Below are 115343 nucleotides of genomic sequence, written 5' to 3'. Positions count from 1 at the left end.
CTCTGACATCCATGCAATCATCAGACTATTCCTTCTTTGCGCCGAAAGTGATCGATGAGCATCCGTAATTTGCAAGCCCTGTTCAACCCGACGTGCGTGGCGCTGATCGGTGCCACCAACCGTCCCGGCAGTATCGGCGCAGCGGTCTTGCACAATCTGGTGACCGGCGGTTTCGCCGGCCGGATTCTGCCAGTCAATCCCAAGCATCCTATCCTCAACGGCATGGTGGTCTGGCACGATGTCGCCAGCCTGCCCGTGGTGCCCGACCTGGCCATCATCTGCACACCGCCAGACACACTGCCCGGACTCATCGCCGCACTCGGCGAGCGCGGCTGCAAGGCCGTGATCGTGATGTCGGCCGTCACCCGCGCGCAGCGCGAGGCGATGCTGCTGGCCGCCAGACCGCACCTGCTGCGCATACTGGGCGGTATCAGCGCCGGCTTGCTGGTACCGGCCATTGGCCTCAACGCCAGTTTTTCGTACGGCCCGGCTTTGCCCGGCAAACTGGCGTTCGTGTCGCAATCCGGCGGACTGATGAATGGCGTGCTGGATTGGGCCACCACGCGCGGCCTCGGTTTCTCGAAGTTCATTTCGCTCGGCGAAGGTGCCGACGTCGATTTTGGCGACCTGCTCGACTTCCTCGCCGGCGATCCGGCCACGCACGCTATCCTGCTGTTTCTGGAAGATGTCCGACTGGCGCGCAAATTCATGTCAGCCGCCCGCAGTGCCGCACGTGGCAAACCCATTCTCGTGATCAAAGCTGGCCGCTCCGGTGATGGCGTGCGTCACGCCGCGTCCCACACCGGCGTACTGATCAGTCCGGACAGTATTTATGACGCCGCCATCCGCCGCGCCGGGATGCTGCGGGTGGACTCGACCGAGGCCTTGTTCGGTGCGGTCGAGACCCTGGCACGTGCCAAGTCCCTGCATGGCGAGCGCCTGACGATTCTGACCAATGGCGGTGGTCCCGGCATCATGGCCAACGATGCGCTGGTGCGTCGACAGGGTACGCTGGCCGTGCTGACTGCGACCACCATCACGCGGCTCAAGCCGGTATTGCCGACGGCGTGGTCAGGCTCGAATCCGGTCGATCTCGGTGGCGACGCACCGGTCGAACGCTATCGCGCTGCGCTGGCCGGTTTGCTCGAAGACGCCAATTCCGATGCCATCCTGTTCATCCATGCACCCGGCGCACTGGTGGCCAGCGCCGATGTCGCCCGTGCGCTGGTGCCGCTGGTGAAGCAGTCGTCACGCAATGTGCTGACCTGCTGGCTGGGCGGCGCGGCCGTCCTCGAAGCCCGCCAGCTCTGTTCGGCAGCCGGCATCGCCACCTATGAAACACCCGAAGAAGCCGTACGCGGCTTCATGCAGATCATCGATTTCCGGCACAACCAGCAATTGCTGATGCAGGTGCCTCCGGCTCTGCCCGAAAGCGGTACCAGCGAGCGCGTGCACGCCCGGGCGCTGGTGCGTGCTGCGCTGGCCGAAGGTCGCACGCTATTGTCCGAACCGGAAACCAAAACCGTGCTGGCCGCCTATGGCATCCCGGTGGTCGAGACCAGCACTGCAGACAGCATCGATGAGGCGGTCCGGCAGGCTCAACGGATCGGTTTCCCGGTCGCCATCAAGATTCTCTCGCCGCAGATCTGGCACAAGTCCGATGTCGGCGGCGTCGCGCTCGACCTCGACAATGCCAGCGCGGTACGCCAGGCGGCCAATGCGATGCACAAGCGCCTGTGTGAACTGCAACCTGACGCCGAACTGCAAGGCTTTGCGGTGCAGGCGATGGCACGCCGACCACATGCGCATGAATTGATTGTTGGCGTCAGCACCGACCCGGTGTTCGGGCCGATCATCCTGTTCGGTCAGGGCGGCATCTCGGTCGAAGTCGTCGATGACCATGCGGTGGGTTTGCCGCCGCTGAACTCGGTCCTCGCGGGCGACATGATTGCGCGCACGCGCATCGCACGCCTGCTGGCCGGCTACCGCAACCGCCCGCCCGCTGACATTGACGCCATCAGCCGCACGCTGGTGCAGATTTCCAGTCTGGTCGAAGACCTGCCGGAACTGGTCGAACTCGACATCAATCCGCTGCTGGCCGACGGCCACGGTGTCATTGCGCTCGATGCGCGCATGCGCATCGCCATACCGCAACGCTCGTCACGGCTCGCAATCCGGCCTTACCCGCAATCGCTTGAGCAAGTCACCGACTGGCATGGCGAGGCGCTGACCATTCGCCCGATCAAGCCCGAGGATGGCGAAGCGCATGTGATTTTTTTCAATCAGCTTAATCCCGACGATGTGCGCTATCGCGCCTTCTCGAGCATTCGCCAGTTGCAGGAACCGCAGGTCGCGCGGCTGACGCAAATCGACTATGACCGCGAGATGGCCTTCATCGCCACGCGCATCGGTGCCGATGGCCAGCGCGAGACCCTTGGCGTCGCGCGCGCCGTGGCCGATGCCGATAACCACGAAGCCGAATTCGCCATCATCGTACGTTCCGACATGAAAGGCCGCGGCCTCGGCCGTCTGCTGATGCAGCGCCTGATCGACTACTGCCGCAGCCGCGGCACCCATTTCATCATTGGCGAAACGATGTCCGACAACAAGGGACTGCTGACACTGACGCAAAAACTCGGTTTCATTGCCAAGCCGGTCGCGGGCGAACACATCATGTCGCTGCGCCTCGACCTCGGTTGAGCGAGTGAGATTGTGCAAGCACCGGACTCGGGCTAGCTCTCAGCAAGGTAAAATGCGGGCTTCATTCTTACCCGATTCCACTTCGCCCAGATAGCAATGTCCGACACTCCTGAACAGCAAGACCAGCAAGACCTCCCCGACATCGATCCCGATGCCGACATCAATGAACCGCGCCTGTGGCGCAGCGTTGGCTGGACCGCCCGCGTCATGAAGAACGATGACGACGAAGGCTGGGCCGTCGCGATGATCAAGGACGGCGAAGTCGAGCCGGCGCTGATCGGTCCGTGGACCATGGGCCGCAACAAAAAAGACCCGAAGCCGCTCGATACGAATGCGTTCAATACGCTGGTCAAGACGGCCTCCGAAGTATTACGTCGCCACGAGCAGCAACTGCACGCGCAATTGCACAAGAGCGTGATGGTCAGCACCGACACCGCCGAATTCGAAGTCACGCTCGACATCGTGCCCGATGACGATGATCCGTACGCGATGCTCACCGCACGCGACGGTTACGGCGAACAGCTCGCCCAGGTGCGCGTTGCACCGCACTTCAAGCTGACGCGGGCTACTGCCAGCACCTGGATCGACAACGACTTTCGCAAACCCAACCAGTAACCGTGAGCACAGCGAGCACCACTGACACGTCGCGCTATGTGGTGGCGGTGCGCGCGCTATGCGAATTCACGGCCAAGCAGGGTGATCTCGACCTGCGCTTCACGCCCTCGCCCACCGCGCAGGAAGGCATCGCCGGCCATGCGCTGGTCGCCTCGCGTCGGGCCGAGAACTACGAATCCGAAGTCAGTCTGAGCGGCGATTTTGGACCGCTGCATGTGCGCGGCCGCGCCGATGGCTATGATCCGACGTTGCACCGGCTCGAAGAAATCAAGACTTTTCGCGGTGACCTGACCCGCATGCCGGACAATCACCGTGCGCTGCACTGGGCGCAGGTACGCGTCTATGGCTGGCTGTTGTGCCAGGAACGTGGCTGGTCGGAACTGACGCTGGCACTGGTGTATTTCGATATCGGCAACCAGCAGGAAACCGTGCTGACCGAGGTCATGACGGTGACGGAGCTCGAACAGTTTTTTGTGCAGCAATGCGAGCGCTTTCTGGCGTGGGCACAACAGGAACTGGCGCATCGGCTGGCGCGTGACACGGCATGGGGCGCACTGGCGTTTCCGCATCCGGCCTTTCGAGCTGGCCAGCGCGAACTGGCCCAGGCGGTTTATCAGGGCGCGACCAGCGCACGCTGCGTGCTGGCGCAAGCACCGACCGGGATTGGCAAAACCATCGGCACACTGTTCCCGTTGCTCAAGGCCGCACCGGCGCAGCAGCTCGACAAACTGTTTTTCCTGACGGCCAAGACATCCGGGCGCAGCCTCGCGCTGGGTGCCGTCGCCCTGCTCAAGCAGGTCACGCCGATGCTGCCGCTGCGGGTGCTCGAACTGGTCGCACGCGACAAGGCGTGCGAGCATCCGGACAAGGCCTGCCATGGCGATTCCTGTCCGCTGGCCAAGGGCTTCTACGACCGTCTGCCGCAAGCGCGTGCCGCTGCCGTGCAGTCCGGGTCCGGCGATCGTGCGGCGCTGCGCTCGGTGGCGCTGGAGCACGCGGTGTGTCCGTATTACCTGGCGCAAGACCTGGTGCGCTGGAGTGACCTGATCATCGGCGACTACAACTATTACTTCGACAGTAGCGCGATGCTTTACAGCATGACGCTGGCCAACCAGTGGCGTGTCGCGGTACTGGTCGACGAAGCCCACAACCTGATCGAACGTGGCCGCAAGATGTACAGCGCCGAACTTGATCACGGCAGCATCAAGCAACTGCGCTTGGTGGCACCGACCGGCGTGCGCAAAAGTCTGGACAAACTCAATCGTTGCTGGACTGCGCTGCGCAAGGATTTTGCCGAACCGTATCAGGTCTTGCCCGCGCTACCGGATAAATTCGTGACGGCGCTGCAGCAATGCAACACCGAGATCGGTGAATTTTTTAGCGAGCATCCGACGCGCATCGACGTGGACCTGCAGCGCTTTTATTTTGACGCGATCCACTTTGCACGCATGGCCGACGCCTATGGCGACCACTCCTTGTGCGATCTCAGCCAGAGCGCCGACAAGTCCGCTCTGCTCTGCCTGCGCAACGTCATCCCGGCACCCTTCCTCGCACCACGCTTTGCCGCAACGCGCTCGACCACGCTGTTCTCGGCGACCCTCAGTCCCTGGCATTTTTATAGCGATACGCTAGGGCTGCCGGCGACCACAGCGTGGATCGATGTCGCCTCGCCGTTCACGGCGGACCAGTTGACGGTGCGTCTGGTCAGCACGATCTCGACACGCTTCTTGCAGCGTGCCGCCTCCATCGATCCGATCATCGCGTTGATGGTGCAGCAGTACCGCGAACTGCCAGGTAATTACCTGACCTTCTTCAGTAGTTTTGATTACCTGCAGGCAGTTACCGCGCGGCTGATCGCCTTGCATCCCGAGCTTCCGATCTGGCAGCAAGCCCGACGCATGGATGACACCAGCCGTGAGGAGTTCATGGCGCGCTTCGCACCCGGTGGACGCGGTATCGGTTTTGCGGTGCTGGGTGGCTCGTTTGGCGAAGGCATCGACTTGCCGGGCGATCGGCTGATCGGTGCATTCATCGCGACGCTGGGCTTGCCGCAAATGAATCCGGTCAACGAGCAAATCATGCAGCGCATGCAGCAGCGCTTTGGCAGTGGCTACGACTACACCTACCTGTTTCCCGGTTTGCAAAAAGTCGTGCAAGCCGCCGGCCGGGTCATCCGCACGACCTCGGATCGCGGCATCGTGATGTTGATCGACGACCGCTATCCGCGTCCGGCGATACGTGCGTTGTTGCCGCGATGGTGGAAGCCGGAATGATTTTTTGCGCAGGGCGTGGCAGTGTTGACGACGGCTTGTGGGGCATTTGGTGCAATAACCGAAGGCGATTGCACCGACCGCCCACGGCGCAATCGCCGCGATGCGGACCACCCGGCAAATCAGAAGTGGCGTTTAACCACCTCACCAAACGCCTCGTCGGCTGCCATGCCATTGCGCATCAGTGTGGTAATTTCGTCCGAGTAGTCGCCGATGGCCGCAGGCAGTGACTGGCGATTGTCCTTGTAGTACGCATACTTGGCCGCATCAACCATGTCGGTGGCCTTGATGGTTGCCGCGGTGTTGCGCACGCTGCGTTTGACGTTGCTGGTCTTGCCGATGTTGGCTTTGGCGTCCTTGATTTTATCGAGCGAATAAATCACGGTCGCGTTGACGCCTTCAAATTCATCTTCTTTCGGATGCAGCAAATGATGGTTGCTGTCGAAGGCTATTTTCTTGTCAGAACTATTCCATACCTGATAGTTCGGTCGCTGGCCTGGCGTGGTCAGGGCAAATTGCACCCGGTCTCCGTAGGCAGCCATCTGGGCCATCACATCGTTGAGGAATTCGGTCGAGAGCGTGTCGAGTTTGCCGTTCCAGCGTTTGCTTCTTGTCGTAGTCAAAGTACGTAGTTCCAAAGAGGTAAGCAGCAGCGAGTAGCGGTAAACGCGTTCTCGCAACTACTGGTTTCATGATCGGCTGAGATAAATCTGTGTGCCGCTATTATCGCCCGCCGCGATTCCTGCCGTCATAAAAAAATTATTTTACTGTTTTCGGCTTGGCTTTGACGTTCAGATTTTCTGTCAAAAACATCATCGCCCGCTGCAGGCTGACGTCGGTTTCGTCGACCAGCCGTTCACGCGCTTCAGGCAAAAATTCGTCGTTCCACAAGGCCAGCAAATTGTCCTTGATCTCGAACGGCGCAGCGGCGTTGACGAAGTCCGCGACCGCTGCACTGTCGAATCCGGCCTTGCGCACTTGCCGGATCATTGTGCGTGCTTCGGCATCGGTGACCATGGTCTTGTGCTTGGCACCAGTGGCCAGGCACATGAACAAGGTCAGGCGCGAATAGGGATCGTCCTTGCCCTTCATCGCCTCCTGCCATTGCTCGGATACAAAACCGGCAAAACTGTCGATGTCGTCGAGATCGGCATCGCGAATGAAATAGCGCTCAACGATGATATTGAGCACCACATCGATCGCATGCCCCGTGTTGAGGATCAGCGGTCCGTCGATCTTTTCGATATCGCGCCGGATTGTCTCGGCGATTGCATGGTGCGGATCAGGTACATCATCGAGCAATGCCTTGGCGATTTTGAGCTTGCCGCCGACCGGTGGCTTGTTGCGGATTGCGCCGATCAGCCGGGCGAATTCGGCATGATTCGGTGCCTTGTCGAGACCTGCATGACGCACCAGGATCGCGGTACGGATGATCGATTCCACCGCCAGAAAATCGAGCGCCGTGTGCGGCACGCGCAGATCGTCACAAAACCAGCGTGCCGCGGCGATGATGTCGACCGCTTCCTGCCGGCGCTTCAGTTCCTTGCGGTACGCGGCCAGCGAGTAGGGTTTGAGCAAGGTGCGCTCGTTCTGAAAATCAATCAGCGACTGACTCTTGATGTCCCCGCTCATGGCCGTTTCAGGCATCGCGTACAAGCGCTTGAGCATGTCGTTGCCGCTACGCGAATGAAACAGAAAGCTGTTCTCGAGTAACGAGCGGGCAGCCGCGTCGAGGTCGCCACCACTGGCGTCTTCGAGGTACAGGCTGACGAGTACGACGATGCGCTTGCGTGCGTTGTCGAGCTCCGCCTGCAAATGCGGCGTACCGAAATGCGTCGCGACCTGCACCGTTCCCTTGGCACCATCGGCAATGATTTGATTACAGCGACTGACGTCGAGAATGCCCTTGGCCACGCCGTGGGTTAATGCCTTTTCAAAAAAAGGCCGTTTGTCGACCAGTGCGACCGCTTGCTTGGATGTCGTCATGGCCTTACAACGCTGATTCTTCGTCAGGTCCGGCCACTGGCTTGTTGCTGACGGCGGGAGCTTCGCGGCGCGCCGGGACGGCGGTCGGATCGAGTTCCATCCGCTCCAGTTCGGCTTCGGCTTGCAGACGTTTTTTCAGGCGCTTTTTGATTTGTGGCAGGATTTGCTCGAACATATCCGGATGATAATTGCGCAGCAGCCATGTGACTTCTTTCCAGTCATGGTCGCTGGCTTCGGACTTGTCGATGACATCGTCTTCTTCGGCATGCACATCCTGCGCAAGGCCTTCGGCTTCCTCGTCTTCTTCGACCGCCTTGCGGGTGTGCAGATGATTGAAGGTGCCGTAGTTGGCGAAGTGCACGATCATCTCGTCGTGATCCTGCAGGTAATCAATCAGCGCTTCACAACCGCCGTCGATGTCCCCGATCGCATCGAGAAATTCATCGGTGTCGCTACCCTCACGGAACAGCACTGCATTGATCATGCCGCGCAAATGGGTGTGGGTATGGTCGCCGTAAAGCCGCTCCATCACCAGCGCGCGCGCAAACTGTTCCGGCGTTACCACCAGGTTGACTACGGATTCGTGCGATGAATCGAATTCGCGAATCACGGCCAGCAAATCTTTCGGCGGCATTTCTTCGAGGACAGCGACCAGGGCACGGTCACCCTCTGCTTCGGCCAGCGACACCAGCGCAAACTCGGCGCCAGCGATATCGCCAGCCCGGATCAGGCTGGCGGCTTTGAGTACAAGTGCATTGGACATGGGTGTTCTAATCAATAAAGTAATCGTGCAGACCATCAGTCCGCGTTATCGCATTGCGTCGGGCCTGCCACGACCAGCGGCAGCGGCCACTAGTCGCGCCGGTCGAAACCTTGCTCGGACATCCATTCGGAACCGGCTTCATCGAGGTCGCGCTCGTCATCGTCGTCGTCGCGGCCGTTCTCACCTTCGTCATGCTCTTCGTCATCTGCGGCGGCGCGATGGCTATTGCCGGTCTTGCCGTGCAAGTACTCGAGACAGATGGTCGTGATCAGGAAGCGCTCGCCGCCGGTTTCCAGCAGCACCGCATCGGCCAGCGCTTGCGTATCGACCGAAAACTGCACCGCATCGACCAGCTCGCTCCAGGCCGGAAAATCTTCCGGATCGGCAGTCGATAGCAGGTACAGCGCTTGCAGGTTGATGAAGTTGATATCGCCATGGAAAGCGACGGCCACCATCTCCGGCGCGGTCTCTATCATCGGCATGAGCAGTTTGAACTGATTGCGCTTGTCCTTGAGGCGCTTGGCCAGGATATCGTTGCCTTCGGAATCGCTTTGCAGGTCTTCCAGTTCGGCCTTGTAAGCCTTCGACAGGTCTTCAAAATAATAGGACAGGCTCATTGCAGTACCTTGTTCATGTAGGTTCTCCAGATTTCTTCGGCGGTTTCCAGCGGTCGTTCGAGCAGGCTGCGACGGCGACTTTCATCGTAGGCATGGCGTTTTACCTCATCGGCCAGCAGGTCATACGCTTCCTGCACGGCACGAAATTGTTCAGCTGCATCAGCCGCCGTATTCTTGTCCGGATGGAATTCGGATGCTTTTTTTCGGTAAGCGCTTTTGATGGCACTGGCCGATGCATCGCTGTCCAGGCCGAGCACGGCGTAATAGTTTTTCATGAATGAGGATCTGGTGGTGCGTGAAAAAATTCAGGCGCGGCCGGTGGCGATCAGAGATGTCGTACCGACGTTACCAGCATGGATCGCCAAGGATACACCACCGGGCGGATGCAGAGTGGGTCCGGCAGCGCAGGGGGGATTGAACCTTTCGTTCAAATGACTTTCATACCGCGTATTGCCGAGCGTCGGACCACGCCATGTCGGCATTGGCGACGGTTAGCTTGGCAATTACCGACACGGCACCGAATGGACTAATTACGCTGACTGTCGTATTAATCGTAGGGTGCAATAACCGCAGGGCATTGCACCGAATGCACTGACTGCGGTAGTTGGTTCTGCATGCGCTCCGTCATGATCAAGCCGGGGGCGGCCCGGCAGCCGGACCGGCATGCGGTCCCTTCTTTTTGCTTCGCCAAAAAGAAGTAACCAAGAAAAAGGCGACCGCGAGACTGCTGCCCTTCGGGTTCCCAAAAACGGTAGCCAGCCAAGGGGAGGGTCGCAAACTCGCTTCGCTCAGACATGCGCCCCTCTTATCCCTTGTCTGACTACCGTTTTTGGCAGCTGCCTCAATGCGGAACAGGTCAACGTCAACTGCCAGGTCAACATCAACATCAACTTCAACATCAACATCAAAATCAACATCAACCCACACAACACCCCGTCAATCGTAGGGTGCAATAACCGCAGGGCATTGCACCGAACATCCGCTCACGCGCTAGCCTATTTTTTAAGCACCAGTCGCAGCACAGCATTCTCATTAATCACCGCCAGCGTCGACACGCCGGACATCGCGAGTGCGATCGGTTGCGCAAGACTGCCAGGCAAAACGCCGGTGCGAATACCCACCGATCCTGGCACCCCGGCGACGGTTGTTACTTGGCCTGATGGCGCTATCCTGCGCACCGTATTGTTATCGGTATCGGCGACATACACGTTGCCGAATCCGTCAGCAGTCAACCCTTGAGGAGTACGAAACCGCGCCGCAACACCCAGTCCGTCGACCGAGCCTTTTTCCAGTACCCGGCCAGCCCACGTCGTGACGACACCATCCGATGTGATCTTGCGGATCGTCCCGTAGACCGGCTGGCTGAGCATGACATTTCCGGACAGATCGACCGCGATACCGGCTGGATTGAGGAAGCGCGCTGCCGCGCCGACACCATCGTCGCTGCCATATCTTCCAGCGCTGCCCGCCAGCGTCGAGACCACACCGGCCGCCGACATTTTGCGTACCGTATGGTTGCCGGTATCGGCGACATACAGGTTCTGGGCCGCGTCGATGGCGATTCCTTCCGGTTCAAAAAAACGCGCGAGGCTGCCAGGTCCGTCCGCTCTGCCGGGCGACGCAGCGGCACCGGCGATTGTTGTCACCACACCGGCTGGTGTGATTTTGCGGATGGTCGAATTAAAGGTGTCGGCCACGAACAGATTTCCGAGCGTATCAGCAACAATCCCGCGCGGGTAACTGAAACTTGCACCGGCACCGGTGCCATCGACACTGCCCTGCTTGCCATTCCCGGCCAGTTCACTGACCACGCCGGCCGGTGTGATCTTGAGGATCACGTGGTTCAATGTATCGACCACATACCAGTTGCCGGACGGGTCGCTCGTGACACCACTGAGACTGTCAAAACGCGCCTTCGACCCACTGCCATTGACCCGCCCCAGTTCCAGCTCTTTTCCGGCCAGGGTGGTGAGGGTAGTCCCGCCGGTGATCACATGGACGCCGAATTGCCCTGTCACCGACAGTGTCCCGGACGGGTCGACAGCAATGCCGGTCGGCATTCTTACCTGCGGTTGGCCAGCCAGCGGCGCATTGACCGGCAAGGTCGTCACGACACCCCGTTGCGTGATCCGGCGAATCCGTTGTGCGTACTGATCGGCACCGTATAGCGTGCCCGTCGGATCAATGGCCAGATTCGATAGCCCCTCGAAACCGGCCGCCGCACCAGTGCCATCCCTGAGTCCGAAATTGGCCAGCGACCCGGCCAGCGTCGTCACGACACCGGCCGGTGTGACCTTGCGCAGCAGGCCGTTGCCGGCATCGGCCACAAAGATATTGCGGGACGCATCCGTGACCAGACCCTGCGGATTACTGAAACGTGCCGCACTACGCACACCATTGAGGTTTCCGGCCATGCCCGCGCTGCCAGCCAGCGTCGTCACCACGCCGCGTGGACTGATCGACCTGAGCGTGTGGTTATAGGTATCACCGACGATCAAGGTGCCAGTGGCATCGACCGCGATTCCTTGCGGAAAACAAAAAAGCGCTGCGCTACCTCGCCCGTCCGTGCTGCCAATCACGCCGACACGTCCGGCGATGGTCGTGACGACTCCTTGGGGCGTGACCTTGCGGATGGTCTGGTTGTTGGTATCGGCTACATACAAATTGCCGGCGTGATCGATCGCAATACTTTGCGGATAGTAAAAGCGCGCAGCCGCGCCGTTACCGTCGGCCGCGCCCGGGGTGGACATCGCCCCCGCCAGCGTGCTCACGCCCCCATCGGGGAGCACCTTGCGGATTACATGATTCTGCCAGTCCGCGACATAGCGGTTACCGGCAGCATCGACCGCAATCCCGACCGGATAGTTGAAGCGCGCCTGACTGCCGACACCGCTTAAATTACCAATGCCACCGATTGACCCTGCGACAAACGACAGTCCCGGCTGTGCTGACCGGGCAGGCAAGACGACCGCATCCGGAGATAGGGGCAATGCCTTTGCGACGTTCAGCGCGAAGGGATCAACACCGGCTCCACAGACCAGTAGCCCCAGAAAAAACAGGACTCGCGCCAGCTTGCGTGCCGCATTCGGGGCACGCTGAAAGAGAAAATGGAAGGACATCCGTTCGCCTGAGTGACGTTAACAGCACGCGGCTGCAGACGATAAAAATACACTGCGCCGTCGATAGCGATGACGCAATTTGATTGTGGTTTGATCTTGCTCATCAAGGCCGAAGCCGGATGACCGGGTGGACAAAAATCGATTGAGTAACGCGCTTGCTAACAATGGTTTTAAATCGATACTTACTTACATTCAATCAGAGATTGAAGATGATCAACTTTTAAGGAATTCATCCTCCAAGTTGTGATCGACACGCTCACCGCCGCCGAGGGCGGTCATGTCAGGCGCATAACCCACCGTTGACGCCTGCGGTCTTATCCCACTTTCCACTCAATGTTTCATCTCGCCACGACCGATCCAGTCGTGGATGCGCCAGACGTACCCAGCCCATTCGCCCGGCCTGCATCAACCATTACAACAACTCGCCCATTCTCGAGGAGACCTTCATGAACTTTACCGATCCTACCGTGATCATGTTCAGCATTTACCTGTTCGCCATGCTCTTCATCGGCGTCCTGGGTTACCGCAGAACGAACAATCTTGACGACTACATCCTGGGCGGACGCAGTCTGGGCAGCTTTGTCACCGCGCTGTCGGCGGGCGCGTCGGATATGAGCGGCTGGCTGCTCATGGGCTTGCCGGGTGCCATTTACCTAACGGGAGTGAGCGAGGCATGGATCGCCGTCGGTCTATCCATGGGTGCCTACCTGAATTGGCGCTTTGTCGCCGCCCGGCTGCGCTTGTACACCGAGCGCGCCAACAACGCACTCACGCTGCCGGACTATTTTTCAAATCGCTTTGAAGACAAGCAAAACCTGCTGCGCATTCTGACCACCGTGGTGATTCTGGTGTTCTTCACGATCTATTGCGCCTCTGGCGTGGTGGCAGGCGCACGCCTGTTCGAGAACATGTTCGGCCTGCCCTACCAGACGGCACTGTGGGTCGGTGCGGCGTGCACGATTGCCTATGTGTTCATCGGCGGTTTTCTGGCAGTCAGCTGGACCGACACGATTCAGGCTTCGCTCATTTTCACGGCACTCATCGTGGCACCCGCGGTAGCTTATTTCGCCGTCACCACGGGACTGCAACCGACGCAAACGATGGCTGCGCTGATGGAGCCAGCCCAATCAGACATCTTGCAGGGCGCGTCGTTTGTCGGCGTCGTCTCGCTGCTGGCGTGGGGCCTGGGCTATTTCGGCCAGCCGCATATTCTGGTGCGCTTCATGGCAGCGCAATCCGCCAGCACCATCCCTGCGGCGCGCCGGATCAGCATGACCTGGATGATTCTGTGCCTGGCCGGCGCGGTGGCGGTTGGCTATATCGGCATTCCGTATTTTCTGATGCATCCGGATGGTGCCCTGGCGGTCAACGCCAACTCGGAGACCGTGTTTATCGAACTGACCAAGCAATTGTTCAATCCCTGGATCGGTGGCGTGCTGCTGGCGGCCATTCTGGCGGCGGTCATGAGCACCTTGTCGTGCCAGTTGCTGGTCTGTTCCAGCGCGCTGACCGAAGACATCTATCACACCTTCCTGCGCAAGGACGCCGGTCACAGCGAGCTGGTCTGGGTTGGTCGCGGCATGGTCATGGCCATCGCGCTGGTCGCCATTGTCATCGCCGGCGATCCCGAGTCGAAAGTGCTCGGCATGGTCAGCTACGCCTGGGCCGGCTTCGGTGCGGCGTTCGGACCGGCGGTCATCCTGTCGCTGTTCTGGTCGCACATGACGCGTAACGGCGCACTGGCCGGGATTCTTGTCGGGGCCGTGACGGTGCTGGTCTGGAAGCAGTTTGGCTGGCTGGGGTTATACGAAATCGTTCCGGGCTTCCTGTTTGCCTGGATCGCTACGGTGGTAGTAAGCCGCATGAGTCAGCCATCGCAGACCATGCTATCGAAGCATGAGGCGGTGGAACTGGAGTTGAGCAAGCTCTGAGTTGGAAGAGGATGTTCATGGCGCAACATGAACAGTTTCAGGGAGACGGTGCAATGCCCTTCGGTTATTGCACCCTACGATTTAGGGGTAGTTGTAGGGGGTGATGTTGATGTTGATGTTGATGTTGATGTTGATGTTGATGTTGATGTTGATGTTGACTTTGACTTTGACTTTGACCTGCCCCGCATTGAAGCAGCTGCCAAAAGCCGGAGTCAGGCAGGGGATCAGAGGGACGCATGTCTGAGCGAAGCGAGTTTGCGACCTTCCCCCTGACTGGCTCCGGCTTTTGGGAACCCGAAGGGCAGCCGCTTCGCGGTCGCCTTTTTCTTGGTTACTTCTTTTTGGCGAAGCAAAAAGAAGGGACCGCATGCCGGTCCGGCTGCCGGGCCGCCCCCGGCTTGGTCATGACGAAGCGCATGCAGGATCAGTAACCGCAGTCGGTGCATTCGGTGCAATGCCCTTCGGTTATTGCACCCTACGATTTTTGGAGACCCGAAGGACAGCCGAAAAACCGGCATGTCCTGGTCATGGTCCCCGTTACCCCACCCACTTACGCGCATTGCGAAACATCCGCATCCACGGCGCATCCTCACCCCACTGTTCCGGATGCCACGAATGCAGCGTGCTGCGAAAGACCCGCTCGGCATGCGGCATCAGCACCGTGAAGCGGCCGTCCGGTGTCGTCACCGAACTGATGCCGTCCGGCGAGCCGTTCGGGTTGTACGGATAGTCTTCGGTGACTTTGCCTTTGTTGTCGACATAACGCAGCGCCACCAGTGCGGTCTTGATGTCGCCCGTCAGCATGAAATCGGCATAGCCTTCGCCATGCGCGACCGCAATCGGCGTGCGGGTGCCAGCCATGCCGTCGAAGAAAATTGACGGCGAGTCAGCGATCTCGACCATGCCGAAGCGTGCTTCAAATTGCTCCGACTTGTTGCGGGTGAATTTCGGCCAGGCTTGCGCGCCCGGGATGATGGACTTCAGATTGCTCATCATCTGGCAGCCGTTGCAGATACCCAGACCGAAGGTATCGGTGCGCTGGAAAAAGAGCGCGAACTGTTCGGCCAGCGCCGGGTTGAACAGAATCGTTTTGGCCCAGCCTTCACCGGCTCCCAGCACGTCACCGTACGAAAAGCCGCCGACCGCAATGACCCCCTTGAAATCAGCCAGATTCGCGCGTCCGGCAATCAAATCACTCATGTGCACATCGATGGCAGTGAAGCCGGCCTTGTGCATCACGTAGGCGGTTTCAATATGCGAATTGACACCCTGCTCGCGCAGGATCGCGACTTTCGGCCGCACGCCGGTAGCGATGAACGGTGCTGCGATGTCTTCTTGCGGATCGAAAGTCAGCACCGGCGAGATGCCCGGATCATGCTTGTCGACGATGCGGGCGTATTCGGCGTCGGCGCAAGCCGGATTGTCGCGCAAGCGCGCGATGCGCCAGCTGGTCTCGCTCCAGAAATGATGCAGGTCGATGCGCGGATGCTGATAGATCACCTTGGCATCGCGTGTGAATTCAATCGCGCCACGCTCGTTGAGCTTGCCGATGATGTGGCTGCAGGCACCGAGATTGAAGCTGCGCAGCACGTTCATCACATCCGATTTTTCGTCGGCGCGAACCTGGATCACGGCACCGAGTTCTTCATTGAACAAGGCACGCAAGCTCAGCTCGTTGCGCCGCTCGCTGACTTGCGAGGCCCAGTTTTTTGAATCGCCCCAATCAGCCGCGTGTTCGCTTTCCATCGCGATGATGTCGAGGTTGACCGTGATGCCGGCACGACCGGCAAAGGCCATTTCGCACAGCGTCGCAAACAGGCCACCATCGGAACGGTCGTGGTACGCCAGGAGCTGGCCGCCGGCATTGAGTTGCTGGATCGCGGCAAAGAATGCCTTGAGGTCATCGGCGCTGTCGAGGTCCGGCGTGATGTCACCAAGCTGCTGGTAAACCTGCGCCAGTGCCGAGGCACCAATCCGGTTTTTGCCGCGCCCGAGGTCGATGACGATCAGTGCCGTCTCGCCCAGATCGGTGCGCAGTTGCGGCGTCAGCGAGCGCCGGATATCGGTTACCGGCGCGAACGCCGAGACGATCAGCGAGACCGGCGACATGACCGATTTGTCGGCCGCGTCTTCTTTCCAGGTGGTGCGCATCGACAGCGAATCCTTGCCGACCGGGATGCTGATACCCAGTGCCGGGCACAGCTCCATGCCGATCGCCTTGACGGTATCGAACAGCGCCGCATCCTGCCCCGGCTGGCCGCATGCGGCCATCCAGTTAGCCGACAACTTGATATCGGAGAGCTCGGCAATGGCTGCTGCGGCGATGTTGGTGATGGCTTCACCGACGGCCATGCGGCCCGATGCAGCGGCGTTGATAACGGCCAGCGGCGTGCGCTCGCCCATCGACATCGCTTCGCCGAGGTAGCCTTCAAAACTCATCGCGGTCACCGCGCAATCGGCCACCGGCACTTGCCATGGTCCGACCATCTGGTCACGCACGCTGGTGGCACCGACGGTGCGATCACCAATCGTAATCAGGAACGATTTGTCCCCCACGGTGGGCAGTCGCAACACGCGCTGGGCGGCGTCGGCCAGGTCAATGCCGGTCAGGTCCATCGGTGGAAATGACTGGACGACGTGACTGGCTTCGCGATGCATTTTCGGTGGTTTGCCGAGCAGGACATTCATCGGCATGTCGACCGGCGTGTTGTCATGGGCCGGATCGATCACCTTCAGCTGGCGCTCTTCGGTGGCGGTACCGACGACGGCAAACAGACAGCGTTCACGCTCGCACAAATACGTGAACAGCGGCAGGCTCAGCGGATCAATCGCCAGCACGTAACGCTCCTGTGATTCGTTGCTCCAGATTTCCTTGGGAGCCATGCCGCTCTCTTCGAGCGGCACCTTGCGCAAGTCGAAAATCGCACCGCGTTTGGCATCGTTGGTAATTTCCGGGAAGGCATTCGACAGACCACCGGCACCGACATCATGGATCGACAGGACCGGATTCTCGGCACCCATTTGCCAGCAGCAGTTGATGACTTCCTGCGCGCGTCGCTCCATCTCGGGGTTGCCGCGCTGGACCGAATCAAAATCGAGGTCGGCAGTATTCGATCCCGTTGCCATCGACGAGGCGGCGCTGCCGCCCATGCCGATACGCATGCCGGGACCACCGAGTTGAATCAGCAAACTTCCTACCGGCAGGTCGTTCTTTTTGGTGTGCTGGTCGGCGATGCTACCGATACCACCAGCAATCATGATCGGCTTGTGATAACCAAACACGGTGCCGCTGACATGCTGTTCGTAAGTGCGGAAATAGCCGCTCAGGATAGGCCGGCCAAATTCATTGTTGAATGCGGCCGCGCCGATCGGCCCGTCGATCATGATTTGCAGTGCCGACGCGATGCGCTCGGGCTTGCCGTAGACGGGGCCGGACACTTTCGGGTCCGCAATCGGGGTCGTGACATCGCGGGCATTTTCCCAGGCATGCACGGCACCGGGCAGCATCAGGTTCGATACGGTGAAACCGCTCAGGCCAGCTTTCGGTTTGGCACCGCGACCGGTCGCGCCTTCATCGCGGATCTCGCCACCGGCACCGGTCGCAGCACCCTGGAACGGCGCGATCGCGGTCGGATGGTTGTGCGTCTCGACCTTCATCAGGATGTGGGTCAACTCCTGCGAGGCGGCGTACTCGTTAGCAGACAGCGTTCCGCTGGCTGCACCACGCGGATAAAAGCGCATCACGCTGGCACCTTCGATGATCGACGAGTTATCGCTGTAGGCGACGATGGTGCCTTGCGGGTGCAGTTCGTGGGTATTGCGGATCATGCCGAACAGCGTCATGTCCTGCGCGACACCGTCAATGGTCCAGTCGGCATTGAAAATCTTGTGGCGACAATGTTCGGAATTGGCTTGCGCGAACATCATCAGTTCGACATCGGTCGGATTGCGTCCGGCTTGCGTGAATGCCTCGGCCAGATAATCGATTTCATCGCCGGACAAGGCCAGTCCGAGTTCGGTATTGGCGGCCACCAGCGCGGCCTTGCCTCCACCGGTCAGATCGATCGTCGCAAGCGGTTTGGCATCGAGTTCGCGGAACAGGGCAGCGGCATCCTCGGCCTGACGCAAGACCATCTCAGTCATCCTGTCATGCAAGGCATCGGCCACGCCGCGCACGCTGGCGTCGGCCAGATGCTTGACGCCGCGCAGCAGACCGGCCTTGACCCGCACGTGATAAACGATGCCGCGTTCGATGCGACGGACCGCCGTCATACCGCAATTGCGGGCGATGTCGGTGGCCTTGCTGGCCCATGGCGAGATCGTGCCAAGGCGCGGGATGACGACAAATTCGTCACCATCGGCCGCACCCGAAAACGGCTCGCCGTACATCAGCAGACCAGCGAGCCGGTCCTGCTCGGACGGGGGCAGCGTCGTGCTGACATCAACAAAATGGAGGTAGCGACCCGTGACCGAAATGATCGCGTGATCGACCTTCTGCAATTGCGCTAACAGGCGTTGGGAACGAAAAGCGGAGAGCGCGTTGGAGCCCGGCAAAATCAACATGGCGAGAGGAAGGTTGGTGTGACGCCGAAGACGGTGCCACGGGTTGAATCGGAAAGGCGGGATTATACCGTGCCGTGCGTGGCTTCGCCGATCCAATCACAGTGCAAAGCAAGCAGGGACCGCTACGGCGGGCCGGACAGTTATGCCCGCATTTTGTGAATAACTTTGTGCATAACCGTACTCAACACCATCGCAGACCAGTCCCGGCTTGGGCTAGAGCTGGTGCCTTTTATTTAGGCAGCACATAAACGGCCGATGTAGTCGGTCGCCGCCATCGACAAACGCGCTCGGTTCGGGCCTGCTCAGTCGCCGTCCCGGTTGGCGTAGTAGATCACCATGACTTTGTCCCAGTCGTGGAAGAAGGCCTCCACGCAGGCTGGATCGAAGTGGCTGCCCGCACCTTCGTGGATTAATGCGACGGCGCGATCAATGTCCCATGCGGGCTTGTACGACCGCGCCGAAGTCAGCGCATCGAACACGTCAGCCACTGCAATAATCCGGCCATACAGCGGAATCTGTTCCCCTTTGAGTCCGTTCGGGTAACCGGTGCCATCGAATTTTTCATGGTGCGTCAAGGCGATCGATGCGGCAACCTGCAGCAGCGGCGACGTACTTCCATGCAGGATATCGGCACCGATCTGGGCATGGGTACGCATGATGTCCATTTCGGCGTCGTCGAGTCGACCCGGCTTGAGCAGAATATTGTCGGGAATCCCGACCTTGCCGATATCGTGCATCGGCGCGGCATCCCCGAGCAAATCCAGTTCGGCCGGCCCAAGCCCGAGGTTGCCGGCGATCAGCCGGGCATACTTGGTCAAGCGCAACAAATGGGCACCGGTTTCCGGGTCGCGGTATTCGGCCGCACGCGACAGGCGCAGAATGGCTTCACGCTCACGCTCAACAATTTCGCGCGTTGCCTTGGCCACCTCTTCGGACAACCACTCGGCGCGACTGGCCAGCTGTTTCTGGGCGACGCGCAAGGCCAGCAAATTGGTAACGCGGGCGCGCAATTCAGTCTTGTTGACTGGCTTGGTCAGGAAATCGTTGGCACCCAGTTGCAGCGCCGTGTGCCGCACTTCGGTCTGCACATCGGCAGTCACCATGATGATTGGCACGTCGTTCTTGCCGGGCAGACGGCGAAAGGCCTGCAGAAATTCAAGGCCGTCCATATCCGGCATCATGTAATCGACAATCAACAGGTCGACTTTACTTTTGCGGCACCAGGCCAATGCCTCGATCGGATCGGCCATCCTGACTGCCGTGACGTCCGGGATCACCTGCAGCATATGACCAAACAAGGCAAGGTTAGTGAGGTCATCATCGACGATCAGGACAATCATGGCGTTTCTTTCATTCGGTAAATCAGGTCAACCAGGCGAGCAAAAGTCGACTGCATGTCTTCATGCAATTGGGTAAGTCTGGGCAAGTCTCCTGCATGACTGGCGCGATCGGCACTGCGTGCCAGACCAGCCAGCTCATCCATGCCCAGCGTCGCGCTGGACCCCACCAACCGGTGGCACAGCGCTGCTGCCCGACCGAAGTTGACGCTGGCAATGGCGCTGCCGAGTTGCTCGAAAATCGGCGGAGTCGTCGAGGTAAACAGATCGAGCATGCCGTACTGTGCGGCGAGGTCATCCTCGAACATGTCATGCAGCCGATGCATGTCAAGCAACAACGGCGCACTGGTGACCTGCGCCTCTGCCTCCGACGACGTCGCAACGGATACGATACCCGGCAAGCGCTGCGCCAGCATCTGGGCGAGCAGTTCGCGCCGGATCGGCTTGGCCAGGTAATCATCCATGCCGGCTTCCAGACAGCGCTCGCGATCGCCCTGCATCGCATTGGCCGTCATCGCGACAATCTGGATATGGCCACCAGCGATTTGCTCGTTCTGGCGAATCCGGCGGGTCGCTTCAAACCCGTCCATCAGCGGCATCTGACAATCCATCAATACCAATCCGTACGATACCGTCGCGAGCGCATCGAGCGCCTCATGCCCGTCAGCGGCTACATCGACCGCATAGCCCATCTGATGAAGCTGATGCAACGCGAGCTTCTGGTTGATCACGTTGTCTTCGACCAGCAATACCAGACGGTGATCGCGCGGCGAGTGCTCGACAGCAACGGGCGCGATCACTGCGCGCCGGTCCCCGTCGACCGGCACCTCCGTGCGACGCCGTTCCAGCGCATCGCTGAGTGCATCGAACAGGGACGACTGGTGCAACGGTTGCTGCAGACTGGCATGAAAGCCGTGCGCGCTGGCTTCAGCATGCGCCGTATTGCTGTCTGCCAGCAAGATGAAGCGACTCTGCGGTGCGATATCGACCAGCGCCTGGCGCAGCATGTCAGCCGCCATGTCCGGCAACGTCGAATCGATCAGTACCACTTGTTTGCGACTGCCCGCAAAATGCCGCTGCTGTTGCTCCAGTGCGCGCGCAGCGGTATCGACCACCTGCACCGACATGCCCCAGGATTGGATATAGGCGCGCAGGATATGAGCCTGAATCCGGTGCGGCTGAACCACCAGCACGGCCGTACCGCCCTGCTCCGGCAAAGCCAACGGCGCAGCACTGCCCGCCAGCACATCCATCGGTAATTCAAACCAGAATGTCGAGCCGACCCCCGGCTTGCTGTCAACGCCGATGTGCCCGCCCATCAATTCCACCAGCCGCTTGCAGATCGACAATCCCAAACCGGTGCCACCATATTTGCGGGTCACCGAGCCATCGCCCTGGACAAACGGCATGAATAGCCCTGCCGTGACCGGCGCAGCGATACCGATGCCGGTATCGGTGATTTCAAACCGTACCGTACAGACATCCAGTTGCCGATTGACCTGCCGCACGCGGACCCGGACTTCGCCGGACGGCGTGAACTTGACCGCATTGCCGATCAGGTTAAGCAATACCTGACGCAAGCGTCCGGCATCGACCCATACCATGGCGGGCAAGCCGGGTTCGACGAAGCACAGCAGACGCAACCCTTTTTCGCGTGCCTTTAACGCCAGCACGTCGACGCTGCCTTCGACCAGCGGCAGCAAATAACAACGGACTGCCTCGATCGTCATCTTGCCGGCATCGATGCGCGAAAAATCGAGGATCTCATCAATGATCACCATCAGCGCATCGGCGGATGACTCAATTGTTGCGGCGAACTCTTCCTGTCGAGTATCCAGCGGAGTTTCGCGCAGCAGACTGGCCATCCCGATCACTGCATTCATTGGTGTACGGATTTCGTGGCTGACGGTGGACAAAAACGCGCCCCGTGCGGCATTGGCTTGCTCGGCCACGACTTTTGCTTTGTTGAGTTCGGCTTCCACCTGTTCGCGATGACGCATCACTTTCCACAGTACCGCTGTGTAGAGCAGCACCAGGCCAGCAATCAAGACACCCAGCAAATTGAGGTTGCCGGCACCAGTCGACCAGCGCTCCATCGCATGGGCCTCGGACATGCCGACCAAGGCCACTACCGGGAATTTGCGTGCCGTCTGAAAATTGAAGATGAAGGCATCCTCATCGGGCGCGTCCTTGCCCAGGAAGTAACGGAACTGGCCATGCTCGATATTGCGGGCCAAATCAGCGAACAGCGGCAGACTGGAATAGTTCTGATTGACGGCAAGACCCGCCGTAGCAGTCCCGGCCAGCACGTTGCCCTGGTAATCAAACAGTGTCGCATTGCTCACTTCGGAACCCAGCACCGCCCGGTAATGCGGAAACAGCGCGCCCGGATTGACCGCCACCAGCAACGCCACCGGCATGCCGTGCAGCGATGCACTGCGCAAGAACGGAATCACATAACCTTGATCCTGGCCGGCACCCGATGCAGGCAGGGTGACGGGAATCTCGTTGAAGTCACGCACGAATTGTGGTCGTCCGGGGACCATCGTGTCGCCTCCCTGCCCGTTAAAACCGAGCTGAGCGAGATCGAACTGACGCCCTGCCAGCAAGCTATTGGAACTGAGCAGCACCTTGCCGGCAGGGTCCAGTACCGAAATCGATCGCAGCCGGGTCGAACTATGCAATGCCGCGTCGACCAGTGCCGTGGTCTGGGCCACGCTGGCATTCGGGTCTTGCTGGTCGATGGATAGTGCCAGCGCCCAAAGCGCACTATCGATCGCCGTCAGCGTTTCGGAAACGTGATTTTCAAGCGCGCTGGCATACAGCCGGCCCTGCTCGGCTTCGGCTTCCAGCGCCTGCTCGCGCACATGACGTGCGAACACCGCCATACCCAGCAGTATGAGACAGGCAAACAGGACACCCGACCCCATGAAAAAATAACGCGCATTCCAGCCCGGCAGGATTTTTTTCAGTAATGCACTTTGATCAAACGTTGAATCCATCGCGGCTCAGTTCCCCGACAAGACCGGCTCACGCCGCTCGCCGTCGGCCAGCAGGATCGCGTCGAGCCGGTATTTCCGTGCGAACTGCAACAAGCGCTTGTCGGCACGAATGACTTGCATGAAGCGGTCGACCCGCGCCAGCAACGACAAGTCCCCCGGTGCCAGCGCATACGCGTAATCGGTCTGATGGAAAGGCTGGGGTGAGGCAATCACGCGCGCCCAGTTGGTCAGGTCGAGCATGCGCTGGCTGTACGGAAAGTCCGTCATGAAGGCATCGACACGACCGGATTCGACTTCCGTTTCACGCGACATCGGCGGCTTGACGACCATCAGCGTGGCCTGACGTAACGCGCGCTGCATGATTGGCTCCATCACCGTACCGGCCTGGACGGCGATCAAGTGACCGGGCTGGTCAAGATCCGCCCAACTGGCAATCGCTTTGTTGTTGACGGCAGTGACGGCATAGATATCGCTGCGCAAATACGGCTGCGTAAATGCCAGCTGGGCACGACGGGCCGGTGTAATTCCGACTGCGTGCATCGCAATATCGCATTGATCGGTTAGCAGCTTATCGACCAGCAATGCGAACGAACTGTCTACAAAGCGCACCCGAACGCCGAGTTCCTTGCCCAGCGCGGTGGCGATGTCGATATCGATCCCGCTAAGCTGGCCGGTCTTGGGATTGCGATAGGTAATGCCGTAATACTCGGGCCACACACAGACGCGTAATTCGCCGGCATCGAGAACGCGCTGCAAACGCTCCGCAGCAGCAGCGGGGACCTGCGCACCCACGGCGAAGAAGGTCGCGAAAGCGGCTAGCAACACCGTGCGGAATGCCATCCTGGACTCCTTGAAAAGCGAAGCGCGATCAATTATTTGAGCCAACTGAGCCAACGTAGGTGACACCATACCGAACCGTGACTCAAAAACCAAGGTCAGCCAGCAAATCATCGACACTGGACTGGTCCAGCGCGGTGCTGCCTGGCGCACCCGGGCCGGCGGTTTCTTCGACACGCTGTACCTGCACCACGGTGCCCGGTGGTGCCGCATCGATGAGCAACTTGAGCAAATCGTTTTCGGTACGTTCCATCAACGTAACGACTTTCTTGATCAACTGTCCGGTCAGATCCTGGAAATCCTGCGCCATCATGATGTCCGACAACGCCGCGCGGGTACCGCCACAACCGCTTTGTACCTGCGCCAGAAATTGCCGGGTGGTTGCGACCAGTTCGGCTTGCGTGACTGGATTAACATCATTGACCGCATCGTTGGCGGCCGCACCCCACGACTGCTCAAGCGTCGCCGCATCCCGCCGCAACTGCTCTTGCACCGGGATATTTTCTTCAACCTTGAGCAGTACGATATTGGCCGCATTTTCAGTCAGGTTAGCGATGTGCACCAGGCGTTCGCGGGCGGACGGGAATTCGCTCGCGGCGCTTTCCAGCACACCGTCGGCACCCAGTTCCGCCAAGGTGTCGTGCAATGCCCGCACGATCATGCCGAGACGCTCGAACACCGGAATCCCGCTTCCTGCCGCGGGCAACTGCAATGCCGCCGGAGGCGGGTCGATAAAAGTGGTCATGTCGACACCCCTTTCTTGATCATGATTTTGTCGAGTTTTTCTTTCAGCGTGGCCGCCGTGAACGGCTTGACGATGTAGCCGTCGGCGCCAGCCTGGGCCGCTGCAATGATGTTTTCCTTCTTTGCCTCGGCCGTCACCATTAGCACCGGCAAATTACCTCTTACCGGGTCAAGCCGGATTTGCTTGAGCAACTCCAATCCATCCATGACCGGCATGTTCCAGTCGGTGATGACAAAGTCAATCGGTACACCATTTGCATGACTCGATTGCAGCATGCGCAACCCGGCAGCACCGTCTTCTGCTTCGTGAATCTTTGTGAAGCCGATTTCCTTGAGCAAATTGGAAATGATGCGCCGCATCGTGGAAAAATCATCAACAACAAGAAAATTGAGTTCGCTAGCCATAGTCATTTCAAGGTGAGAAAAAGCGCGCTGCTGACATGAATACAAGGTCTGCAGTGCCCCGCGATGCATCACCGTGAGTGTCGGCACGACGCAGTACGTAGTTGCAAGCGGATAGATTTTCCGTTGAAAAATTCTTGCAAGCATCATTCTAGCAAATTTCTCGCACCATAATGAATTGTTTTATTCGTTATAAACATAATTATAGAAATAAATTTAATGGTCTTAGCGATCATAAAATTAGATCAACAAACCAATCTTTAAAAAAAATCGCAACCAGGTGTCAGTTGCGCCGAAAGATTTCCGTCAAGTACCATCTTTATCGCTTATGGAAAACTCAAATTTTCCAAATATAGGCGATAAAAATATTTATTTTCGATAATTTAACAGATGAGGGCTTTATTCAAATCATTACTGGTAAGATCACTCCCGTTCTCTACGACTGTAAGCGTGGAATTCATGGACGGAACACGCCCATGGCTTGTCCTTTATAAATTTATGCTCTTTCAGCTATCAAGGCTGTCGGGTCTGGTTGGTCAATCCACTTAAAAGGAGCGCACGATGGCGCTTGTCAAAAAGTTTTCCTCCGCAACGACTGCCACCGGAGCTGAAAGCAGCAAGGTCTCCGCCGCTTCCGGACGCGATGCCGAAGCCCAGCGCAAGAAAGCACGCACGCTGGCCAAGCAGCAGCAGGCCGCCGAACGGATTGCCGCCGCGACCGCCGAACTGTCATCGGGCATCAACGAAGCCTCTTCCGCAGCCGAATTATTAAAACGTGCGTCCGACCAGATCGCCACCGGTGCCGAAGAAGCCTCCGGCGCGGCGCAGGAATCGCTGGCTGCCTTGCAGCAAGTCGAAGGGGCGATTGCCCGCCAATTACAGAACGCGGATATCAGCCAGACCAAGGCCGAGAGCGTGCAAACGCTGGTGTCGCAGATTAATGGCGAAGTGACCATGCTCATTGCCAACATCAGCGTCGCCGCTGACCGTCAGGGCGCCTCCGTGACCATGGTGGTCGAGCTTGAAAAGCAGGCCGCCAATATTGGCGACATCGTCAAGGCCGTGGCCCGCATCGCTGACCAGACCAATTTGCTGGCCTTGAACGCAGCCATCGAAGCAGCCCGCGCCGGCCAGCACGGCAAGGGATTTGCGGTTGTGGCCGATGAAGTGCGCACACTGGCCGAAACCTCCGAAAAAAGTGCCAAGCAGATTCAGGATCTGGTCGGGCAAATCCAGCAGGAAGTCAAAGTCATCGCCGACGGCATGGGCTCTTCGGTCGAACGTGTACTGAGCGAAGTCGAGAACGGCAAGCGCATTACCGAACAACTCGAACAGATTCGCATCGACGCAATCGACATCGTTGGCGGCATCCGTGAAATTGCTACGGGTGCCTTGCAATCGACCAATGCGGCCAAGCAGTCGCTCAAAGGTTCCGAAGACATCGCCGCCGCCGCCGAAGAGCAATCCGCTGCCGCCGAAGAAGGTGCCAAGACCGTCGCGCAGCAGAGTCAGGCGCTGACCGAATGCGAGCAGACCTCGCAAAACCTGGCTGAAATGGCCGAAGACCTGAAGAATTCGACCGATGTCGCCAAGAGCGCCGAAGAAGTCGCCGCCGCTGCCGAGCAGCTGTCGTCGGCCGTGGCAGAAATCAGCCAGTCCGGTTCCCAGATCATGGCTGCACTCGACCAGATCCTGAAAGGCGCGCAAGTGCAATCGGCTGGTACCGAAGAAGTCGCAGCAGCGATTTCGCAAATCGAAAAAGGCGTCGAAGTCGCGCAAGTCCGTGGCAAGGCCAGCGGCGAAAAAGTCATTGCCATCAAGAGCCTGCTCGACGTCAACAAGACCAGCATCGATAGCCTGATCACCGGCATCTCGTCGTCCGTCGATGCATCGCGCGGCAGCCTCAAGCAGATCAAGGAACTCGAACTGGTCTCGCGCCGGATCGACAAGATCGTCGACGCCATCACCACTGTCTCGATCCAGACCAACATGCTGGCAGTGAATGGCTCGATTGAAGCAGCGCGTGCCGGCGAATTCGGCAAGGGCTTTGTCGTGGTCGCCACCGACATCCGTAACCTGGCGCATGACTCGGCCGAAAACGCCGACCGTATCAAGGACCTCGTGCGTGCGGTGCAAGACCAGATTGGCATCGTTGGTCGCGACCTCGACGAAATAATGGCAACCGCTTCCGGTGCCGCCGACAAGGCCAAGACGATTACATCAAGCCTGATCACGATCGAAACGGACATCCTCTCGGTCGACAAGGGCACCCGTGAAATTCTGGTTGCCGCCAACGAGATCGCCAATGCGATATCGCAGGTCAAGACCGGTGTCGACCAGATTTCTGCCGCTGCCCAGCAAGCTGACAAGGCCGCCAACGAAGCTGCCACCGTCGCGCAGCAGCAATCAAAAGCTGCCGAACAACTCTCCGCTGCGGTCGAGGAAATTGCCTCGCTGGCTGACGAACTTCAGAGCGCCTGACGGAGACCGTGATGACCGCTGAAAATAACGATTCCAACGCGGTCGCTTTGCAGGAAGCGACCAGAGCCGAAGTCGAAGCCACCACGGATATCCGTCAGTTCGTCACCTTCATCGTCGGCGACGAAGTGTTTGCCGTCGATATGGCTCCGGTTCAGGAAATCATCCGTGTGCCGGATGTCGTCAAGGTGCCACTGGCACCGCGCACGCTGGACGGCCTGGCCAACTTGCGTGGCAAGGTCCTGCCCATCATCAGCCTGCGTCGTATTTTCGGCTTTGACGAACGCGTCGCCGATGACGCCAGCCGCGCCATAGTGATCGACCAGGGGCGACAGCCACTGGGCTTCGTGGTGGACCGGGTGGTCAGCGTGGTCGGTGTCGACCCGCGCCATATCGAGGGTACAGCCGCCATCAGTTCGACGGTCAACACCGAACTGGTGTCCGGACTGCTCAAGGATGTCGGCGGCTATCCGATGATCATGGTGCTTGATTTTGGCAAGCTGATCGCCGCTGAATTTGCCGACATTGCCGTCAAGGCCAGCAACCACACCGAGATCGCCACGCAAGCGGTGCAACGCTCGGATGCGCTGCAAGACAAGATCAATGACGAACTGCATCTGGTCAACTTTGAAGTCGCAGATCAGGAATACGCGATCGTCATCGACGACGTGCAGGAAATTGTCCAGGTGCCGGAACTGATTGTCCATGTGCCGCATTCGGAATCCCATGTGCTGGGCGTGATGACCTTGCGCAACCGGCTGTTGCCACTGGTGTCGCTTCGTCGCATGTTCGGTTTGCCGACCCGCGACGCCGACGAAAACAGTCGCATCGTGGTCGTCTCGCTGGGTTCCGCCTCGGTCGGCGTGGTCATGGATAGCGTCAACGAAGTGCTGCGCGTGGCACGCACCGATGTCGATGCGATGCCGGCCATGCTGTCCAGGGAAGGCAACATGTCGGACATCTCGCAGATTTGCCGGCTCGACAGCGGCAAGCGTCTTGTCTCGATTCTCTCGGTGGGCAACATGTTTCGCCATGCCGCCATCAAGGAAGCATTAACTACGGTAGACAACATGGCAGACAAGAGCGAACTCGATGACAGCGGCAGTCGCGCCCTAAGCAGCGACGACGATCGCAGCGATGATGAAGAACAGGTCGTCGTCTTCGTCCTGGGCAAGGAAGAGTTTGGCGTGCCGATCGACAGCGTGCAGGAAATCGTCCGCGTCGCCGAAGCGATGACACGCGTACCGAAGGCACCCGCTGCGGTCGAAGGCGTCATCAATCTGCGCGGCGCGGTACTGCCGGTAATGGACTTGCGCCGTCGGCTCGGCCTGGAACAGATCGAACGCAGCGACCGCCAGCGCATCATGGTGTTTCTCATCGATGGCGTGCGTACCGGCTTTATTGTCGATTCGGTCGTCGAAGTCCTCAAGGTTCACAAGTCCACCATCGAGGCCGCACCGCATCTGTCCGGCGAGCAGTCAATGCTACTGGCGCGTATGGCCAACCTCGAAAAGCAGAAACGCATGGTGCAACTGCTCGACCCGACCTATCTGATTGAAAAGCAGGAACTGCAGGCACTGGCAGAACTGGTCGTCGCGTAAATCAACACGGAGCAGATGGATGATCAAATTGCTTATCGTTGATGACTCGGCTCTGATGCGACGACAGCTGTCGTCGCTGTTTGAAGCCGAAGGGGATTTCACGATACGACTGGCGCGCAATGGGAACGAAGCGGTCAACGAGAATATCGCCTTCGAGCCCGATGTCATCACCCTCGACATCAACATGCCGGAGATGGATGGCCTCACCGCGCTGTCCTTGATCATGGCTGGCCGGCCGGCACCGGTGGTGATGATCTCGTCACTGACGGAAAAAGGCGCACTGGCCACCTTCGAGGCGCTCAACCTTGGCGCGGTTGATTACATCGTCAAGCCGGGCGGCACGATTTCGCTCTCGCTCGATGTGGTCCGCGACGCCATCATCGCCAAGGTGCGCACGGCGGCCAGGGCGCGCATGCGGCTGCCGCGCAAAGCGGCCGAAAAACCGCTGCCACCTCTGAAAGCGACAGTCGCACCAGTGAGCACGGTCGGCGAGGGTCTGGTCATGATTGGCGTCTCGACCGGCGGACCAAGCACGCTGGAACTGGTGCTGCCACTTCTGTCGGCGCAGTTTCCGTATCCGGTGCTGGTGGCGCAGCACATGCCAGGCAGCTTCACGCTGTCCTTTGCCCAGCGCATGAATGAATTGTGTGCAATGCAAGTGGTCGAGGTCAGCAAGCCCATGTCACTCGTACCCGGCACGGTCTACATCGCCAAGGGCGGCGCTGACCTGCAAGTGGTGCGACGCGTCGGCAAGCTCACCGCGATTGCGAAACCCGAAAGCAGCGAACACTTGTGGCATCCATCGGTCGATCTGATGGCGCGCTCGGTGCTCGAGCAGCTCGATGCCAGGCAAGTCCTGGCGGTCATGCTGACCGGCATGGGTAACGACGGTGCGGCTGCTTTTACCGAAGTCAAACGGCGCGGCGGTCGCACCATTGCCGAATCCAAAGAGTCCGCCGTGGTGTTCGGCATGCCCGCCGAACTGATCAAGCTGGGGGGCGCATCGATCACCCTGCCTGCCGACAAAATTGCCCGCCAGCTCAATGCCTGGCTGGGCTGCTGACCAAGGAACGCATATGGCCTTTATCAAAAAATCTCCTGACGTGGCACTGACTGAAGCGTCGACCGCAGACTCGAGCGAGTCGCAGCGCGTATCGGAACGTGATTTTGCCGGGCTGATCGACCAGCTCGACGATGCCGATCCGTCCATCCGACGCTGGGCCGCGCGCGACCTGCTCGCTTATCCGGCATCGACGGGCGCACTGGTGGCACGACTGAAACGCGAAGACGACCGCTCGGTACGTGAATTTATCCTGACCAGCCTGACCCGGCTCGGTGACGATATCGCGGTCGCCGGCCTGGTCGAATGGCTACGCAGCGAAGACGCCGTCATGCGCAACGAAGCCATCGAAGCAATGAAAGCCTTGCCCGACGAAGTCGCACCCATCATGGGTGGCCTGCTGGCCGATGCCGATCCGGACGTACGCATCATGGCGGTCAATGTGCTCGAATCGCTGCGCCATCCGCATGTCGAGGCATGGCTCATCGACGTCATCGACAACGATAGCGTCATCAATGTGTGTGGCACCGCCGTCGACTTGCTCGGCGAAGTCGGCTCACCGTCAGCACGCGCCTCGCTGCTGCGACTGCGCGAACGTTTTCCGGGCGAACCGTACATCCGGTTTGCGACCGATCTGGCGTTAAAACGCATCGGGGAGGTCTGAGCACGCCATGCCAAAAATCACCATCAGCGACGACGATTTTCTGAAATTCCAGGAATTCTTTTATCGCAAAACTGGTATCCAGTTTGAAACCTCGAAGCGCTACTTCGTCGACAAGCGTCTGGTCGAACGCATCGAAGCCACCGCCAACGACAGCTTTCGCAGCTATTTCACGATGCTGCGTTTTCAGGCGTCGGGCAACGAATTGCAGGCGCTGGTCAATCTGATGACGATCAACGAAACCTATTTCTTTCGCGAGGAATACCAGTTTCATTGTCTGGTCAATTCGATCCTGCCCGATCTGGTGGCAAGCAAAAAAGACAAGACACCCATTCGCATCTGGGTGATCCCGTCGTCGTCGGGTGAAGAGGCGTATTCGATCGCGATGTGTCTGATCGAACGCTGGTCCGGCATCAACGACTGGGACGTCGAAATTATCTCGTCGGATATCGACACCAAGATCCTCAATCAGGCCCGCGCCGGCGTGTACTCGGAACGCTCGATCAAGCATGTGCCGCGCAATTATCTGCAAAAATATTTTCGCGAAACCACTGCCGGATTCCAGCTCGGCGATGACCTGCGCGGCACCGTCGAGTTCACCCGCGTGAATCTGATGGAAGCGGCCGACGTGCGCAGCTACCGCAATTTCGACGTGATTTTTTGCCGCAACCTGCTAATTTATTTTGATGACATTTCGCGCAAGCAGGCTGCCGAGACCTTCTACGACGCGCTGCATCCGGGTGGCTTTATTTGCCTTGGTCATTCGGAATCGATGAGCCGCATTTCATCCCTCTACAAGATCCGCAAGTTTCCAGAGGCAATCGTGTATCAAAAACCAGGGGATAGAAAATGAAACGCATCCTGATTGTCGATGATGCCGCGACCGTACGCATGTACCACCGCAGCATCCTGGAAGCCGCCGGCTATGAAGTGGATGAAGCCATCAATGGTATCGAGGCGCTCGAAAAAGCCTTGAACGCGACCTATGACCTGTATCTGGTCGACGTCAACATGCCCAAGCTCGATGGCTACTCGTTCGTGCGCGAACTGCGTGGTCACTCGACCATTCCGCAAGCGCCTGCGGTGATGATCTCGACCGAAGCCAAGACCAGCGACCAGACCAAAGCCTTTGAAGCCGGTGCCAATATGTACATCATCAAGCCAACCCGCCCTGACTTGCTGGTCACGCATGTACGCCTGCTGCTTGGTGACACCAGCACATGACGCCGTTACTGCAGCAGTTCCTGTCGGAGGCGCGCGAATTCTTGCAAGGCATTAGCGAGAAATTGATGCAGCTTGAAAACACGCCCGACGATGGCGCGCTGATGGGCGAGCTGTTCCGGCTGGTGCATACGCTCAAGGGCAATTGCGGCCTGTTTGATTACCCGGAAATGCTGCGCGTGCTGCATGCCGCCGAAGACTTGATGGTGGTGGTGCGCGAAGGCGACCTGCCCTACAGCCAGCAACTGGCCGACCGGCTGCTTGATGCGATGGATTTTGTCAGCCTGCTGCTCGACGAGATCGACGCCGGCAATGACAACGCGGCCGCCCACGCGCCGGCAGCCGTGGCGATGGCGGCGGCCTTGCGTCAACTGATTGCCGCACCGGATGCCAGCACCGACGGCAACGATGAGGTAGCAAGTGCGCCTGACTGCGCCGCCGGACTGCCGCTCAATCGGGTGCCGGAAACCTTGCGCATGGAATGGTACCGGGCTGGCACAACGCTGCTGTGGGTCAGTTACGTGCCCGAAGCGGAATGCTTTTTCAAGGGCGAAGATCCGTTCTTCCTGGCGCGTAATGTGCCTGGCATCGTCTGGCAGCGCGTCAGCGCCGGCAGCGCCTGGCCGGTACTGACCGAACTCGATGCCTATCACAGCAACCTGCACCTGGAACTGGTCAGCACTGCCAGCCGCGCCGAGCTGGACGAGCACTTCCGCTACGTACCAGAGCAGGTCACGATCACGCCACTGTCCGCCCTCGCGTTAGCGCTGCCTCAAGGTGATGAAAACGGTGGTCCGGTCTACGAAGATTTCGTGCTGGCTGCACTGGCCCATCTGGCACGCGGCGACCTTGCCACGCTGGAGCGGGCGGCCCGCTCGATGCTGGAATTATCGGCCGCCGGATTGTGGCTGGCCTCGGCCTTGCGCTGGCTGCTGGTCATCCTTGAAACCGAGCCGGCCAATCGCGCAGCGCTGCATGCAGTGATCGTCTCGTTGCGCACGTTTGCGCCGCCACGCCTGGCGGCAGAACCTGTCGCCGCCAAGACCGAAGCGAGCGCCATGCCAGCGCCTGCACCAGCGCCTGCGCCTGCGCCTGCAACTTCGCCGGCCCACGACATCGCCGCCACCGTCATCGCCAACCAGCTGATGATCCTGCGCATGCCGGATCAGGTGAACTGGTTGCCGGGACGACTGAAAGCGGTCGGCTCGACGCTGGCCGCCTGCTTTGCCAGCATCGGACGCGCCGACCTGCTGCCCGGACTCGATGCTGCGCTGGCTGCAGCGATGGCGCAATCGGCCTCGGCGGTTTTGCTTGACTGGCTGGTCGCTGCGACCGAAGAACCGGCTGCGGGTGCTGACACGGCGGCCATCGCCGCTGTCGATGTGGCAGTGGCTGTGAAGGAAATCGACCACCCCGAAACCGTCGTTGTGCCTGCCGTCGACGGGGATATCAAGTTCAACCGGCGCGCCGACGACAGCGCCGTTGCCACCGCCAAAACCCTGCGCGTCGACCAGGAAAAAATCGATCGCCTGATGAACCTGATCGGCGAAATGGTGGTCGCCAAAAATGGCTTGCCGTATCTGGCCGCTCGCGCCGAAAGTGTCTTTGGCGTGCGCGAACTGTCGCGTGAAATCAAGGCCCAGTACGCGGTGATCAACCGCATCGCCGAAGAAATGCAGGGCGCCATCATGCAGGTACGGATGATGCCGGTGTCATTTGTGTTCCAGCGCTTTCCGCGACTGGTGCGCGACATCTCGCGCAAGCTCGGCAAGGAAGTCAGTCTGGTACTGATCGGCGAAGACACCGAGGCCGACAAGAACATCATCGAAGCACTGGCCGATCCGCTGATCCATATCGTGCGCAACAGTCTCGATCACGGCCTCGAAGCGCCCGATGTGCGGCGCGCCGCCGGCAAGCCGGCCGAAGGCAAACTGGAAATCCGGGCGACGCAGGAAGCCGGTCGCGTGATCATCGACATCATCGATGATGGCAAGGGCATCGACCCGGCCATCATCAAGCGCAAGGCCTACGAAAAAGGCCTGATCGACGAAGCCACGCTGGAACGCATCAGCGATCAGGAAGCCATCAACCTGGTGTTTGCGGCCGGCTTCTCGACGGCCGAAGTGGTGTCCGATCTGTCCGGTCGCGGTGTCGGCATGGATGTCGTACGCGCCGCGGTGGAACAGGTCAACGGTATCGTCACGCTCGAAAGCAAGGTCGGCGAAGGGACGCGCTTGCGCCTGTCGCTGCCGTTGTCGATTGCGGTGACCAACGTGATGATCATCGAATCGAACCGGCAAATTTTTGGCGTGCCAATGGACATGGTGGTCGAAACCGTGCGGGTGCCGCGCAGCGAAATCCATGCGATCAAGAACCACCAGACCGCTGTGCTGCGCGGACGCGTGGTGCCGCTACGCTCGCTCAACACGCTGCTGGCGACCAATGCAGAACAATGCGCCAATGACGAAGATGAACTGGCCACGCTGGTGGTGCGGCTCAATGGCGAGCATGTCGGCATCGTCGTCGATGACTTCCGTGAAGTGGTCGACATCATCCTCAAGCCGATGGGCGGCATCCTCGGCGGACTGTCCGGTTACACCGGCTCGGCCTTGCTTGGTGATGGCTCGGTGCTGATGGTACTCAACCTCAAGGAGCTGGTCTGATGCCGATCCAATACAAAAAAAACCTGGCCGTTTTTGATGACGTTGTCAGCGTCGAAGACGCCGAAGACCTGCTGCAGTGGTGCCAGAAAAATCCCAAGGCAAAAGCGGACTTCTCGGGCTGCATTCACCTGCACGCAGCCAACCTGCAAGTCCTGATGGCCGCCGGCGTAACGGTCACGAACTGGCCGCATGATCCATCCCTGGCAACCTGGCTGCATGCAGCCATGGACGCCTGAACAATCAACAAGAAGCAAGGAAACACAATGGCAAAAACCATACTGGTCGTCGATGATTCGGCAACGATGCTGATGAGTCTGAAAAACAGCCTGGAGATCAGCGGCTTCACCGTGATCACTGCCGCCGATGGCGTCATCGCACTCGACAAATTGCAAAAAGGCGGCAAGCCTGACCTGATCATCACCGACATCAACATGCCCAACATGGGCGGCATCGAATTTATTGGCAAGGCGCGCGCCCTGCCCGGCTATCGCTTCATTCCGATTCTGGCGCTGACCACCGAAAGCCAGCAGGCCCGGCGCGATGAAGCCAAGAAGCTCGGCGCGACCGGCTGGCTGGTCAAGCCGGTCGGTGGTACCGATCTGATCAAGATCATCAAGCAGGTCTTGCCCGGAGCATGACCATGGCCTATCCCGCCAGCCGCCTGCAGGAATCGGCGCAGACCGCGTGGCATTGGTACTGCCGTCGTACCAGCGCGGTTGCGCCGGCGTGGCAAGTGATCGCGGCCGGACTGGCGGCGCTCCTGCTTGGCCGCGTGCTGCCGGCCGACACACTGCAAACCAGCGATGGCTGGCTAGGCCGTCCCGGCGACAGCTTGCTGTTGCTGGCTGTGCTGGTGATGACGGCGGGCGCTCTGCTGGCGTGGCGATCCTCTTCGCAACGACTGCCAGCAGAGACCAACCTCGATGCGCAGATCCATCCGGCACAAGCCGCCCTGACTGCGCATCTGCGACTTGATCAGACCATCAACGACAAGCTCGACGAGATCGTCAGCGACACCGAAAACTCGGCGCTCGCCATCATCGGGGATGTGCGACGCCTGTATGACTCGGCCAGTACGCTGGTGACGTATCTGGATGGGTCGAGCATCAAAGCCAGCGACATCGGCAACGAAATTACCGACAGCGTGGAATTCCTGGTCGGGATCGGCACCTTCATCGAACAATTGCCGGTCACGATGGCACGCGATCTGGCCAGCGTCGAAGAAGTGGCCAAAGAAATCCGTGCGATGGGCGGCCTGGTCGCGGCAGTGCATGCGATCAGCATGCAGTCGCATCTGCTGGCGATCAACGCCGCCATCGAAGCCACCCGCGCTGGCGCTTCCGGCGCGGCGTTCAAAATCATTGCCGAAGAAATGCGCACGCTGGCAGCTAATTCAGGCACGGTCGCCGACCAGATCGGCAAGGGTCTGAAACGCGCCCGCTTCGTCGTTGAAGACGGCATGGCTGCCAGCATCGCCGACTCATCGCAACGGCTCACTGAAGTCTCGCTGGCTGCGGCATCGATCCTGAAGCTGCAGGAAAACTTTGAAGACATGACGCAGTACTACAAGACCCGTTTTGTCGTGGTGACCAAATACAACGTCGACCTGGCGCGCGAAATTGCCGACGTGCTGGGCCAGATCCAGTATCAGGACGTGGTCCGGCAAACGATCGAACGCCTGCAATTCGCATCGGCCGAACGCAATGCCATTCTGGTGACGGCGGTCGAACAGATCGCACTGGATCCGGCTGGCCTGGCGCATTTGCCGGGTGAACTCGAAGCCGTTACCGATCGCTATGCCAGCGAAGAAGAAAAGCACAAGCACTCGGGACGACATCGCGTTGATGACACCAGTGATTTGAAGATTGAGTTGTTTTGAGGGGGTATGACGCCACCTCCCCGGTGCATTCGGTGCAATGCCCTGCGGTTATTGCACCCTACGGTTTTGCACCTACCGGTTTTGTACCCACCGGGTTTTTAGTAAATGGAATAGCAGCGAACAAGATGGACACCGTCCTTCCCGAAACAAACAGATCGCACTACAACCGAAAGAATGCACCATGAACCTTCATCACCTGGCCGCACTGGACCGACTGCTCTCCGAACAACGCACTGTCCTGCATGAAAAATGGGTCGCTGAAATTCTCACCAGCTGGTCTTCGCTGTTACCGAACACGTTCAACGTCGACGAGATGCGTCAGCACACGGCGCTCCTGCTGGAAGAAATTGCGAAGATTTTTTCCGCCTATCCGGAGTCCGGCCTGTGGGAATTCGGCGAGACTCATCCGCTGGTGCTGGCGATGAGCGAGTTCAGCGCCAGCCGCGCGGTGTCCGGCTTTACGCCGACCGAGACAGCGCAATACGTGATGTGTCTCAAAAGCGTGCTGACGCTGGCACTGATTCATGAACTGATGAGCTCACCCGTCGAAATGAAAGTCAATCTGGCCGCCGTCGAAGACGTCATTGGCCGCCTCACGCTGGTGACTTTTTCAGCGTTTGTCGAAACTCGCGAGCGCGTGATTTTGCAACAGAGCGCGTCGCTGGTCGAACTGTCGACGCCGGTGATCCGGCTCTGGGACCATGTGCTGCTGCTGCCACTGGTCGGTGTGATCGATACCGCGCGCGCACGCAAATTTACCGAGAACCTGCTCGAAGCGATTACCCGCTATGAAGCCAGCGTGACGGTCATTGACGTCACCGGCGTTCCGATTTTTGATATCTCGGTGGCGCGCCACCTGATGAAGACTGTTGACGCCGCGCAGCTGCTCGGTACCCGCGTCGTGATGACCGGACTTAATCCCGACGGTGCGCTGACACTGACCAAGCTGGGCATCAGTTTGCCTAACGTGATTACCCGCGCGACCTTGCGTTCGGGCGTGGCCGAAGCACTGTCACTGATCAATCGGCGCATCGTGCCAGTTGCCTCGAGCCGGTCATGAAGATCGCCATCCCGCGTCTAGGACGTATCCTGCTGGTGGCGATCCAGCAAGATCTCAGTGATGATGAGGCGCTTGCTTTTCAGTCCAATTTGCTGAGCACGATTGCCGAGATCGAAGCACTCGGCGTGGTGGTCGACATTTCGGCGCTTGATGTGGTGGACTCATTCATGGCGCGGGTCATCAACGATACGGCCAGCATGGCGCGTCTGCTTGGTGCCGAAGTCATTGTCTGCGGCATCCAGCCTTTCGTCGCCTTCACGCTGGTTGAAATGGGTCGTGGTCTGCTCAGTGCCGATTGCACCTTTAATCTGGAGCAGGGCCTGAAAACGCTGCAATCACGTATCGCCTCGCGCGGCGATTACAGCCTGCTGAGTGAAGACGATGACCTCGTCATCTGACGCCGACGCCATCATTGCGATCTGTACCACGGCCGATATTGTGGTGGCCCGCCGGCTCACGCGCCAGCTTGCGGCTTGCCTTGGTTTCGGTAGTGCCGATCAGACCCGCATGGCCACGGCCGTGTCCGAGCTGACACGTAACATCATCGAATATGCCAAAGACGGCGAGTGCCGGATTTCGGATGCCTCCGACGGTGCCTTCAACTGCATCAAGGTGGTGGTCGAAGATCACGGTCCGGGCATTACCAATGTGGCGCAAGCGATGCAGGACGGCTACAGCACCGGCGGCAGCCTCGGAGCCGGGTTGCCCGGCACGCGTCGGCTGGTCCATAGCTTCATGATCGAGTCACGTCCCGGCCTGACCCGCGTGACGATCAGCATGTCGATCCGCAAGGATAAGCCATGACCGGCACCGAGTCGATCCGCATTGCGGTCCATGCCGATGTCGCCACGGCCTGCCGCGCGGCTCGACAGGTGGCCGAGCAGACCGGCTTTGATCGCACCCGCAGCTATCAGATTGCGACTGCCGCATCGGAACTGGCGTGCAACGTGCTGGTTCATGGCGGCGGTGGCGTGGTCACGGTGCGTGCAGTGACCGAGCGCAGCGGTGTCGAATTGCTGGCCGTGGACCACGGTCCGGGCATCGCCGATCTGGCACTGGCCATGCAGGAAGGCTACAGCACCACCGGCACTCTCGGTTGCGGCTTGCCCGGGGTCGAACGCTTGATGGATGAAATCGTCATCGAAAGCAGCGCAGGGCTTGGCACCACGGTACGGGCGTCCAAATGGTTATGACTTTCGGCTACGCGCAACGGGCCTACAAGACTGAGCTGCTGTGCGGGGATGTCGGCCACTGGTGGATCGGGACGCATCGGCACGTGCTGGCGCTGGCCGACGGACTCGGCCACGGTGCAGCGGCCCATCGTGCGGCCAGCAAGGCCATGCAATGCATCGCCGCGCATCTTGATGACAGTTGCGAAGCCATGTTCGCCGCCTGCAACGAACGCTTGCTCGACACCCGTGGTGCGGTGCTGGCCATTGCCATCATTGATCTTGACAGCAACCTGCTCACACTCGGCGTGACCGGCAATATCCGGGTCAGATTGTTCGGTGTGAACAGTGCGGTCTGGCTGGGTGCAGGGCGTGGTTTTGTCGGCGCAGGCCATGCGCCGCCGATACCGGACCGGATCCGTCTGGAACAGGGTGACCGGCTTGTCCTGAGTACGGACGGCATTGACGAATCGTCGGGCAGCCGGACCTGCATGGAGCACAAAAACGCGACGCCGCAGCAGATTGCCGACGAAGTTATACGAGGCTGGGCGCGGAAAGATGACGATGCGGCGGTGCTGGTATACCGGCACGGCGACACAGGGAGTGCGCGATGAGCGATATGCATGACACCTATTACGCGCTATTTACCGAAGCGGTCTTTAACGCTGATCCGGAGGAGGCCCTGATCGCGGCAGCCGACTTTGGACGCGGTCTGATGACACACGGCATCGCCCCCGAAGGGTTGATCGAAATCCACCAGCAAGCCGTCTTGCGCATGGCTACCGAGCACCCTGCACTGCCGTTGCAGCAAGTGGCTGCGCCGATGATGGCGCCGTTGATGGAAGCGACGATGGCGTTCAGTTTTGCCTTTCGCAAACAGCGCGAGGCGAAAGATGCGATGAAGGACCAGCTCGAGCGCGCCGGACGGCTCGAAGCGATCGGCACGATGGCAGCCGGGATTGCGCATGATTTCAATACCATCATCGGCATCATTAACGGTTATGCCGAACTGCTGATCGAGGATTATCCGGACAGCAGCAACACGATGGAATACACGCAGCAAATTGCCTCCGCCAGTCTGCGCGCGCGCGATCTGGTGATGCGCATGCTGGCGTTTGCCCGCGAGAGCCCGATCATTCCTTCCACGTTCGATGCCGTGGCGCGGGTACGTGACGTCCTGAAGATGATCCGCATGACGCTGCCACCGGCGATCAAGGTGACGTTTCACCCCGAGCTGGAGGTGGCTTATACCCTTGCCGATCCGCTGCAGATCGAGCAGATCATCATGAACCTGTGCATCAATGCCGCCGATGCCATGGACGGTGCCGGCAAGCTCGATCTGAATGTCGCACCGGCACCGCCCTTGCTGCGCGCGGACGGCTCCAGCGCGCCGTGTTTCATGCTGACCATCGATGACGACGGTTGCGGCATGCCGGCGGAAGTACTCCAGCGCGCACTCGATCCGTTCTACACCACCAAGGAACCGGGCAAGGGCAGCGGGCTCGGGTTGTCGGTGGTGTACGGCATCATCACCGATCTTGGTGGCCAGCTCACTATCCACAGCGAGGTCGGCATGGGTAGCAGTTTTCGGGTCATCCTGCCATTGGTCTGTCAGACCCAGCTCTCGGCACCCCCGTTGGCCAGACCTCCACTCCACTAACAACCAACCACAGCAAAGGAAATCCGTCATGGCACATATTCTCGTCGTCGAGGACGATCTCCAGTTCCGGCAAATGCTGGTCCATATGCTGGTAAAAGATGGTCACGAGGTCACGATCGCGTCCAACGGCATGGAGGCGATGCGATGGCTCGATACAATACAGCCGGACCTGATCCTGACCGACATCCTGATGCCGCAGATGGATGGCGTCGAAATCATTCTGGCCTTATCCCAAAGCAGCAAAGACATTCCGATCATTGCGATGTCCGGCGGACGCCGTGCCATCAGTTCGCAATTCAATCTCGAATCGGCCTCGCTGCTGGGTGTCAAGGAAGTACTGACGAAGCCGTTTTCTCATGCCGACCTGCGCCGCGTGATCGGCGCGATGCTGCCATGAAGTCGCCGCGTGTCATTGCGGTGTGCAACCGCAAGGGCGGTGCCGGCAAGACTACGACCGCCGTCAATCTGGCGAGCGAACTGGCCGCGTTGGGCAAGCGCGTGCTGCTGGTCGATCTCGATTCGCAAGGACATTGCGCAGTCGGACTAGGGCTCAAGGTCGCACCCGGTGCCGCGACCGTGCATGCGCTGTTCGGCGAAGCGGATGGCGGCATCGGACTCATGGAAGTAGTGCAACCGAGCTGCATCGAGCGCCTCTGGCTGGCACCGGCCGACCAGCTGTTCGAACACGGTAGCGGCACGCGCGATCCGCTGCGGCTGGCGCAGGCACTCGCCGATGCAGCGCTGGCGAACCAGTTCGATCTGGTGATCCTTGATACGCCGCCCTCGCTCGACATCCTGCTGCTCAATGCCTTGTCAGCCGCGCACTGGGTGCTGGTGCCGTATGTCCCGCATCCACTCTCGTTTGAAGGTGTCAGGCAGTTGATGCGCGTGCTGTTCAAGGTCATGTCAGTACAAAATCCGGATCTGAAAATCCTCGGCTTTCTGCCGATGACGGCCGCCGACCACATCCGCCAGCATCGCAGCATCAGTGCCGATGTGTCGCGGCAGTTTGGCGCGCACCGGGTACTGGGTGGCATTCGCAACGACATCAAGCTGGCCGAAGCGTTTGCCGTGGGCAAGCCGGTGCGGCACTACGCGCCGGGTTGCCGTGGTGCCCAGGACTTTGCCGCACTGGCCGCCAGTTTGCTACCGGTAATCGACTGTACCGAGTCGCCTGGTAGTTCGCTGATTTGATATCCTGATTCTGTTATTTGTAACGTATTAAATTGCCATCAGAAAATTATTTCAAGACGATTCAGTGCCTATCAATCGGGAGAAAAACAACACCTCTCCATGAGAAATATCCACTCCACGTGAGATGGCAAGACAATTGATTAAAAATGTCCTTTGGTTAAACTGTTTAAATTGGTTAAACTCAATTTTTACTATAATTAAGGACAGCAACATGTCTGCGACTGAAATTTGTACGACCCAGAATGCCGCGCGTCTGCTGGGCATTTCCGTCACCTCGGTGCAGCAGTTAGTGGAAGCGGGCATCATCGAAGCATGGAAGACCAAGGGCGGTCATCGTCGCATCCCGCTACAAGCGATTCAAGCTTACAAGGCGTCGCAGACGACACTGTCGGACCATAACGGCTCGCGCGCCGTGCAGGGCAGGAAACCGTCAATTGTGATCATTGAGGACAATGTGATGCAACGAGAAATCTACCAGCAGCAAATTACCTCATGGAACCTGGATGCGACGCTCACCTTTTGCGAAAACGGCTACCAGGCGTTGATCGAAGTCTCCCGCAACAAACCCAACGTGCTGCTGGCCGACGTGATGATGGACGGTATCGATGGCTACGAAGTGGTCACCACTATCCTTGGCTATCCGGACTTGTCGGACATGCACATTGCGATTCTGTCGAGTCTGAGCGAAGCCGAACTCGGCGAACGTGGTGGCATTCCGACCGGCGTGGTGTACTTCAGCAAGCCAATTAACTACGATGAACTGCGTGGTTATCTGCGCGCCTGTTGCGCGCAGCAGCATCGCAACTTGCCGGTTGCCTACTGACCAGTCTGCGCTTCATCATGCTAAAGAAAATCGATGCACGTCTTTTGCTTGGTCTGTTCGCCGCCGCGCTGGTAGCAGGACTGTGGACCCTGACCGTGCTGCAATTGCGCGCAACCAGGCAAGTCATCATCGAGAACACCCAGCGCGACGTGCGCAGTCTGGCCCGCCTGTTCAACGAACATGCCAATCGCACCGTCGAGTCCGCCGATCAGGCCGTCACTTATCTGCGCTTTCGCTACAACACGCTGGGGTTGGACCTCGACATCGCTCAGGACCTCAAGGTGGGCCTGAACCCGGACAACATCTACAACCTGTTTACGATCGTGGATGAACACGGCGACGTCGTCTTGTCGAGCAAGCCTTTCCAACCGATGAACCTGTCCGATCGCGAGCACGTCAAAGTCCATGCCGGCACCGACAATGGCGAGCTATTCATCAGTCGCCCGGTACTTGGGCGCGTCTCCCAAAAATGGTCGATCCAGATGACGCGCCGCATCAGCTATCCGGATGGCCGCTTCAAAGGCGTGGTGGTGGTGTCGATAGATCCGCAGTATTTTACGCAGCTCTATAACGAGATCGATGTCGGCAAATTTGGCTTGATCACGCTCATCGGTGTCGACGGCGTGATCCGGGTGCGCCGGGTTGGCGACCAGACCACGATGGGCATGGATGTTTCAGACAGCAAGATTTTCAAGACGATGCAGGCCAGCGATCACGGTGTCATGACAGCAAACAGCGGGATCGACGACCACGAACGCATCCTGGCGTTTGAAAAGCTGCGCCACTATCCGCTGATGGTGGCGGTGGGTGTCGATATTGAAGAACGGCTGGCACCGTACTACGTCGACCGTGACCGGTCGCTGCTGATCGCCGGATTGGTCAGCGCGGTGATCCTGCTGTTCACAACCAGCATCATCATCCTGGTCGGCCGTCTGATGGTCAGCCGGGAACGGGCGATTGCGGCCAGCCTGGCCAAATCACGCTTCCTGTCAAACATGTCGCACGAATTGCGCACCCCGCTCAATGGCATTCTCGGCTTTTCGCAGTTGATGGTTGAAGAACTTGGCAGCGACTCGACCCATGGCGGCTTTGCGCAAACAATCCATGCTTGCGGAATCCGTCTGATGACCCTGGTCGAGGCGACGCTAGAACTGAGCGCGCTCGAATCCGGCACGATCACACTCGCAACACAACCAGAAAACCTGGCCCTGCTATTGCAAGACGCCATCGCGCGCCATCTGCCGAGCGCCGACGCCAAACAGGTCACGATCGACATCACCATCGATCCGGCAACGCCGGTAACACTAGTTTGTGACAGGTCCCGTCTGCTGCGTGTGCTCGACAATCTGCTCGACAATGCGGTGCGGCATACGAATACGGGTGCTATCCGTGTGAGCGCCCGCCCGACCCCGGCCGGACTGGAACTGGCGGTCAGCGACAGCGGAGATGGCGTACCGGTCCATTTGCGGGAACAGATTTTTGAACGGTTTTCGCAAGCAGACGATTCACCCAGCCGCCAGAATGATGGCGCAGGTCTGGGCCTGCCGATTGCGCGGCACCTGGTCGAATTGATGGGCGGCACCCTCAGACTCGAACCGAATTCAGGACCGGGCGCGACATTTTCAGTTACCATTAAGCAATAAAACAACCAGTTAATCACTTGCTACAAAAGGGTCATCGATGCAAATCCACCGCTACAGCGCCATTGATCCACACTTATTACTGGAAAGTGCAGGCGACAATCTGGAGCTGTTCCGGGAGTTGTCATCCATGTTCGTCGAGATCACCAGGCCAGTTCACGCGCGGCTTGAACTGGCCATCCAGCATGGCGACGACAGAGCAACCCATTTCGAAAGCCATTCGCTCAAAGGCAGTACGGGGCTAGTCGGCGCCAAAGAACTGAGCGTGTTGCTCGGCGAGATAGAACAGCATGCACGCTGCAAACGCAACGATCTGGTGTTGCCGCATCTGCCAGAACTGCGACGACTGTTTGATCTGGTCGTTGAGGAAGTCCGTTTCAGCATCGCGCATTTCGACGGGCAGCCAGAGTCCGCTACCGAGAGAGTCATCCCTTGATGTCCTCTACCGTGACAACACGCAAGCGTTCCGGTGCCAGGCATGCGACCACCCTCATCGGTACGCTGATGATTGTGTTGCTGATCGGAGCGACCGTCGCATCGAGCTGGATACTGCGTGACCGCGCGATCGAAGACTGGCGCCGAGACCTTGGTAACCTGTCGCTGGTGCTGGCCGAAAATACCGCACAGACCATGGCTTCGGCATATCTGGTGCTCGACAGCATCGGTGAAATGGTCGAGAACGCAAACGCGACCGACCAGGCAGGGCTGATCAAGACCTTCCGCACGATGGCAACACACCAGATCATGCGCGACCGGATCAGCGGTTTGCCGCAGGTCGACGTGGTCAGCATCATCGATGCGACTGGTGACGTCATCAACTTCACGCGGGCCTTTCCCGCACCGGCGATCAATCTCGCCGAGCGGGATTACTTTGTGCATCACCGTGACAACGTCGATCCGGCCGTTTTCCTGAGCAGGCCAGTCAGGAACAAGGGCAATGGCAAATGGACGTTTTACATCAGCCGACGTATCAACAGCACTGATGGCCACTTTCTGGGCATGGTGCTGGTCGGGATTTCCTCCGATTTCTTTGGTGATTTTTTCAAAAACGTGAGTCTGGGCGAGCAGGCCTCCGTCTCGGTGCTGCGACAAGACTACACGTTGCTGGCGCGCTGGCCGAATGCCGACAAGCTCATGGCAACCAAAAGCCAGCTCGGTGCGACCCATGCGGTACTGTCGACCGGAAAAACGCACGACGTCATCCTGACTACCCTGCCACGGCCGTTTGACAATCTGCGCGAGACGCCGCGCATGGCAGCGGTGCGCATGGTGCGCGGCTATCCGATGGCCATTACCATCACGATCACCGATGACTTGTACCTGAGCAGCTGGCGCAGCACGGTGCGATTGTTGGGCGGCATCGGGCTGGCCAGCCTGCTGGCGCTGGGTGTGGCGTTCGTGCTGATGGCACGCCTGCTGAAGCGACGCGAACAGGATGCCGAGCAGTCTCACGCACTGAGACAGGAGGCCGATGACGCCAATGCCGCCAAGTCCAGCTTTCTGGCAATGATGAGCCACGAGATCCGTACCCCGATGAACGGCATCCTCGGCATGTCGGAACTGTTGCTTGAAACCCGACTCGATACCAGCCAGCGCTTGTATGCCAACAACGTCCACAACGGCGCGCAGCATCTGATGAGAATCATCAACGAAATCCTCGATTTTTCGAAGGTCGAAGCGGGCCACATGGAAATTGACCTGATCACGTTTGATCCGGTCCGGATGATCAACGAGGTCATCGATCTGCACCGGGCCGGCGCAAGCGCAAAACACGTACAGATCAGGACGGAGATCGATGTAACGGGTGAGTTGCTCGCTGTTGCGGATGCCAGCAGGATACGCCAGGTGCTCAGTAACCTGATCAACAACGCGATCAAGTTCACGCCGGCCGGATCGGTCACGGTCAGCTTTCAGGCCGTACCCGATCCAGTCGATCCGATGCTGATCCGGCTCAATTACCGTGTCGCCGACAGCGGCATCGGTATCAGTGCACAGGCACAGCAGCGTCTCTTTGAACCATTCATCCAGGCCGACAATTCGATAGGCCGACAATATGGCGGCACCGGCCTGGGCCTGGCCATCTGCAAGCGTCTGATTGAACTGATGCATGGTGACATTCAATGCCACAGCGAGATTGGCGCTGGCACACGTTTTTCATTTCATGTACCGGCCCGCGTTGCCGAGCAGCCAGCGGTTGTTTCAACCGCGGTTGCAACCGCGGTTACAACGGCGGTTGCACCGGTGGCTACACCAATGATTGCCGACGCCATCAAGGTACCGACATTGGTGCCGCCGCAAGAATCCAGCGCGCGGGCGTTGCAGGTGCTGGTGGTCGAAGACACCGAAATGAACCGGCAACTGGTCCGTATCCTGCTCGGAAAGCGTGGCTACCTTGTCGAAGAAGCGGTCAATGGCGAGCGCGCGGTGGAGGCGATGGCATTGGAACAGTACGACCTGGTACTGATGGATTGCATGATGCCGGTGATGGATGGGTATGAAGCGACGCGCATCCTGCGTGCACGTGAAGCCGAAACCGGCGCACCACGCACGCCAATCATTGCCCTGACCGCCAGCGCCATCGATGGCGAGCGGGAGCGCTGCCTGCGAGCCGGCATGGACGACTACCTCGCCAAACCTTTTTCAGCGGCCCAGCTCATCGCCATCATCGAAAAATGGAGCCCGCTGCAATAAAGTCCATCGTCCCTGCATGCCGTGCGTCGGGTGCTCGTGCACGGCCGCTCTGACTCAGCTGTAACGGCGTGAAATCAGCTCGGCAACGCAGACCGGCTTGTCGCTGCCACTGCGTTCGACGCTGATCTGCCAGGTCACTTGCGCGCCATCCGGGATGTCGTCGACGGCCAGTACGCTGATGCGCCCGCGCAGCCAGCTGCCAACCGGAACCGGTGCCGGAAAGCGCACCTTGTTGAGACCGTAGTTCACGGCCATCTTGACATCGCCCATCGTGACGGCACTCTCCATCATTGTCGGCAACAGCGACAGCGTCAGAAAGCCGTGCGCGATGGTGCCACCGAACGGCGATTCGGCATGACAGCGCTCGACATCGGTGTGTATCCATTGGTGATCGCCGGTGACATCGGCAAACTGCTGCACCTTTTCCTGCGGGATGCCGATCCAGTCAGACACGGCAATTTCCTGGCCGATCAGGGTCTTCAATTCGGCAAGTGTGGCGATAGTGCGCATGGCATTTCTTTCAAAAAAATTCAGGGTAATCGACGCATGAACAAACCGCGTCCCTTGATGGTCGCGGCCAGCTCGCCATGCTGGTTGTGCGCTTCCCAGAGCGAGTTGACGACACCGCGATCGGGTTTGCTTTTCGATGGCACGACGTCGAGAACGGTGCTCGTGACGCGTAGTGTATCGCCTGGACGTACCGGCTTGAGCCAGCGCACTTCATCGATACCCGGTGAGCCCATGCTGGAGGAGTCGCGCAGATAGCCATCAACCACCAACCGCATCATCATGCCGCAGGTGTGCCAGCCGCTGGCGATGACGCCGCCGAAGATGGATTTTTCGGCAGCGTCGGGATCAATATGGAACGGTTGCGGATCATAGCGGGTCGCGAAGTCATGGACTTCGGCCGCGTCGACGGTGATGCTGCCGACTTCAAAACAATGGCCTGCGGTGAAGTCTTCGTAGCACCAGGTGGGTTGGGTCATGAGCGTGGTCCTTTGTTTGAAAAGGTGGCGGATCAGGTGAATCGGGTTTGGCGTATTGTGGGTGCTTGCGGTGCAATGCCCTTCGGTTATTGCACCGCGTACCTCACGACTATCTCACGCCGCCTGCCGAAACCCCGGCTGGGCGATAAACCTTGCCAGGTGATGATCGGTATCACCGAGCGTCAGCTCGATGATGCTCAGTCGCTTGAAGTGATGCGCAGCCGGCAGTTCGTTGGTGACGCCCATGCCACCGTGCAGCTGAACCGCTTGCTGACCCACATATTTCATGGCCTGGCAGATGCGCGCCTTGGCAGCAGAAACAGTCCGGCGACGCTCCACCGGGTCCGTTGATGTCACCTTGACGGCAGCTAGCGTCGCCATCGAACGCGCTTGTTCGAGGTGCATGAACATGTCGGCCATGCGATGCTGCAAGGCCTGGAATTTACCAATCGGTACGCCGAACTGCTGCCGAGTTTTCAAATATTCCAGAGTAGCCTGATTGAGCGACTCCATCACGCCGACAGCTTCGGCACACAGCAACGTGATGCCGTAATCGGTTGCCGCATCGAGGATGTCCCAACCCGCGTCCGACGCACCGAGCAACGCACTGGCCGGCAGCGCCACATCGGTGAACGTGATGTCGGCAGCGCGCTGGCAATCGATGGTGCGGTAGTCGCGCAGCACGACACCGGGCGTGGTGGCTGGCAGCACGAACAAGGCAATCCCTGCCGTATCGCGTCGTGACCCGCTGCTGCGTGCCGAGACAATCAGCATGCCCGCCTGCGCGCCGTGGATCACCACCGTCTTGGTGCCATTGAGAACAAAGCCATCGCCTTGCGCGGTGGCAGTCGTCGCGATGTCGAACAGGTCATAACGGGACTGCTTCTCGCCCAGCGCGCACGCCAGTTTCAGGGCACCAGCGGCGACCTGTTCCAGCAACTCGTCATGACCACCGGCCAGTGTCAGGAATTGCGCCCCCAGCATCGTCGACCAGTAGGGTTCTATCACCAGTCCACGACCGATTTCATGCATGACCACCTGCATGTCGATGGCCGAACCGTTGAAGCCGCCCTGCTCTTCGGCGATCGGCAACGCGGTCATGCCTAATTCGGTGAGCGTGGTCCAGGCAATGTCCGAGGTACCGCTGTCGGACAGTACGATTTTTTTGCGCTGATCAAACGTGTAGTCCTTGTCGACCCAGCGGCGCAGGGCATCGGAGAATTGCTGCTGTTCTTGCGTAAAGGTAAAGTCCATGTCGTCCTCACAGTCCCAGAATCATTTGGGTGATGATGTTTTTCTGAATTTCGTTCGAGCCACCGTAGATCGAGGTCTTGCGGTAATTGAAGTAATACGACGCCAGTGGTGCCGCGTCGTCATCCTCGGCCAGGCTGTGCTCACTGCTGCCTTCCAGAAAAGCGGGATCGAACGGCAAGCCGTACGGCCCGACCGCTTCGAGCATCAGTTCGGTCAGCGCTTGCTGGACTTCTGTTCCCTTGATCTTCAGCATCGACGCTTCCGGGCCGGGTCCGCGTTTGGCATTGTCGAGCGAGATGACGCGCAGTACGGTCACTTCCAGCGCCATCAATTCGATTTCCAGCGAGGCCACCTTGGCGGCAAACACGGCGTCGTCGAGTAGTGGCGCGCCATTTTTTTGTTGATCCAGCGCGATCCGCTTGAGGAAAACCATTTCACGCTTGGCACGTCCGACAGCGGCAATATTGGTCCGCTCGTGGCCCAGCAAATACTTGGCATAAGTCCAGCCCTTGTTCTCTTCGCCAATCAGGTTGTGTACCGGCACCGAGACGTTGTCGAAGAATACCTCGTTGACTTCGTGATCTTCATCAAGCGTGATGATCGGTCGCACGGTAATGCCGGGTGACTTCATGTCGATCAGCAGGAATGAAATCCCTTCCTGCTTGCGGCCGCTGCTGTCCGTACGCACCAGACAAAAAATCATGTCGGCGTGCTGGCCCAGCGTGGTCCAGGTTTTCTGGCCATTGACGATGTAGTTGTCGCCCTGCCGCTCGGCACGGGTTTTCAGCGACGCCAGGTCCGACCCGGAACCGGGCTCCGAATACCCCTGGCACCACCAGTCTTCGCAACTCAGAATACGCGGCAGGTAATGGGCTTTTTGCGCCGCGTTGCCAAAGGCCATGATGACTGGTGCCACCATGTTCACGCCAAACGGCAATATCGGCGGCGTGCCGGCATGGGCACATTCTTCTTCCCAGATGTGGCGCTGCACAGGACTCCAGCCGGTGCCGCCAAATTCGACCGGCCAACCAGTACCGACCCAGCCCTGCTGCGCGACGATCCTGTGCCAGCGCACCAGATCGTCTTTCGACAGGCGCTTGTGATTGAGCACCTTGTGCTGCAGGTCGGCTGGCAAATGCTGCTCCAGATAACTGCGGACCATCAGCCGAAAGGCTTCGTCGTCAGTGGTGTAAGTCAAGTCCATGCTGTCTCCTCCTGTTATTTCGGGCGTGCCTCATCATGCACGGGTTGAAGGAGAATAGCACGACCGTGCAATAAAATTGCATTCAAAGAATCACCTGTGCGATGCCTGGTCGGTTCTGCCGTTGTCTGCCAATGATTCTGGCGTCGACCCTGACAAGGATCGGACGTTTTGACAGTATTTAACAAACCCTTACCGAGAGTTGCTATAAGTTATCAAAATAGTAATTGAAACTCGGAGGGCAATTGACCTATCTTGTGATTTCTGCAAGTTCTCTTGCCCACTCCGAAGTTGCCTTGAAAGGCATGCCATAATCCCGTCCAGACGTCTTTACCTGACGATTGCTACTACTGCCGCAACGTTGCTGACAGGATGGCCTGCCGCGCACGCGGACGCGACCATCAACACGGCCAGCGGCAACGGCGCAGGCCTGATCCTTTCCGCGACCTTGCTTGGGACGACAGTGGCGTCGGCTTCGCTGCCGGGTAGCGTCACTATTCTGGGCAACACTGCATCCGTTACCGGCGGGACTGCGGCTGTTGGCAGCACGACCAGCGGCACGCCTTACAGCGTCAGCGGTAGCGTCGCGAACCTGACTCTGACCGGAACCACCGCGCTGGCAATACCGGCGCATCTGCTACCGATCACACCGCTCCCATTGGTATCGACGGCGATCAGCGCAACGACAACCTTATCGGCGAGCCTACTCGATGCCGCTGCCAGCTTCAGTAACGGCACCCTGGTAAACAGTTATGGCGGCGTCTCTGATCTCAAACTTGGCGTGGGGTTGTCATCGACGACGACAACCACGACACCGGGAACGCCGCCAATGACGCTCCCTGGCGGGCTATTTTTACCGCCCTCCACCGTGAAAACGCCGTTATTTTCCCTGGGCTTGACTGCTGATGCGCTGCAAAGCACCTCGCAAATCAGCTTGATCAACGGTTTGCTACAAGGTACGAACACGCTGAACAGCTTCGCCAATGTTTCCCTTGACCTGTCATCGCTAATATCGCTGACTTCACTGAGCCTGCCCGGTTCGTCACTGAACCGTTCGATCAATCTGTCCACCATTGCAGGCGCAACCCCGGTTGCAAACACCACGCTAGGTGGTAGCACCGGTTCCCTCCTGGCCAGCCTTGGCATCATGCTGACTCTCAATGAACAGTTCAATACCTGCACGTCGCTGCTGACTTCCTGCTCCGTCGAAACCAACGCGCTGCATCTGATCATCGATCCGGCCATTGCCGGACTGGCAGCAGTCGACCTCAAACTGGGACACTCGTATGCCGCAGCCACCGTCAGCGCCGTACCTGAACCTGCCACCTACGCAATGATGGGACTGGGCCTGGTCGGCGTCATGCTGGGCGCGCGCCGACAACGCCGCCACGCCTGCGTAGCAAGTAGCGTGCAATAACCGCAGGACATTGCACCGAAAGCCCTGAAGACCGTCGCCAATGCCGATGACTTGCGACCGGGATTCAAGGCAGGCAAAAATTAACCAGGGTGGGCACGACTCGCGCCAGAGCCACTACAATGGCGCGTCCTTTTTGCGAGAGTCCTGTCGATGTCATCCCTGAAATCTTCCCTGTTCGGCCTCTTCCTGTTACTTACGTGTATCGACGCCCGGGCCGCCGATCCTGTATTGCAGGTCGGCTCGAAGCGTTTCACCGAGTCGTATGTGCTGGGCGAAATCATCACCCGCATCGCCGCAGTCGTCGGTCCGGTGCGCCATCAGCAAGGGCTGGGCAATACCGCCATCGTGTTCAATGCGCTCAAAAACGGCAGCATCGACGTCTATGCCGAATACCTCGGCACCATCAATAGCGAAATCCTCAAGCACGACACCCCCTCCTCGCTGGAACAGATACGTGCCGAACTGGCACCGCTGGGCCTCGGCGTCGGCGTGCCGCTCGGCTTTAGCAATACCTATGCGCTGGCGATGCGCGGCACACCGTCCGGCGGTCCGACCACGCTGACCGACCTGGCGGCGTTGCCGCAATCGCGGCTGGGTCTGTCGCATGAATTCCTCGGTCGTGTCGATGGCTGGCCCGGACTGGCGCAGCATTACCGCATGCCGCAACAGCCGACCGGACTGGACCACGGCATCGCCTATGAAGCACTGATGGCGAAACAGGTTGATGTCATTGATATCTATTCGACCGATGCCAAGATCGGCAAACTGGGGTTGCGCGTGCTGGACGATGACCGCGATTTTTTCCCGAGCTATGACGCGGTGCTGCTGTACCGGCTTGACTTGCCGCAGCGCTTTCCGGCCGCCTGGACGGCCATCGGCAAACTTGAAGGGCGCATTGACAACCCGCGCATGATTGCGATGAACGCGGCAGTCGAACTCGATGGCCAATCGTTTGCCGCCGTGGCCACGCAGTTTGTCACGCCGTCGACGGCTGCGCCTGCTGCGCACAACGGCTTTCTCGACAAGCTGTTCGGAGAAAATTTCTGGCGCCTGACACGACAGCATGTGGTGCTGGTGGCGGTGGCTATCGGCTGTGCCAGCCTGCTTGGTATCCCGCTCGGCGTACTGGCGGCGTTCGTGCCGCGCTTGCGACAAGCAGTGATGGCGTTCGTCGGCGTGCTTCAAACGATCCCGGCGCTGGCCTTGCTGGCGATGCTCATTCCGCTGCTCGGTCGCATCGGCACGGTACCGGCACTGATTGCGCTGTTCCTGTATGCCCTGCTCCCCATCGTGCGCAATACCTGCACCGGCGTGCTGCAAGTGCCCGCCGGATTGCGCATGGCGGCGCTGGCGCTGGGCCTGTCGCGGCGCGACCGTTTGCTGCACATTGACTTGCCGTTAGCCTTGCCGGTAATCCTGGCGGGTCTGAAGACGGCTGCCGTAATGAGCGTTGGCACCGCCACCATCGCTGCCTTCATCGGTGCCGGCGGCTACGGCGAACGCATTGCCATCGGTCTGGCGCTCAACGACAACACCATGATGCTGGCCGGTGCGATCCCGGCGGCGGTGCTGGCGCTGCTGACGCAGGGTGTGTTTGATTTGATGGAGCGGGTGCTGGTGCGCGGTGCGGGGAAGACGGCAAAATAAGAAACAGGATGATCGGCCGAGGGCATGTTGCGGCAAAAACGATCGGACGCATCCCCTGCCGCAACGGAACTTGGTGTCAACGCATAGTAGGCGGCGACTCGATCGCCCTCGCATAAAACAAAAGTACGGGAGGCGCCGTTTAATTGGTTTTTCATTGCCTTTGTTTTCAGCCACACATCCAGACTTTCAACATCTGAACCAAAACCGTTCAGGTCGTGATGGACTGCCAGTGACTCCGGGGCGGACAACGTCACGAATGCTCCCATGGTGGCAATGTCTGCAAGGTTTTACGCAATCGTGCATTGGGATTTGGCGGACGGTCCAATATGGTCACGAACTCCGCATGCGCTGTCGGCCTAGCGAGAATCAATTCCTGACCAATCAATACTTCTTCACCAGCTAGTCGGGCCGCATCCAGAATAAAGTCCGTACGATTTTTCCCCCGCGCCGTCACTGCACGATCAATAAGGCTGCGCTCTTTTGGCTTGATACGAATATTCAACGATTCACGTTTGTTCGGTAGGTCATTTAATGTCGTCATAAATCCTCCTGAAATGAGCACCACAATACTGCGTAACGACAAAGACATTGCGTGGACATGACGGACTTATCAGGTCAACTGTCACGACTTTCTCACGATAGGTGTACGCTGAAATGAAACAACTCCTGCAACCAAGGCATCGTCAACGCCAGCGCCAGCAGTAACAGCGCCCCGATCACGACCCGCCACAACGCCGGATTGGGCAGGCGCACTGCCGCTGACAACGGCAGTGACGCCGAGCGGTTCAGAAAAATCAACCCGATGTCGCCGACAATCATCGAAGCAAAAGTCACTGCACGGATTTGCCCTTCAGTGAAACCAGCCGCACCGGCCAGCAGGTAGATCAGCATCAGCACCGTCAGCAAACCCAGCCCCTGAACCAACCCGCGCACCAACAGCTGCCGGTCGAAAATGCGTGCATCGGCGGGGCGCGGCGGGCGCTGCATCACGTTGGCTTCGTCGGGTTCGGCCTCGAAGACAATCGAGCAGGTCGGATCAATGAGCAATTCAAAAAACACGATGTGCACTGGCAGCAGCAACAGCGGCCTGCCCAGCATCACGGGCAATAACGACATGCCGGCGATCGGCACATGCGCCGCGATGATGAACACCACGGCCTTGCGGATGTTGTCGACGATGCGTCGTCCCAGTTGCACGGCACCGACGAGGGCACCGAAATCGTCATCGAGCAGCACCAGCGCCGCCGATTCGCGCGCGACATCGGTACCGCGTGCGCCCATCGCGATGCCGATATGTGCTGCTTTCAGGGCTGGCGCATCGTTGACGCCGTCGCCAGTCATTGCCACGATCTCGCCGTGTTGCCGCAATGCCTGCACCAGTCGCAGTTTCTGCTCTGGCCGGACCCGGCAAAATACGTTCACTTGCGCCAGCCGCGCCGATAACTGACGGTCATCAAGCCCATCGAGCTCCGCCCCGGTGAGCACACCCGCCGAGACGTCCAGCCCGCCTTGCGCAGCGATACTTAGCGCGGTGGCCGGATAATCGCCGGTGATCATCACGACCCGGATACCGGCTGCGTGACATTGCGCAATCGCCGGACGCACGGTTGGTCGCAACGGATCGGCCAGCGCCAGCAGGCCGAGAAATTCAAAATCGAAATCATGCTGTATCGGCGGCAAGTCATGCTCACTGAACGATGCCCTTGCCACGGCCAGCAGGCGCAAGCCGTTGTCAGCGGCGAGATTAACCTGGGCGGTGATGCGCCGTGCTGCCTCGGGGGACACATGACACAGGTCGATGATGGCTTCCGGCGCCCCCTTGGCGGCGATCACGTACTGGGTGCAGTCGGGCGATTGCCAGACCCGCGACATCGCCAGCAACGCCGGTGACAACGGATATTCGTCGATCAGTGTCCAGCTATCGTGGACATGTTCGGTCCCGTCGAGCACTGCCAGCCCGACCTCGCGGATGGCTTTTTCCATCGGATCGAACGGCTCGCGATGACTGGCCAGCAGCGCGTATTCAAGCGTGATGTGGAAGGCTTCCGGAAAACTCGCCGGCGTCGCCAATCCCGCCTCGCCGAATACATGGATGGCCTCGGCCACGATAACCTGCGCCACCGCCATCCGGTTTTGCGTCAGCGTGCCGGTCTTGTCGACGCACAGCACGGTTGCCGCACCCAGCATCTCGATCGCTGAGATCCGCCGTGTCAGCACGCGCTGGCGCGCGATGCGCCAGGCACCGAGTCCGAGGAAAATCGTCAGGATCAGGGGCAGCTCTGCCGGCAACAACGCCATCGCCAGCGTCAGTCCGGCCAGGATGCCATTGAGCCAGTCGCCGCGCGTGATGCCGTACCAACTGGTCAGCAGCAGTACCAGTCCCAGACTCAACAACGCCACCGTCCGCACGGCTTGCGCGGTTTCGCGCTGCAACTGGCTGCGCTCGTCGTCCAGTGATAACAGCGTCTGACCGATGCGCCCGAGCGCGGTAGCGCTGCCGGTTGCAAGCACGCAGGCCCGGCCGGTGCCCTGCACCACCAGCGTACCGCCATACAGGAAAGGCTGGTTATCGCCGCCGGGCTGGCCCATCTGCGTGGCCAGTTCGGCACACGGCACTTTGCGCACGGCGACGGATTCGCCGCTGAGCAGCGATTCGTCAATACCCAACCCTTGTCCGGCAAACAGTTGCGCATCGGCTGGTATGCGGTCGCCTTCGGCGAGCAAGAGGATGTCGCCACGCACCACGTCACGACCGGCGATACGCTGTTGCCGGCCCTCGCGCAGCACCAGCGCGCGCGGGCTCGACAAGTCGCGCAACGCCTCGATGGCCCGTTCGCTTTTGCGCTCCTGCATGAAGCTCATCGTCATGATGATCACGACCGCACCCAGCAGGATGGCCGCGTCTTCGCGCTCGCCCAGCAGCAAGTAAATACCGCCGCAGGCCACCAGCAACAAAAACATCGGCTCACGCAAAATGGTCCAGGCGATCGCCAGCAGCGAGCGCGGTCGCGCAGCGGGTAACTCGTTGTAGCCGCCATCGCGCAGGCGCTGCTGCACGACTTCGCGGGTCAGTCCGGTGCCGGTGTCGATCCCATCAGGCATGCCACTCCCCTTCCAGATAACGACGATGCCATATCGTCCTTATCGTGTGTAGCATCCGGCTGGCGGTGCCAGCATGAGGCAGATCAACGTCGGCGGGATCGACTAGCTGTCACTCCTCCTCAGGCAGGATCGGAATGGTCATCCGCAGCGTCGTGCCGCGTCCGCGCGTGCTGTCGATGGTCAGTTCACCGTTGAGGTAATGGATGCGCTCGGCAATACCGACCAGCCCGAACGAGTTAGCCTTGCGTCGGCAACCGGGACGCACGCCGATGCCATTGTCGGTAATCGATAACGACAGCTTATTGCCACTTCGCTTGAGTGCGATGCTGACCCGGCTGGCCTGCGAATGCCGATTGATATTGGTGAGCGATTCTTGCAGGATACGAAACAGCGCCGTAGCCCGATGGTCATCCAGTTCAAATTCCGTGTGATCGACATGCAGCTCGCACACCACCAGACTGCGGCGCTGAAACTCCCTGACTTGCCATTCGATCGCTGCCTGCAGACCGAAATCGAGCACTCCTGGCCGCAGGTTGTTGATGATGGCGCGTACCGAGCTCATGATCGCGTCGATCTGGCCCAGCGCGGCAACGGCTTTCTGACCCAGATGCGGATGACGGCTGGCGCAACGGGCCATCAGCATCGACACATCGAGCCGCAAGGCCAGCAGGTTCTGGCCCAGTTCGTCATGGATTTCACGGGCGATGCGCTTGCGCTCGTCCTCCTTGATCTGATCCTGGTGCGCGGCCAGTTCGCGCAACAAGCTTTGCAACTGCAACAGTTCATGCTCGATGCGCCGTCGCTCGGTCACTTCCGTTTGCAGCATCGTGACTGCCTGAACCAGCATACTGGTTGTACCGGCAACGGCGGCAGGGATTGCCGATCCGTCTTCGGCCGCATCGCGCAGAATCAGGCCGTAACCAAGCACTTCATGGCGGACGTTGACTAATCTGCGCAGCGTGATGCTGACCCGGACGGGTGCGCCGTTTTTACGCATGCGCCAGCCCTCGTGGCAGAATTTTTCTCGACAGCGAGCTTGCTTGAGATCGGATTCGGGAGCGCCGCCGGCGATATGGCGCGGCGGATAGAGGCAACTGACATGCCGCCCCAGAATTTCGTTGTTGCAGTAACCGGTCAGCAACTCGGCACCCCGGTTCCAGCTGACGATCAGTCCGCTGGCATCGAGGGTGATCAGCGCCTGTTCGTCCAGTCCGGCGACCAGCAACCGGACCAGATCCGCGGCCTCGGCGTTAAGAACTGAAGGCATTGATGAGTCAATATCTGGCATCGTGGGTCCCGGAAACTCGCAGCAGAACTTTTTTGAGCAAATAGTGTAGCTGAAGCCTGCACTGGTGATGTCATTAACCGGTCATCCTTGCGCCTTACACTCTCGCTAGCGTTTCCTAGGGTTTTGCCCGTACACCGATTGGTGTGCGGGCTTTTTTTTGGATGCCGCACACATTGCAGCCAAAACCGCAGCCAAAACCTGAGACACTGATTTCGGTTATTCTCTGCGACCACGGCGCGCCGGATCGGCAGCGCCTACGATTTTAAGGAAATCCCATTGAGCGATCTTTTTCACCAACGGCTGGCATTGCTGTCGACTGATGCACATCGCGCATTGCTGTCACAGGGCCGGCGCGGCATCGAACGGGAAACCTTGCGGGTAGACGCGACCGGAGCGCTGGCATTGACGCCGCACCCGATCGCCCTCGGCGCGGCGCTCACCCATCCGACGATTACCACTGATTATTCCGAATCGCTGCTTGAGTTCATCACGCCGGCCGAACATGACATTGCCGATGCACTCGCCGAGCTCGACACCGCGCATCGCTATTTTTATGCAGTCAATAACGACGAGCTGCTGTGGAGCGAGTCGATGCCATGCCATCTTCCCGATGAAGCAACGATACCGATCGCCTGGTATGGCACGTCGCACATCGGCATGCTCAAGCATGTGTACCGGCGCGGATTGGCGCTGCGCTATGGCAAACCGATGCAGTGCATCGCGGGCATTCACTACAATTTTTCGTTGTCGGAATCGATCTGGCCACTGCTGCAGGCAGCCGAACAGTCACCGGGTTCGGCCACCGAGTACCAGTCCGAAAGCTACATTGCCCTGATCCGCAATTTTCGACGCTACAGCTGGCTGCTGATGTATCTGTTCGGTGCCTCGCCCGCATTGGCCAGCGACTTCCTGCGCGGCAAACCGCACCAGCTCGACGTGCTGTCCGACGACACGCTCTACCTCCCGTATGCGACCAGCCTGCGCATGAGCGATCTCGGCTACCAGAACGACGCGCAGGCCGGGCTGATACCGCCTTATAACGACCTGGCCAGCTACATGCAGAATCTGGTGCAGGCAGTCAAACAACCGTTCTCGGAGTATGTCGCGCTGGGTACCCGGCGTGACAGCAATGGCGAATGGATTCAGATCAGTACCAATGTGCTGCAGATCGAAAACGAGTATTACTCGACGATCCGGCCAAAGCGCGTCATCAACAGTGGCGAACGTCCGGTCGAAGCGTTGTGTGCTCGCGGCGTGCAATACATCGAAGTGCGCTGCCTCGACGTCGATCCGTTTGAAGCGATGGGACTTAACCTCGATACGGGGCGCTTCATGGACGCCTTCCTGCTATTTTGCGCACTCGACGACAGTCCGATGACCAGCGAATCCGAAGGCCGCGAGAACACGGCCAATTTTGCCGATACCGTCAAGCGTGGTCGCTTGCCCGGACTGACCCTGCAGCGCGATGGTGCCGCAGTGACGCTGCAAGACTGGGGTGTCGAACTGCTGGACCGGATTGCCTCTGCCGCTTCGTTACTCGATGCCCAGCGTGACGACCGTGCGCACCATGCGTCGCTCGACATGCAGCGCGCCAAATTACGCGATCCGGACTGCACCCCGTCGGCCCGGGTGCTCGACGCATTGCGTGCACATGACAACTCGTTCATGAAGTTTTCGCTGGCGCAAAGCCATGCACATGCCGCGCAATTCCGGGCCAGACCGTTGACGCCAGCCCAGCTCGATACGTTCCACGAACTGGCTCGCCGATCAATCGACGAACAGACCCGTATGGAAAACGAGCAAACCGGCAGCTTCGACGATTTCATCGAAGCTTACCGGGCACGCTCTCTGATGCCCAAGGGTTGTGAAGCACACAGCTGACTGAACGTTAAAGCGGACAGGGAGTAAGCGGTCTGGCCGCGCCCTCCCTGTGCATCATTTTTTTTCACGCAGGCGCATCAATCCCTCCTGCGCCATCGTGACCACCAACTGTCCCTTTTGGTCATACACCGACGCAAGTGCCAACCCGCGTCCGCCCGACGCATTGGGACTATCCATGCAAATGAGCAGCCATTGATCCATCCGGAATGGCCGATGAAACCATATCGTGTGGTCAAGGCTGGCGATCTGCAAGCGCGGGTCACCCAGCGTCACGCCGTGCGGCTGCAAAGCGGTCACCAGAAAACTGTAATCGGACACATAGGCAAACAAGGACTCGTGCACAAGCGCCGCGTCGGGCAACATCATCGGTGCGCGCAGCCAGACCTGCTTGCCGGTTTCGCGCGAGGGATTTCCGTACAGATCGGCACCGCCAACCATCCGGAAATCGGCTGGAACCGGCACGAATTGCCGCCCGCTCGCCTTGGCGCGCTCCTTCCATCCCGCAATCGCCGACGGCAGTGTTTCGGGATCAGGTGCCTCCGGCATCGGTTTCTGGTGTGACAACCCAACCTCCTCATCCTGGAACGACGCCGACATGACGAAGATTCGTTTGCCGTCCTGGAACGCAACCACGCGACGGGTACTGAAACTGCCACCATCGCGAACGCGCTCGACCTCGAATTCAATCGGCAACCGGTGATTGCCAGGCAGGATAAACAATGAATGCAGAGAGTGCGGACGGCGCTGCGGCACGGTCTGCGCCGCAGCATGCAACGCCTGACCCAGTACCTGGCCGCCGAACACGTTCGGACTGCCCATAAAATGACTCTGCCCAAGATAACGATCGGTGCCGATGGGGACCAGGGCGAGTAGCGAGAGGATTTCCGGCGTGTTGTACAACGAGTAATCGAACATGGTGCCTGACAATCACATTTAAAAACGAGATTATCCTGCAGCAAGAAGTTTTTCCATAGGAGTGAATGGTGTCCTGTACTGGTGATGGCGAATGATGGCAAACAAATAAATGCATCAGAAGTAACCATCTGGCATTAAACTCTGTAACCAACATTTAAAACTCCGGAACGCGCTTATTGACTGACTTACGCACTGACAAAAAAGGCTTGCCGATCTTGAACGATCTTTCTTCCAGCCCACCTTTCTCACCTGCCAGCCTGCTCAAGTCCAGCCTGACTTTGCCGGTCGAGGCGCTGCGCACCGGGATGTACGTCGCTGACCTCGACTGCGGCTGGGCGGCCACAGCATTCCCGATGGAAGGGTTGTTACTCGACGATCCTGAAGACATCTGCACGATCGCCCTGCTGGCCCAGCAGGTCACGATTGATCCGGGTCGCAGCCTGTTCGCGGCACTGGCGGAACTGGACCAGGCATCACTCTACGACACCACCGCTGGCAGCACCGTGACAGAAGCACCTGACGATCAGCGCCTGCAGCACTACCGGGAACAGGTCCGGCAAAACGAGGGCGATCATGTCAGCCGGACCGGTCGCCTGACGCATGGATGGCACGAACTGCAACGATCCCTGTCGGACTGGATCACCCGCCTGTTCAGCCGATCGGGCGCACGCCGGTTACCAGCTGCGCAGCGTCCTGAGTACATACCGGACGATATCGTTCTGATGAAATATCCGCTGCCGGAAGCGACCAACACGGCAATGCCGCAAGCTCTCGCTGCGTGTGCACAAGGGGAAGCGGCACTGAACCGCATTGCCCAGGACTTGATTGCCCATCGGGAAACCGACATGGATGCGCTAAAAGCTGCTTCCGACATGCTGGCTGAAAACATGATCCGTCGACCCGGCACGATGATCTGGGCGGCCAAGATGCGCGACAAAAATAATGGCATCTACCACCACGGTTTGTCGGTGGCCATTTACCTGACCGCGCTGGGGCGACAACTCGGCTTCCAGCAAGAACACATGGCAGACCTTGCCACAGTCGGCTTGCTGCTCGACCTTGGCAAGATGGAACTCGATCACGCCCTGCTGAACAAACCCGGCAAACTCGACGATGCCGAAATCCTCGAAATGCAGACCCATGTCCATCGCGGTATCGAAATGTTGATGGCCACCGGCGTGACGTCGAGCCTGATCCTGAGCGCGATTGCCGAACACCACGAACGCATTGACGGCAACGGTTATCCGGCGCGCATTCCCGGGATGTCATTAACAATCTTCGGAAAAATGGCTGCGATTGCCGATGCCTACGCGGCGATGGTCAATCCGCGTCCGTATGCACCTGCCTATTCCCCCTACGAAGCGATGAAACAACTGTTTGCCGAAAGCGAATCACGCTGGTTTGCCCCGCTAGTCGAGCAATTTGTTCAGGCCATCGGTATTTTTCCGGTCGGATCGCTGGTGGAATTATCCAGCGGTGAAGTGGCCATCGTGATTCAGCACAATCCGTATCGCCGGCTCGAACCGCTGATCCTGATCCTGACCGACAGCACCAAGGCCAAGTTGGTGGCACCGCGCGAACTGGATATGCTGAAACATAATTTCAACGTCGCACCAGAGGTGTTACGCATCGCCAGCGGGCTGCCTGATGGTGCACACGGGGTATCGTCATGCAGGATTTTTACCTGAGGCAGGCCTGATGGCTGCCGGCAGCTTCGCCGCTCGCCTGTTCGGCAACCGGCATCTCTCGCCCACCCAGACACTGCTGCGCCGACTGGACCGCGATCTGCAAGATCCGCCCGGCACGACCACGCTGGCGGTCCTGATCCTGTCCCTGTCGCGCAGCGATGTCATCGGTGCGACGCTGGAATTGCCTGAGTCAACGCTGATCAATACCGTGCTGCTCGAGCGCATCGGCAACACCTTGCGCCCCAATGATTACCTGGCGCTGGCCAGCCCTGATGAAATATGGATCGTGCTGCCGGCACTGGCCTCGGCGACTGTCGCTCACCTGGCAGCGACGCATATCGGACGCGTGCTGCAAGCGCCAATGCAGGCCGGAGCGCTGACCGTCACCGCGACTCCCTGCATCGGTATTGCGGTCACTTCCTTGTCGCAAAATACGTCACTCGGCTTGCTGCAAGCCGCCAGCGAAGCACGCAAGCGGGCACGCAGCCTGAGTACTCTGTTTTTTGTCGCCACCGAATCCGAAGGCGTCGACCTGCACAGCAAGGACTTGATTGCCGCCGTCACCGGTGCACTCGCGCAAAACCGGCTGACCATCGCTTACCAGCCCAAGGTCGATGTGGCCACCCAGCGGGTGGTCAGTGTCGAAGCACTGATCCGCTGGCCAGCCGATCTGGCACCGGCACTGAGTCCGATGGTGATCGTCGAAATTGCCGAACAATTCGGCATGATCAAAGAACTGACGCGCCACGTGCTGCATACGGTGTTGCGGGAGTACACGACGCTGTTGGCGGCGACCGGCTTGCCACGTGTCTGGATCAATCTGTCAGCGGGCACGCTGGCCGACCCGGGTCTGCCCGAGTTTTTGCAGCAGGGACTCGACATCTGGTCAACCCGCGCCGACGTAATCGGTCTTGAAATCACCGAAAGCGCCGTCATCGCCGATATCGAGCAATCCATCGAGATGATGCATGCACTGACCGAGCGTGGCTTTGAACTCGCCATTGACGACTTCGGCACCGGCTATTCGTCACTGGCGTATTTGCGCCGGTTTCCGATCAGCGAACTGAAGATCGACAAACTCTTCGTCAGGCACATGCGCAGCTCCGTACCGGATACGCAGCTGGTGCGTACCATCATCGACCTGGCCCACAACTTCAACTTGAAAGTCATCGCCGAAGGGGTCGAAGATCGGCCTACGCTGGACTTGCTGGCAGAAATGGGCTGTGACCAGATCCAGGGTTATGTCTATGCCAAGCCGATGCCGGCCGCCGAACTGGTGCGCTGGATCGCCCGCTTTCATGGCGAACTGGCGGGCGAATAACCGGCCCGTCAGGCGGCGCGATGATCATCGAGGTGGTACACAGCACGGTGGCCATTAGCGCCGCATCGCACCGCATTGCCGACATCATCGGCACCATCGACGGCATCGCGTTTCAGACCAATATTCTGGCGCTCAATGCCGCCGTCGAAGCCGCTCTTGCCGGCGAGCAGGGACGTGGCTTTGCCGTCGTCGCCACCGAAGTCCGTAACCTGGCACAACGCTCGGCATCGGCAGCACGGGAAATCAAGGAGCTCATTGGTGACGCGGTAAATCAGGTCGAACGCGGCTCGCGACTGGTCAACCAGACCGGCGATACGATGCAGGAAATCGTCGAGAGTGTGCAACGAGTCACCGAAGTCATCGGCAACATCACCCAATCGAGCATTGAGCAGGCGACTGGCATCGAACATATTAATCTCGCCATCGCCGACATGGACCAGGGCACGCAGGAAAATTCCGCGCTGGTGGAAGAAGCCGCTGCCGCTGCCGCAGCCCTGCGTGAACAGGCGGGCAACCTGACCTTGGTGACCAATACATTCAGACTGGGCACAGCGAACTTGCTCAGCGCACCAGCCTGACCGCAGGTTTTACACGGGTAGCGCAGCGGTCAATCCTGCCGCCAGACTTATGCCCGTTTTATGTGAACAAGATTGTGCATAACCATGTGGAGTACCTCCGCACGCCACGATCTGTCGGCATTTGCAGGCCTGCCTGATTTTTAGGCAGCGATGCGGATTGCGCCAAACCGTCGCCGGTATCACCACATCAGATCGTCGGGTATCTGGAACGCTGCATACGGATCGTCGGCATCAATCTCGGTGCTGGCCTTGTTGACCCGCACGACCATCGAGGCATCCCGCTCCGCGATCTTGTCGGCAATAATTCGCGGCACCAATTCAACGACCGGTCCCTGACAAACAATCACCAGCCGGCCGGCCATCAAATGCGACTGGACCGTCGCCGACACGTAGAGCCGTTCGATCTTGTTGCCGTGGGTGAAATTGTAGGCAATGTCGCCAGCGCCTTTGCTCTGGCGATTTTTTTGCACCATCTGGGCAATCTGCGCGACGATCGCTTTTTGCGTCGCGGCAGCATCGCGCTGCGCATTGAGCTCACGCGCCCGTTCGGCGTTCTTGCGCTGTGTCTCAAGAGCGGCCACACGTGACTCATCGACACTCTGCGTACCGGTCCGGCGTTCAACCTTCTTCTGTTTGTTCTTGTCCTGATTCGCCAGTTTGGCTTTGTTCTTGTCGACCAGACCGGCTTTCAAAAACTGTTCTTGCAACGAGGCCATATCTGCTGATCCATAAAAAAGTGGTGGGCCGGCCCACGCGAATCCGCCGGCCAGCGACAGCATGAAGCATAGCAAACATGTCGCTTCCATCAGCATGAAATCGCGGCGACACCAGCACTCGGCGTATCCCGTAGGCGAATCAGCGCGGACTATCTTTAATTTGCACGACCATTTACCACGATACGAAAAGCCATTTTCATATTGCGCGATGCCCGCCAGAATAAATCACCGAACTCATTTCATTCATTGAAAATCAATCCCATATTACAAAATCTTGAACATAAGGTACTGAAAATAATAAGATTAATTTAAGTCATCTGTCTTATATAAGACCTAGTCGATTTGAAAAAAATTCGTTATGATTCTTGTCATGCAGTCGCGCTTCGCATTCATGGCAGCGCTCCCCGGAGCAGCAAAATTGAAAGCACGGACGTTCAGACCCTTTTTTTAGTCTTACTTTTTTCAATCTCACTTTTTACTATTTAGGATATGCCATGTCACAGTACCAAGACGACATCAAGATCATTGCCGGCCTGAAAGATAAAGAAGGTAGTGCCTGGAATGCGATCAACCCTGAGTCCGCTGCGCGCATGCGGACACAGAACCGTTTCAAGACCGGTCTGGACATTGCCAAGTACACCGCCAAGATCATGCGTGATGACATGGCCGCCTACGATGCCGATTCGTCCAAGTACACCCAGTCGCTGGGATGCTGGCACGGCTTTATCGGCCAACAAAAGATGATCTCCATCAAGAAGCACTTCAACAGCACCGAACGTCGCTATCTGTACCTGTCAGGCTGGATGATTGCCGCGCTGCGCTCCGAGTTCGGCCCGTTGCCAGACCAGTCGATGCATGAGAAAACCGCTGTTGCCGACCTGATCCGCGAGCTCTACACCTTCCTGCGCCAGGCTGATGCGCGTGAACTGGGCGGCCTGTTCCGCCAGCTCGACAATGCCGAAGGTGCCGCCAAACAAGCCATCCAGAGCCAGATCGACAACTTCATCACCCATGTCGTTCCTATCATTGCCGACATCGATGCCGGTTTCGGCAATGCGGAAGCGACCTACCTGATGGCCAAGCAGTTGATCGAGGCAGGTGCCTGCTGCATCCAGATCGAAAACCAGGTGTCCGACGAAAAACAGTGCGGCCATCAAGACGGCAAGGTCACCGTCCCCCACGAAGACTTCCTCGCAAAAATCCGCGCGGTTCGCTATGCCTTCCTTGAGCTGGGTATCGATGACGGCATCATCGTTGCCCGTACCGACTCGCTCGGCGCTGGCCTGACCAAGCAAATCGCGGTGACCCGCGAGCCGGGTGACCTCGGCGACCAGTACAACTCGTTCCTCGACGCCGACGAAGTCTCGGTTGACACAATGGGCAACGGTGACGTGGTCATCAAACGCGACGGCAAGCTGGTGCGTCCCAAGCGTTTGCCGAGCAACCTGTTCCAGTTCCGCGCCGGCACAGGCGAAGAGCGTTGCGTCCTCGATTGCGTGACTGCCCTGCAAAACGGTGCCGACTTGCTCTGGATCGAAACCGAAAAGCCGCACATCGCCCAGATCGGCGGCATGGTCAGCGCGATTCGCAAAGTCATTCCCAACGCCAAGCTGGTCTACAACAACAGCCCATCGTTCAACTGGACACTGAACTTCCGCCAGCAAATTTTCGACAGCATGAAAAGCGCTGGCAAAGATGTGTCCGCCTACGATCGCGCCCAACTGATGAGCGTCGACTACGACACCACCGAACTGGCGCTGGCTGCCGATGAAAAAATCCGTACTTTCCAGGCTGACTCAGCCCGCGAAGCCGGCATTTTCCATCACCTGATCACCCTGCCGACCTACCACACGGCCGCCTTGTCGACCGACAATCTGGCCAAAGACTACTTCGGCGAGCAAGGCATGCTGGGCTACGTGGCCGGCGTGCAGCGCAAGGAAATCCGCCAGGGTATCGCTTGCGTCAAGCATCAGAACATGTCGGGTTCGGACATCGGCGACGATCACAAGGAGTACTTCAGCGGCGAAGCAGCGCTGAAGGCATCGGGTAAAGACAACACGATGAACCAGTTCTGATTCATGACCGGTTCCTGCACGCCGATTAGCGTGTAAAACAGTTCAGCCAAGCGTCCAGTGCGAGACGCAACCGGACTTCACCACCTGATCTGCTAGCCCTGCCCTGACGACCCGATTGCGCCTGCAACCGGGTCGTTTTGCATTGGCCCCCGACGATGCCTGCGCGCGCCGCTAGCGCATGGTCTGTCCACCGTTGACATCGATGGTCGCACCGGTAATAAATCCAGCTTCCTCGGCAGCGAGAAAGACAACCGTGCGACCGACATCGGCGGCGGTACCCAATCGTCCGACCGGAATGGCGCCAATGATGGTTTGCAGTGTGTCTTTCGGGACTGCGGCGACCATCTCGGTATCGCAGTAGCCCGGGGCGATTGCATTGACCGTGATGTTCTTGCGTGCTCCTTCGAGCGCCAGCGCCTTCGTGAAACCCAGCACACCGGCCTTGGCTGCGGCGTAATTGCTCTGGCCAAATTGACCCTTCTAACCGTTGACCGAACTGATGTTGATGATGCGACCGAATTGGCGCTCGCGCATGCCCTCAACCACATGGCGACACATGTTGAACATCGAGCCAAGGTCGGTATGAATGACCCGCCACCACTGCTGCGGTGTCATGCGGTGCAACACCGCGTCGCTGGCGATGCCGGCGTTGTTGACGAGGATATCGATAGGACCCAGTTGCAGTTCAACCCGGGCGACACCCGCTCGGCACTGGTCAAAATCCGCCACATCCCACTGATAGACCGGGATCGATGTCTCGTTGGAAAACGCCTGTGCTGCACCGGCATTGCTGTGATAAACAGCAGCAACCTGATGTCCTGCCTCATGCAGTGCCATGGCAATGGCTTTCCCGATACCGCGTGTTCCCCCTGTGACGAGTGCGGTCCGACGCATGGCTTTCTCCTTGTGAGCGACGGCAAAACCGGATGGCTTTTGCACGCATCTGAAAGGCCAAGTGTGCATCCCTCCGCGCTGGTGATCTTGAGAGAAAACAAGGACCGCGCAGGTCGACACCGATCACCTGTTACGGCATCAGACTCCCTGCACAGCGATGTGATACACCGCCCACGGGCACAACGTAAACCGTTCGGCCAGCGGCCTTGCCGCCTTGTCCGGAAAACGGTCCGCGTCATACACGGCCCAGAGTGGTCCGAGTCCGCCCAGCGGTAACGCTTTTGCATCCAGGGTGGTGGCGACGATGAAGCGGTACTTCACCATGTCGGCAAAAGAGACTGCCACCACGTAACCATCAATTGCGCGCAGCAACACGCGGCCCTGGCCAGTGGTCGTCGCCCCCGCAGCATGGAGTACGTCGGCCAGCAACGGTCCACCCAGCACGTGGACTTTGCCGTCATATTCGAGCGTGGGCTTGATCGTGATGGACGGCAAAGCACGCAGCGCGGCGAAGTCAAACGTATGGGCACGGTCAAACGCAACGCCCTGCTTTTTCATCAACTGGTCAAGTGCCGGATCAAGCGGACCGCGATTACCTGCACCGATTGTTCCGGTCAATGTCAGCAAGGTCGGACCGGTCATCATCGCTGGTGTGTTCAACGGCGTGGCGACACCGCGCGCGGTGGCGAGACCGAGTCCGGCAGCGGCGAGGAAGTGGCGTTTATTCACGGGAAATCTCCGGCAGATGCATCGGTTTGATAGGGATGAGTGCGTAAGGATAGCCAGCGCAGGGCGCGATTGCCAGATGATTCACGTCCAGTCGATGGATTGCGAGACAGACGTTGATCGTGACGAGAGGCAAGTGGCCTGCATCATGGGACGCAAGGGTGATGGCGAAAGACGTTCGGAATGTTAACGGTTGGGCTGCAACGGATCACGGATTTTGCGGCTCGGATGCGGTCTTACAGGAATGGTGATGTTTGTATCCAATGAGGTGGGGGTGGGTGCTGTTGCCTTCGACGGGAGGGTACCGACGCCACGCAGCTCTTGGCCATTAGCCGGTTCTTGCCTTTTAAAAGCCCTTCGTTAAAAAGGAACGTTTTAGTTTGAACATGCCACTGAGATACAAGCAGATCATTCTGGCCTGCCCCGAAATCAATCTTGATTGTCAGTTATCAGACACCTCCACTACTTTAAGGATTAATCATGGCTATTTCTAAAGTTACCAACTACAAAGGCACACTCAACCAGACAGCTGAACAGATGACCGCCAACCTCAACGAAGAAATCAATGCAGGAAAAGGCACACACAACCATAAAACACTTAGTGAGACTGCTAAACAGATCACCTCCAACCTCAACGAAGAAATCAATGCAGGAAAACAGACTGAAATCAGCTGTCGACAGTTCGGCGGAGGGCCACTAAAGCTTGATGATACCTGGGGCAACAAGCCAATACCCTTCGGTGATGACTCTGAAATAGGGGCACATGAACCTGATACAAAGCCAGCCCGAATGATTCCTGTCATAAACGTACCAGGCCTTGCGGGAAAAGGCTTGGAAGACGCTAGCTCATTAATGAAAGCAAGGGACTCAGGAGATCAACATGATCAGCGTAAGGCAATCAAAAGTACGGTAAACGATTATCTTGCTACCGGAGCCTCGCAAGAGGACGCCGAAAAGTTACAGCGCGCCTTGCGACATCTTGTTCATGGACACACTCTAAACAGTGAAGAACACAAAATAATTAACGACGCTCTGAAAAAAATATCTAGCGTACAAATCCCTACTCCCTATGAAGTGAACGGAGACAATCGTGTATAAAATTCAACCCGGATATTGCATAAAAAGTAAATATTGGTGAATCCGCCCGGCAGCGAAAACTTTTTGTACCAGACAGGCCGAACAGACACACCCAACTTGAATGGCTAACGATCCGTGGACGAAAAAGAATTCGCCCTGCAGGGCAGCCGGATCGATGCATTCTGCTGGTAAGTGGCGATGTTCGAGGTACCAATGCGGATGGCTGTAAGAATCGACGCATTGTCTCGCTCACTGGTACCGAATTTTTAGGCAGAGAAGCTAACCTGTCGCCACATCATGCATCACGATGTGGCGGCTCAAGTGATGCCCGCACCGTTTGATTCCTCATAAACCATGAGTTCGGAAGAACCGAAAAATGATCACCGCCTGTTTAGTGACATGGTGGCTGCGGTGATGAATTCCGGAAACGACCATGCCACATCGGGCCTGAAGACATGCCACTACAGTCAGGTCTGCGAGCAACGCTGCGCTGCCCGTTACGTGGTGTGCGGCGCACCTGATAGGCGAGCTGTGGCACGCAGAGCATCGTCCTGTCAGCGTGCACCTATCGACGCAAAGCCAGCGGCCCGATCAATGCGCCGATACTCGCCGGAATCAACATGCCCAGCACGTACCAGAACGCGACAAACGGTGCTGCAATTTCCGGACAATGCAGGCAATAGACCACCGCTGCGCTCGCTCCGGCCGTGAAGCCGGCGGCGGCACCCGCCAGTCGCAACCGGGTCGGTGCCCGATCACGCATGACCTTGAGTATCGCCACAAAAATCGGCAAGGACAGCCCGGCGATCAGCAGTGAACAGGTGCGCCAGGTCTCTCCCCAGAACAGCCTGGCGCGCTGGTCCGGTGCGGCTTCCGTCAGTGTCAGCAGCGCCATCCCGGCCATGATGAGTACGGGTATCGCGATCAATACCGGCAACATCGCGAGACGCGCACCGGGTAAGGAGAGATGCTTGCAGGCGATTTTTCCGGACAGGACCAGCGCCGCGACAAAGACCACTTTCAATACGAAGACCGGCTGCGCGGCGACCGCCAGCAAATCCTGCCGGACTCCCAGCAAGACCAGCAGCAGCACGGTACTGACCAGCACGGCAGCGCCGATGAGCAGCGTGTTCTGCCACACCTGCTGCGGCGCATTCAAGTCCGGTCCTGCCGCCCGCCGGTTGTTCAGTTGATCCGTTTTTTTCATGGTTTCCTTAAGAGTTGTGATGCCAATGTTTTCAAGCCAGGATGCGCGACGAACTCGGTGCGCAAAAAAGATCCGGACCGTCGCCGATCTGATCCGTTTCAGGCAGGCGCAGGCTGTTTTTGCAGCGCATGAACGCGCACCGACCACAGCACACCGGCGATCAGCAGCACGATGGCAGCGCTCTCCAGTGGTCGCGGCAAGCGCTGTTGATAAATGAATCCGTACAGCAGCGCGAACAAGGTCTCGAACAGGATCAGTTGTCCGGACAGCGTCATCGGCACGCTGCGACTGGCGATATTCCACAACTGGTTTCCGATCACCGACGCGCCCAGCGCGAGCAGGCTGTTGGCGATCCAGAACCGGGTCCAGTCGCGCCCGCTGAGTCCGCCGGCAGCGCCGGTCACGTCCTCGTGCCAGATGGCGAACGCCGCGACGCCAATCAGCAAGGCCATCATCCCGCTGGAAATACCGTACAGCGCCGACCATTCCGCATTGCTGAAGTGAGGATTACGATTGAGGTAACGCGCATTGTCGATGGCATACCAGGTCCAGCATAGCAGCGCGCCGGTCGCCGCCAGCACACCGAGCAACGTGCGTGCAATATCAAGAACAGCAACGGCACCGTTGGCATCGGTGTGACTGAACAGGTCAATGTTGATGCAGGCAATACCGGCGACCACCACCAGCAACGGCAGCGTCAATCGGCGCAGCGGCACCGCCCCCTGGTCCTTGTGCCCGATCAGCGTGACCGAAATCGGCAGCAGGCCGATGATCAGCGACGTCGGTGCCACGCCGGCCAGCTTCACTCCCAGCGCGAGCAGCATGTAATAGAGGATATTGCCGGTCAGTGCCTGACGCAGCAGCGCAGAATAATCGCTGCGTTCAAGCCGATGCAGCATGCCGCGCAGACGCGGCAATAGCAGGACGACAGCGATGACGCCGTAAGCGGTATAGCGGCCGACCGCCAGTTCCAGCGGCGAAAACGCCGACAGGATTTCCGGCACGATGAACACCATGCCCCACATCGCTCCTGCCAGCAGGCCACACAAGACACCATTCCACATAATCAGTTTTCATTCCAGACGGGGAACGCAGTTTCGCACACGCCGCAACGGCCGTGTGTGGCAACAAGGTCGGTCAACTTCGGCTATGCGGCAATGCGTACCAGGCCGTGTCATCCGGCACACTGGAATCATGCTTGTAAAATACCGCAAAAGATCCAACAGGTCCGTCGGGTATGTCACCCGTCGAGGCTGGTTGCGCGCTGCCCTCTTCATTTGAAACGGAATCCCATGTCACTACAAAAACAACTCCGGCTAGGAGCCTGTCGGACTTAGGGAATCGAAGCGAAAAAATAGCTGGGCGAGGACAGATTTTGCCGATTTCGCAGTGCCAATAGCGAGCTATTGGCCAAGAAATCGGTGAAATATGGACCGTCCAGGTATTTTTGCAGCCGATTCTCCCTAAGTCCGACAGGCTCCTAGACTGGCTGTCCAATATTCGCGGCGACGTACTCGCCGGTGTGGTCGTTGCACTGGCGCTCATTCCCGAGGCCATTGCTTTTTCCATCATCGCCGGGGTTGATCCCAAGGTTGGCCTGTACGCTTCGTTCTGCATTGCGGTGGTGATTGCCTTCGTTGGTGGTCGTCCCGGCATGATCTCGGCAGCCACCGGCGCGATGGCGCTCGTCATGGTGAGTCTGGTCAAGGAGCACGGCCTGCAATATCTGCTGGCAGCTACGTTGCTGACCGGCGTGCTGCAAATCGTCGCCAGCGCACTGCGTCTCGGAACGCTGATGCGCTTTGTTTCGCGCTCGGTCGTGACCGGCTTTGTCAACGCGCTGGCGATACTGATTTTCATGGCACAACTACCCGAACTGATTCATGTCAGCTGGGTCGTCTACGCGATGGTGGCCGGCGGACTGGGCCTGATCTATCTGTTCCCGTACCTCACCAAAGCGATCCCGTCACCACTGGTCTGCATCGTCGTGCTGACCGCGCTATCGCTATGGCTCGGACTCGATATCCGCACCGTCAAGGACATGGGACAACTGCCTGACAGCTTGCCACTGTTCCTGTTCCCCGACGTCCCGCTGACGCTGGAAACCTTGACCATCATTTTTCCGTATGCACTGACACTGGCCATTGTCGGCCTGCTTGAATCGATGATGACGGCGACCATCATTGACGATCTGACCGATACGCCCAGTAACAAGAGCCGGGAATGTGCCGGACAAGGCGTCGCCAATATCGCCTCCGGCCTGCTCGGTGGCATGGCCGGTTGCGCGATGATCGGTCAATCGGTGATCAACTTCAAATCCGGCGGACGCAGCCGGCTCTCGACCCTCACTGCCGGCGTTGTCTTGCTGCTCATGGTGGTGTTCATGGGACCGTGGGTCGGCAGGATTCCGATGGCAGCGCTGGTCGCCGTGATGATCATGGTTTCGATAGGCACGTTTAGCTGGGACTCGCTGCGCAACCTGCCAAAAAATCCGCTCAGCTCCAGCATTGTCATGGTAGCCACCGTGGTGGTGGTCGTGGCGACTCATGACCTCGCCAAAGGCGTCTTTGTCGGTGTGCTGCTCAGTGCGCTGTTTTTTGCGACCAAAGTGGGACGCTTGTTAAGCGTGACCTCGCTGAGGTCCGACGATGGCCGCACCCGCGATTACATCGTCATCGGTCAGGTATTTTTTGCCTCGTCCGAGCAATTCAATACTGCCTTTGATTTCAAGGAAACCATCGAACATGTCCGTATCGATGTCAGTCAAGCGCACTTCTGGGATCTCACCGCAGTCGGTGCACTCGACAAGGTGGTGATCAAGTTTCGTCGACAGGGCACGGTGGTCGCACTCGTCGGCATGAACGCCGCCAGCGCAACGATCGTTGATCAATTTGGCGTGCACGACAAGTCCGACACGATCGATCAACCTCTCTCCCATTAAAGTCAAAGAGCCATGCCGTGAACAATCCTGTCGTGGCAGGTATCGACTAATCCAGCTTTAGTACGGGCAATGTCCTACCCCAACACAGGTGTCGGCGTGGAAACGGCAGCCCGCCAGTTCGACCTCGACTTCGTGCCATTGCTGACCGAGCGGTACTTCCTGGTCTGCGAACACACGCTGCTGGCCGACGCCCGCTTCGTGGCGATCCTCGACGCCCTCAACTCCAGCGAATTCAGGGCCACTGTCAATGATCTGCCGGGTTATGACGTGACGGATACGGGCCGTGTCCTGCGCGTGGAAGAGGCTTTCTTGTAAAGGGAATCACTCTTATTGGTATCAAAATCTTTTTAACCAAGTACTGTAGACTTCGACGATTGACGCAGAGAAATTTTTTACCGGAATAAAGTGATTTATGTTGACTGAAAAGAGAGAAGGAATGGTGATGAACAAGCCAGTGAATCGACGGCAATTTTTTAGAATATGCGCGGCCGGGGTTGGCACCTCGACGCTCGCCGCATTAGGTGTGATGCCTTCCATCGCCCATGCCGAAATGCGCATCTACAAGCTCGACCGTGCCACCGAAACGCGTAATACCTGCGCGTACTGTTCGGTCGGATGCGGCATCCTGATGTACAGCACCGGCGACAAGGCCAAGAACGTAAAGTCGGAAGTGTTTCATATCGAGGGTGATTCGGACCATCCGGTCAATCGCGGCACGCTGTGCCCGAAGGGTGCAGCCCTGCTGGACATGATCCACAGCCCGACCCGTTTGAAGCATCCGGAAGTGCGCCGTCCGGGTTCCGACAAGTGGGAGCCAATTGGTTGGGACCAGGCATTTGACGAAGTCGCCAAGCTGATGAAAGACGACCGCGATGCCAATTTCATTTCCAAGAATAAAGATGGCGCAACCGTCAACCGCTGGTTGTCGACCGGCATGCTGGCCGCCTCGGCATCCTCCAACGAAACCGGCTACCTGACGCAGAAATTCGTCCGTTCGCTGGGTATCATCGCAATCGATAATCAGGCCCGCGTTTGACACGCACCGACGGTGGCAGGTCTTGCCCCGACGTTTGGACGTGGCGCGATGACAAATCATTGGGTCGATATCAAGAATGCAGACATGGTACTGGTCATGGGTGGCAACCCGGCTGAGGCCCATCCATGCGGTTTCAAATGGGTGATCGAAGCCAAGGCACATAACAAAGCAAAGCTGATCGTGGTTGATCCGCGTTATACGCGTTCGGCCGCCGTTGCCGATACGTATGCCCCAATCCGCGCAGGAAGCGACATTGCTTTCCTCGGTGGTTTGATGAACTACCTGATTACCAACAAAAAATACCAGGCCGAATACGTCAGAAATTACACCGACGCCAGCTTCATCGTCAATGCCGGTTTCGGTCTCAAAGATGGCCTGTTTACCGGCTATGACCTGGACAAGCGCAAGTACGACAAAACCAGCTGGGGCTACGAAAAAGGCGAAGACGGATTCGTCAAGACTGATCCGACGCTGCAAGATCCACGCTGCGTCTTCAATCTGATGAAGGTCCACTACAGCCGCTACACGCCGGAAATGGTCGAGCGGATTTGCGGTACGCCGAAAGACGCGTTCCTCAACGTCTGCGAGCAGATCGCCACCACCTCGACTACCAGTCGCGTGATGACGATTCTGTACGCACTCGGCTGGACCCATCACAGCCAGGGTGCGCAGATGATCCGGGCCGGTGCGATGGTCCAGCTATTGCTGGGCAATATCGGCCTGGCGGGCGGTGGCATGAATGCGCTGCGTGGTCACTCGAACATCCAGGGTCTGACGGATCTGGGCTTGCTGTCGACACTGCTGCCGGGCTACATGAGTCTGCCGGGCGACAAGGAAACCGACTACCGCGCCTACATCGACAAGCGGGCCATCAAGCCGCTGCGTCCCGGTCAGATGAGCTACTGGCAGAACTACGAGAAATTCCACGTCAGCCTGATGAAAGCCTGGTACGGCAATGCCGCGACCAAGGAAAACAACTGGGCCTTCGATTACCTGCCCAAGGTCGACATGGACCACGACATCATGCGGGTGTTCGACAACATGTTCCAGGGCAAGATGAATGGCTACATTGTTCAGGGCTTTAATCCGCTGGCTTCGTTTCCGAACAAGGCCAAGATCAATACTGCGCTGGCCAAGTTGAAGTTCATGGTGGTGATTGATCCGCTGGCAACCGAAACCTCGGAGTTCTGGAAGAACTACGGTGAATTCAATCCGGTCGATTCCGCCGCCATCCAGACTGCCGTGTACCGGCTGCCGTGCAGCTTGTTCGCCGAAGAAGACGGTTCGCTGGTCAGTTCCAGCCGCGTCCTGCAATGGCACTGGAAAGGCTCGGAGTCACCGGGCGAAGCGATGGGCGACCTCGAAATCATCGCCACGCTGTTCCAGAAAATTCGCGCGCTGTACCAGAAGGACGGCGGCGCCTTTCCGGATCCAATCCGTGATCTGACCTGGAATCATCGTGATCCGATGGTGCCAACGTCCGAAGAGATGGCCAAGGAATTCAACGGCAAGGCGCTGTCGGATGTGTTCGATCCGAAAGATCCGACCAAGGTCATCGCCAAGGCCGGCGAGCAGCTGGCCGGGTTTGCGCAATTGCGTGACGACGGCACGACGGCGTGCGGCACCTGGATTTTTGCCGGTTGCTGGACGCAGGCGGGCAATCAGATGGCGCGTCGCGACAATACCGATACGGGGATGGGCAATACGCCGAACTGGGCCTGGGCATGGCCGGCCAATCGCCGGATTCTGTACAACCGGGCGTCAGCGAACCCCGAAGGCAAGGCCTGGGATAGCAAGCGCAAGCTGATCGAGTGGAAAGGCACCAAGTGGACCGGTCCCGATGTCCCCGACATGCGTGTCGATGCGGCACCGGAAGAGCACGTCGGTCCGTTCATCATGAATCCCGAAGGCGTGGCGCGTTTCTTTGCCGTCGACAAGATGGCAGAAGGGCCGTTCCCGGAACACTACGAGCCATTCGAGTCACCGATGGATAAAAACCTGTTCTGGCCGAACAGTCCGGTCGCATTGAACAACCCCGCAGCACGGTTGTTCAAGGGCGATCGCGAGCAGCTCGGCAGCAACAAGGAGTTCCCGTATGTGGCAACAACTTATCGTCTCACCGAGCACTTCGCCACCTGGACCAAGCATCAGCGCATCAATGCCGTGCTGCAGCCGGAACAGTTCGTCGAGATTGGCGACAAGCTCGCGGCACTCAAGGGCATTGTCAACGGCGACCGTATCAAGGTCCGTTCCAAACGCGGCGAACTCATCGCGAAGGCCGTCGTGACCAAGCGTCTGCGCGCACTGATGATCGACGGTAAAGAAACCCACACGGTCGGGATTCCGAACCACTGGGGTTTCAAGGGACAGACCAAGAACGGTTACATCATGAACGTGCTGACACCGGTCGTCGGTGATGCCAATACCCAGACGCCGGAATTCAAGGCGTTCCTGGTCGACGTCGAGAAAGCTTAGGAGCTCCCATGATGACTTCAGACATAGTAAGAAAATCGGCCACCACGACGACACCCGCTTCGACCCGCTCGGCCACCGTACCGCTGGCCAAGCTGATCGACGTCTCCAAGTGCATCGGCTGCAAGGCCTGCCAGTCGGCGTGCATGGAATGGAACGACCTGCGTGACGAGGTCGGTGACAACTCCGGCGTGTATGACAATCCGCGCGACCTGACCGGCAGTTCGTGGACCGTGATGCGGTTCTCGGAAGTCGAGGAAGCCGGCAAGCTCGAATGGCTCATCCGCAAGGATGGCTGCATGCATTGCGAAGACCCGGGCTGCCTGAAAGCCTGCCCGGCACCCGGCGCCATCGTGCAGTATGCCAACGGCATCGTCGACTTCAATCAGGACCTGTGCATCGGCTGCGGTTACTGCATCGCCGGTTGCCCGTTCGACGTACCACGTATTTCCAAGATCGACGACAAGGCTTACAAGTGTTCGTTGTGCTCGGATCGCGTGGCTGTCGGCCAGGAACCAGCCTGCGTCAAAGCCTGCCCGACCGGCTCGATCATGTTCGGCACCAAGGAAGCGATGATCACGCAAGCAGAAGAACGTGTCGTCGATCTGAAGGAGCGTGGCTATGACAACGCCGGCTTGTACAACCCGGCCGGTGTCGGTGGCACGCACGTGATGTATGTGCTGCATCACGCCGACAAGCCGGGGCTATATCACAACCTGCCGACCAATCCGACCATCAGTCCGCTGGTGTCGGTGTGGAAGGGTGTGACCAAGCCGTTCCTGTCGTTAGGTATTGGCCTGGCCATTCTTGGTGGCTTCTTCCATTACATCAGTCGCGGTCCGAAAGAAGTGCATGCGGAACCGGCCGAGGAAAAGGAAGAGAGCTAATCATGGTCAAGTATATCCATCGTTATGCCACGTCGGACCGGGTCAATCACTGGATCGTGGCGATGTGTTTCATCGTGCTGTCGCTGTCGGGACTGGCGTTTTTCCATCCGTCGTACTTCTTCCTCTCGAGTGTATTGGGCGGCCCGGTCTGGGCCCGCATCCTGCATCCGTTTATCGGCATCGTGCTGTCCCTGACCTTTGTCGGCCTGTCGTTACGGGTCTGGAAAGACAACCGGTTCAAGGCAGTCGATATCGAATGGTTGAAGCGTATTGACGAAGTCATCAACAACGGTGACGGCCCGGACAAGCTACCGATCGGCAAGTACAACGCCGGTCAGAAGCTGATGTTCTGGAGCATGGTGTGGAGCATCGGCTTCCTGCTGGTCTCCGGCATCGTGATCTGGCGCGCCTGGTTTGCCGGTTACTTTCCGATCGTCGTGGTGCGCTGGGGCGTGGTCATCCACATGCTGGCTGCCTTTGTCGGCATCGTCTCGCTGATCGTCCATGTGTATGCCGCAATCTGGGTCAAGGGCACCTTGCGTGCAATGACCCGCGGTAATGTCGATGCCGCCTGGGCCAAGCATCACCACCCGGAGTGGTATCGCGAAATGACGCAAGAAAAAGTCACGGACGCACCGCACTAAAACAGCTATACCCCGGCGTGTCTAAGCTGATGCGCCGGGCATTTTTAATGTTGTCCCGCAGTCCAACCGTTGTCCCTCAATACTGAAGTACCTATGGCTACCAAAATTCTCGAACCTGGCGAAATCGGCCAGGTTGATCCGTTTCCCCAAGTCGTGCTGCCGGTCGATACGTCGTTGTTTGATGCACGCGCACGCCGTTTTCATCAGCTCGCGCAGAACCACGCGATGGGCCAATTCCTCGCCGTGATGGGACAACTGGCGCAAGCGCAGCACGCGGCCTTGCCGCTGCAAAACGCGACACCGGTCGATGCCGTAACGCTGGCGCAATCGCGCTTGCACGGCATGCCGCCACTGTCGTGGCAGTCCGTCACCCGCAACAGCGAATGGCAAGCCGACCTCGACGCCATCATCAACCATCTGCTTGATCACGACGTCACCGCTTTCGCCGACGCCGCCACGACACTGGCCGCGATGGACAGCGATCACCGCGAAGCGCTGGCCGATGCCGTGCTCGATGGCGGTGTCGCCGGTGATGATCCGGTGCGCCACGCCTTGCTCGCGCCGCTGATCGGCGCAGCCTTGCAAGTGTGGTGGACGCGTCAGGCCGCAACGCTGACCGAAGACGAACTCGGTCATGTCGGCAGCTCATCGGTGTGCCCGGTCTGCGCGGCGCGACCGGTGGCCAGCGTGGTCGAAATCGGCGCGTCGCAAGCTAACCTGCGCTACCTGCATTGTTCGCTGTGCAGTACCCAGTGGCACATGGTGCGCGTGACGTGCTCTTCGTGCGAATCGACCAAAGGCATTGCCTATTACAGCCTGACCGGCGCCGAAGACAATGCCGCGCCATCCCGCAAGATTGCCTTCGCACGCGCCGAAGCCTGCGACACCTGCCACAGCTATCTGAAGATTTTCACGCGTGAAAAAGTCCCGATGATGGAAGCGACCGCCGATGACCTCGCGACGCTGGCGCTGGACATGCTGGTCGATGAAGCCGGCTATTTGCGCAGCGGTCCGAACCTGCTGTTTGCTCCGGGCGTGGCACCGGCCGATCAGGACGATACCGCCCTGCTCACACCCGCCACCGATCACTGACAAGGCATGCGATGAATACCCATTCGGTGCCGCCCACTGCGAGCGAACCGTTACCCGAGGCAGCGCTAACGCTGAAAACCTTGCCATCGGTCGACCGCCTGCTGGGTAGTGCGTCGGCACTGCAAGCCGCACAACAGCATGGCCGCACGCTGGTCAAACGAGCGATCCAGTCAGCGCTGACGACCACGCGTCAACGGCTGGTCACCTCCCCTGCCGAACTGTTCACGCTCGATCAACTGGACCGCGCAATCGCGCACAAACTGGCCACCGACTTGCGCTCCAACCTGCGCGCGGTCTTCAATCTGACCGGCACCGTCATCCACACCAATCTCGGTCGCAGCCAGTTGCCGGAAGCGGCGATCACGGCGATGGTGCTGGCAGCGCGCTCGGCGGTGACGATCGAATACGATCTCGACAAAGGCGGTCGCGGCGAGCGCGATGACATCACCGAAGGCTTGCTGTGCGAACTGACCGGTGCCGAAGCGGCCACCGTCGTCAACAACTGTGCCGCCGCCGTGCTGCTGGTATTGGGCGCGCTGGCCAGGGGCAAGGAAGTACCGGTCTCGCGCGGCGAACTGGTCGAGATCGGCGGCTCGTTCCGCATCCCCGACATCATGCAGGCAGCCGGTTGCAAGCTGGTCGAAGTGGGCACCACCAACCGCACCCATCTACATGATTACGAGAACGCGCTGTCCGACCAGACCGGGTTGGTGGCGCGGATTCACACCTCCAATTTTGAAGTCGTCGGCTTTACTGCCAGTCCGTCCGAAGCCGATCTGGCCACCCTCGCCCATGCCCACGGCATCCCGCTGATGGTTGATCTGGGTAGCGGTGCGCTGGTCCCGTTCGAACGCTATGGTTTGCCGCATGAACCGCTGCCGCAAGAGGCGATGAAAGCCGGTGCCGATATCGTCACCTTCTCCGGCGACAAGCTGCTGGGTGGACCGCAAAGCGGCATCATCACCGGCAACAAAGACTTGATCGCCAAGATCCGTCGCCATCCGCTCAAGCGCGCGCTGCGCTGCGACAAGCTGATCCTCGGCGCACTCGAAGGCGTGCTGCGCACCTACCGCGACCACCTCGACGATCCGCACGAACTGGCGCAGCACTTGCCGGTGCTGCGCTTGCTGAGCCGACCCGCGGCCGACATCCGGCAGGTCGGCGAGCGCGTGCTGACGTCGGTGCAGACAGCGCTGCGCGCCGTCGCTGAAGTCGCGCTGCATCCTGCACAAAGCCAGATCGGTAGCGGCTCATTGCCGGTTGAGCGACTCGATAGCTGGGCGCTGGTCATCGCGCCACTGGGCAAGCGCAGCGGCAGAACCGTGCAGGCGCTCGAAGAAGTCTTGCGGCAATTGCCAACGCCAGTCATCGGTCGCATCAAGGATGGCGCGATCTGGCTGGACTTGCGCACGCTCGAAAACGAAAGCGGCTTTCTGGCCCAACTGGGTGTGCTCGCGCAACTGTCGACGGCACCATGATTATCGGCACCGCAGGTCACATCGACCATGGCAAGACCTCGCTGGTGCGGGCACTGACAGGGATAGAGACGGACCGTCTCGCCGAAGAAAAAGCGCGCGGCATCACGATCGAACTCGGCTATGCCTACCAGCCGGTCGATGCAGCTGATCCGACCGGTGCACGACTGGGTTTTGTCGACATGCCCGGTCATGAACGCTTCATCCACACGATGCTGGCCGGGGCCACCGGCATCAGCTACGCGCTGCTGGTGGTCGCTGCCGACGACGGTGTGATGCCGCAAACCCGCGAGCATCTGCACATCCTGCAATTGCTCGGGATGCAGCACGGCGCGGTGGTGCTGACCAAGACCGATCTGGTGTCGGACGCACGGGTCGCGCAAGTGACTGGCGAGTTGCACCATCTTCTTGCGAGTACCTTTTTGAACGATGCGCCGGTGTTCCCGGTCAGTACGCTCAGCGGTGAAGGCGTACCGGCACTCAAGAATTGTCTGGCCGATGTGGCACGGCGCTGGCATGGCGAACATTCGCCACAGGACGCAACCACCGAAGCCCAGGACAGCCAATTCAGGCTGGCGCTGGACCGCTGTTTTTCACTCGATGGTCGCGGCACCATCGTCACCGGCACCGTCTATGCCGGATCGCTGCGGGTCGGCGATACCGTCAACGTACTGCCCTCGCAGCGCGACCGCCCGATGCTGTCGGCGCGGGTGCGCGGCATGCACGCGATGAACCAGACGGTCGAGCAGTGCGGTGCTGGTCAGCGGGTCTCGCTGAACCTGGTCGGACTCGAACGCAGCGCGCTGCATCGCGGCGACTGGATCGTTGCCGCCACAATCACGCGCCTGAGCGAACGCCTGGTCGTCGATCTGGCGCTGCTCGCCGATAGCAAACCGTTGCGGCACTGGAGCGCGGTCCATGTGCACGTCGGTGCGGCGCATACCACTGCGCGTATCGCGCTGCTGCAAGGCGATCTGTTGATGCCGGGGTCAGGCATGCTGGCTGAACTCGCGCTTGATGTGCCGCTGCATGTCTGCCATAGCGACCGTATCGTGTTGCGTGACGCCAGCGCCCAGCACACCATCGGTGGCGGTGTCGTGCTCGATGCTTGCGTGCCGGTGCGCGGCAAGCGCTCCGCGACCCGACTGGCCTTGCTGGCAGCGCAACGCGAACCATTGGCGATTGATGCATTACGCCGCACGCTGGTGCTGGATGCGAGCGGACTCGATGTCGATGTGTTTGCCGCCAATCGCAACCTGTCGGTGCTGTTCGTGCAGTCGCTGCTCGCACAACTCGGTGCCGTGGCTGTCAGCACTGACACCGGACACCATGCCTTTGCCGCCGAGCGCTGGCAGCAATTGCAGCAAACGGTGCTCACAACATTGGCCGCCCTGCATGCGCGCGAACCGGATTATGTCGGCGTCGAGCGCGAACGCTTGCGCCGGATTGCGCTACCCACCGTGCCGCCTGCCGTGTTTCGGGAACTGCTGCGCGCACTGCTGCAAGAGCAGCATATCGTCGCGATCAGCCATGTTTTTATTGCGCTGCCATCGCACACCGTGGCGTTTTCCAATGACGAGAACGCGCTCTGGCAAAGAATTGTTCCGCTCTTGTCCGAATCGGCTTTCCAGCCGCCGCGCGTGCGGCCACTCGCGGTAGCACTGCGCAAGGATGAGGAGCTAGTGCGCCGCCTGCTCGGCAAAGCCGCGCGGCTTGGCTACACCTACCGGGTCGCGCATGATCATTTCTTTCTCGATGCGGCCGTGCGCACCCTCGCTGCGCATGTACAGACGCTGACCGATAGCGACGGCGAAGCCTCGGTCGCGCTGTTCCGCGACCGTATCGGGACCGGTCGCAAACTAGCCGTCGAGATCCTTGAATTCTTCAATCGGGTCGGTTACACGCGCCGCATTCACGACCGGCATGTGATCCGTCAGCAAGCGATGTGGCAACAATGAAAGCTCCGTATAATGCGACCGACACGACGTATTTATCCATGAGTGACCGGCAGCGTGGTCATCTTGCGGAACATGATTACTGGGAGAGCTGCGCTTCCTGGTGGAACGACCGGACTTCAAATCCGGGTGGGGTTGCCAGCAATCCCAGGTGGGTTCGACTCCCACGCTCTCCCGCCACCATCCCGTCACACCACACGGCTTCGCCTGCAAGGCAGGCATTGTCATGAGTGACGCCGACTTGGTTCTCGCTGACGAACACCACCATCTGTCAATGTCGCCTGCCACGGTCTCGACATGGCGCGGCAACAGCGAAGTGCACGGCACTGACATGCTGGCTGAAGAAGTCCCGGTCGCGCTCGAATACAACGGTATTTCGCATGCCGTGATGCTAGCCACACCGACTGATCTGGAAGACTTTGCATTGGGTTTCAGCCTGAGCGAAGGCTTGATCCGGCATCGCTCCGACCTGTACGACTGCGACGTGCTGTCGCTGCCTGACGGCATCCGTATTGCGATGCGCATTTCAAACGAGTGCTTCGCCGCGATGAAAGATCAGCGACGCAACATGAGCGGGCGTACCGGTTGCGGCTTGTGTGGTGCCGAGACGCTCGCGCAAGTGCTGCGCACACCGCCACGGGTCAACAGTGCTATCCGGATTGATGCCGCACAACTGCAACAAGCGTTCCTGGAAATGGAACAGCAACAGACCCTGCAACAAGCCACCGGATCGACCCACGCGGCCGGTTGGCTAGCTGCCGATTGCCACGTGCCGGTTGTGCGCGAAGATGTCGGTCGCCACAATGCGCTCGACAAACTCATCGGGGCGCTGACCTATCGCGGCACCGACTTCGCCAGCGGCGCGGTGCTGATCACCAGCCGCGCCAGTTATGAAATGGTGCAAAAAACCGCGATGGCCGGGATTGGACTGCTGGCTGCGGTGTCGGCACCAACCGCGCTGGCGCGGCGCCTGGCTGACGAGACCGGGATCACGCTGGTGGGCTTCGTGCGTGGTCACGGCCATGTTGTCTACACCCATCCGGAGCGTCTTTGCCATCCTCTCCCGTCGCTGAAATCAGCCTGATTGTTTGCGATACGCCAGCCGGTACAACAACGGCAGCACCAGCAACGTCAGCGCCGTCGAGGACAAGATGCCGCCGATGACAACCGTGGCCAGCGGTCGCTGCACCTCGGCACCGGTCCCGATGGCAATAGCCATCGGGACAAACCCCAGCGACGCGACCAGCGCCGTCATCAACACCGGCCGCAAGCGTGTCAATGCCCCCTCTTCAATCGCCTGGTCAAGCGGCATGCCCTGCTCACGCAACGCGCGGATGAACGCAATCATCACGAGTCCGTTCAATACCGCCACACCGGATAGCGCAATGAAACCAATCCCCGCCGAGATCGACAACGGAATGCCGCGCAACCACAGCGCAACGATGCCGCCGGTCAGCGCAAACGGTACGCCGGTGAAGACCAGCAAGCCATCCTTGAGGTTGTTGAACATCGCAAACAGCAACATGAACACGAGCAGCAGCGCCACCGGCACGACGATCTGCAGTCGCTTGGTCGCCGATTGCAGTTGTTCGAAGGTGCCACCCCAGCTGGTCCAGTAGCCGCTCGGCATCTTGACCTGCTGGCGGATCTGCTCCCCGGCATCGGCGACAAACGAGCCCATATCGCGACCACGCACATTGGCGGTCACGACCACGCGCCGCTTGCCGTTTTCGCGGCTGATCTGGTTCGGACCCGGTGCCATGTCGATGCTGGCGACGTCGCCCAATGTCAGATAAGAAGGCGGACCGCCCGTACCACCATTGGGCAAACGGATCGGCAAACGCAGCATCGCATCGGTGCTGGAGCGCAGCGCTTCCGGCAGCCGCACGACGATATCAAAACGCCGGTCGCCTTCAAAAAGAGTGCCTGCTTCGGTGCCACCGATTGCGGTGCTAATGACTTGCTGGACATCACTGACATTGAGCCCCAGCCGGGCAGTTTTTTCGCGGTCGATCCGGATCGTTAGCATCGGCAAGCCGGTGGTTTGTTCGACCTTGACATCGGCGGCTCCCGCGACGTTTGAGAGCACTCCGGATATCTCCTCTGCGGCCTGATTCATGACATCCATATCATCGCCAAATACCTTCACGGCGACATCGCTGCGCACACCCGAAATCAATTCATTGAAGCGCATCTGGATTGGCTGCGTGAACTCGTAATTATTGCCGGGCACATTGGCGACGGCAGTCTGCATTGCCGCCAGCAGATCGGCTTTGCTGCGGGTCGGATCGGGCCATGCCGATTGCGGTTTGAGCATGACGAAGTTATCAGCCACATTGGGCGGCATCGGATCGGTCGCGATTTCGGCCGTACCGATCTTGGCAAAGACCTTGTCGACCTCAGGAAATTGCATGATCGTGCGTTCCAGTTCTGCCTGCATCGCGATGGCTTGTGTCAGGCTGGTGCCAGGAATGCGCAAGGCATGCAGCGCGATATCGCCTTCATCAAGGCTGGGGACGAATTCGCTACCCATGCGTGTGGCTAGTAATCCGCTCAGTACGATGACCACACCGGCAATGGTCAGCACCAGCGATTTGTTCGCCATCGCCAATCGCAGCATCGGCGCATACGCACTCCGGGCAGCGCTCATCACCCGGTTTTCTTTCTCGCTGACCTTGTTGCCGATGAAAAGCGCCACCGCTGCGGGGATGAAGGTGATCGACAGGATCATCGCCCCGATCAGCGCCGCGACGACGGTGAACGCCATCGGATGAAACATCTTTCCTTCGACGCCAGTGAGCGCAAAAATCGGCAGGTACACGACCATGATGATGAGCTGCCCGTACAGCAGCGGCCGGCGTGCTTCGCGGGCGGCAGCGAATACTTCATGGAAGCGCTCGGTGCGGGTCAGTGTCCGGCCGGCGTTGGTTTGCGCATGGGCCAGACGACGCACGCAGTTTTCGACAATCACCACCGCGCCGTCGATGATGATGCCGAAATCGAGCGCACCCAGACTCATCAGGTTGGCACTGACGGCGTTGGTGACCATGCCGGTAAAAGTGAACAGCATCGCCAGTGGAATCACCATCGCCGTGATCAGCGCGGCGCGCAAATTACCGAGGAACAGGAACAGTACGGCAATGACCAGCAGCGCACCTTCGATCAGGTTTTTTCTAACGGTATTGATCGCCTTGTCAACCAGTGTGGTCCGGTCATAGACGGTGTTGGCGAACACGCCATCGGGCAAGCTGAGATTGATTTCGTCTAGCTTGCTGGCCACCGCGCGCGAGACGGTGCGGCTGTTTTCACCGATCAGCATGAAGACCGTTCCGAGCACGACTTCGCGGCCGTTCTCGGTCGCCGCGCCGGTACGCAGTTCCTTGCCGATCACGACCTCGGCGACATCGCGGATGCGCACCGGGATGCCCTGCCGACTGCCGACCAGGATGTTGCCGATATCGGCCATTGAGCTCACTTGTCCGGGTGCGCGCACCAGAAACTGTTCGCCGCGTCGCTCGATGTAACCAGCACCGACATTGCTGTTATTGCTTTCGAGTGCAGTGACGATGTCCTGCAGCGCCAAGCCGTGTGCGATCAACCGGTCCGGGTCAGGAGCGACCTGAAACTCTTTGGCATACCCGCCGATGGTATTGATCTCGGCGACGCCGGCCACATTGCGCAACTGCGGCTTGATGATCCAGTCCTGAATCTCGCGCAAGTCAGTCGGCGTGTACGGCGTGCCGTCTGCTTTGACTGCGCCGTCACGCGTCTCGACGGTCCACATGACAATCTCACCGAGGCCGGTTGAAATCGGTCCCAGACTCGGTGTCAGCCCGGACGGCAACTGCGCTCTGGCTTGCTGGAGCCGCTCGTTGACGAGCTGGCGCGCAAAGAATACATCGGTACCCTCCTTGAAGATGATGGTCACTTGCGACAAGCCGTAGCGTGACAGCGAACGGGTCTGTTCCAGCTGCGGCAAACCGGCCATCACCGTTTCGATCGGATAGGTGATGCGCTGTTCGGTTTCCAGCGGCGAATAGCCGGGTGCCGAGGTGTTGACCTGCACCTGCACGTTAGTGATGTCGGGTACGGCATCGATCGGTAATTGCTGATAACTGAAGACGCCAAGGGCGGCCATACCGAGCGTGAGCAGCATGACCATCCAGCGCTGGGCGATGGAAAAGTGGATGATTTTTTCAAACATGGCGCGCGCTGTCGACAGAGTGCTGCGTGGTAGGCGTCATCATTGATGGGTGTTGATCAGTGCGCATGGCTGGCACCCGATTTGCCAAGGTCGGCCTTGATCAGGAAGCTGTTGCGGGCGGCGATCTGCTCGCCGGCACGCAAGCCATCAAGCACTTCAGTGAACACGCCATCGCTGCGACCCAGCTTCAGCGGTCGCGCTTCGAAACTGTCGCCCGCGCGACCGAACGCGGTCGGACCATCGTTGATGGTCTGGATCGCACCCACTGGCACCGCGATGGCGACATCGACCGATGCCGACACCAGATTGACCGTCACCGGCAAACCCGGACGCCACAATCCTTTCGGGTTCGGCAAGACAATGCGCGCGCTCGCCGTACGGGTTTGCGCACCGACCAGCGCACCGACATACGACAGCGTGCCGGTCGCGGCATGGTCGAAGGCAATCGCCTTGACGCTTGCTTGCTGGCCGGTGCTGACTGCATTGAGGTCTTTCGCCGGCACGACGATTTCGGCCCAGACCGACGACAGATCAGCGACGATAAAAATTGTCGTGTCGTCCTTGAGCGAGGCACCGATGGCGATGCGCTTGTCGGTCACGGTACCGTCGATCGGGGAACGGATTTCGTAACGGGTCAGGTTGCCGCCTGCGTTCGCGTTCGCCCCGAGCGCGGCCAGTTTTTGGCGCGCACTTTGTGCCGCGATGTCGGCTTCCTGCAGTGCGTTGCGGGCCTGCAGGTAGTCTTGTTCCGCCGAGATTTTTTCTTCCCACAAAGTCTTCTCGCGTGCGAACGTCGTGCGTGCCAGCGCGGCCCGCTGCTGCGCCGCAATCGAGTCGCTGCGCTGGTCGGCCAGCGCATGGCTGGAAATGACGGCCAGTACCTGGCCCTTGCGCACCGTGTCCCCGGCATTGGCCGACACCGATTCAACGGTCCCGCTCAGACGCGGCACGATGTGCACCATGCGGTCTTCATTGACGTGAATTTCACCGATCAGTTGCAGCGTGCTGTTGATGCGGGCCGGTCCGGCCGTGCCCAGCGCGACGCCGTTCTGCTTCATTTGCTCATCGCTCATCGTCACGCTTGCTTCGTCATGGCCGGGTTCTTCCTGACCTGCTTCTTCATGACCGGGTTTTTCATGCGACTTGCCGTCATCATGACCACCGGCTTTTGCGTGAGAGTCCGTGCCGTGTGTCTCTGCACTGACCGCGGTACGGTTAAGACCCAGAATCAGGAAAGCCAGCAATGCGCCAATGGCGAGAACCATCGCGATCGCGATGCCCTGTTTTTTGTTGAGATTGAAGGTCATGGTGATTCCTGAGACTGGCTATTTAGGGACACAGCGGACACAACGGACACAGCGCCGATATCGCCGCCAACGAGACGTTCGATATCGGCGGCCGCCCGATGGGCGCTGGCCAGCGTCTGTAATGTCTGAGATTTGGCTTGCAACAAGGTGCGCTGCGCATCGAGCACATCAAGGAAACTGAACTTGCCGAAGGCAAAGCCGGTACTCGCGGCGTCATAGGCGCTTTGCGCACCCGGCACGATTTGCTGCTGCAACAGTTGGGCTTGCTCAATTGCGGTAGCGAGTTGTTCATGGGCCTGCGCAAGTTCACTGGCACCCTGAATGTCGCTCGCCGTCAATGCGTCGCGGGCCTTGTCGGTGCGCCGCAGCGATTCGAGCAGATTGCCCTGATTGCGGTCAAACAGCGCGAGCGGAATCGACACGCCGAGAATGGCTTGATTGCGACCCAGCTGTTCGTCGCGTTTGGCACCGATGCTCACGGTCAGGTCCGGCACCTGACGTGTACGTTCGACTTGCGCCAGTGCCTGTCGGCGTTGCACTTCCAGACGCGAACGGGCGAAGGCGGGCGATTGCTGCAAGCGTTGCAGTAACGAATCCAGCGACGGCAGCGGCGGCAGGACCGCGAGTGCACCGTCGACCCGCTCGAAGCGCGGCCGGGTTTTTCCCCATGTGGCGGCAAGGCGTTGGCGCATCGTCGACAGTTCACTCGCGGCTTGCGACAGTTCGATATGAACACTGGCTTGCGCTACGCGCGCTCTGGTTTCATCAACCGGCGAGGTCTTGCCGGCGACCACCCGTTTGGCGGCAACGCTGGTGGCGCGCTGTGCCAGCTCGACCGACGCCAGCGCCAGCTGATGCCGCTCCTGCGCAGTCAGTACCTCATAAAAAGCCGTCATCACCGTGGCGCGGAGCGCGGCCTGTGCGATGGCCAGATCGGCCACCGCCGCATCACGATTGCGATCCGCCGCCGTCATGCGCGCCAGCCGCTTGCCGCCCAGTTCGATCGTCTGATTCAGTTGCAGGGTCGTAGACCGCGTCTCCTTCCGGGTATCTTCCAGGCTGGCTGACAATTCAGGATTGGGTCGTGTGGCGGCCTGTTGCACGGCACCGTCCATCGCCGCGATTTCGCGCGCAGCAACGGCGAGACCGGGATTGGCGCTGGCAGCGAGCGCCAGCGCAGCAGCCAGCGTGAGTGACCCGCTGGGCTCGACCGGACCAGCCGACGAGATGGCTAACCCGGCTCGCCCCTCATTGAGGAAGGACGCTTGGGCAAAGACAGGGACGTGCACAGACACCGCCAAGACTAGCGGCAAGAACAATTTTTGCATCGAATTCTCCAGTTGAAACAAACAGGGGAATCCGGCAAGACGCGCTAGGGTCTACCGTGGAATACGGAGCAGAAAAGAAAAGCGGAAGCGACGTGCCGGATCAGACGGCACGTGCCCATTTGGGACGCTCGGGACGCTCGGGTCGAGCAGAAGAGAGCAGATCGATATTGCCATGCGAGTAGTCGGGCGCAAGAGCACTGACCGGCATCGCATCTGGGGGGACATGGGGAACGCCGACTTGGCCTAGCTGGCACACACCGCAATCGGCATCGGCAGCGAGCTGCGATGTCGATACCGACTTGTCGTCGCTGCCTGCTGCGTGCGCAATTTCATGTTTGTGTTCATGGTGACCGACATGCGTCGCCGACACGCTGTTTTCATGCCCGCAGTACACCGCTGCTACAGCCCAGGACAGTTGGAGTGGCAGCACGGTCAGCAGGAAAATAAGCAGGAGTCGCGTCATGCGACCGGATTGTACAGTACATCGGAGTGCCGGCTTTCGGCCGGACAAGGTTGCTGCAAAGTGAAACCACGAACAACATTTCAAGATTTGTTTTCATAAATCACCATGCCTTTGTTTTTTGGCTACCGGCACTCCATGGTTGGTGCTAGCTACAGCAAACTGGCGAAAAACTGTCTGTTCCCTGTGCGACGTGGTTGATTTGCTCAACCGTCGTGGTTAGCCTGTTTTGCACAAACGATGGCTAGAGAGTCGCATGATGGAACAAACAGAAACAGGCGCATCACTGGCAGATTTCAAGATGAAAGACAAGATCGCAGCGTTGCCTGGCGAGGTAATGCGATGAGCGATCTTGCCTCGCCGGTGCCGGACTACAACGTAGTGCATTTGGAAATCGTTGCACTGCTCGACGCGGCACGTCGCAGTGCTGCGCGAAGCGTCTATGCGGTGATGACAGCAATCTAGTGGGAAATTGGGCGGCGTATCGTCGAGTCAGACCAGGGAGACCAGGACCGGGCGACCTACGGCGAAGGGCTGATCGAGCGATTGGCCACTGATCTCACGGCCCGCTTTGGACGCGGGTTTAGCAGGCAGAATTTATGGCAAATGCGGGCATTTCACCAAGCGTGGCCGACACCATCAATTCTCCAGACAGTGTCTGGAGAATCTACAACACTTGCTACGCTCACCATCAACTTCCCGCTGCCTTGGTCTGCCTGCGTCCGACTGCAATCACCGGCACGGATCCGCAAGGTTTTTTCGTTGAGTCCAACGTCTTTTAAAACTACCCTACTGTAACTACAAAGAGGTGCGCTTTTGTTTTCCTGGGACGAGACCAAGAATGCAGCAATCAACAGAAGCACGGTGTCAGCTTTGAAACTGCCCGGCATGTATTTGACGATCCATTGCACCTTACCCGACAGGATCGTGTCGAACAGGGTGAGGAGCGGTGGCAGACCATCGGGCTGGTAGGTGGAGTGATATTGCTTTTAGTGGCACACACCTGGCACGACACCGACGACGGGACCGAACACATTCGCCTGATTTCAGCACGCCGGGCAACCAAACTGGAACGAAAAATCGATGAACAAGGATTCTGAAACACTGAGCAAGGAACTGGCAGCACTGGCAGCCAAACCGGAAAGCGAGATCGATTTCTCTGACCTTCCACCAACGACAGAGCAGGACTGGCACGACGCAGTGCGCGGACAGTTTTATCGTCCGTTGAAACAACAGTTAACGGTGCGTATTGATGTCGATGTGCTGGAGTGGCTCAAAAGTGAAGGCAAAGGATATCAAGGTCGTCTCAACGCAATCTTGCGCACGGCTATGCTCGCCAAAGTACGACATCGGTGAGGTGTTGTTGATGATCAGCAAGATCAATCGCAAAAAAGTCGCTAACGCAAGGGCCCCTGGAGAGAGTGACCCCATTTGGCTGATCCATTTAATGGCACTGCCGCTCCAGCCATTTGACAATGCCTGCCAGCGTACGAAAATCGACGACCGAACGGCATTCGATAGACGGATGCCGTGCCCGCAACATGCGTGACAGCGCCCCACCGGGACCGAGTTCCAGTGCGACCGTGATGCCGGCTTCGGCGCAGGCATCCATGCAATGATCCCATCGGATTGTTTCGGCGATCTGGCGTGACAGGTGCGACACTGCAGCCTCTTTGTCCGAGACCTGGACAGCAGAAATACCGGCCAGTACCGGCATCGTGAAAGACGCAAACGTGCTCTGCCGTAGCGCCTCGCGAAACGGTGCCACCGCGTCCTGCATCAGGACTGTATGCGAGGCCACCTCGACCTGAATCGGCGTCAGTTGCGCGCCCAGTTGCTGCAAGCCGATTTCGGCGGCGTGCAGGTCGTCGCTCAAGCCGCCGATAATCAGGTTGTCATCGCCATTCTGAATCGCAATCGCCAACCAGTGCTGTTCCAGCAAAGCCTGCACTGCCGAAGCAGTCAGGCCGGAAACGGCCAGCAGTGATTGCCTGTCAGACGACTGCGTACAGGCATCCATCGCGCGCGCGCGGGTTGCCGCCAACGTGATCAACTCTGCGGCCGGCAGTGCGCCGGCGATCCCATAAGCGCTTAGCTCGCCGATGCTGTAGCCCGCCACCAGCGCTGGCGCAGGAACGCTGGACTTGAGCGCTTCCCACACGGCCAGCGCAGAGGCCACGATCAGCGGTTGCGCGATCCGGTTGGCAAATAGCAGCGCCGGATCGGTCAGCGCAGCCGGGAGCGACACGCCGCAAGCGGCTTCCACCGGCCATTGCGCCAGCAGGCTGGCAACGCGAGCATCCGAATTGGCCAGATCGAATAATTGCGCGTTTTGCGCGCCCTGACCGGGACACAGGATGGCGAGTCGTTGCCTCATTGTTTGCGCTCCGAATAATGGTGGCCAGACAGCGTCCAGCTTGACGTCACCGTCTGCACCAGACACGTTGCCGCCAGCAGATCGGCCGCGCCGCCGGGCGACAGGCGTTGCCGGACCAAGGTCTGATGCATGGCCAGCGCTTGGTCTTTCCAGTGCGGATGGGCACTGCCGCCACGCGCCAGAAAATCCTGTGCCAGTTGCTTGACCAGCGCGGCACCCGCCGCTCCGCCACGATGGTAGACATTGGTATCGCTGATGTGGGCCATCAGCGAAAAGAAGGCATCGACCTGCGCGCAATGCAGACTGCGTCCGGCTGCCAGCGTGCGCTGCAACGCCGGCAATGCCACCTCGAACACCGATGGCAGGCCGAGTGCGGCCTCTTCCCTGGCACCGCTGGCAGCATGCCGTGCCGCCGCTTGCATGCCGTGCGATGGCGCACTGCCCGGAGGGGCCGCAACAACGTGCGTGTGAGCGACCAGCGCCTCGCCCCACTGCGCACGCAAGGTTGCGCTGATCGACTCGGCCGTCAACATCACCTGCCGCGCACGACAAGCACCGATTGCCGCGCACACCATGCCGACGCAAAAGATCGCGCCGCGATGGGTATTGATGCCGCCGGTAGCCATGACCATGCGTGCTTCGGCGGCAATCCCGAGCTGTTGCAATGTGCTGAACGACGCCTCGGCTGCGCCAGCGGCAGTGATACGAATGAAGTAATGACGTAGCGCAAAAAGACTGCGCAGAAACGTCGTCGCCGTCATGTCGTCATGGCTGCCGTTGTCGACCAGCGAGACCAGACCCGGCTTCGGATACAAGGCCAGTTCGGCGTGCAGACTGCGCACGGCGTGGCGACCAATTTGTGCGGAAAAAGATGATTGCGACGGCGTACAAGCCGGGTTCACGGTCGTCCTTTTCGACGCAACAAAGATTAATTCATGCATGCCCACTGCTCCGCTTGTCACTCGGAAAATGACGCCAGCAACGCCGCCATCGTCAATAAATGTACGCCATCAATCTCCTTCACCAGCACGCGCGACCCGTTACCGCTGGCCTGCACCCACTCTTTCCAGGCCACCGCCTGCCCCGATGGAAACAGGATTTCGCCATCCAGCGGCAAGGCTTGCGCATGCCGTTGCAGCAGCGCGATGCCCTGCTCCAACTGCGCCGGTGTCGTCGGTGAAAACAGCAAATCGATATCGGAGGTAGCAGTGACATACGCTTGCCCCGTCAGCGCTTGCAGTGCCAGCGAACCATAAAAGCCGAACGTCAAAGCATCACGGCCAACCTCATCTGCCAGCAATCGCAACGCCGCACGCCAGCGCTCTGGCGCCGTCGCCAGCACCGCATCGATGGCCAGCGGTGCACGGCAACAACGAATGTCAGCGACCGGCACACGCAACGCAATCCGCAGCTTGTCTCCGCTGTCCGGATCGGGCGGCAGCGCGATGCCAAGGCAGACTTCGTCGACTGGCATGTCGATATCGGCGCGCCGCACGATCGCCGGCCAGTCGGATTGCTGCCAGCGCGCGAGCGCTGCCAGAGCGGTCGCATCCAACCCGTCACGGCAACGGTACCAGCCTTGCGCATCAAGCCAGATCAGGTCATGCCGGGCGAACATGTGTCCCCGACCGCACCGCCTCCACCACCGCCTGCGACAGCTTGCGCCCGCCGCGTGCCAGCCCGAGTGCAGCACGTTGATCAATGCAGTTCGGGTCGCGCAGCGCATCGGCTAGCCGGGTCGCCAGATCGCCCTCCCAGATCGCTTCGATGCCGCCCATGCGCAGATAGTTATCGGGACCCGGCGCGAAGACCGGATTGTCCTTGGCCAGCTCGGTCAGGCGTTCCAGCGGCACCTTGGTGATGCGCGCCATCGCTGGCAATCCCATGACGCGGATCGTCGATTCCGGTAACGCGTAACAGGCATCGGCCATCATGCCGCTGGTGATGAAGCCGCCCGACAGCGCCTGATCGTAGACCAGTGCGACGACCTTGTGACCGCTGCGCCGGGCCAGCTCGATGCATTTGCCGAGATGGGCCATGTAGCTATTAATGCCGAGCATTTCGTCACGATGGCGCAAGCGCTGGCCCTGGGTATCGACCAGCAGCAGGATCGCGCGCTGCGGATGTTCGCGTACGACGTTCAGGACGGCTTGCGCCTGCGCCAGCGCGATTTCGATGCCGATAGGCGCGTGGTTGGTGGTGCCAATCACCGCGATGGTGTGGCCGTCGACCTCTGCGCTGCCAGACAGGAAATGATCGGTCTCGCTGATCGTGTGACCGGCGGGAAATAAATTATCCGCGAGTTGTTTCCATTCCATTATTTAGCTCCCTGTCGGTCAACGCTGCGCTTGACCAGCGCGGTGAATTCGGTCGCTTCCAGCATCGGTACGATCTCGGGATTGTCGATGCCGAGTCGACGCCAGATGTCCATCGGCTCTCCTTGCGTGCCGAAATCCTGCAGCCGCGCCGCCAGCATCGCCTGCTCCGCTTCCAGCGCCGCCAGCGTCAACGCCGCACTCCCCTGACCACAGATGTGCACCGCCTCGGTGGCCGCTTGCCGGAACGCGTCGATGTCATCGGTGACGATGGCCTGGCAATCGCCAAGCAAATAACGATGCTTGCCGCCGGTCGTGCGCCAAACCAGCGCCCGGTCACGCGAGTCGAATTCCTCGACGCCGCTGGCCGTTTCGATGACCTCCGGTCCTGACATCGCCAGCCTTCCTTCTTCGGACATCACAATGAAATTGGCACAGCGCGCGACGATGCCCATGCCACCGAAACAGCCATTGGACCCGCCGATGAGTACGATCACCGGGATGCCTGCAGCCCGGGTTTGCAGCACGGCACGCATCACTTCGGAGACGGCAATCAGACCGGCGTTGGCTTCGTGCAAACGCACGCCGCCGGTTTCCAGCAGCAGGATCACGGCATCCACGCGCTCGACCACGGCGCGCTGCAACAGCCCGACCAGTTTGGCACCATGCACTTCGCCAACAGCGCCGCCCATGAAACCGCCCTCCTGCGCGGCAGCGAACACACGCTGGCCGTTGAGCAAACCCTGCCCGATCACGACGCCGTCGTCGAAGGCAACCGGCGCGTCGAGTTGCGCCAGATGCGGACTGACGACACGTTGCGATGGCGGCAAAAATTCCTCGAACGAGCGCGGGTCCAGCAAACGCCCAATGCGCTCGCGCGCGTTGGCTTCCAGATAGCTGCTCATCGGTTTTGCTCCAGCAAGGCTTCGACTGCCTGGTCCAGCCGCAGGCTCACTACCGCCGGCGTCGCGCCCATGTCGTTGATCGAAATGCGGGTGTCGGCCAGTTGCCAGCGCGTCTGAAAATCCGTCATCACGGCTTCCCAGATCGCGCCAAAACCACGCGCTGCGGTACTGATTTCTACCGTGCAGGCACCGCCCTGCTCTGTCGGTTCGATCAGCACTTCCAGATTGCCGGAGCCGACCACGCCGACCAGTTCGGGCCGGGCCGGAATGCGGCGCTGGCCATTTTCAAAACGATATGTCAGGGTTTCCATGATTGCTTCATCCTTTACCAGTTTCTGAAACGCTTGGGCGGGTTATACAAACCGCCGGATGCACGCACCAGATCCTTCATTGTCTTGGCCGCCAGCAAATCTCTGGTCGCCAGTCGTTTGTCGATACCGAGGTCTTCGGCACGCTGGATGATGCCGCGATCGCGCAGGTTCTCGACCATGCGCTGGTCGCGTGCCAGGCCAACCGGGGTGTAACCGGCGACACCACGGATGGCCTGTTTGCGCTCTTCATCAGTGCGACACAGCAGCAAATTGGCGATGCCTTCCTCGGTCAGGATGTGGGTAACATCGTCGCCATAAATCATCACCGGCGGAATGGCCATGCCGGCCTGCTCGCCCAATTCCCAGGCATCGAGCCGATCGACAAACGCCGGTTGCATGTGCTCGCGGAAGGTTTCGACAATCTGCACCACCAGCTTCTGCCCGCGCGGAATCGTATTCTTGCCGGCCCGTGCCTGCTGCCCGGCTTTGAGCCAGCCGGGACTGGCATGACGCCGGCCGCGCGCATCGGCCCCCATGTTGGGCGCACCACCGAAGCCGGAGATGCGACCCAGCGTGGCGGTCGACGAGTTGCCCTGCAAATCGATCTGCAAGGTCGAGCCGATGAACATGTCGCACGCGTAATGGCCTGCCGCCTGGCACAGCGCGCGGTTGCTGCGCATCGCACCATCCGGGCCGGTGAAGAAGACGTCGGGACGCGCCCGGATGTACTCTTCCATGCCCATTTCGGAACCGAACGAATAGACCGATTCGACAAAGCCGGCTTCGATGGCTGGGATCAGCGCCGGATGCGGATTGAGCGCCCAGTGCTGGCAGATTTTGCCTTTCAGTCCGAGCGACTCGGCATAGGTCGGTAACAGCAGTTCGATCGCTGCCGTGTCAAAACCGATGCCGTGATTTAAGCGCTGCACGCCGTATTCGGCGTAAATACCCTTGATGGCCATCATCGCCATCAGCACCTGGATTTCCGAAATTTGCGCCGGATCGCGGGTGAACAGCGGTTCGATGTAATACGGGGTCGGCGCGGGTACCACGAAGTCGACCCAGTCGGCAGGGATGTCGATACGCGGCAGGACGTCGACGATTTCATTGACCTGCGCGATGACGATACCGTTCTTGAACGCGGTGGCTTCGACGATGGCCGGAGTGTCTTCGGTATTGGGGCCGGTGTACAGATTGCCGTGCCGGTCGGCCGCCTCGGCGGCGATCAGCGAGACGCGCGGGGTCAGGTCAACAAAATACCGGCCGTACAGTTCCAGATAGGTGTGGATCGCGCCAACCTCGATTTTTCCCGACTGCATCAACCGGGCCAGTCGCACCGCTTGCGGTCCGGAAAACGAAAAATCGAGTTTGGATGCAATCCCTTTCTCGAAGATATCGAGATGCTCGGGCAGGGCCAGCACCGACTGCAGGATATGCAGATCGTGCAGCACCGCCGGATCGGCCTGCAACAAGGAGCGCGCCAGAAAATCGGCTTGCTTCTGGTTGTTGCCTTCCATGCAGACACGATCGCCCGGCTCGATCACGGCCTCCAGCAAAGCAGTCATTTTTGACGGGTCCGCAATCCGTCCCGTTACAAGCAAGCCACGGTCAAGACGCTTGCGGCGACTCACGGCCAAGGTGTTCCATTGCTTCATGGTTATCCCAGAAAATTTGGCAAAAACATCACTACTAACGGAGAGACTGACGATAACGCGATATCGACACTCATGATCAAAAAAAAAATGGCATCACGCCTCTGACTTCGGCCTTCTTGTGTACAACAATGCCTTTAAAAAATACATGGCAAGTGCCTAGTTTGACTTTATACTTTGTAAATGTACACAAAATAAACACTGCGACCTCACTCATGAAAAATCGATCAGAGACTTTGCGAGAAGCAATAGAAGAAATGATTGCCATCGGAAAGTTCGTACCGGGGCAACATTTAGATGAAACCGAACTGGCCACCCAGTTCGGCGTCTCACGTACCCCGATCCGGGAAGCATTGAATCAACTCATGTCGATGGGCATCATCGTGATGCGCCCACGGCGTGGCGCGGTGGTTGCCGATATCGGTCCGCAGCAGTTGCTCGAGATGTTTGAAGTCATGGCGGAAATTGAAGCAATGTGCGGCCGGCTGGCGGCGCGCCGGATGACGAAGACCGAACACAGCGCGTTGCTGGCGGCGCATCAGGCGTGCAAGGAAGCGCGGGACGGCACCGATTCCGATGACTATTTCTTCCGCAACGAAGCGTTTCATGAACAGATTTACGCAGGCAGTCGCAATGCGTTTCTGGCGGATCAAGCCCGGTCACTGCATCGCCGCTTGCGACCTTATCGCCGACTACAGTTACGGGTGCGTAATCGAACCACGGCGTCCTATGATGAACACGAGCAGATAGTCCAGTCCATCATCGCCGGCAACAGCGACCTGACCGTCGAACTGCTGCGGCAACACATCACGGTTCAGGGCGAGCGTTTTGCTGATTTGATTGCCGCGCTGCCGAAGTCGCCGAATACCAGTGCTGTCTGAGAGGGCTGGCTGGCGCGCTTGATCACAGGGCAATCATTGACTGTGCATGCCGCTCAGTCTTTCTCCGCATAACCACTCTCTCCTGCTCTTCCCGCAGAACATCAGGCTGACGCGACACCTGTCGATGTCAACCTCGCATCCCTCGTTGACACAACGCCTTGTTTCATTTGTGCAATCTAATTTCACGCTGGAATCACGGCTTGCTCAACAACGCCTTGACGACCAGTTGATTCGCGGGCAGCCTACTCTTGGTAACCTTCTTTCGGCGCTGAAATAGCACGCAACCAGTAAAACGTCACCTCAACCATCCAGCCATGACTCTTACTTCGTCAATGCAAGCTCTGCCCTCCGGCCCGACAGATACTGAACTTCCGATCACGAGCCTTTCTCAATTGCCATTTGTCGATATCTATTTGCGTATCGATCAGCCTGAGCAAGGTCGCTATAACCCGATCAAAAAAACAATACAAAACAGTGGGAATCTACCAATTCCTTCGTCCTTAAATGATGATCTCGAGGTGTTACGTCAATACGTCTTGACTCAGCCACACGAAGACAGCTCTTACACCCATGACAATATCCGTCTGAGAATCGCTAAAAAAGAACTGTCGGACAAGTCGGTCTGGGCGTCGATGCGACGAGTCGATCCTGGACTCCTGGATATTGACAGGCTCAATATCAAACCCCGGCTACTTGACTATCTGAAGCAATGCGGCAAGCGCTGTGGATTATTGCTGATCGTCGGAGCGACAGGCAACGGAAAAACGACTACTGCCGCAGCCCTGGTTAACCATTACATGAAGGCGTTTGGCGGCGTCACTTTCACTTTGGAAGATCCGGTTGAATTCCTCTTTCAGGGACCTGTCGGTGAGGCGGGTTATTGTTTCCAGGTGCATGTACAAGACGATGATGGGTGGGCGCAAGGACTGAAAACCGCCCTGCGCTGGCATCCAAATTATATTTATGTCGGCGAGATCCGCACGCCCGAAGCCGCCGCGCAAATGTTGCGAGCAGCAACGTCCGGGCAATTTGTAATCACAACGGTACACGGCGGTTCGATTGAAGAGGGGCTTGCGGGGCTACTGCAAATTGCTTCGAGTGCGGTGGGTAACAGAGCCAATGCGTTGTTGGCTGACGGCCTGATAGGAGTCCTCCACCAAACCCTGACACCGGCAGGACCGCAGATTAAATTTCTCTTTACCGAAGACAACAACATGGGTGACCCGATTCGGGCCTGTGTGCGGGATGGGGAATTGAAGTTGCTGGGTACAAATATCGCCCAGCAAAATGTACGGATGTTTGGACATAGTTAATCTGTACAAGCTGTACACGGTTTTTGCACGCCAGCGATCTGGGGCACAACGATGTTTCCAATAAGGACGTCATTTGCTGCATATGGGTTGGGCCACACTGCCAGCAAACCGGGAAGCGGATGCCTGATTACTTGATCGACCTGTTTTGCAAGAAACGATGGCGTTTAATTTTGATGATCAGAAAGCGCGATCTTAATCTGCTGAACGATGAAGCAGAACGGGGCGAGCACGATAACGATTTAGCGAACAGATGACTTGTATGTGGCGAGATGGCTCTTTTTACGGTTTTCAAATAATTATTTTTTCAGATATAGGGCGACCTAATTCATTCATGACCGCAATAACCTCGTTGCAATGCCCTTTATCCGATACCTGAGCGCCATTCTTATGTGGAAGGGTCAGCGAAAAGGGTTTCTTCCACAAAAAATCTTTTTTATTATTCCCGTCGGGAGAATTCGCTCTGACAACGGCTTTGCCTTCAAAGGGGTCCGTGCTACCGTAATCAGCGATGGCTGACTTGAAAATGGCAAGGGAGATCAAGCCATCGTCAATCATCTGGCTATCTGCAAATGTCTCTTGCAGCACTGGGCCGTGATAGTTGTTGATCGTGGACTCGAATTCTCCTGCGTCCATGGCCTTAATGTGATCCGTCCTCATGCCGGCAAAGTTACCGGCAGTCGGAGTAATGAATCTATATTCCATTGCTTGATCGCCGCCGCTTCCAATTGTTAATCGCGTCCATTCCTCGACATCGAGTTGGCTGCGTGCTTCCAATCCTTCATGCAGTGGGTCAGCAATATAGGTCGTGCCTTTATCTCTGACTAAAGCTGCAATATGATAATCAAACGTATCAGGTGATGCGATTTTATTTTGGCCTATTATCGTTGTTCCCTCAATCCAGCCTATTACTTGCGCCGAGTTTGATTTGACGATCATTGCGGAAAGAACGTTGGCACGGTGGTAACAATAATCCCGAGTACACGGATCTTCTTTGCCGGCGTTGAGCCCTGGACTGTAATAGGCGTCTCTCACCATTGCCAACTGCTCTCTCCATCGCGCAGGCTGCGCGATATGATTCGCCGATTCAATGTGTTGAACAGGGGACATCTCTGGGCTAGTCTGACTAGACAAATTAGTCTGATTAAGCGAATTAAGCGAATTAAGCGAATTAGACGAACTGTCAGCAGAACGGGTCAAAAAAAATCGTTCTCTTTCCTTGATACCGTGATGCGCAGTTAATTCGGTTGCCATTGCTGTTTTTATGCATTCAGACGGCGCTTTATCCGCTCGTTGTTGAACCGTGTTTATATTTACGTGAGGAGTTTCAATGGTGTGCGAAACACGACGACCAAAGATTCGATTTACTAAGTTATTCATAAATAATGCCACATGAGTCAATATGGGAGATTAATTTAAAAATTCCCGGTTCCGCAGAAGGCAGAAGGCAGGAGTGTGAGAACACACTGATACAACGTACTTTCCAGGTATCTCAGCAGGTCCTACGCATATCAGAAAATATCGACACTGAGATAAAGTTATATCGCTATTTCAATGGAGTAGTTCCATTTAGCAATCTCCCCATATCATTTTCAATTGACCTCGGCATCACTGAAACAGCGTGGCGCTGTCAGCTAAAAATATTTAGCCGGCCAGACCATGTGTCTGGCGCAGAAAATGTATTGACCTGTGGCCCGATCAACCCGGTTGACGTCGTCGCAGCTGCATCTTCAAACCAACCGGCGACATCACAAACGCCATCAACTCGCGTGGTTCCCGTCCATCGGGAGTGTGGACCGAGGCGAGCTCGAATTGTCCGAGTAATAGTGCGATCGCCATCTTAATTTCCAGCAAGGCGAGATAGCGTCCGGGGCAGGTCCGCAGGCCCGCACCAAATGGCATGGCGATGCGCTTGTCGGCGGTGGCACCGGTGCCGTCATCAAGCCAGCGCTGCGGATTGAAGCTCTTTGCTGCAACAAAAAATCGTTCATCGATGCTGTGATGACGCAGGACACACCAGAGCAACGTTCCTGCGGGAACCGCAATGTCGCCGATCACCGTGTCGCGCAGCGCCTCGACCGGCATGTACGGTGCGACCGGTTTGAGCCGCATTGCCTCCTGCGCACACGCATCCACGTAGTCCAGCGCGTCCATCTGTTCAATCGTGAAGGCGGACGAATCAGGTGCAACCCGACGCACTTCCTGCTGCGCCCGTTGCAAGGCATCCGGATGCGCATGCAGCAAAAACAGCATCCAGGCGATCGTGTTGGCGGTCGTATCTTCGCCGGCCAGCAGCATCGTCGTGACATTGCCGGACACAGTCTGATCCGTCACGCCGCTGTCGGGTTCGCCGGCTGCCACCAGCATTGCTTCGAGCAGGTTGGCCGGATGTGCGCGGCGTCCCGGATCCGCGGCAAGCCGTGCATGCGCTGCGGCGATGAGCTCGCCGATGGCAGTCTTCAGCGCCAGGACGCTGCGATCGAGGCGGCGGTCCGATGGCAGTTTCAGGTAGCGCCAATACGGAATGATCGCCAGGCTGCGCCGGGCGATCATCGGCAAAATCAGGTCAAGGTGCTGTTGAATCCTGTCCTCGCCAGACGCGATGGTATTGACATCCGTCCCAAATGCCAGCCCGGCAATGATGTCGACGGTATAGCGCTTCAGATCGCCCGAGAGATCGATTTCCGCCTCGCTACAAACCGCCTTGTCCCAGCGTTGTTGCAGGCGCAGGGCGACTTTGACTAGCGCCGGAAAATACGCCTTGATTGCCGTCGGTGACAGGGCTGCCATGACCATGCGCCGCTGGTTGCGCCAATCGTCTCCTTCGGCCATGAATACGCCCGGGATGCCGCCCATTTCGCGCGAGACTTTTTCGGTCACCGCAGGACGCCGATAGCCACTTGGCCGGTCACGCAGGATCGCACCAATTGTCACGTGATCCGCTACAACCAGAATCGTGGCTGGCCCCAGCGACATGCGAAAAAAATCGCCGTATTGAACACACCATTGCTCGACGATCTGGTGCACGCGATCAGGCTTGATCTGATGGATATTGCCCAGCAACGGCAATGTGGGCGGACCAGGCAAATCGTGCAGCTGGCGCAGTGGCATTCGGGCTTCAGGCATGGCGGCTCCAGTAAATAGGCAGACCTCACGGTACACCGGAAATGGCGAGCACAGGTCATTACCGAGCAGACAGAATGGGCGATGTCAATGATTGGCTTCATGGAGGTGACCGCGGCCGGCTTAAGCGAGAGTCCGGACTTCTCAACTATGATGGGTGCGCTTAACGGATCAACGAACGACGTCCTGCTCCGACCGGCCCACTCAACCGACCCCAGCGCAGACGCCGCCGCAACATCACCGGAAACACCATCAGGAGAACACTATGACCACCACCTCAATCGGCTTCCTCGGCCTGGGCAGCATGGGAGCGCCGATGGCGCGCAACCTGCTCAAGAGCGGCCTTGCCGTCACCGTGTATAACCGGACTCAAACGACTGCCGAGGCCTTGCGCGCCGACGGTGCCCGCGTCGCCGCAACGCCAGCCGATGCCGTCGTCGAAGGCGGTATTGCCATCACGATGCTGGCCCATGACGCGGCTCTCGAAGCGGTCACGCTGGGGCAGGATGGCATTCTGCACAAGCTTGGCAAGGGAGGCCTGCATATCTCGATGAGTACGGTTTCTCCCGAAACCTCAAAAAAGCTGGCCGCCCTGCATGAAGCCAACGGCAGCCTGTTCCTCAGTGCGCCGGTGTTCGGCCGACCGGAAGCCGCTGCGGCCCAAAAACTGTGGATATGCCAATCGGGCAGCGCCGATGCCAAGCGACGGGCGAAGGCCATTCTCGATGTATTGGGTCAGGGTATCCATGACTTTGGCGACGATCCGGCTGCGGCGAACGTGGTCAAGCTGTCCGGCAATTTCATGATCCTGGCAGCGATCGAAACGATGGCGGAAGCGCAAGCGCTAGCCGAAAAAAATGGCATCGACCGCGTCGCGCTGGCGAGTTTTTTTGGCCAGACACTCTTCTCCTGTCCGATTTACCAGAACTACGGGCGCACGATTGCCGAGCGGTCTTTTGAGCCGGCCGGGTTCAAGCTCGAGCTTGGCATGAAAGATGTCCGACTGGTACGCGACGTCGCTGAAGCTGCGATGGTATCGATGCCATTGGCAGACCTGCTCCACGCCCGCCTGCTGACCAGCCTCGCGAAAAATCGTGGCAAGCAGGACTGGACCGCCATCGAACTGGTCACCGCCGACGACGCAGCACTGCGCTAGCACACTGCCAACATCTCAACCCGGCCCTGTCCAGGCCGGAACTCACTTATTTTTTTCAAGGAATCCATCATGACGAATTCATCGACCTATACCCCACCTAAAATCTGGACGGCCGACAAGGAAAGCGGCGGCCACTTCGCCAACATCAACCGTCCGGTCTCTGGCCCGACCCGCGACAAGGTGCTCGAGATCGGCGTGCATCCGCTGCAGCTGTATTCGATGGGTACGCCAAACGGCGTCAAGGTCACCGTCATGCTTGAAGAGTTGCTGGCAGCCGGACATACCGGTGCCGAATACGATGCCTGGCTGATCCGGATTCAAGAAGGCGATCAGTTCGGCAGCGGTTTCGTCGGCATCAATCCGAACTCGAAAATCCCGGCGCTGGTGGACCACAGCGGCGCGGTACCGGTGCGGATTTTCGAGTCCGGCGCGATTCTGGTTTATCTGGCTGAAAAATTCGGTGCCTTCCTGCCGACGGATGCCGCCAAGCGTGCCGAATGCCTGTCCTGGCTGTTCTGGCAAATGGGTAGCGGACCTTTTCTGGGAGGCGGATTTGGCCACTTCTATACCTATGCACCAACGAAAATTGAATACGCAATCGACCGTTATGCGATGGAAGTCAAACGCCAACTGGATGTGCTGGACAAGCGTCTTGCCGACAATGAATACATTGCCGGCGACGACTACACGATTGCCGACATGGCGATCTGGCCGTGGTACGGTGCGCTCGCAAAGGGATTGCTGTATGAAGCGGGGGAATTTCTGCAGGTACAGGAGTATACAAACGTGCAGCGCTGGACCAACCAGATCGCCGAACGTGCTGCCGTGAAGCGCGGACGCATGGTCAACCGGACGATGGGAGAGCCATCGAGCCAGTTGCATGAGCGCCATGATGCGAGTGACTTTGCGATAAAAACCCAGGACAAATTGGCGACCCCGACCTGATTGCGCAGGATCGTGTCGCCGTCCTGCGCGCGATGCGGTCTGCCTTACAAGGTGATCACGATCTTGCCAATTTGCTGGTTTGATTCCATGTACCGATGCGCTTCGACGATCTGCTCGAACGGGAAGGTCTTCGCGACGGTCGGCTTGAGCTTGCCTTCGGTAAGCCCTTTCAGGATGAACTGCGTGGCGCGGGCAAAGCGTTCCGGGTTGGTGCTGATTTCAAATAGCGTGTAGCCACGTATCGTCAGATGCTTGCCAAGAACCGTGAACAACGGGAATGGTGCCGCCTCGCTACTGAGCGCGCCGTACTGGAAAATGATGCCGCTTGGTGCCGTCGCTTCAGCCAGTTTGGCCAGGGTTGGGCCGGACACGGGGTCGAACACGACGCGCGCGCCCTTGTTGTCGGTGATCTTGTTGACCTGTTGGACGAGGTCTTCTTCCTCGGTGGCGATGACATGTTTGGCACCGGCCTTGAGCAGCGCATCACGCTTGCCGCTGAAACGCGTCAGGGCAATCGGAATGGCACCGATCATGTTCGCAATTTCGATGGCGGCGACACCGACACTGCTCGATGCCGCCGGGATCAGCACGAACTCGCCTGGCTGGGTGTCGGCAAACTCGACCAGTGCGCCGTAGGCTGTCATGTATTGCATCCAGACCGACGCAGCCTCCACCCACGACAACGAAGCGGGATGCTTGACCGTGGCAGACGCAGGAACATTGACCAGATCACCGTAGACGCCGTACTGGTTTTGCGAGAAAGCGGGCACGGTACTGACCACGTCGCCTACCTTGAAATCGCTGACGCCCTCGCCCACGGCTGTGATGGTACCCGCTGCTTCATAGCCCAGGCGAGCCGGCAATTGCGGTGCTTCCAGGTATTGGCCATTGCGGAACATGACTTCGGCACGGTTCACGCCGATCGCGCGAACGCTGATTTGTAACTCGCCCGCAGCGGGTGCGGCGACGGGCTCCTCGATGATCTGCAAGACTTCCGGACCACCGGTTTTGAAAAATTTAACAACGCGTGCCATGGTTGAATTCCTTCTTCATTAAATAACGTTTATTCGGAAATGCACTTGCCCGGGCACGATACCCTGTGCCCACTTACATGGCAAATTAGTACCGTTCGAGCCAGTGTGCATACGATGCCGGTAAAGTCCACGATGGTCGTTCCACGCCCAACTCCTTGGCAGCGAAATATGCCCAGTGCGGATTGGCCAGATGCGCCTTGCCCACCATGACCAGATCAAGCTGCTCCGACTTGACTGCTTGCTCGGCCAGCGCTGGTACGCCGAAGCCCCAGGCCGAGGACACCGGTACGCCGACTTCCCGACGCACGCGCTCACTAACTGGGCCCATAAATGCGGGTCCCCACGGGATGGATGCCGTGGGAGTTGAAAAGCCCATGCTGACGCTAATCATGTCCATGCCAGCTGCCTTGAACTGTTTGACCAGGCCAATTGACTCCAGCAAGGTTTGCTCGTCGCGACCGTCGTACTCGATCACGCCGAAACGCACTGTCAGCGGCAGGTTTTCCGGCCACACTTCGCGAACGGCTTTCAAGGTCTCGAGAAGAAAACGGCTGCGGTTTTCGACGCTGCCACCATAGATATCGTCACGCTGGTTTGAATGCGCAGAAAAGAAACTCTGCGCCAGATAGCCGTGCGCAAAATGCAGCTCCAGCCATTCAAAACCAACTTCCCGCGCACGCACTGCGGCATCAACAAACTCCTGACGCACGCGGGCAATATCATCGAGCGTCATCTCGCGTGGCTGCTTTGGCAGATTGGCGCCAAAGGCAATCGCGGAAGGCGCAATGGTTTGCCAGCCACGCGCATCATCCTCGGCAATATGGTCATCACCCTCCCAGGGACGATTCGAGCTGGCTTTGCGGCCAGCGTGACCGATCTGAATACCGGGCACCGCACCGGCCGACTTGATCCCTTGCACGATGGGCACGAACGCCTGCGCCAGGTCATCGTTCCAGATGCCGGTGCAGCCGGGAGTGATCCGTCCTTCCGGTGCGACGCCGGTGGCCTCGACAATGACCAGTGCAGCACCGCCACGCGCCATGCTGGTGTAGTGCGCCAGATGCCAGTCATTGACGAGGCCATCGACAGCCATGTACTGACACATTGGCGGCACGGCAATACGGTTGCGCAACGTGGAATTTTTAAGTGCGAACGGTTGGAATAAGGCAGACATGAGTTCCTTTGGTTAGATGGTCGAGTGGCAGTTCGGTATTTCGTAAATAGTCGAACAATGGAAGGAGTGTACAGCAAGGTGTATCCTTCCGCCCATGCGCCCACTTAAACACCCTGCCCCCCACGACCTTGCCCTCGAACGCGTGCTGTATGCATTGAGCGACTCGATCCGCCTCGACATCGTCCGGCACCTGGCCCGCGTGGACGTAGCGACCTGCGGTGAACTTGATGGCGGACGACCGAAGTCCACGGTCTCGCATCATTTCAAGGTCTTGCGCGAAGCCGGATTGGTCATGACAGAAAACAATGGCACCAACCACATGAACCGGTTGCGCCGCGTCGACATTGAAAGCCGGTTTCCCGGCTTGCTGGCGGCGATCCTGAAGCAGGATGCCTGACATCAGGCAATGCCTGTTACGGCATGAACCCGAGCGAATCGTTCGTTGCGATTATTGGCGCAACAGGGGCGAATTCCTTGGCGATTGCCATCAACAACATCACTTCCTGATACACCTCAATATCGAACCCGCGCCGGACTCCATCGCGATTGTCCAGCACGAGGGTTTCAAGATAAGCCACGATGCGATCGGTTTCCCATAATTCGCAAATGCGGTCGATGACATGCGGAAAATCTTCCAGGCTCATCGTCGAGGCATTGCCAGGAATTTCAGACCATTCAGGAATGCAGGCGTTGAAGACAAGTATCGTTCGCTCACGCAGCGCTTCATAGCTAGGCTGGTTGTCATTTTCGCGATACAGGTCCAGCAAAAATAGCCATGGCATCGGTGACTCAGGCAAATCTAATTCGCCATACGGTTCCAGTATTTCGATTGCCCGGGCAGGATCGTTCAGAGACAACCAGAATTCAGCCTCCTGCATCACATCAGAAATCTCTTCTACCTTCACGTGCTCAAGCCTGGCCGGATAAAATTGCAGCGCGTCATGCGTTACCAACGCCGCTTTAGCTACATTGGCCACATTGGCAACTGAATCGGCAGTCTCGACAACCGCTGGTACCGCATTCGCACTTTGCCCGCTGGGCGACAAACTGTTGTCTTGCAAGAACGGAGGCACCGCATTCGTGTCAAGTGTGGCTTTCTTCCCGGCACCAAATAGGCTGGACGTCGTTGTTCCTGTCTGATCCGCTTTGGCAGCAACCTCGCCCGCGCTTGATTCAGCGTCGGATTGCGTACGCAACACACTCAAATCCCATGCAGTTTCTGGCTGCTCTTTCCGCAAATTCCGTAGTCGCCATCCCAGCCATCCCACCGTACCGAGACTTGCCAATAACAACAGACCAAGACCTGCAAACCATCCGGGCGACAAGGAATTCTGCTGTAACTCATTGAGAACAACCATGTCGGCGGCATGTTGCACTTTACTGGCCTCGGATTGACGCTGCAGTCCCGTGATCTGCTTTTGCTGCAGGAGGTTTTGCTGCTCGGCCAGGCGCACTGGATCTTCACCGCGCAACAACATCGCATAGCGTCGCTGGGCTGCGGAAAGCTCCTCGGACGGCGGCAAAATGCCAGATGAAGTCGATTCAATCATCTGCCTGCTTAGCTTGAGCTGCCCGGAACCGCCAAACTTCTCGCCAGGCAGATCTTGCGATGAAAGTTTCAGTATGTTTCGAGAGGTGCCGCTGAGATTAGCCGGTGTCAAAGGTGCCGGATTGCGCGAGACAAGCGCGGTACCACCAACGGCACTCGCACTTCGCTTGTTGCGCTCGACTGTCGCGACTGCTTCCGTGCGCGCACGTTCAACTCGCGGAATGACCAACCGATTATCGTCCGTAGCAAGAGACTTGTTACCCGCACCGCCACCAGCATTACCGCTTGGCAGCGTTGCAAGCGTATCGGTTAAGTTACTCACCGGATCGAGCAAAATCTGGAATTCACGGTGTACCCGTGAATCGCAGGTCAAATCAACCGACACCGACATCGCAGGCTCATAGACTGGCCGACGAGTCGTTATCTGAATGAAAGATTGCCCCTGTGCCGACTGAACGATGGACACCAATGGCTCAGCAATGAAGACACCTTCCAGGGATTCGAGGCGAAATTTGATGCAGGAAGCCAGCAGATTCGCGCTGTCCGCACCGATCAACAGGACAGCTAACCTGAGTGATTGACCCAGTCCGGATTGCACTTGAATCGATCCCAGCCCAACGGCGTGGGCCGAACCGGCACACAAGATCATTACTGCGAGTCCAATCCGATACATTGCCGGATTGAGATTTATGCACATCATCGTTTCGAATTTCCTCACAAAGGGCCTCCACAGCCACCAGCTATGACCAAGATTTATCTTAATCATATGCCAAAAAAAAACGTGCCTACAGTTAATAATTTGCGAAAAGCTAACTTGCACCGAGACTACTGCCAGGACGACTGAAAGCCGATAGGTCACATTGTTGATCTATGCATAGGAAGGGAAGCATTGACTGATAGTGGAATCTCGGGATCTCATGCGGATAGTGGCTTTACCTGCATGCACAGAAATTTGTCAGACTAGCGTCGATCAATTTGTTCGCACATGGCCCGCTACATCTTCAAGGATTTATGTTCAAGTTGCAAGTTTGGTCCCCCATCTCAGGTGCGCCCAAATCATGCATGTTTGACGCCCGTTTCGCCACCATTATCTAATTCGCACCACACCGTCGACATTGACATTTATTTGGCGCTTCAGTGTGGAGCTCAGATTTTTCTCCGTCGATCTTGCCTACGCAAGCGTCGTAAGCCAAGTTCCTTAGACTGGTGACTGCCGGAAACGACACATCAACGCGATCAATACAGCGAATGAATTCAGCGAATAAGTTCAGCGTAGCTGGCCAGCTCATGGACGTCGATGACATCGCTGCGCTGACAAGTCGTTGCCATTATTTTTTAGCCGTCTTGGCCGGTGACGATTTTTTCGGGTTGGCCAGCTTTTCCTTTTCGCCTTGCTGGTCCAGAGACAACAGGGTGTCCGCATAGGACATGAACCGGTTGAGATAATCCGGCGAGACATCGCGCATCAGCGCTAACGAGCGCAATACCAGCATGTGCGAATTGATCGGACCAGCATTTTTCGGTGCGTGTTCAAGTGCACGGCTTACTTGCCTGCTGGTACTCAGTGTTGACCAGACATTTTTGGCACTGCGCAAGGTTTTCAGCCCGGTGTGCAAGCCGGCAGGTGCTCTCGCACCGGCCACTACCGTTTCGGGGCCACGCGGTTCCAACCGGCGCAAGAGACCCGCCAGAGGACTCGGCTGCTCGCTTTCTTTTACATGATCAATGCACCGCTTCAAGCCATTGAAATCACTGGCGACAAAAAAGCGCTGCAACTGGTCTGCCGCGTGCGGATGCGCCACGACTGTTTCGGCGAGGGTGTTGCTGGCCTCGGATTGTGCGCGCTCAAAGCGCGCGGCGAACGTCGCCAGGCCCTGCTCCAGCTTTTCATCTAGCAGACATTTGGCACGGCCTTGATGTGTTGCGGCGCGTCTTGCCAATGCTTCCAGATAGTGCTGCCCGAAAGGATCAAACCGGTTCGCACCAGCAGCACGCAATGCGGCGATACGCTTGTCCGGACTGGCTACGGCATCATGAACCGGCTCATCCATCAGGCGATTTGCCGGCTTTGGGTGCTCGAGGTACGGGTGCCATTTCTACCCGTCGATTTTGCGCACGCGTCACATCGTCAGTATTGGCAGTGACCGGTTGCTCGGCACCAAATGCTGCAGCGAAGACCATCGATGAAGGCATACCTGCGTCGATCAGGGCGCGGGTGACCGTCAGGGCGCGTTGGGCTGACAGCTCCCAATTATCCGCAAAACGACCGCCCCGTATCGAGATGTCATCGGTGAACCCGCTCACCATCAGCAGTTCGTCACGCGTTGTCAGGTACGCTTGCAACGGCTTCACCAGACTGACCAGGACTTGCCGGCCTTCAGGCTGCAACTGGTCCGAATTCAGCCCGAACAAGACCTGGCCGCTAATGCCGATGCGACCGTTGTTCAGGGTAATGCGTCCGCTGGCCAGCGGCACCGCCAGCGCTTTTTCCAGCGTCATGCGGCGCTGCTCTTCGATCTGGCGCTTGCTGATCTCTTCCTGCAGATGGGTGGTCAATTCCATTTGCACGCCCATCACGCCGACCAGTATCAGCACAAACGCACCCAGCAAGCCCGACATCAGATCACCAAAAACTGCCCAGACTGGCGCGGTGTGTTCTACGCCGCCATCACTGTCATCCATTGCCCGCTCCCTCGCCAGGCGTGGCTTGGCGTTCAGGAAGCTGGCGCAATTCTTCAAATATTTCTTTTTGCGATGTCATGCTCAGGTCGATGATGTCACGCGCCTGGGCGACATAGTAGGCCAGTTGTTCATCACTTCTCAGCATCGATTTATCCATCGCGCCTTCGATGCGATGCAGACTGGCGATCAGTTTTTCATTGCCTTCACTAAACGATTGCACCGCAAAACTGAACGCCTCGCTCAGACTCGACACATCAACGGCACTGCTGGTCACCTGTGCCGCGATCTCGGCAAGCTTGGCCGTTTCGGTCGCCACATTATCTGAAAACACGTTGCCGGCAACTTCCAGTGTGACGGCAGAAGACGAGACCAACTTATCAATAACCAATTGCTGTTCGACCGAGGCATGATTGATTGCGTCGAGCAATCCATTGAGTGTTTCCATGATGCGACTGCGCTCTTCAAGTAACGCGTTATCGCGCGCGACGCTGTTCGAGATTTCCTTGCGCAACTGACCGATCACCTCTGCCGCTGCGCGCGGCGCTTCCGAAGCGGTGTGAATGAGACGGGTGATCGGCTCTTCAAGGGCCGTGCCCAGCGTGGACAAATGCTGCGTCAACGCAGCTTGCAGTTCGCCCAGACGATCAACGGCGGCATTGGCGCGCAGCGCTTCCTCATCCCTGAGTGCGCCGAGTTCAGTGCGCAGCAGAGTGGCTAGCTGATCCGTTGTCGCACGCTGCTGCTCGAGCCAGCGGGCTTCAGCATTGATACGGGAACGCATCAACTCTTCGGCACCGGTCATCAGACGGGTTGCTTCATCCATCGACGTGCTGGCGCTGATTTGCGCCTGATTGGTAATGGTTTGTGCAGTGCGCGTCCAGGTGTCGCAGAGTTGCTGTTGCTGCGTCAGTGTGTGTGTCGTCGTTTGCTGCAATTGGCTGCTGAATGACGCCGTCATGGCTTCCAGTGACTGCCTCCACACCTGTTGTTGCTCTTCATCCTTGGCCGACTGATCCGACTGCATGCGCGCATGGGTATCGCTGACGGTCGCGACGAGGGCATTGGACCGCTGATCAAATGTGCTGTTGAATGCACTCAGCGAATGCTCCAGACCAGAAGCAATCCGCCCGCTGGCCAGTTCATGATTATTAAGTGCTGCAGTCCATGTGTCGGTCACGCTAGTGGTGGCGGTATCAAACCTTTCGGAGAGACCGCTTAGTTGCAATTGCACGGCATCGGCCACGCGCTCGTGCATTAACGTAGCTTCGCGTGCAATGCCGCTCATTGCTGCTTCAACTATGGACTTGATGCTCTCGCCGGCTACCTGTGCGCTTGTATGCAAACTCTCGCGCAGGGACTTGTCGACCGCATGGGCGAGATCGGTGTAGACACCTTTGATGTCGTCGTGAAAGCGCTCCTGATTACCGAGAAGGTGCTGGCTTAATTGCTGACCGAGTTGCTGGCTGGTCGTTTCCATCCGCGTCATCATCGACTGTAATTGATCGACCACGGCAGGCAAAACCTGAGACTGCAGCTGCAATGCCTTGAGTGTTTCCTCTCGCTGGTAAGCGAGTGAGAATTGACGCAGCGTCGTCGCAATCCTGCTGTCCAGGATCTGGGCCGCCTGCAATCGGTCGCGCCGGCAGAGCGCCGACATGAATCCCAGCATGGCCGACGCCGCCACCCCGGCCACCGAGGTGCCAAACGCGAGCCCTAAACCTTTGACCGGCATTGACAGCGCCGAGCGCATGGCTTGGAGATCCGTCGTTTTTTCGAGCGCAAACACCGCGCCGTTGAGCGTCACCACCATACCCATGAAGGTACCCAGCATTCCCAGCATCACCAGCAAGCCCACCAGATAGGGCGTAAGTGCCGGCCCGGGCAAACTGACGCGATCACCTTCAATGCGCAAGCGCACCGCATTCTGCAACGTGGCATCAATGCGCGCGAGCCACTCACCGAGCACTGGCAACTTATCGGGAATCGCGGCAAGTGCTGTGGTCAATGTGCATGTTGCTTGACGAAACTGGCGTAGTTCCAGCGTGCCGTAGGCGTAGACGAGACCAATGAGGAGTGTCATCGTCAGAGCGAGCACATTGTCACGGATAAATCCGGTGCCGATCCAGACAATACCAAGTGCACCCAGGAAAAAAGCGACGGTAAAGAGATGTCTATTCATTGTGGTTGTTGTGGCCTAGTGCTTCGATGAGCCCCATGACAGGTTGCAGGCGCAGCTCCAATTCAGAGAGCAGCAATGTTTGCATGTCGCTATAAAATTGGCCGAGCCAGCCATTCGGCTGCACCCATTGTGCGGGGTTGTCCGGCTGCCCGATAGAAAGATGGCGTTGTTGGGTCGTCTTGAACAGCGTCTCAAAATGTTTTTTTAACAGAACAGGTATTTTCGCGAGCAGTTTGCTCTCGCGTTCACGCAATATCCCTTCCAGTGCAGCGTCCAGGTCTGCAAGTTTTTTGAGTGTTGGCGAGACTTTTTCCAGCACCTTACGAACATGGAGTCGCAACGGCACAATATGCAGTTCCATGTCGCGCTGGTGGGCATCATAAAACCAGCGATACGGCGCGTAAGCAGCGGCGAGGTCCAGTGGCAACTCAAGCACTGGAATCGGCAACTGGATTGGGGATTTTTTTGTCTTCGGTGAGCAGCTCGACATGATCGAGTTGGTCAATTCTGTTTGTAACCGATTGAATTCCCCCTCGACCGCAGCAGACAACGTTACTTGCAATTGCGACGAGATCGTCAACAACGGTGTTGTGTTCTCGTTATGTACGGCAGACAAGGTAATGGCATCGGCAAAATGTATCCACAGACCTAACTTTTCTGCAAACAGGCTTTCCGACTCGACCGAATCCACAATCCTGAGATCGGCAAGGCAACGGATGAGGTTGGAACTGTGAAAATTAGTGCGCGGCAAAACTCGCGTCATAGGTGAAGACAATCAAAATCGGGAAAAAAGAGAAGCTCTGATGGTTCACGCCGTCAGCCGGATAGCCAAATTTTCGGAAATGCCAGATCACGAATGTCGAATCACTTTTGGCGACCGCTTCACGTCATTTCCGGTCCGGATTATATCTCGCCAGGGAAGTAAAACCTAACCGTGATCCCCAACGCAAAAAGGCCCTTCTTTCGAAGGGCCCTCTTGTTTGCTGCTTGTAACTTAGCCTGACGATGACCTACTTTCACACGTGTTGACGCACTATCATCGGCGCAACGTCGTTTCACGGTCCTGTTCGGGATGGGAAGGGGTGGTACCGACGCGCTATGGTCATCAGGCTTAACTTGTAGAATCCTCTGTGAGAGCCGTTACTCTGGCTCCCTCAGGGGACGCAATTCGGAAGAAGTAAAGAGGTACAACACACACCTTGAAATCATCTCAGTGTGCAGTTAGCGGGCGTGATGCTCAACAAACGCATACGCCATACTCGTCGTCTCTAACCCATCAAGGTTATAGGG

Annotated in this window: 96 protein-coding genes, 1 tRNA gene, 1 rRNA gene and 3 pseudogenes; 54 read left to right on the top strand and 47 right to left on the bottom strand. The window is 58.6% G+C overall.

What is annotated here, in order from left to right:
- Positions 1 to 54: 54 nt before the first annotated feature.
- The 3 genes from QN370_RS00505 (at position 55) to QN370_RS00495 (ending at position 5588) form a co-directional block, all read left to right on the top strand.
- Positions 55 to 2700, top strand: coding sequence for a bifunctional acetate--CoA ligase family protein/GNAT family N-acetyltransferase (locus tag QN370_RS00505; RefSeq protein WP_322127500.1), 2646 nt, complete (start codon positions 55 to 57; stop codon positions 2698 to 2700).
- Positions 2701 to 2796: 96 nt separating this feature from the next.
- Positions 2797 to 3315, top strand: coding sequence for a hypothetical protein (locus tag QN370_RS00500; RefSeq protein ID WP_322127501.1), 519 nt, complete (start codon positions 2797 to 2799; stop codon positions 3313 to 3315).
- A gap of 2 nt (positions 3316 to 3317) precedes the next feature.
- Positions 3318 to 5588 (top strand): ATP-dependent DNA helicase, encoded by a 2271-nt coding sequence (locus tag QN370_RS00495; RefSeq protein WP_322127502.1) that lies wholly within the window; start codon positions 3318 to 3320, stop codon positions 5586 to 5588.
- 119 nt (positions 5589 to 5707) lie between these two features.
- On the opposite strand, the gene QN370_RS00490 is transcribed toward QN370_RS00495, so the two are convergent.
- The 5 genes from QN370_RS00490 to QN370_RS00470 all read right to left on the bottom strand — a co-directional run bounded on the left by QN370_RS00490 (position 5708) and on the right by QN370_RS00470 (position 9226).
- Positions 5708 to 6208 carry a hypothetical protein gene (locus tag QN370_RS00490; RefSeq protein ID WP_322127503.1) on the bottom strand — a complete coding sequence of 167 codons (501 nt, stop codon included), beginning with the start codon at positions 6206 to 6208 and terminating at the stop codon, positions 5708 to 5710.
- 136 nt (positions 6209 to 6344) lie between these two features.
- Positions 6345 to 7571 (bottom strand): hypothetical protein, encoded by a 1227-nt coding sequence (locus QN370_RS00485; protein WP_322127504.1) that lies wholly within the window; start codon positions 7569 to 7571, stop codon positions 6345 to 6347.
- Positions 7572 to 7575: 4 nt separating this feature from the next.
- On the bottom strand, positions 7576 to 8334 hold the full coding sequence (locus QN370_RS00480) for a hypothetical protein (RefSeq protein WP_322127505.1): 759 nt from the start codon (positions 8332 to 8334) through the stop codon (positions 7576 to 7578).
- Between the two features lie 89 nt (positions 8335 to 8423).
- Positions 8424 to 8951: a hypothetical protein gene (locus QN370_RS00475; protein WP_322127506.1), complete on the bottom strand. Its 528-nt coding sequence runs from the start codon at positions 8949 to 8951 to the stop codon at positions 8424 to 8426.
- The gene (locus QN370_RS00470) at positions 8948 to 9226 is read right to left on the bottom strand and encodes a DnaJ domain-containing protein (RefSeq protein ID WP_322127507.1); all 279 of its coding nucleotides are present in this window, start codon (positions 9224 to 9226) and stop codon (positions 8948 to 8950) included. The genes QN370_RS00475 and QN370_RS00470 overlap by 4 nt, the downstream gene beginning before the upstream one ends.
- Between QN370_RS00470 and QN370_RS00465 the strand changes: the two genes are divergently transcribed.
- Entirely contained in the window at positions 9225 to 9386 is a 162-nt protein-coding gene (locus tag QN370_RS00465; RefSeq protein WP_322127508.1) for a hypothetical protein, read from the top strand. The genes QN370_RS00470 and QN370_RS00465 overlap by 2 nt on opposite strands.
- A gap of 560 nt (positions 9387 to 9946) precedes the next feature.
- On the opposite strand, the gene QN370_RS00460 is transcribed toward QN370_RS00465, so the two are convergent.
- On the bottom strand, positions 9947 to 12070 hold the full coding sequence (locus QN370_RS00460) for a hypothetical protein (RefSeq protein WP_322127509.1): 2124 nt from the start codon (positions 12068 to 12070) through the stop codon (positions 9947 to 9949).
- A gap of 446 nt (positions 12071 to 12516) precedes the next feature.
- Here QN370_RS00460 and putP point away from each other — a divergent pair, with 446 nt between their 5' ends.
- Positions 12517 to 14001 carry a sodium/proline symporter PutP gene (putP, locus tag QN370_RS00455; RefSeq protein ID WP_322127510.1) on the top strand — a complete coding sequence of 495 codons (1485 nt, stop codon included), beginning with the start codon at positions 12517 to 12519 and terminating at the stop codon, positions 13999 to 14001.
- A gap of 81 nt (positions 14002 to 14082) precedes the next feature.
- Here the strand turns inward: putP and QN370_RS00450 are convergent, their stop codons facing one another.
- The 7 genes from QN370_RS00450 to cheY form a co-directional block, all read right to left on the bottom strand.
- Positions 14083 to 14370: a hypothetical protein gene (locus QN370_RS00450; protein WP_323581652.1), complete on the bottom strand. Its 288-nt coding sequence runs from the start codon at positions 14368 to 14370 to the stop codon at positions 14083 to 14085.
- 168 nt (positions 14371 to 14538) lie between these two features.
- Positions 14539 to 18564 (bottom strand): phosphoribosylformylglycinamidine synthase, encoded by a 4026-nt coding sequence (gene purL, locus QN370_RS00445; RefSeq protein WP_322127512.1) that lies wholly within the window; start codon positions 18562 to 18564, stop codon positions 14539 to 14541.
- 302 nt (positions 18565 to 18866) lie between these two features.
- Positions 18867 to 19904 (bottom strand): HD-GYP domain-containing protein, encoded by a 1038-nt coding sequence (locus QN370_RS00440; protein ID WP_322127513.1) that lies wholly within the window; start codon positions 19902 to 19904, stop codon positions 18867 to 18869.
- Positions 19901 to 22903, bottom strand: coding sequence for a response regulator (locus QN370_RS00435; RefSeq protein WP_322127514.1), 3003 nt, complete (start codon positions 22901 to 22903; stop codon positions 19901 to 19903). The genes QN370_RS00440 and QN370_RS00435 overlap by 4 nt, the downstream gene beginning before the upstream one ends.
- 6 nt (positions 22904 to 22909) lie before the next feature.
- Positions 22910 to 23743: an ABC transporter substrate-binding protein gene (locus QN370_RS00430; protein ID WP_322127515.1), complete on the bottom strand. Its 834-nt coding sequence runs from the start codon at positions 23741 to 23743 to the stop codon at positions 22910 to 22912.
- 82 nt (positions 23744 to 23825) lie between these two features.
- Complete coding sequence (locus tag QN370_RS00425; protein ID WP_322127516.1) at positions 23826 to 24485, bottom strand: protein phosphatase CheZ; 660 nt, start codon at positions 24483 to 24485, stop codon at positions 23826 to 23828.
- Positions 24482 to 24889: a chemotaxis response regulator CheY gene (cheY, locus tag QN370_RS00420; RefSeq protein WP_322127517.1), complete on the bottom strand. Its 408-nt coding sequence runs from the start codon at positions 24887 to 24889 to the stop codon at positions 24482 to 24484. The genes QN370_RS00425 and cheY overlap by 4 nt, the downstream gene beginning before the upstream one ends.
- A gap of 558 nt (positions 24890 to 25447) precedes the next feature.
- Between cheY and QN370_RS00415 the strand changes: the two genes are divergently transcribed.
- The 22 genes from QN370_RS00415 (at position 25448) to QN370_RS00310 (ending at position 46686) form a co-directional block, all read left to right on the top strand.
- Complete coding sequence (locus QN370_RS00415) at positions 25448 to 27367, top strand: methyl-accepting chemotaxis protein (RefSeq protein WP_322127518.1); 1920 nt, start codon at positions 25448 to 25450, stop codon at positions 27365 to 27367.
- Positions 27368 to 27378: 11 nt separating this feature from the next.
- Positions 27379 to 28965: a chemotaxis protein CheW gene (locus QN370_RS00410; protein WP_322127519.1), complete on the top strand. Its 1587-nt coding sequence runs from the start codon at positions 27379 to 27381 to the stop codon at positions 28963 to 28965.
- A 19-nt stretch (positions 28966 to 28984) separates the two neighbouring features.
- The gene (gene cheB / locus QN370_RS00405) at positions 28985 to 30028 is read left to right on the top strand and encodes a chemotaxis-specific protein-glutamate methyltransferase CheB (protein WP_322127520.1); all 1044 of its coding nucleotides are present in this window, start codon (positions 28985 to 28987) and stop codon (positions 30026 to 30028) included.
- Between the two features lie 13 nt (positions 30029 to 30041).
- Positions 30042 to 30689: a HEAT repeat domain-containing protein gene (locus QN370_RS00400; protein ID WP_322127521.1), complete on the top strand. Its 648-nt coding sequence runs from the start codon at positions 30042 to 30044 to the stop codon at positions 30687 to 30689.
- 7 nt (positions 30690 to 30696) lie between these two features.
- Positions 30697 to 31539, top strand: a complete 843-nt coding sequence (locus QN370_RS00395; protein ID WP_322127522.1) for a protein-glutamate O-methyltransferase CheR — start codon at positions 30697 to 30699, stop codon at positions 31537 to 31539.
- Positions 31536 to 31910: a response regulator gene (locus QN370_RS00390; protein WP_322127523.1), complete on the top strand. Its 375-nt coding sequence runs from the start codon at positions 31536 to 31538 to the stop codon at positions 31908 to 31910. The genes QN370_RS00395 and QN370_RS00390 overlap by 4 nt, the downstream gene beginning before the upstream one ends.
- Entirely contained in the window at positions 31907 to 34570 is a 2664-nt protein-coding gene (locus QN370_RS00385) for a chemotaxis protein CheA (protein ID WP_322127524.1), read from the top strand. Before QN370_RS00390 ends, QN370_RS00385 begins: the two co-directional genes overlap by 4 nt.
- Positions 34570 to 34806 carry a hypothetical protein gene (locus QN370_RS00380; protein ID WP_322127525.1) on the top strand — a complete coding sequence of 79 codons (237 nt, stop codon included), beginning with the start codon at positions 34570 to 34572 and terminating at the stop codon, positions 34804 to 34806. Before QN370_RS00385 ends, QN370_RS00380 begins: the two co-directional genes overlap by 1 nt.
- Positions 34807 to 34833: 27 nt before the next feature.
- Positions 34834 to 35208 carry a response regulator gene (locus QN370_RS00375; protein WP_322127526.1) on the top strand — a complete coding sequence of 125 codons (375 nt, stop codon included), beginning with the start codon at positions 34834 to 34836 and terminating at the stop codon, positions 35206 to 35208.
- A gap of 2 nt (positions 35209 to 35210) precedes the next feature.
- Positions 35211 to 36449 (top strand): methyl-accepting chemotaxis protein, encoded by a 1239-nt coding sequence (locus QN370_RS00370; protein ID WP_322127527.1) that lies wholly within the window; start codon positions 35211 to 35213, stop codon positions 36447 to 36449.
- A gap of 181 nt (positions 36450 to 36630) precedes the next feature.
- Positions 36631 to 37509, top strand: a complete 879-nt coding sequence (locus QN370_RS00365) for an STAS domain-containing protein (RefSeq protein WP_322127528.1) — start codon at positions 36631 to 36633, stop codon at positions 37507 to 37509.
- The gene (locus QN370_RS00360; protein WP_322127529.1) at positions 37506 to 37907 is read left to right on the top strand and encodes an STAS domain-containing protein; all 402 of its coding nucleotides are present in this window, start codon (positions 37506 to 37508) and stop codon (positions 37905 to 37907) included. Before QN370_RS00365 ends, QN370_RS00360 begins: the two co-directional genes overlap by 4 nt.
- Positions 37891 to 38313, top strand: coding sequence for an anti-sigma regulatory factor (locus QN370_RS00355; RefSeq protein WP_322127530.1), 423 nt, complete (start codon positions 37891 to 37893; stop codon positions 38311 to 38313). Before QN370_RS00360 ends, QN370_RS00355 begins: the two co-directional genes overlap by 17 nt.
- Entirely contained in the window at positions 38310 to 38702 is a 393-nt protein-coding gene (locus QN370_RS00350; protein WP_322127531.1) for an ATP-binding protein, read from the top strand. The genes QN370_RS00355 and QN370_RS00350 overlap by 4 nt, the downstream gene beginning before the upstream one ends.
- Positions 38693 to 39292, top strand: a complete 600-nt coding sequence (locus QN370_RS00345) for a SpoIIE family protein phosphatase (RefSeq protein WP_322127532.1) — start codon at positions 38693 to 38695, stop codon at positions 39290 to 39292. The genes QN370_RS00350 and QN370_RS00345 overlap by 10 nt, the downstream gene beginning before the upstream one ends.
- Positions 39289 to 40338, top strand: a complete 1050-nt coding sequence (locus QN370_RS00340; RefSeq protein WP_322127533.1) for a sensor histidine kinase — start codon at positions 39289 to 39291, stop codon at positions 40336 to 40338. Before QN370_RS00345 ends, QN370_RS00340 begins: the two co-directional genes overlap by 4 nt.
- 28 nt (positions 40339 to 40366) lie before the next feature.
- Positions 40367 to 40735, top strand: a complete 369-nt coding sequence (locus tag QN370_RS00335; RefSeq protein ID WP_322127534.1) for a response regulator — start codon at positions 40367 to 40369, stop codon at positions 40733 to 40735.
- Positions 40732 to 41532, top strand: coding sequence for a ParA family protein (locus tag QN370_RS00330; RefSeq protein ID WP_322127535.1), 801 nt, complete (start codon positions 40732 to 40734; stop codon positions 41530 to 41532). Before QN370_RS00335 ends, QN370_RS00330 begins: the two co-directional genes overlap by 4 nt.
- A 211-nt stretch (positions 41533 to 41743) precedes the next feature.
- The gene (locus QN370_RS00325; RefSeq protein ID WP_322127536.1) at positions 41744 to 42355 is read left to right on the top strand and encodes a response regulator; all 612 of its coding nucleotides are present in this window, start codon (positions 41744 to 41746) and stop codon (positions 42353 to 42355) included.
- Positions 42316 to 43998, top strand: coding sequence for an ATP-binding protein (locus QN370_RS00320; protein WP_322127537.1), 1683 nt, complete (start codon positions 42316 to 42318; stop codon positions 43996 to 43998). The genes QN370_RS00325 and QN370_RS00320 overlap by 40 nt, the downstream gene beginning before the upstream one ends.
- Positions 43999 to 44035: 37 nt before the next feature.
- A complete protein-coding gene (locus QN370_RS00315) occupies positions 44036 to 44431 on the top strand; it encodes an Hpt domain-containing protein (protein ID WP_322127538.1) in 396 nt (131 codons plus the stop codon).
- Positions 44431 to 46686 carry a hybrid sensor histidine kinase/response regulator gene (locus QN370_RS00310; RefSeq protein ID WP_322129136.1) on the top strand — a complete coding sequence of 752 codons (2256 nt, stop codon included), beginning with the start codon at positions 44431 to 44433 and terminating at the stop codon, positions 46684 to 46686. The genes QN370_RS00315 and QN370_RS00310 overlap by 1 nt, the downstream gene beginning before the upstream one ends.
- A gap of 54 nt (positions 46687 to 46740) precedes the next feature.
- Here the strand turns inward: QN370_RS00310 and QN370_RS00305 are convergent, their stop codons facing one another.
- The 4 genes from QN370_RS00305 to QN370_RS00290 all read right to left on the bottom strand — a co-directional run bounded on the left by QN370_RS00305 (position 46741) and on the right by QN370_RS00290 (position 50130).
- Entirely contained in the window at positions 46741 to 47196 is a 456-nt protein-coding gene (locus tag QN370_RS00305) for a MaoC family dehydratase (protein ID WP_322127539.1), read from the bottom strand.
- A 20-nt stretch (positions 47197 to 47216) separates the two neighbouring features.
- Positions 47217 to 47672 carry a MaoC family dehydratase gene (locus QN370_RS00300; protein ID WP_322127540.1) on the bottom strand — a complete coding sequence of 152 codons (456 nt, stop codon included), beginning with the start codon at positions 47670 to 47672 and terminating at the stop codon, positions 47217 to 47219.
- A gap of 114 nt (positions 47673 to 47786) precedes the next feature.
- Positions 47787 to 48926, bottom strand: a complete 1140-nt coding sequence (locus tag QN370_RS00295; protein ID WP_322127541.1) for an acyl-CoA dehydrogenase family protein — start codon at positions 48924 to 48926, stop codon at positions 47787 to 47789.
- 7 nt (positions 48927 to 48933) lie between these two features.
- The gene (locus QN370_RS00290) at positions 48934 to 50130 is read right to left on the bottom strand and encodes an acyl-CoA dehydrogenase family protein (protein WP_322127542.1); all 1197 of its coding nucleotides are present in this window, start codon (positions 50128 to 50130) and stop codon (positions 48934 to 48936) included.
- 358 nt (positions 50131 to 50488) lie between these two features.
- Between QN370_RS00290 and QN370_RS00285 the strand changes: the two genes are divergently transcribed.
- Positions 50489 to 51544, top strand: a complete 1056-nt coding sequence (locus QN370_RS00285; RefSeq protein WP_322127543.1) for a PEP-CTERM sorting domain-containing protein — start codon at positions 50489 to 50491, stop codon at positions 51542 to 51544.
- Positions 51545 to 51694: 150 nt separating this feature from the next.
- Positions 51695 to 53191: a glycine betaine ABC transporter substrate-binding protein gene (locus tag QN370_RS00280; RefSeq protein ID WP_322127544.1), complete on the top strand. Its 1497-nt coding sequence runs from the start codon at positions 51695 to 51697 to the stop codon at positions 53189 to 53191.
- 250 nt (positions 53192 to 53441) lie between these two features.
- Here the strand turns inward: QN370_RS00280 and QN370_RS00275 are convergent, their stop codons facing one another.
- The 3 genes from QN370_RS00275 to QN370_RS00265 all read right to left on the bottom strand — a co-directional run bounded on the left by QN370_RS00275 (position 53442) and on the right by QN370_RS00265 (position 57560).
- Entirely contained in the window at positions 53442 to 53732 is a 291-nt protein-coding gene (locus QN370_RS00275; RefSeq protein WP_322127545.1) for a DUF1778 domain-containing protein, read from the bottom strand.
- 92 nt (positions 53733 to 53824) lie between these two features.
- Positions 53825 to 56293, bottom strand: a complete 2469-nt coding sequence (locus QN370_RS00270) for a cation-translocating P-type ATPase (RefSeq protein ID WP_322127546.1) — start codon at positions 56291 to 56293, stop codon at positions 53825 to 53827.
- Between the two features lie 109 nt (positions 56294 to 56402).
- Positions 56403 to 57560: a histidine kinase gene (locus tag QN370_RS00265; RefSeq protein WP_322127547.1), complete on the bottom strand. Its 1158-nt coding sequence runs from the start codon at positions 57558 to 57560 to the stop codon at positions 56403 to 56405.
- Positions 57561 to 57857: 297 nt separating this feature from the next.
- Between QN370_RS00265 and gshA the strand changes: the two genes are divergently transcribed.
- On the top strand, positions 57858 to 59462 hold the full coding sequence (gene gshA / locus QN370_RS00260; RefSeq protein ID WP_322127548.1) for a glutamate--cysteine ligase: 1605 nt from the start codon (positions 57858 to 57860) through the stop codon (positions 59460 to 59462).
- 54 nt (positions 59463 to 59516) lie between these two features.
- Here the strand turns inward: gshA and QN370_RS00255 are convergent, their stop codons facing one another.
- Positions 59517 to 60377, bottom strand: a complete 861-nt coding sequence (locus tag QN370_RS00255; protein WP_322127549.1) for an acyl-CoA thioesterase II — start codon at positions 60375 to 60377, stop codon at positions 59517 to 59519.
- Between the two features lie 176 nt (positions 60378 to 60553).
- Here QN370_RS00255 and QN370_RS00250 point away from each other — a divergent pair, with 176 nt between their 5' ends.
- From QN370_RS00250 to QN370_RS00240, 3 genes and pseudogenes are all read left to right on the top strand, one after another.
- Positions 60554 to 62065: an HD-GYP domain-containing protein gene (locus QN370_RS00250; protein ID WP_322127550.1), complete on the top strand. Its 1512-nt coding sequence runs from the start codon at positions 60554 to 60556 to the stop codon at positions 62063 to 62065.
- A 10-nt stretch (positions 62066 to 62075) separates the two neighbouring features.
- The gene (locus QN370_RS00245) at positions 62076 to 63386 is read left to right on the top strand and encodes an EAL domain-containing protein (RefSeq protein WP_322127551.1); all 1311 of its coding nucleotides are present in this window, start codon (positions 62076 to 62078) and stop codon (positions 63384 to 63386) included.
- A gap of 11 nt (positions 63387 to 63397) precedes the next feature.
- Positions 63398 to 63964 (top strand): annotated as a pseudogene (locus QN370_RS00240) (methyl-accepting chemotaxis protein); the annotation flags it as partial.
- Positions 63965 to 64143: 179 nt separating this feature from the next.
- Here the strand turns inward: QN370_RS00240 and QN370_RS00235 are convergent.
- On the bottom strand, positions 64144 to 64680 hold the full coding sequence (locus QN370_RS00235) for a DUF2058 domain-containing protein (protein WP_322127552.1): 537 nt from the start codon (positions 64678 to 64680) through the stop codon (positions 64144 to 64146).
- Between the two features lie 494 nt (positions 64681 to 65174).
- Here QN370_RS00235 and QN370_RS00230 point away from each other — a divergent pair, with 494 nt between their 5' ends.
- Positions 65175 to 66755, top strand: a complete 1581-nt coding sequence (locus tag QN370_RS00230; RefSeq protein ID WP_322127553.1) for an isocitrate lyase — start codon at positions 65175 to 65177, stop codon at positions 66753 to 66755.
- A gap of 171 nt (positions 66756 to 66926) precedes the next feature.
- Here the strand turns inward: QN370_RS00230 and phbB are convergent.
- Both phbB and QN370_RS00220 read right to left on the bottom strand, forming a co-directional pair.
- Positions 66927 to 67649 (bottom strand): annotated as a pseudogene (gene phbB / locus QN370_RS00225) (acetoacetyl-CoA reductase).
- 138 nt (positions 67650 to 67787) lie between these two features.
- Complete coding sequence (locus tag QN370_RS00220) at positions 67788 to 68378, bottom strand: molybdopterin-dependent oxidoreductase (protein ID WP_322127554.1); 591 nt, start codon at positions 68376 to 68378, stop codon at positions 67788 to 67790.
- A 477-nt stretch (positions 68379 to 68855) separates the two neighbouring features.
- Here QN370_RS00220 and QN370_RS00215 point away from each other — a divergent pair, with 477 nt between their 5' ends.
- Complete coding sequence (locus tag QN370_RS00215; RefSeq protein ID WP_323581651.1) at positions 68856 to 69473, top strand: hypothetical protein; 618 nt, start codon at positions 68856 to 68858, stop codon at positions 69471 to 69473.
- Positions 69474 to 70017: 544 nt separating this feature from the next.
- Here the strand turns inward: QN370_RS00215 and QN370_RS00210 are convergent.
- Both QN370_RS00210 and QN370_RS00205 read right to left on the bottom strand, forming a co-directional pair.
- Complete coding sequence (locus QN370_RS00210) at positions 70018 to 70659, bottom strand: DUF1109 domain-containing protein (RefSeq protein WP_322127556.1); 642 nt, start codon at positions 70657 to 70659, stop codon at positions 70018 to 70020.
- Positions 70660 to 70757: 98 nt separating this feature from the next.
- The gene (locus QN370_RS00205) at positions 70758 to 71723 is read right to left on the bottom strand and encodes a DMT family transporter (protein ID WP_322127557.1); all 966 of its coding nucleotides are present in this window, start codon (positions 71721 to 71723) and stop codon (positions 70758 to 70760) included.
- 392 nt (positions 71724 to 72115) lie between these two features.
- Here QN370_RS00205 and QN370_RS00200 point away from each other — a divergent pair, with 392 nt between their 5' ends.
- The 10 genes from QN370_RS00200 to fdhD all read left to right on the top strand — a co-directional run bounded on the left by QN370_RS00200 (position 72116) and on the right by fdhD (position 84245).
- The gene (locus tag QN370_RS00200) at positions 72116 to 73600 is read left to right on the top strand and encodes a SulP family inorganic anion transporter (protein ID WP_322129137.1); all 1485 of its coding nucleotides are present in this window, start codon (positions 72116 to 72118) and stop codon (positions 73598 to 73600) included.
- A gap of 96 nt (positions 73601 to 73696) precedes the next feature.
- Positions 73697 to 73915 carry a substrate-binding domain-containing protein gene (locus QN370_RS00195; RefSeq protein WP_323581650.1) on the top strand — a complete coding sequence of 73 codons (219 nt, stop codon included), beginning with the start codon at positions 73697 to 73699 and terminating at the stop codon, positions 73913 to 73915.
- Between the two features lie 127 nt (positions 73916 to 74042).
- Positions 74043 to 77111 (top strand): formate dehydrogenase-N subunit alpha, encoded by a 3069-nt coding sequence (gene fdnG / locus QN370_RS00190; protein WP_322127559.1) that lies wholly within the window; start codon positions 74043 to 74045, stop codon positions 77109 to 77111.
- 11 nt (positions 77112 to 77122) lie between these two features.
- The gene (gene fdxH / locus QN370_RS00185; protein ID WP_416172172.1) at positions 77123 to 77995 is read left to right on the top strand and encodes a formate dehydrogenase subunit beta; all 873 of its coding nucleotides are present in this window, start codon (positions 77123 to 77125) and stop codon (positions 77993 to 77995) included.
- 2 nt (positions 77996 to 77997) lie between these two features.
- Positions 77998 to 78639, top strand: coding sequence for a formate dehydrogenase subunit gamma (locus QN370_RS00180; RefSeq protein ID WP_322127561.1), 642 nt, complete (start codon positions 77998 to 78000; stop codon positions 78637 to 78639).
- A gap of 93 nt (positions 78640 to 78732) precedes the next feature.
- Positions 78733 to 79731, top strand: a complete 999-nt coding sequence (fdhE, locus tag QN370_RS00175) for a formate dehydrogenase accessory protein FdhE (RefSeq protein ID WP_322127562.1) — start codon at positions 78733 to 78735, stop codon at positions 79729 to 79731.
- A gap of 11 nt (positions 79732 to 79742) precedes the next feature.
- Positions 79743 to 81209 (top strand): L-seryl-tRNA(Sec) selenium transferase, encoded by a 1467-nt coding sequence (selA, locus tag QN370_RS00170; protein ID WP_322127563.1) that lies wholly within the window; start codon positions 79743 to 79745, stop codon positions 81207 to 81209.
- Positions 81206 to 83164 (top strand): selenocysteine-specific translation elongation factor, encoded by a 1959-nt coding sequence (gene selB / locus QN370_RS00165; protein ID WP_322127564.1) that lies wholly within the window; start codon positions 81206 to 81208, stop codon positions 83162 to 83164. The genes selA and selB overlap by 4 nt, the downstream gene beginning before the upstream one ends.
- A gap of 81 nt (positions 83165 to 83245) precedes the next feature.
- A tRNA-Sec gene (locus tag QN370_RS00160) sits at positions 83246 to 83341 on the top strand.
- 46 nt (positions 83342 to 83387) lie between these two features.
- A complete protein-coding gene (gene fdhD, locus QN370_RS00155; protein ID WP_416172139.1) occupies positions 83388 to 84245 on the top strand; it encodes a formate dehydrogenase accessory sulfurtransferase FdhD in 858 nt (285 codons plus the stop codon).
- Here fdhD and QN370_RS00150 read toward each other — a convergent pair.
- From QN370_RS00150 to QN370_RS00135, 4 genes are all read right to left on the bottom strand, one after another.
- Complete coding sequence (locus tag QN370_RS00150) at positions 84237 to 87365, bottom strand: CusA/CzcA family heavy metal efflux RND transporter (protein WP_322127565.1); 3129 nt, start codon at positions 87363 to 87365, stop codon at positions 84237 to 84239. The two genes, fdhD and QN370_RS00150, sit on opposite strands and share 9 nt — an antisense overlap.
- Positions 87366 to 87421: 56 nt before the next feature.
- On the bottom strand, positions 87422 to 88672 hold the full coding sequence (locus QN370_RS00145) for an efflux RND transporter periplasmic adaptor subunit (RefSeq protein ID WP_322127566.1): 1251 nt from the start codon (positions 88670 to 88672) through the stop codon (positions 87422 to 87424).
- Positions 88669 to 90000: a TolC family protein gene (locus QN370_RS00140; RefSeq protein WP_322127567.1), complete on the bottom strand. Its 1332-nt coding sequence runs from the start codon at positions 89998 to 90000 to the stop codon at positions 88669 to 88671. Before QN370_RS00140 ends, QN370_RS00145 begins: the two co-directional genes overlap by 4 nt.
- A 100-nt stretch (positions 90001 to 90100) precedes the next feature.
- Positions 90101 to 90463 (bottom strand): DUF2946 family protein, encoded by a 363-nt coding sequence (locus QN370_RS00135; RefSeq protein ID WP_322127568.1) that lies wholly within the window; start codon positions 90461 to 90463, stop codon positions 90101 to 90103.
- 339 nt (positions 90464 to 90802) lie between these two features.
- Between QN370_RS00135 and QN370_RS00130 the strand changes: the two genes are divergently transcribed.
- From QN370_RS00130 to QN370_RS00115, 4 genes and pseudogenes are all read left to right on the top strand, one after another.
- Positions 90803 to 90925, top strand: a complete 123-nt coding sequence (locus QN370_RS00130) for a hypothetical protein (RefSeq protein WP_322127569.1) — start codon at positions 90803 to 90805, stop codon at positions 90923 to 90925.
- A gap of 6 nt (positions 90926 to 90931) precedes the next feature.
- Positions 90932 to 91195 (top strand): annotated as a pseudogene (locus tag QN370_RS00125) (DUF1016 N-terminal domain-containing protein); the annotation flags it as partial.
- 89 nt (positions 91196 to 91284) lie between these two features.
- Positions 91285 to 91560: a BrnT family toxin gene (locus tag QN370_RS00120; RefSeq protein WP_416172173.1), complete on the top strand. Its 276-nt coding sequence runs from the start codon at positions 91285 to 91287 to the stop codon at positions 91558 to 91560.
- A complete protein-coding gene (locus QN370_RS00115; protein ID WP_322127570.1) occupies positions 91544 to 91816 on the top strand; it encodes a BrnA antitoxin family protein in 273 nt (90 codons plus the stop codon). Before QN370_RS00120 ends, QN370_RS00115 begins: the two co-directional genes overlap by 17 nt.
- An 88-nt stretch (positions 91817 to 91904) precedes the next feature.
- On the opposite strand, the gene QN370_RS00110 is transcribed toward QN370_RS00115, so the two are convergent.
- Genes QN370_RS00110 through mdcA form a run of 7 tightly spaced genes read right to left on the bottom strand, consistent with a single transcriptional unit; the run spans position 91905 to position 98023 of the window.
- Positions 91905 to 92837 carry an ACP S-malonyltransferase gene (locus QN370_RS00110; RefSeq protein WP_322127571.1) on the bottom strand — a complete coding sequence of 311 codons (933 nt, stop codon included), beginning with the start codon at positions 92835 to 92837 and terminating at the stop codon, positions 91905 to 91907.
- Positions 92834 to 93778 carry a triphosphoribosyl-dephospho-CoA synthase MdcB gene (mdcB, locus tag QN370_RS00105; RefSeq protein ID WP_322127572.1) on the bottom strand — a complete coding sequence of 315 codons (945 nt, stop codon included), beginning with the start codon at positions 93776 to 93778 and terminating at the stop codon, positions 92834 to 92836. Before mdcB ends, QN370_RS00110 begins: the two co-directional genes overlap by 4 nt.
- Positions 93779 to 93795: 17 nt before the next feature.
- On the bottom strand, positions 93796 to 94455 hold the full coding sequence (gene mdcG, locus QN370_RS00100; protein WP_322127573.1) for a malonate decarboxylase holo-[acyl-carrier-protein] synthase: 660 nt from the start codon (positions 94453 to 94455) through the stop codon (positions 93796 to 93798).
- The gene (mdcE, locus tag QN370_RS00095) at positions 94439 to 95155 is read right to left on the bottom strand and encodes a biotin-independent malonate decarboxylase subunit gamma (protein ID WP_322127574.1); all 717 of its coding nucleotides are present in this window, start codon (positions 95153 to 95155) and stop codon (positions 94439 to 94441) included. Before mdcE ends, mdcG begins: the two co-directional genes overlap by 17 nt.
- Positions 95155 to 96057, bottom strand: a complete 903-nt coding sequence (locus QN370_RS00090) for a biotin-independent malonate decarboxylase subunit beta (RefSeq protein ID WP_322127575.1) — start codon at positions 96055 to 96057, stop codon at positions 95155 to 95157. Before QN370_RS00090 ends, mdcE begins: the two co-directional genes overlap by 1 nt.
- Positions 96054 to 96368, bottom strand: coding sequence for a malonate decarboxylase acyl carrier protein (mdcC, locus tag QN370_RS00085; protein WP_322127576.1), 315 nt, complete (start codon positions 96366 to 96368; stop codon positions 96054 to 96056). Before mdcC ends, QN370_RS00090 begins: the two co-directional genes overlap by 4 nt.
- A 14-nt stretch (positions 96369 to 96382) precedes the next feature.
- Positions 96383 to 98023: a malonate decarboxylase subunit alpha gene (gene mdcA / locus QN370_RS00080; protein ID WP_322127577.1), complete on the bottom strand. Its 1641-nt coding sequence runs from the start codon at positions 98021 to 98023 to the stop codon at positions 96383 to 96385.
- Between the two features lie 212 nt (positions 98024 to 98235).
- Between mdcA and QN370_RS00075 the strand changes: the two genes are divergently transcribed.
- Positions 98236 to 98901, top strand: a complete 666-nt coding sequence (locus tag QN370_RS00075; protein ID WP_322129139.1) for a GntR family transcriptional regulator — start codon at positions 98236 to 98238, stop codon at positions 98899 to 98901.
- A 314-nt stretch (positions 98902 to 99215) separates the two neighbouring features.
- Positions 99216 to 100214 (top strand): ATPase, T2SS/T4P/T4SS family, encoded by a 999-nt coding sequence (locus QN370_RS00070; RefSeq protein WP_322127578.1) that lies wholly within the window; start codon positions 99216 to 99218, stop codon positions 100212 to 100214.
- Between the two features lie 288 nt (positions 100215 to 100502).
- On the opposite strand, the gene QN370_RS00065 is transcribed toward QN370_RS00070, so the two are convergent.
- Together QN370_RS00065 and QN370_RS00060 are read right to left on the bottom strand one after the other, a co-directional pair.
- On the bottom strand, positions 100503 to 101591 hold the full coding sequence (locus QN370_RS00065) for a hypothetical protein (protein WP_322127579.1): 1089 nt from the start codon (positions 101589 to 101591) through the stop codon (positions 100503 to 100505).
- A gap of 318 nt (positions 101592 to 101909) precedes the next feature.
- The gene (locus tag QN370_RS00060) at positions 101910 to 103337 is read right to left on the bottom strand and encodes a cytochrome P450 (protein WP_322127580.1); all 1428 of its coding nucleotides are present in this window, start codon (positions 103335 to 103337) and stop codon (positions 101910 to 101912) included.
- A 262-nt stretch (positions 103338 to 103599) separates the two neighbouring features.
- Between QN370_RS00060 and QN370_RS00055 the strand changes: the two genes are divergently transcribed.
- Complete coding sequence (locus QN370_RS00055) at positions 103600 to 104490, top strand: NAD(P)-dependent oxidoreductase (protein ID WP_322127581.1); 891 nt, start codon at positions 103600 to 103602, stop codon at positions 104488 to 104490.
- A gap of 69 nt (positions 104491 to 104559) precedes the next feature.
- Positions 104560 to 105435: a glutathione-dependent disulfide-bond oxidoreductase gene (gene yghU / locus QN370_RS00050; RefSeq protein WP_322127582.1), complete on the top strand. Its 876-nt coding sequence runs from the start codon at positions 104560 to 104562 to the stop codon at positions 105433 to 105435.
- A gap of 44 nt (positions 105436 to 105479) precedes the next feature.
- Here the strand turns inward: yghU and QN370_RS00045 are convergent, their stop codons facing one another.
- Together QN370_RS00045 and QN370_RS00040 are read right to left on the bottom strand one after the other, a co-directional pair.
- On the bottom strand, positions 105480 to 106469 hold the full coding sequence (locus tag QN370_RS00045) for a zinc-dependent alcohol dehydrogenase family protein (protein WP_322127583.1): 990 nt from the start codon (positions 106467 to 106469) through the stop codon (positions 105480 to 105482).
- Between the two features lie 85 nt (positions 106470 to 106554).
- Positions 106555 to 107643 carry an NADH:flavin oxidoreductase/NADH oxidase gene (locus tag QN370_RS00040; RefSeq protein ID WP_322127584.1) on the bottom strand — a complete coding sequence of 363 codons (1089 nt, stop codon included), beginning with the start codon at positions 107641 to 107643 and terminating at the stop codon, positions 106555 to 106557.
- Between the two features lie 94 nt (positions 107644 to 107737).
- On the opposite strand from QN370_RS00040, the gene QN370_RS00035 reads away from it, so the two are divergent.
- Entirely contained in the window at positions 107738 to 108040 is a 303-nt protein-coding gene (locus QN370_RS00035) for a helix-turn-helix domain-containing protein (protein WP_322127585.1), read from the top strand.
- Between the two features lie 16 nt (positions 108041 to 108056).
- Here QN370_RS00035 and QN370_RS00030 read toward each other — a convergent pair whose 3' ends face one another.
- The 6 genes from QN370_RS00030 to rrf form a co-directional block, all read right to left on the bottom strand.
- Positions 108057 to 109910 carry a hypothetical protein gene (locus QN370_RS00030; protein ID WP_322127586.1) on the bottom strand — a complete coding sequence of 618 codons (1854 nt, stop codon included), beginning with the start codon at positions 109908 to 109910 and terminating at the stop codon, positions 108057 to 108059.
- A gap of 610 nt (positions 109911 to 110520) precedes the next feature.
- Positions 110521 to 111243 carry a DUF2894 domain-containing protein gene (locus tag QN370_RS00025; RefSeq protein WP_322127587.1) on the bottom strand — a complete coding sequence of 241 codons (723 nt, stop codon included), beginning with the start codon at positions 111241 to 111243 and terminating at the stop codon, positions 110521 to 110523.
- Entirely contained in the window at positions 111236 to 111874 is a 639-nt protein-coding gene (locus QN370_RS00020; protein WP_322127588.1) for an OmpA family protein, read from the bottom strand. Before QN370_RS00020 ends, QN370_RS00025 begins: the two co-directional genes overlap by 8 nt.
- Complete coding sequence (locus QN370_RS00015) at positions 111867 to 114053, bottom strand: DUF802 domain-containing protein (RefSeq protein WP_322127589.1); 2187 nt, start codon at positions 114051 to 114053, stop codon at positions 111867 to 111869. Before QN370_RS00015 ends, QN370_RS00020 begins: the two co-directional genes overlap by 8 nt.
- The gene (locus QN370_RS00010; RefSeq protein ID WP_322127590.1) at positions 114046 to 114816 is read right to left on the bottom strand and encodes a DUF3348 domain-containing protein; all 771 of its coding nucleotides are present in this window, start codon (positions 114814 to 114816) and stop codon (positions 114046 to 114048) included. Before QN370_RS00010 ends, QN370_RS00015 begins: the two co-directional genes overlap by 8 nt.
- Positions 114817 to 115050: 234 nt before the next feature.
- A 5S ribosomal RNA gene (rrf, locus tag QN370_RS00005) occupies positions 115051 to 115163 on the bottom strand.
- Positions 115164 to 115343 lie beyond the last annotated feature (180 nt).

It is taken from the genome of Actimicrobium sp. CCI2.3 (assembly GCF_035019065.1).
Lineage (GTDB): Bacteria > Pseudomonadota > Gammaproteobacteria > Burkholderiales > Burkholderiaceae_D > Actimicrobium.
This window is presented reverse-complemented; position numbering and strand designations above follow the sequence as displayed.

What these genes read in the sequence shown, in the direction of transcription:
- QN370_RS00505 (WP_322127500.1), top strand. Translation starts at nt 55, where the DNA reads ATGAGCATCCGTAATTTGCAAGCCCTGTTCAACCCGACGTGCGTGGCG.
- QN370_RS00500 (WP_322127501.1), top strand. Translation starts at nt 2,797, where the DNA reads ATGTCCGACACTCCTGAACAGCAAGACCAGCAAGACCTCCCCGACATC.
- QN370_RS00485 (WP_322127504.1), bottom strand. Translation starts at nt 7,571, where the DNA reads ATGACGACATCCAAGCAAGCGGTCGCACTGGTCGACAAACGGCCTTTT.
- QN370_RS00480 (WP_322127505.1), bottom strand. Translation starts at nt 8,334, where the DNA reads ATGTCCAATGCACTTGTACTCAAAGCCGCCAGCCTGATCCGGGCTGGC.
- QN370_RS00475 (WP_322127506.1), bottom strand. Translation starts at nt 8,951, where the DNA reads ATGAGCCTGTCCTATTATTTTGAAGACCTGTCGAAGGCTTACAAGGCC.
- QN370_RS00465 (WP_322127508.1), top strand. Translation starts at nt 9,225, where the DNA reads ATGAATGAGGATCTGGTGGTGCGTGAAAAAATTCAGGCGCGGCCGGTG.
- QN370_RS00470 (WP_322127507.1), bottom strand. Translation starts at nt 9,226, where the DNA reads ATGAAAAACTATTACGCCGTGCTCGGCCTGGACAGCGATGCATCGGCC.
- QN370_RS00460 (WP_322127509.1), bottom strand. Translation starts at nt 12,070, where the DNA reads ATGTCCTTCCATTTTCTCTTTCAGCGTGCCCCGAATGCGGCACGCAAG.
- putP (WP_322127510.1), top strand. Translation starts at nt 12,517, where the DNA reads ATGAACTTTACCGATCCTACCGTGATCATGTTCAGCATTTACCTGTTC.
- QN370_RS00450 (WP_323581652.1), bottom strand. Translation starts at nt 14,370, where the DNA reads ATGCGGTCCCTTCTTTTTGCTTCGCCAAAAAGAAGTAACCAAGAAAAA.
- purL (WP_322127512.1), bottom strand. Translation starts at nt 18,564, where the DNA reads ATGTTGATTTTGCCGGGCTCCAACGCGCTCTCCGCTTTTCGTTCCCAA.
- QN370_RS00440 (WP_322127513.1), bottom strand. Translation starts at nt 19,904, where the DNA reads ATGATTGTCCTGATCGTCGATGATGACCTCACTAACCTTGCCTTGTTT.
- QN370_RS00435 (WP_322127514.1), bottom strand. Translation starts at nt 22,903, where the DNA reads ATGGATTCAACGTTTGATCAAAGTGCATTACTGAAAAAAATCCTGCCG.
- QN370_RS00430 (WP_322127515.1), bottom strand. Translation starts at nt 23,743, where the DNA reads ATGGCATTCCGCACGGTGTTGCTAGCCGCTTTCGCGACCTTCTTCGCC.
- QN370_RS00425 (WP_322127516.1), bottom strand. Translation starts at nt 24,485, where the DNA reads ATGACCACTTTTATCGACCCGCCTCCGGCGGCATTGCAGTTGCCCGCG.
- cheY (WP_322127517.1), bottom strand. Translation starts at nt 24,889, where the DNA reads ATGGCTAGCGAACTCAATTTTCTTGTTGTTGATGATTTTTCCACGATG.
- QN370_RS00415 (WP_322127518.1), top strand. Translation starts at nt 25,448, where the DNA reads ATGGCGCTTGTCAAAAAGTTTTCCTCCGCAACGACTGCCACCGGAGCT.
- QN370_RS00410 (WP_322127519.1), top strand. Translation starts at nt 27,379, where the DNA reads ATGACCGCTGAAAATAACGATTCCAACGCGGTCGCTTTGCAGGAAGCG.
- cheB (WP_322127520.1), top strand. Translation starts at nt 28,985, where the DNA reads ATGATCAAATTGCTTATCGTTGATGACTCGGCTCTGATGCGACGACAG.
- QN370_RS00400 (WP_322127521.1), top strand. Translation starts at nt 30,042, where the DNA reads ATGGCCTTTATCAAAAAATCTCCTGACGTGGCACTGACTGAAGCGTCG.
- QN370_RS00395 (WP_322127522.1), top strand. Translation starts at nt 30,697, where the DNA reads ATGCCAAAAATCACCATCAGCGACGACGATTTTCTGAAATTCCAGGAA.
- QN370_RS00390 (WP_322127523.1), top strand. Translation starts at nt 31,536, where the DNA reads ATGAAACGCATCCTGATTGTCGATGATGCCGCGACCGTACGCATGTAC.
- QN370_RS00385 (WP_322127524.1), top strand. Translation starts at nt 31,907, where the DNA reads ATGACGCCGTTACTGCAGCAGTTCCTGTCGGAGGCGCGCGAATTCTTG.
- QN370_RS00380 (WP_322127525.1), top strand. Translation starts at nt 34,570, where the DNA reads ATGCCGATCCAATACAAAAAAAACCTGGCCGTTTTTGATGACGTTGTC.
- QN370_RS00375 (WP_322127526.1), top strand. Translation starts at nt 34,834, where the DNA reads ATGGCAAAAACCATACTGGTCGTCGATGATTCGGCAACGATGCTGATG.
- QN370_RS00370 (WP_322127527.1), top strand. Translation starts at nt 35,211, where the DNA reads ATGGCCTATCCCGCCAGCCGCCTGCAGGAATCGGCGCAGACCGCGTGG.
- QN370_RS00365 (WP_322127528.1), top strand. Translation starts at nt 36,631, where the DNA reads ATGAACCTTCATCACCTGGCCGCACTGGACCGACTGCTCTCCGAACAA.
- QN370_RS00360 (WP_322127529.1), top strand. Translation starts at nt 37,506, where the DNA reads ATGAAGATCGCCATCCCGCGTCTAGGACGTATCCTGCTGGTGGCGATC.
- QN370_RS00355 (WP_322127530.1), top strand. Translation starts at nt 37,891, where the DNA reads ATGACCTCGTCATCTGACGCCGACGCCATCATTGCGATCTGTACCACG.
- QN370_RS00350 (WP_322127531.1), top strand. Translation starts at nt 38,310, where the DNA reads ATGACCGGCACCGAGTCGATCCGCATTGCGGTCCATGCCGATGTCGCC.
- QN370_RS00345 (WP_322127532.1), top strand. Translation starts at nt 38,693, where the DNA reads ATGGTTATGACTTTCGGCTACGCGCAACGGGCCTACAAGACTGAGCTG.
- QN370_RS00340 (WP_322127533.1), top strand. Translation starts at nt 39,289, where the DNA reads ATGAGCGATATGCATGACACCTATTACGCGCTATTTACCGAAGCGGTC.
- QN370_RS00335 (WP_322127534.1), top strand. Translation starts at nt 40,367, where the DNA reads ATGGCACATATTCTCGTCGTCGAGGACGATCTCCAGTTCCGGCAAATG.
- QN370_RS00330 (WP_322127535.1), top strand. Translation starts at nt 40,732, where the DNA reads ATGAAGTCGCCGCGTGTCATTGCGGTGTGCAACCGCAAGGGCGGTGCC.
- QN370_RS00325 (WP_322127536.1), top strand. Translation starts at nt 41,744, where the DNA reads ATGTCTGCGACTGAAATTTGTACGACCCAGAATGCCGCGCGTCTGCTG.
- QN370_RS00315 (WP_322127538.1), top strand. Translation starts at nt 44,036, where the DNA reads ATGCAAATCCACCGCTACAGCGCCATTGATCCACACTTATTACTGGAA.
- QN370_RS00310 (WP_322129136.1), top strand. Translation starts at nt 44,431, where the DNA reads ATGTCCTCTACCGTGACAACACGCAAGCGTTCCGGTGCCAGGCATGCG.
- QN370_RS00305 (WP_322127539.1), bottom strand. Translation starts at nt 47,196, where the DNA reads ATGCGCACTATCGCCACACTTGCCGAATTGAAGACCCTGATCGGCCAG.
- QN370_RS00300 (WP_322127540.1), bottom strand. Translation starts at nt 47,672, where the DNA reads ATGACCCAACCCACCTGGTGCTACGAAGACTTCACCGCAGGCCATTGT.
- QN370_RS00295 (WP_322127541.1), bottom strand. Translation starts at nt 48,926, where the DNA reads ATGGACTTTACCTTTACGCAAGAACAGCAGCAATTCTCCGATGCCCTG.
- QN370_RS00290 (WP_322127542.1), bottom strand. Translation starts at nt 50,130, where the DNA reads ATGGACTTGACTTACACCACTGACGACGAAGCCTTTCGGCTGATGGTC.
- QN370_RS00280 (WP_322127544.1), top strand. Translation starts at nt 51,695, where the DNA reads ATGTCATCCCTGAAATCTTCCCTGTTCGGCCTCTTCCTGTTACTTACG.
- QN370_RS00275 (WP_322127545.1), bottom strand. Translation starts at nt 53,732, where the DNA reads ATGACGACATTAAATGACCTACCGAACAAACGTGAATCGTTGAATATT.
- QN370_RS00270 (WP_322127546.1), bottom strand. Translation starts at nt 56,293, where the DNA reads ATGCCTGATGGGATCGACACCGGCACCGGACTGACCCGCGAAGTCGTG.
- QN370_RS00265 (WP_322127547.1), bottom strand. Translation starts at nt 57,560, where the DNA reads ATGCCTTCAGTTCTTAACGCCGAGGCCGCGGATCTGGTCCGGTTGCTG.
- QN370_RS00255 (WP_322127549.1), bottom strand. Translation starts at nt 60,377, where the DNA reads ATGTTCGATTACTCGTTGTACAACACGCCGGAAATCCTCTCGCTACTC.
- QN370_RS00245 (WP_322127551.1), top strand. Translation starts at nt 62,076, where the DNA reads ATGGCTGCCGGCAGCTTCGCCGCTCGCCTGTTCGGCAACCGGCATCTC.
- QN370_RS00235 (WP_322127552.1), bottom strand. Translation starts at nt 64,680, where the DNA reads ATGGCCTCGTTGCAAGAACAGTTTTTGAAAGCCGGTCTGGTCGACAAG.
- QN370_RS00230 (WP_322127553.1), top strand. Translation starts at nt 65,175, where the DNA reads ATGTCACAGTACCAAGACGACATCAAGATCATTGCCGGCCTGAAAGAT.
- QN370_RS00215 (WP_323581651.1), top strand. Translation starts at nt 68,856, where the DNA reads ATGGCTATTTCTAAAGTTACCAACTACAAAGGCACACTCAACCAGACA.
- QN370_RS00210 (WP_322127556.1), bottom strand. Translation starts at nt 70,659, where the DNA reads ATGAAAAAAACGGATCAACTGAACAACCGGCGGGCGGCAGGACCGGAC.
- QN370_RS00205 (WP_322127557.1), bottom strand. Translation starts at nt 71,723, where the DNA reads ATGTGGAATGGTGTCTTGTGTGGCCTGCTGGCAGGAGCGATGTGGGGC.
- fdxH (WP_416172172.1), top strand. Translation starts at nt 77,123, where the DNA reads ATGACTTCAGACATAGTAAGAAAATCGGCCACCACGACGACACCCGCT.
- QN370_RS00180 (WP_322127561.1), top strand. Translation starts at nt 77,998, where the DNA reads ATGGTCAAGTATATCCATCGTTATGCCACGTCGGACCGGGTCAATCAC.
- fdhE (WP_322127562.1), top strand. Translation starts at nt 78,733, where the DNA reads ATGGCTACCAAAATTCTCGAACCTGGCGAAATCGGCCAGGTTGATCCG.
- selA (WP_322127563.1), top strand. Translation starts at nt 79,743, where the DNA reads ATGAATACCCATTCGGTGCCGCCCACTGCGAGCGAACCGTTACCCGAG.
- selB (WP_322127564.1), top strand. Translation starts at nt 81,206, where the DNA reads ATGATTATCGGCACCGCAGGTCACATCGACCATGGCAAGACCTCGCTG.
- fdhD (WP_416172139.1), top strand. Translation starts at nt 83,388, where the DNA reads ATGAGTGACGCCGACTTGGTTCTCGCTGACGAACACCACCATCTGTCA.
- QN370_RS00150 (WP_322127565.1), bottom strand. Translation starts at nt 87,365, where the DNA reads ATGTTTGAAAAAATCATCCACTTTTCCATCGCCCAGCGCTGGATGGTC.
- QN370_RS00145 (WP_322127566.1), bottom strand. Translation starts at nt 88,672, where the DNA reads ATGACCTTCAATCTCAACAAAAAACAGGGCATCGCGATCGCGATGGTT.
- QN370_RS00140 (WP_322127567.1), bottom strand. Translation starts at nt 90,000, where the DNA reads ATGCAAAAATTGTTCTTGCCGCTAGTCTTGGCGGTGTCTGTGCACGTC.
- QN370_RS00135 (WP_322127568.1), bottom strand. Translation starts at nt 90,463, where the DNA reads ATGACGCGACTCCTGCTTATTTTCCTGCTGACCGTGCTGCCACTCCAA.
- QN370_RS00130 (WP_322127569.1), top strand. Translation starts at nt 90,803, where the DNA reads ATGAGCGATCTTGCCTCGCCGGTGCCGGACTACAACGTAGTGCATTTG.
- QN370_RS00115 (WP_322127570.1), top strand. Translation starts at nt 91,544, where the DNA reads ATGAACAAGGATTCTGAAACACTGAGCAAGGAACTGGCAGCACTGGCA.
- QN370_RS00110 (WP_322127571.1), bottom strand. Translation starts at nt 92,837, where the DNA reads ATGAGGCAACGACTCGCCATCCTGTGTCCCGGTCAGGGCGCGCAAAAC.
- mdcB (WP_322127572.1), bottom strand. Translation starts at nt 93,778, where the DNA reads ATGCATGAATTAATCTTTGTTGCGTCGAAAAGGACGACCGTGAACCCG.
- mdcG (WP_322127573.1), bottom strand. Translation starts at nt 94,455, where the DNA reads ATGTTCGCCCGGCATGACCTGATCTGGCTTGATGCGCAAGGCTGGTAC.
- mdcE (WP_322127574.1), bottom strand. Translation starts at nt 95,155, where the DNA reads ATGGAATGGAAACAACTCGCGGATAATTTATTTCCCGCCGGTCACACG.
- QN370_RS00090 (WP_322127575.1), bottom strand. Translation starts at nt 96,057, where the DNA reads ATGAGCAGCTATCTGGAAGCCAACGCGCGCGAGCGCATTGGGCGTTTG.
- mdcC (WP_322127576.1), bottom strand. Translation starts at nt 96,368, where the DNA reads ATGGAAACCCTGACATATCGTTTTGAAAATGGCCAGCGCCGCATTCCG.
- mdcA (WP_322127577.1), bottom strand. Translation starts at nt 98,023, where the DNA reads ATGAAGCAATGGAACACCTTGGCCGTGAGTCGCCGCAAGCGTCTTGAC.
- QN370_RS00075 (WP_322129139.1), top strand. Translation starts at nt 98,236, where the DNA reads ATGAAAAATCGATCAGAGACTTTGCGAGAAGCAATAGAAGAAATGATT.
- QN370_RS00070 (WP_322127578.1), top strand. Translation starts at nt 99,216, where the DNA reads ATGACTCTTACTTCGTCAATGCAAGCTCTGCCCTCCGGCCCGACAGAT.
- QN370_RS00065 (WP_322127579.1), bottom strand. Translation starts at nt 101,591, where the DNA reads ATGAATAACTTAGTAAATCGAATCTTTGGTCGTCGTGTTTCGCACACC.
- QN370_RS00060 (WP_322127580.1), bottom strand. Translation starts at nt 103,337, where the DNA reads ATGCCTGAAGCCCGAATGCCACTGCGCCAGCTGCACGATTTGCCTGGT.
- QN370_RS00055 (WP_322127581.1), top strand. Translation starts at nt 103,600, where the DNA reads ATGACCACCACCTCAATCGGCTTCCTCGGCCTGGGCAGCATGGGAGCG.
- yghU (WP_322127582.1), top strand. Translation starts at nt 104,560, where the DNA reads ATGACGAATTCATCGACCTATACCCCACCTAAAATCTGGACGGCCGAC.
- QN370_RS00045 (WP_322127583.1), bottom strand. Translation starts at nt 106,469, where the DNA reads ATGGCACGCGTTGTTAAATTTTTCAAAACCGGTGGTCCGGAAGTCTTG.
- QN370_RS00040 (WP_322127584.1), bottom strand. Translation starts at nt 107,643, where the DNA reads ATGTCTGCCTTATTCCAACCGTTCGCACTTAAAAATTCCACGTTGCGC.
- QN370_RS00035 (WP_322127585.1), top strand. Translation starts at nt 107,738, where the DNA reads ATGCGCCCACTTAAACACCCTGCCCCCCACGACCTTGCCCTCGAACGC.
- QN370_RS00025 (WP_322127587.1), bottom strand. Translation starts at nt 111,243, where the DNA reads ATGGATGAGCCGGTTCATGATGCCGTAGCCAGTCCGGACAAGCGTATC.
- QN370_RS00020 (WP_322127588.1), bottom strand. Translation starts at nt 111,874, where the DNA reads ATGGATGACAGTGATGGCGGCGTAGAACACACCGCGCCAGTCTGGGCA.
- QN370_RS00015 (WP_322127589.1), bottom strand. Translation starts at nt 114,053, where the DNA reads ATGAATAGACATCTCTTTACCGTCGCTTTTTTCCTGGGTGCACTTGGT.
- QN370_RS00010 (WP_322127590.1), bottom strand. Translation starts at nt 114,816, where the DNA reads ATGACGCGAGTTTTGCCGCGCACTAATTTTCACAGTTCCAACCTCATC.